The organism is Citrobacter amalonaticus, from assembly GCF_001559075.2.
GTDB classification, from domain to species: domain Bacteria; phylum Pseudomonadota; class Gammaproteobacteria; order Enterobacterales; family Enterobacteriaceae; genus Citrobacter_A; species Citrobacter_A amalonaticus_F.
In genome coordinates this window covers 3,393,579-3,508,921 of the sequence record NZ_CP014015.2, presented here as the reverse complement: position 1 = coordinate 3,508,921, position 115,343 = coordinate 3,393,579, and the positions used below count along the sequence as shown (strand labels likewise).

The window sequence follows — 115,343 nt, the reverse complement described above, 5'->3', positions numbered from 1 at the left end:
GATGGTCAGCCGTACCGCCTGTTAACCCTGCGCAATAGCGCGGGGATGGTGGTCACGCTGATGGACTGGGGTGCTACGTTACTCTCGGCCCGCATTCCTCTTTCCGACGGCGGCGTGCGTGAAGCGCTGCTGGGCTGCGCCAGTCCGGAGCATTATCAGGATCAGTCGGCGTTTCTGGGCGCCTCAATTGGTCGTTACGCCAACCGCATTGCCGACAGCCGCTACACCCTCAACGGGGAAATGGTTACTCTGCAACCGAGCCAGGGCGTCAACCAGTTACACGGCGGGCCGGACGGATTTGATAAACGCCGCTGGCAAATTGTTAACCACAATGAACGTCAGGTTCTGTTTGCCATAAGCTCAGACGATGGCGATCAGGGCTTTCCAGGCAACCTCTGTGCGACGGTGCAGTATCGTCTGACCGATGACAACCGCATCTCGATTACCTATCGCGCGACAGTGGATAAGCCGTGCCCGGTCAATCTGACCAACCACGTCTACTTCAACCTTGATGGCGATCAGACCGACGTGCGTAATCATAAGCTGCAACTTCTGGCGGATGAGTATCTGCCGGTGGATGAAGGCGGGATCCCACGCGACGGCCTGAAACCGGTCGCCGGAACCTCTTTTGATTTCCGCACCGCGAAAGTGATCGCCAGCGAATTTCTTGCCGATGACGACCAGCGCAAAGTGAAGGGTTACGATCACGCTTTCCTGTTGCAGGCAAAAGGCGACAGTAAAAAGCCGGTTGCCCTGCTCGCTTCGCAAGACGGAAAGTTGCAGATGGAGGTCTACACCTCGGCCCCGGCGCTACAGTTTTACTCCGGTAACTTTCTCGGCGGCACCTCTTCACGCGGACCGAACGCCTACGACGATTATCAGGGCCTGGCGCTGGAGAGCGAATTCCTGCCAGATAGCCCGAACCATCCGGAATGGCCGCAACCAGACTGCGTTCTGCGCCCCGGAGAGGAGTACGCCAGCCTGACGGAATATCGCTTTATTGCTTCCTGATGGTGTGACGCAACCCGTGCAAAATGCCCGATAGCGCCTGCGTATCGGGCTTTAGATACCGCATCTTGCTCAAATCCCCACCACTCAAAGACAAAATCGCAACTCAGAGTTCACAAGAACCTTACACTGCTGCACTATTTTCGCTATGGTTATGCGTAAGCATTGCCGCTGCCCCGTCACGGCAATATAATGAGAATTATTATCATTCGATAAAGCTTGAGGAGTGAGAGTATGGCTGTAACTAAGCTGGTTCTGGTACGCCACGGCGAAAGCCAGTGGAACAATGAAAACCGCTTCACCGGTTGGTATGACGTTGACCTGTCCGAGAAAGGCGTGGGCGAAGCGAAAGCAGCAGGCAAACTGCTGAAGGCTGAAGGCTATAGCTTCGATTTTGCTTATACCTCCGTGCTGAAACGTGCCATCCACACGCTGTGGAACGTACTGGATGAACTGGATCAGGCCTGGCTGCCGGTCGAGAAATCCTGGAAACTGAACGAACGTCACTACGGTGCGTTGCAGGGTCTGAACAAAGCAGAAACCGCTGAGAAATACGGTGACGAGCAGGTTAAACAGTGGCGTCGTGGTTTCGCGGTGACCCCGCCGGAGCTGACCAAAGATGACGAACGTTATCCGGGACATGATCCGCGCTATGCCAAGCTGACCGAAAAAGAATTGCCGCTGACCGAGAGCCTGGCGCTGACCATCGATCGCGTGATCCCTTACTGGAACGACACCATTCTGCCACGCATGAAGAGCGGCGAGCGCGTCATCATCGCGGCGCACGGTAACTCCCTGCGCGCGCTGGTGAAATACCTCGACAACCTGAGCGAAGACGAAATCCTCGAACTGAACATCCCGACCGGCGTGCCGCTGGTGTATGAGTTCGACGAAAACTTCAAACCGCTCAAGCGCTACTATCTGGGTAATGCCGACGAGATCGCAGCGAAAGCCGCTGCCGTCGCCAACCAGGGTAAAGCGAAGTAAAAGTGTCGCCGGATAGCGGCTTGCGCCCTGTCCGGCCATTTTCTATACCCTAATCACGCCATCCAGTACCACCTGCGCCCTGCCCTGTGAGCAACACTCTACGCGGGCCCGGACGTTATACACTTGCGCCAGACTTTCTGCTGTGATGACCTTTTCCGGCTCGCCGCTGGCGACCCGCTTTCCGTCTTTAAGCATCAGCACATGTTCACTGTGGCGCAGCGCGATATTGATATCATGCACTACCACCACCGTGACCATATTACGCCGTCGTGTTTCGCGACGAACGACATCCATCACATGAAACTGGTAGTTCAAATCCAACGCACTCAGGGGTTCATCAAGCAACAACAAATCGGGATGACGGATCAGTGATTGCGCCAGTCCCACAAGTTGCCGTTGTCCTCCGGAAAGCTGATCAAGGTAGTGCAATGCCAGAGAGGTAATTCCCAGTTGCTCGAGGATCGCCAGCACCTGTTCATCATCACGTTTACCCAACGCCCGCTGCGCGACATGGATCGACTCCAGAACATGCAAATGCACGCCCTGTGGCAGCGACTGAGGCAAAAACACGACTTTCCCGGCCCGCTCGGCGAGCGACAGCGCCGACAGGTTCTCTCCGTCCAGTAACATTTCGCCGCGAGCTTTACCCAGCCCGGCCAGCGCGCGTAACAAGGTCGATTTCCCACAGCCGTTCGGCCCCAGCAGCGCCGTAATTTTACCGCGCGGCAGTTCATCGACGCTAAGATCGTCAATCACCGGTCGTTCTGGATAGCCCGCAGTGACGCCCCGCAGGATCAAGCCACTCATGACATACTCCCCCGGTGACGCAAAATAATGCTCAGAAAGAACGGGACGCCCACCAGCGAGGTGACAATCCCCACCGGTATGATGATACCGGGAAGGATGTTTTTCGAAGCGACAGAGGCCAGAGAGAGCACCAGTCCGCCTGTCAGAATACTGCCAGGCAGATAGAAACGGTGATCTTCACCAAACAGCAGACGTGATATGTGTGGCGCCACCAGGCCAATAAAGCCAATCGGGCCGACGAAGGCTACTGAGAGTGCGGACAGCAAACTGATGCGCAGCAGCGATGACAGGCGCAAGCGACGCACGTCGATACCAAAGCTCATCGCCCGTTCTTCCCCCAAACGCAGCGCGGTCAGTTGCCAGGCGCTACGCATTGACCACATCCCGACGCAAATAAATGCCAGCGCCAGTACGCCCATTTTTTCCCACGACGCCCGCGCCAGGCTGCCCATTGTCCAGAATACCAGTCCCTGCAACGTATCCTCATCAGCCACGAACTGCATCATCGAGACCAGCGCGTTGAAGGTAAAGACCAGCGCGATACCAAACAGCACCACGCCGGAGGTCGCCACCCGGGTCCAGCGGGTAATGCCGTCGAGCAACAGGGCAGAGAGCAGCGCAAAAATGAACGCATTCGCCGGAATGAACCACGCGGCAGGAATACCGGGAATGCCGATCCCCAGTACAATCGCCAGCGCCGCGCCAAACGCCGCCGCCGAAGAGACGCCCAGCGTGAACGGACTCGCCAGCGGATTATTCAGGATGGTCTGCATTTCAGCCCCCGCCAGCCCCAGCGCCATGCCAACCAACAGTGCCATGAGGGCGTACGGCAGACGAATCTCCCAGACGATAACCCGGGTGCCACCGCTGGCGCTCGTCGGATGAATCAGCGTTTGCCAGAGTTCACCGATCGGCAGTCCAGATGGGCCGAGCGTAAAGTCCAGTAGCAGCGAGCCAACAATTGCCATCACGATCATCAGCACCAGCAGTACGCGCTTGCGGATGACCTTGCGATATTGCGTGTTAATGACATCGTCAATGGCTGTCTGAGGAAGAAGAGACATAGCGGGATAGCAGATGCGTTTGCGAATGAAGGCCGGATTATAGCGCAATTGCCACTCGCTATATAAAAAAATATATTCCGAAACGCGAATACGCTCGGCGAAGAGACAAAAAAGCCGACTCCAGAAGTCGGCTTGTCAGGTTGCAGACGCGTTATCCGCGACGCGCTTTTACCGCATCCGCAAGCTGGCGCAGGATGATGTCGGTATCTTCCCAGTTAATGCAGGCATCGGTAATGCTTTTGCCGTACACCAGCGGCTCACCGCTGTCCGGGTTCTGATTGCCTTCAACCAGATGGCTTTCGATCATCACGCCCATAATCGCAGTCTCACCGTTTGCAATTTGCTGGCATACGTCAGCCCCGACTTCCATCTGCTTTTTAAACTGCTTACAAGAGTTGGCATGGCTGAAATCAATCATGATTTGCGCAGGAAGACCCGCTTTCGCCAGACCTTCTTTCACCGCCGCGACATGTGTAGCGCTGTAGTTCGGCTCTTTGCCGCCGCGCAGAATGATATGGCAATCGCCGTTACCGCTGGTGTTCACAATAGCAGAGTGACCCCATTTGGTGACCGACAGGAAGCAGTGCGGTGCACCGGCGGCGTTGATGGCATCAATCGCCACTTTAATGGTGCCATCGGTACCGTTCTTGAAACCGACCGGACAAGAGAGACCCGACGCCAGCTCACGGTGAACCTGAGATTCGGTGGTACGCGCGCCAATCGCGCCCCAGCTCATCATATCCGCCAGATATTGCGGGGTGATCATATCGAGGAATTCACCTGCCGTCGGCAGGCCGCTGTCGTTAATATCCAGCAGCAGCTTACGCGCAATGCGCAAACCGTCATTGATCTGGAAGCTGTTATCCATGTGCGGATCGTTAATCAGCCCTTTCCAGCCAACGGTCGTACGCGGTTTTTCAAAGTAGACACGCATGACGATTTCCAGCTCGCCTTTCAGCGCTTCGCGCAGCGCCAGCAGACGACCCGCGTACTCTTTCGCCGCCACAGGATCATGAATTGAGCACGGCCCAATCACCACCAGCAGGCGATCGTCATTCCCTTTCAAAATTTTGTGAATGGCTTTACGCGCATGGGCAACCGTGTTGGCGGCATTTTCTGTAGCGGGGAATTTTTCCAGCAGTGCGACAGGGGGTAATAACTCGTTGATCTCTTTAATACGTAAATCGTCGTTCTGATAATTCATGATTATTCCAGCGTTGCCATACTTATCTAAATGAATGCAATCCCTCCAATCTATATCCTCAGCCAAAAAGTGTAAACGGGCTTTTACACTTCGAACGGATTAATCCTGGAATTCAGCTAAAAAACGCCACAAAGTAGCGAAAAATGAGATCTAACCTACAATTTTTAACTGTAACCACTCTGTTTATGAATCTTTTCAAGATTCTCTGCTGAGCCTTTGCGCTCGTTTGAGATCTTTAACCATTGCCTGCCCCTTTGACTGGCACATGCACTGTTGGAAGACGTTCTCCGACAACTCAACCAAAACAGGAGCATCTTATGCGAATGACAAAACTGGCCTCACTTTTCCTGACCGCCACGCTCAGCCTTGCCAGCGGCGCTGCGCTGGCCGCCGAATCCAGCACCCAAAGTAATAATGGCCAGGCGAATGCCGCCGCTGACGCCGGCCAGGTCGCCCCGGATGCAAAAGAAAACGTGGCTCCGAATAATGTTGATAACGACAATATCAATTCAGGCGGCACGATGCTGCATCCAAATGGCTCTTCCATGAATCACGAGGGAATGACCCAGGATGAGGTGCACAAAAACACAATGTGTAAGGACGGCCGCTGCCCGGACATGAACAAAAAAGTGGAAACCGGTGACGGTATGAACAACGGTGTTGATAGCAAAACCGATGGCACCACGCAGTAAAACTGAAAACAAGCTAATAGGAGAGCGCGAGCTCTCCTTTTTATTTTATTCGTCCAGAAACGGTATGATGTCATACAGTTAAGATGAAAATAACTAAGGGATGACATTATGGCGCACTCACACTCTCATTCTGCCCCTCACCTGCCCGAGGATGGCAATGCTCGCCGCCTGCTGCTCGCGTTTTGCATCACGGCGGGCTTTATGTTGCTGGAGGTGGTGGGCGGGATTTTATCCGGTTCACTGGCGCTGCTCGCCGACGCCGGGCATATGCTGACCGATGCCGCCGCACTGTTGTTTGCGCTATTGGCCGTTCAGTTCGCCCGCCGACCGCCGACTATCCGCCACACCTTTGGCTGGCTGAGACTGACGACGCTGGCCGCTTTCGTCAATGCGATTGCGTTGGTCGTGATTACGATTTTAATCGTCTGGGAGGCGATTGAGCGCTTCTACACGCCGCTTCCGGTGGCGGGCGGCATGATGATGGTCATCGCTGTCGCCGGATTGCTGGCGAATATCCTTGCCTTCTGGATCCTGCATCGCGGCAGCGAAGAGAAAAACCTGAACGTACGCGCTGCGGCATTGCATGTGATGGGGGATTTATTAGGTTCGGTCGGGGCCATCATCGCGGCGGTGATTATCATCTGGACCGGCTGGACGCCTGCCGACCCCATTCTGTCGGTACTGGTCTCACTGCTGGTTCTGCGCAGCGCGTGGCGCTTATTGAAAGATAGCGTGAATGAATTGCTGGAAGGCGCCCCGGTTTCGCTGGATATCGCTGCGCTGCAGCGCCACCTCAGCCGGGAGCTCCCTGAAGTGCGAAACGTCCATCACGTACACGTGTGGATGGTGGGTGAGAAACCGGTCATGACCCTGCATGTACAGGTGATCCCGCCGCACGATCATGACGGACTGCTGGAACGCATCCAGCACTTTCTGATTCATCATTACCAGATTGAACACGCCACCATTCAGATGGAATATCAGCCCTGTCACGGGCCGGACTGCGATCTAAATCAGAAAGTGTCCGACCATTCACATCACCACCACTAATGGGACAGCGCGTGTGAGCCTCGTTCGCGCGCGCTGTTAATCCACATCCGGCTACCGTTAAGCGCAATAAAGGTCAGGATCAGGTACTCCAGCGACATCGCATAGACCCCCTGCAGGGCAAAGATCACGACGCTAATCACATTGATCACCACCCAGAGCAGCCAGTTCTCAACGTATTTGCGGGTCATCAGGATCATCGCCACAATCGACAGCACCATCATGCAGGAATCCCAGAACGGGAAGGCATCGGGCTGTAAATCCGGTACGGCAACCTGTAAACCCAGCATCTGCATGATCGTTACTGCGATACGGGTCAGAAAATCAAAGACCGGGTCGATATAGACCGTCATCAGACCGATCGCCGCCACACAAACCGCCAGCCAGCCCAGCGCCTTCGGCAGAGGCAGCCAGCGAATCTTAAGTTCTGCCTCGTTCTGCGTGGTCTGCCGCGACCACGCATACCAGCCGTAAATGTTGGCGGCGAAAAAGAAAAGCTGCAACAGCAGGCTGGCGTAGAGCTGGATCTGGAAAAAGATGATCGCAAACAGCGTGACGTTAATCAGGCCAAAAGCGTAGTTGCTGATCTTCTCCATACTGGCGAGACCAATGCACAACAACCCCGCGATAGTACCTACCGCTTCGATCCACGACAGATCGTAACCCCCAGCACCCATTGGTATATGTACCAGAATGTTCTGCGTGCTAAAAAAGTCCATCTTTTCCCCCGGAGCGTGTGATTATCTACGCACGTAGTGTAGCCGCAAATTCCAGCATACGGTTTAACGGCGCTAATGCGCCTTCTCGCAGCGCTTCGTCAACGTGTATCTCATGTGTCTGCCTACCCTGCTCCAACCCCTCAGCGATTGCTTTGAGGCCGTTCATCGCCATCCACGGACAGTGCGCACAGCTGCGACAGGTAGCGCCTTCTCCGGCAGTGGGCGCTTCCAGCAGCTCTTTACCCGGTACCGCCTGCTGCATTTTGTAGAAAATACCCCGATCGGTAGCGACAATAAGTTGTTGATGTGGCAGCGTTTTGGCTGCATTAATGAGCTGACTGGTGGAACCAACAGCATCGGCCATATCCACTATTGCCTGCGGTGATTCCGGGTGAACCAGGATCGCGGCATCCGGGTACAGACCTTTCATGCGACTCAACGCCTGCGTTTTGAACTCGTCATGGACGATGCACGCCCCTTGCCAGCAGAGGACATCCGCCCCTGTCTGCTTTTGAACATATTTCCCGAGATGACGATCCGGTGCCCAGATGATTTTTTCACCCAAACTATCCAGATGCTCAATCAGTTCAACCGCGATACTGGACGTCACCACCCAGTCGGCGCGAGCCTTAACCGCCGCGGAGGTATTGGCGTAAACCACGACAGTGCGATCCGGATGGGCATCGCAGAACGCGCTGAATGCGTCGATCGGACAGCCAAGATCCAGCGAGCATTCCGCTTCGAGGGTCGGCATTAAAATGGTTTTTTCCGGGCTGAGAATTTTGGCCGTCTCGCCCATAAAGCGTACGCCTGCAACGAGCAGCGTCGAGGCGGGATGATTGGCGCCAAAGCGGGCCATCTCCAGTGAGTCAGAAATGCAGCCGCCGGTCTCTTCGGCCAGTTGCTGGATTTCGGGGTCGGTGTAATAGTGCGCAACCATCACCGCATCACGCTCTTTCAGCAGGCGCTTGATTTTTTCGCGGTAGAACGCTTTTTCATCGGCGCTCAGCGGTACCGGCTTCGGCGGAAACGGATAGATTGCGGCTTCAGGGTCAAACATCACGCTCATCATGCTTTCTCGTTTTACTGGCTTAACGAATTAACCGACTTAAGGCGTGATGCATGCCATGATCGGTCATATTTGTTTTATATGCTAAACAAGATAGCGGATTGAGCGGCAAAAGTCACAACAATTGCGCTTGATAACGCCGGATGGCGACTGACGTCTTATCCGGCCTACAAGGCATAACCATTGACCAGATCAATCATTGACAGGCCTGACAAGCGAAACGCCATCAGACGTTACGCAGGTTCGAGAATCGTTACATTCTGCGCATAGCAAAAAGGCGCCGCCAGCGCCCTCTTTTGCACTGGTGGGTCGTGCAGGATGACTCGCTTCGCTCGCCCTTCGGGCCGTCGCCGCCAGCGGCTCCGTTGTCTCACTGCGTGAGACCCGAACCTGCTACAGGTTCGAATCATTACATTCTGTGCATAGCAAAAAGGCGCCTTTAGGGCGCCTTTTTACACTGGTGGGTCGTGCAGGATTCGAACCTGCGACCAATTGATTAAAAGTCAACTGCTCTACCAACTGAGCTAACGACCCCTTACGGGATTTTCTTACTTAATCATTCAGGATGGTGGGTCGTGCAGGATGACTCGGCTTCGCCTCGCCCTTCGGGCCGTTGCTGTTGCAACGTTATCCTTCACGTTCTCTACCAGTAACCACCTTAATATTGGTGGGTCGTGCAGGATTCGAACCTGCGACCAATTGATTAAAAGTCAACTGCTCTACCAACTGAGCTAACGACCCATTCGGGTGTTGCCTGAAAGATTTGTTTTTTTACTCGGCACCAATTTAATATTCGATGTTAAATTGGTGGGTCGTGCAGGATGACTCGGCTTCGCCTCGCCCTACGGGCCGTTGCTGAAGCAACGTTATCCTCCACGTTTAACATCTGAGTTTGATGTTAAATTGGTGGGTCGTGCAGGATTCGAACCTGCGACCAATTGATTAAAAGTCAACTGCTCTACCAACTGAGCTAACGACCCGAGTGGTGGGTGATGACGGGATCGAACCGCCGACCCCCTCCTTGTAAGGGAGGTGCTCTCCCAGCTGAGCTAATCACCCAATACTACGCTGGATACTACTGACTAACTTTATTAGTGGTGGGTCGTGCAGGATTCGAACCTGCGACCAATTGATTAAAAGTCAACTGCTCTACCAACTGAGCTAACGACCCACTTTTGCGCTGCTTTTGGTTTGTTTGATATCCCTTGGCAACGGCGGCATATATTACTGATTTAAGATTTGAGCGCAACAAAAATTTCGATGTAGATCACTCAACTGCTTAGGAATCGCACGACACGACCAGAAATAATTCGATTTCTGGTCGCATGCTGTGCATTACATCGCGCCAAGACGTTTCTGCGCTTGTTTTGCGCCTTCGGTGCCTGGGTATTTGCTGATAACCTGCTGATATACCGCTTTTGCTTTCGCGGCGTCACCTTTGTCCTGCATGATCACGCCGACTTTATACATCGCGTCAGCAGCCTTAGGTGACTTCGGGTAGTTTTTCACTACCGAAGCAAAATAAAACGCGGCATCATCTTTTTTACCCTTGTTGTAATTCAACTGACCGAGCCAGTAGTTGGCATTCGGCTGATAAGTCGAATCAGGGTACTTTTTGATGAAGTTCTGGAATGCCACAATTGCATCATCCTGACGGGATTTATCCTGCACCAGGGCAATTGCCGCATTGTAATCGGTATTCGCGTCACCGCTTTGTACTGGCGCCCCCGACGTCGCAGCACCTGCGTCAGGCGCAGACGTCGCTGCCCCCGCTGCTGCTCCGCTCTGATCGCCGCTTGCAGGCTGCGCGGAAGCACCACCGCTGCTCAGACTATCCATCTGTAACAGGATCTGCTTCTGACGCTCAACTACCTGATTCAGTTGATACTGACTTTCCTGAATTTGACCACGCAGGGAGTCTATATCGGCCTGATTATCAGAGAGTTGCTGCTGGAGTTGGGTTAAAAGCTGGCTGTGAGCGTTAGAAATACGCTCGAGTTGAGTGACACGGTCTTCGACCGAGCCTGAGCCGACACTACTGATTGGCGCCTGAGCAAAAGCGGCCCAGGGGGCCGCTATGCCAACCAGTAACGACAGACTCAACAGATGATGTCTGAAGTTACTGCTCATGCAATTCTCTTAGTAAACCAGTACGGCACGACGGTTTTTGGAGTAAGCCGCTTCGTCGTGACCCAGTACTGCAGGTTTTTCTTTACCGTAAGAAACGATGGAGATCTGGTCAGCAGAAACGCCTTTACCCTGCAGGTACATCTTAACAGCGTTCGCACGACGTTCACCCAGGGAGATGTTGTACTCAGGAGTACCACGTTCGTCCGCGTGACCTTCTACGGTGACTTTGTAAGACGGGTTGCTACGCAGGAAGTTAGCGTGCGCATCCAGCATTGCAGCGAAGTCAGAACGGATATCGTACTTGTCCAGATCGAAGTAAACGATGTTGTTCTGCTGCAGCTGCTGCATCTGCAGACGAGCCTGCTCTTCGGAGGACATGTTGCCGCTGCCGTTTGCATCCATACCAGTGCCGGCACCCAGCATGCCTTCGCTGCCGTCATTGCTGGCGTTCTTGTTAGAAGAACATGCCGCAATAGCCATAACAGGCAGAGCGATCATCAGCCCTTTCAGCACTTTGTTCAGTTGCATTTCAATGATTCCTTTATTAATCAATTATTTATTATCACAGATACGGCGACCAGGCAGGGAATTTAACCTGTCCATCAGTTGCCGGAAGACGCGCTTTGAAACGCCCATCTGTAGAAACCAAATTCAGCACGGATCCCATCCCCTGAGAAGAGCTGTAGATTACCATAGTGCCGTTAGGTGCCAGACTTGGCGTTTCGTCCAGGAACGTTGACGACAGAACTTGTACGCCACCCGCTACCAGATCTTGTTTGGCAATGTGCTGCTGACCATTGGCCGAACTTACCATTACCATAAATTTGCCGTCGCTGCTGACATCAGCATCCTGGTTTTGTGAACCTTCCCAGGTAATACGCTGCGGAGCACCGCCGTTAACGTTAACTTTATACACTTGCGGACGACCCGCCTGATCCGATGTAAAGGCCAGGTTCTGGCTGTCCGGGAACCAGGTTGGCTCCGTATTGTTGCTGCGACCATCGGTCACCTGACGGATCTGACCAGAGCCGATATCCATCACGTACAGGTTCAGACTCCCGGTTTTTGACAGGGCAAACGCCAGTTTGCTGCCATCCGGAGAGAATGCAGGCGCACCGTTGTGACGCGGGAATGACGCAACCTGACGGACCGCGCCGTTAGACAACGTCTGGATAACCAGCGCAGAACGACCGCTTTCGAAGGTGACATACGCCAGTTTAGAACCGTCCGGAGACCAGGCCGGAGACATCAACGGCTGCGGTGAACGGTGAACCACAAACTGGTTGTAGCCATCGTAGTCAGACACGCGCAGTTCATACGGGAACTGACCGCCGTTGGTCTGAACAACATACGCGATACGGGTACGGAATGCGCCTTTAATCCCGGTCAGCTTCTCAAACACTTCGTCACTGGCAGTATGGCCGGCATAGCGTAGCCACTGCTTGTTTACTTTGTAAGAGTTCTGAGCCAGTACAGTACCCGGCGCGCCGCCGGTGTCAACCAGCTGGTAAGCGACATTGTAAGAACCGTCCGGATTCGGAGTTACCTGACCGACCACGACCGCGTCAATCCCCAGCGCAGACCATGCAGCAGGTTGAACGTCCTGCGCAGTCCCAGGCTGTTGTGGCAAACGAGACCGATCTAACGGATTAAATTTACCGCTGTTGCGCAGGTCCGCGCCAACGATGCCACCGATATCTTCAGGTGCAGCACCCGGCCCTGCCCACTGGAATGGCACAACGCCAATCGGGCGCGCCGAGTCCACCCCTTGGGTTATCTCGATACGTACTTCTGCGTGCAGCACCGCTGCCCACAGCATTAGAAAACCAAATGCTACTCGTAATGCCTGCTTCATCATATCTCCCTTATCCAGGCGATCAGCCCACGATAATTTAGCAGAATGTTAACAAACTCAAATACACAAAACTACCAGAACCCAGCGACTACCGCAGATTGTTTTCCCCGCCATAACGGGGAAAGTTTAGCTTACGGTTTAAAGTCCAGAGGTGCGTTTTTAAACACTTCATATACCGCCTGGCTCGGTGGTTTTGGAATCTTCGCTTGTCGGGCTGCAGCAAGCGCTGCCTGACAAAGCGCGGGATCGCCACCTTCAGACTGGATGTCGAGCAGCATACCGTCTGAAGCCAGTTTTATCCGCAGCGTACAGGTTTTACCTGCATAAGACGATGCGTCGTAGAACTTGCTCTCAATGGCAGATTTAATCTGCCCGGCATAGTTGCTGATATCCGCGCCTGATGCGCCATTATTTTTAGTATTACCACTCCCCGCAGGAGAAGCGTTGTTCCCTTTTGCCCCACCGCCGGTTTTCGGCGCATTCTTACCGGAGCTGAGATCGCCAAGCAGATCGTCAACACCAGATGCCGCGGCTGCTTTTTCAGCAGCGGCCTTTTTGGCCGCAGCGGCTTTATCGGCTGCTGCTTTCTTATCGGCAGCGGCTTTATCGGCTGCAGCTTTTTTATCAGCGGCGGCCTTTTCTGCGGCGGCTTTTTTCTCAGCAGCGGCTTTCTCGGCGGCGGCGGCTTTCGCTGCAGCCGCTTTTTCCGCAGCAGCTTGCTTAGCGGCTTCAGCCTCGGCTTTCTTCTTCGCATCGGCAGCCGCTTTAGCCGCTTCAGCTTCCGCTTTCTTCTTCGCGTCAGCAGCGGCTTTTGCCGCCTCTGCTTCGGCTTTCTTCTGTGCATCCGCCGCGGCTTTCTTCGCGGCTTCTGCGGCTTCTTTCACCTGTGCATCAGCTTTCGCTTTGGCATCCGCTGCCGCTTTCTTCGCCGCTTCTTCAGCCTGTTTCTGCTGTTCCTGCGCTTTCTTCGCGTCGGCTTCAGCCTGCTTCTGCTGTTCCTGAGCCGCTAAACGTTCTTTCTCGATCTGCTTAAGCCGTTCCTGTTCGGCAGCCTGCTTCTCACGAAGCTCTTCCGCCTGCTGCTGCTCCAGTTTTTCACGTTGCTCTTTGGCACGCTGCGCACTTGACTGTTGCTGCTGCTGACGTTCGTACTGCTGAACCACGGCGCCAGGATCAACCATTACGGCATCGATGGAAGAACCGCCGCCGCCGCCGGCTGAAGCCTCAATATGCTCATCGAACGAACTCCAGATCAGGACTGCAAATAGGATGACATGCAGCACCGCTGAAATAATTATCGCCCGTTTGAGCTTGTCGTTTTGTTCGGTTGCCTTTGACACTCTCGGTTCCCAAAAACTGTTCGCCTGTTACACGCTCTCTTTCAAACCAGAGACGCAAATGATCAGATAGGCTGCGTCATTAAGCCAACCGACTTCACACCCGCACTGTGCAACAAGTTCAGCGCTTTAATTATTTCATCGTAAGGCACGTCTTTCGCGCCCCCGATCAAGAAGACCGTTTTCGGATTGGACTCCAGGCGACTTTTCGCCTCGGCGATCACCTGTTCCGGCGGCAGTTGATCCATACGATCTTTCTCAACCACCACGCTGTACTGCCCTACTCCGGAAACCTCAATAATGACCGGCGGATTGTCGTTACTGCTCACGGCCTGCGACTCGGTCGCATCCGGCAGATCGACTTCCACACTCTGCGTAATGATCGGCGCTGTCGCCATAAAGATCAGCAGCAGCACCAACAGAACGTCGAGCAACGGTACGATGTTGATTTCGGACTTCAGGTCGCGACGACCTCGTCCACGCGATCTGGCCATGGCTTACCCCTTGTTGCTTTCGCTAACGGTAAACGCCTGACGGTGCAGAATCGCGGTGAACTCTTCCATAAAGTTGTCGTAATTCAGTTCCAGCTTGTTAACACGCTGATTCAGACGGTTGTAGGCCATGACCGCCGGGATTGCCGCAAACAGACCAATCGCCGTAGCAATCAATGCTTCCGCGATACCCGGCGCAACCATCTGCAACGTCGCCTGTTTTACCGCCCCGAGCGCGATAAATGCATGCATGATCCCCCACACGGTACCGAACAGACCGATATACGGGCTGATGGAACCCACGGTGCCGAGGAACGGAATATGCGTTTCCAGCGTTTCAAGTTCACGGTTCATCGAGATCCGCATCGCACGAGATGCCCCTTCCACCACCGCTTCTGGCGCATGGCTGTTTGCCCGATGCAATCGTGCAAACTCTTTGAACCCGCTATAGAAGATTTGTTCCGAACCCGCCAGATTATCACGGCGGCCCTGGCTCTCCTGATACAGGCGAGACAGCTCAATACCGGACCAGAATTTGTCTTCGAACGCTTCAGCTTCACGCGCGGCGGCGTTAAGAATACGGGTCCGCTGGATAATGATGGCCCAGGATGCGATTGAAAAACCAATCAAAATCAACATGATAAGTTTAACCAGAAGGCTTGCCTTCAGGAACAAATCAAGGATATTCATGTCAGTCACTGCTTAAACTCCGCGACAATAGACTTGGGAAGCGCACGAGGCTTCATTTTGAGTGGATCAACGCAAACAATCAGAACCTCAGCCTCATTGAGCACGGTGTTCTCTGCGTTGACAATGCGTTGCGTGAAAACCAAAGAGGTGCCACGCATTGACGTAATTTCTGTTTGGATTTCGAGCATATCGTCGAGCCGCGCAGGCGCGTAGTATTCCAGCGTCATTTTACGCACCACGAAGGCAACTCGCTCAGCCAGCAGCACCTGCTGACTGAAGTGATGATGACGCAGCATCTCTGTGCGTGCTCTTTCATAAAAAGCGACGTAACTGGCGTGATAAACCACACCACCGGCGTCGGTGTCTTCGTAGTAGACACGTACCGGCCATCGAAATATATACTTATTCATCCTGCTGCCTCTTTGTTGGCTTCGTCCACTCACACCAGTCACTTACTCCTGTAAGCTCCTGGTGATTCGCGCACTTGCCGCCGCGATGCATCAAGAATGCTGTTGTATATAGCGTTGTATTCACTTTACATCCCGGTAATGCAACAAAAGTTAGTGCTTTTAAACGTTGCTACTATACGCGCGCGATTGAGGCTTGGGAATGGGGAGAGGTTAAGGGAGAGTAAAAATTTATGGGCTTATGCAAGCCCATAAATACTTAAGGATGTTTCTTATTCAAAAGAAGAAGAAAATCAGACCGACAATAAGCACGATATCGGCAAGTAGCGGAGAGAAAATCCCCTGCCAGTGCGCGGCGCGAGGACGAAAACCTACGCCATGAATGATGCCCGCACAGACCGCCCACATCAGCAGCAGACCGTGCCAGATTTCCAGCCCGCTGGTTTTAGCTGCGAAGCGGGAGGGATCCCAAAACATACATCCTGCTAACACTAACGCCATCACCAAAGAAAGCGCCCGTAACGGGCGCTTGTCCATCGCGTTATATTGCATCGCGATCAGGGTGGTCATCAGTGTTCTTCTTGACCGTCTTTGCTTGCCTCGACGTGCTCAAGGGCCAGCGCGGTGATGATCCCAAATGCACAGGCAAGAAGCGTTCCCAGAATCCAGGCGAAATACCACATAGTTTGCTCCTTACTTAGTACAGAGAGTGGGTATTGTTTTCAATATGCTCTTTGGTGATGCGACCGAACATTTTCCAGTAACACCAGCTGGTGTAGATGAGAATGATCGGAACAAACACCGCAGCAACCCAGGTCATCAGATTCAGCGTCAGCTGACTGGACGTCGCATCCCACATGGTCAGGCTCGCGTTCATCATGGTGCTTGAAGGCATCACGAACGGGAACATCGCGATACCAGCAGTCAGGATGATGCAGGCCAGCGTCAGAGAGGAGAACAGGAATGCCCATGCCCCTTTCTCCATACGGGAGGTCAGAATCGTCAGCAGCGGCAGCGCCACACCCAGTGCCGGAACCAGCCACAGGATCGGTGCATTGTTGAAGTTGACCATCCAGGCACCCGCTTCACGCGCCACTTCTTTGGTCAGCGGGTTAGACGCCGCATGATGATCAACCGCAGAGGTCACCACGTAGCCATCAATACCGTACATCACCCAGACCCCCGCCAGCGCGAAGCAAACCAGAGTGACCAGCGCCGCAATCTGCGATGTCGCACGGGCACGCAGGTGCAGTTCACCCACGGTACGCATCTGCAGATAGGTCGCGCCCTGAGTAATGATCATCCCTACGCTCACCACGCCCGCCAGCAGGCCAAACGGATTCAGCAACTGGAAGAAATTACCGGTGTAGTACAGACGCAGATACTCGTCGATATGGAACGGTACGCCCTGCAACAGGTTGCCGAATGCCACGCCGATCACCAGCGGCGGCACGAAGCTCCCCACGAAGATGCCCCAGTCCCACATGTTGCGCCAGCGGGTGTCTTCAATCTTGGAGCGGTAATCAAAACCGACCGGACGGAAGAACAAAGACGCCAGCACGAGGATCATCGCCACATAGAAACCGGAGAACGCCGCAGCGTAGACCATCGGCCAGGCCGCAAACAGCGCGCCGCCCGCGGTGATCAGCCACACCTGGTTACCGTCCCAGTGCGGAGCGATGGAGTTAATCATAATTCGACGCTCGGTGTCGTTACGACCGAGGAAACGGGTGAGCATGCCCACCCCCATGTCGAAGCCATCAGTGACCGCAAAACCAATCAGCAGAATGCCAACCAGCAGCCACCAGATAAAACGTAGTACTTCATAATCGATCATTTGACGACTCCTGTCTTAGCGTGCCGGCTGAGTAGTCGCGGTGGACTGCTCAAAGTGATAGCGACCGGTTTTCAGGCTGCTTGGGCCAAGGCGTGCGAACTTGAACATCAGGAACAGTTCAGCCACCAGGAACAGGGTATACAGGCCACAAATCAGGATCATGGAGAACAGCAGGTCGCCGACGGTCAGCGACGAGTTCGCCACCGCGGTTGGCAACACCTCACCGATCGCCCACGGCTGACGGCCATATTCGGCGACAAACCAGCCGGCTTCTACTGCAATCCACGGCAGTGGAATACCGTACAGCGCGGCGCGCAGCAGCCATTTCTTCTCACCGATGCGGTTACGAATCACGCTCCAGAAGGAGAGCGCAATGATCGCCAGCAGCAGGAAGCCACATGCCACCATGATACGGAAGGCGAAATACAGCGGCGCAACGCGTGGGATAGAATCTTTCGTCGCCTGCTGAATCTGCGCTTCAGTCGCATCAGAGACGTTCGGGGTATAGCGTTTCAGCAGCAGACCATAACCGAGGTCTTTTTTCATGCTGTTGAACTGTTCGCGAACAGCCTGGTCGGTCGAACCGGCACGCAGTTGCTCCAGCAGTTCATACGCTTTCATCCCGTTACGGATACGCTCTTCATGCTGCACCATCAGGTCTTTCAGACCAATAACCGGCGTATCGACAGAACGCGTGGCAATGATGCCCAGTGCGTAAGGGATCTGAATCGCCAGTTTGTTTTCCTGCGACTCCTGGTCAGGAATACCGAACAGGGTAAAGGCAGCCGGAGCAGGCTGAGTCTCCCACTCTGCTTCAATGGCCGCGAGTTTGGTTTTCTGCACGTCGCCCATTTCGTAACCGGATTCATCACCCAGAACGATAACAGACAGCACGGCAGCCATGCCAAAGCTCGCAGCAATTGCGAAAGAGCGTTTTGCGAAAGCGACGTCGCGGCCTTTCAGCAGGTAGTAAGCGCTGATACCAAGGATGAACATCGCACCGGTCACGTAGCCAGACGCCACGGTGTGCACAAATTTCACCTGGGCAACCGGGTTAAGGACCAGTTCAGAGAAGCTCACCATCTCCATACGCATGGTTTCGAAGTTGAAATCCGATGCGATAGGGTTCTGCATCCAGCCGTTTGCGACCAGGATCCACAGAGCGGACAGGTTGGAACCTAAAGCGACCAGCCAGGTTACCGCCATGTGCTGAACTTTGCTCAGACGATCCCAGCCGAAGAAGAACAGACCTACAAAGGTGGATTCGAGGAAGAAGGCCATCAGACCTTCGATCGCCAGCGGCGCACCGAAGATATCCCCAACATAGTGGGAATAGTAAGACCAGTTTGTCCCGAACTGGAACTCCATGGTCAACCCGGTTGCCACACCCAGAGCAAAGTTGATACCAAACAACTTGCCCCAGAACTTAGTCATATCTTTATAAATCTGTTTGCCGGAAAGGACGTAGACCGTTTCCATAATGGCCAGCAGGAACGCCATACCAAGCGTCAGTGGCACAAAGAGGAAGTGGTACATCGCGGTCAAGGCAAACTGTAAGCGCGACAGTTCGACTATATCTAACATCATGACTCCTTGCTCATCGCATGAAGACTCCGAGAGTGACCCCGTTAGAAAGGGTCACACGCATGCCCCAATACAAATTTATTTGTGCGCTCTCGCCGTTATCGTTTTCCTGGAGAAGGAAACAGAAAGGGCGAAAGGTTACAAACATGTTAATAAAAAACTCAAATTGATCCCGCAATTATATTACGCCGCAAAATCCTTACAATAAACAGGTTTTTATTGAGGAAGATTTGCATTTTTCGACAGTGATCAATTTATAGCGAATTTATCACCTTTCCACCAATTTGATCGGCGACAATTTAACGTGTTTCGCACCCTTTTTCCAACGTTTAAACATTGATTTAAATCAATAACAGTGCTTTTTGTTAATCGTGTTTAAATTGAGTGATCGTAGTGAAAAACATGTTGCTAACATGTATCTTTGCGGGCGGGAATGGTTACCATGTGAAAATGTATATATAAAAAGACAGTGTTTTAATTAACCCATCACAGGAATTCCTCTTCCCTTTCCCGATTCGTTCAGCGTAGACAATTTATTGTTATTTGCCAGGATATAAATTCCACGCGCCAACTTTCACAATTATTTCACTTTTATAGCGCTATAAATTAACACCGCGCAGTTATTATTCTGTTAATAAAAAAGCCACGCAATGCGTGGCCTGTGCCTGTTTGCTGGCTATTCACACAATCTTGTAGCTGAATGTTCGCGTTTGCCCCGGTAAAACCGGGCCAATGTCGCTGCGCTTTTCATCAACGCTCTGAACCGGCTGCTCATCCAGGCGCGTTTCTGTACACGATTGAACCGCTCTGCCGAAGGCAACCGTTGCGTCGCATGACTCCGAATCTGAAGGATTAAACAGGCGCAGGATCAGTTCCTCTCCCTCTTCCGATTTCTTCAGGGTGCTCAACTGACACCCGACCGGCGGCATAGTGAACAAACTGTAGCGGTCAGGCGTCATGAAACCGGCTTTGTTCAGTTTCATCGCATCCCACGGAATCTTGTTATAACACTGTACCGGGGTAAGCCAGGCCCTGGCCTGCTGAGCAATACCGGCGTTTACTGGCGTACCGGTATAACTGAAAAGGCTCAGCCGACAGTGCAATCGTCCGCGCAGTTGCGCATCCGGCACCGCCATTTTAATGCCTGAAGGACGGCCTGGACGCAAAAGCAAATCCTCTTTCCCGAGGAGTCCAACACCGCGTAGCAGCGTGATGGCGAAAGTTTTTTTCCTGTCACCCAGCACTTCAAATTCACGCAACCCTTCGGTGAAAACCGCCAGACCGTTTCTGCCCTCCTGAAGCGTCGCATAATTAAGCATATTCCAGACGGGAACCGGTGCCTCTTTCCAGCCCTCTTCCCGCCAGTTTGCCAGTGCGGGATCCCGCACGGGGCGGCTCACCGTACCAAACTGCGTATCTGCCAGCACAGTGTCGGTCACAAACGGAGTGGGGATCAGTACCCGCAGGCGATGATCGTCAGCCTGATTATCCAGAAGCACTTCAATATCAATACGCCTGCTGTTGTGGCTCAGGATGACCGTTATTTCAACCTCAACCCTACCGCTACGCTGGCGAGCGCGACGTTCCGTAAGATTGAGCGGCACGGCCATTTGATAACAAATCCGCGCCCGGCTTTGCCATGCTTCATGGGTCACCTCGCACTCTGCTTTTACCGACGCGGAAGTCAGAAGCCACTCTTCTCTGGCGGGCGAGTAATCATACTCATCCCCATCATCAGAGCCCTCTTCCAGCTCCAGGACGCGGTCATAGCAGATGCCGCTATCTTTGTCATACAGACGCAGCGTGCCATCGTCGTTAACGGTAATCTGCCAGAACGCATTTTCCAGCCCCTCCGCCCGGGAGGTTTCTGGCGGATTATTATTTCCCGCCTCGCCTTGCGTCACATACAGCGTGCGATAACCCATCGACGGTACAATCTGATGGATCTGGATATCAAACTCCATAAACGGCTCGTAGTTACCGTAATGCACGATCTGCCTGTCTATCAGTCCAGGATCGATCTCGCGAACCGCGCGCACAAAACAGGGAACGGGATTTCCCCGATCGTCACGCAGGCAAAACTGATGACCTCGCAGGCGGATCGTCGTGTTAATCACCTCTTCACGCGGCCACGGCATCAGGTTAAACAGCACCAGTTTGTCACTGTCGCTCTGCGGCATGTTGTCTGTGATTTTGCGCAGATAAAAACGGATCAGGTTATCTGCCATATCCTCCGCCAGTTCGAAGCGCGCGATGATTTCCCGGTGAACCTTATCGCTACAGCAACATCCAATGCTGTCGTGGGCATGATTTTTTAAAATCTCTTTCCACATTTTTTCCAGCAAACCGTGGTGATACTCAAAGCCAAGCGTCCAGGCCAGCGTCGCCAGGGGTTCAAGGATATTGACGATCTTGTTTTCAATGCGCGCATGAATGAGTTTGATGTCCATCCGCGTCGAGCCAATCGTGCGGTGTACCCGCATATACTTGCCGTCAATAAATTCGCCTTTCAGCGTAGCGAGTTGTTCACGTCGATTCTCGATATGTTCAAACACCGCTTCAAAACGGCTCATCACAAACTTCCGCTGTGGGTAGATCTCGCGCAGTTTGTCCATCACCGTAAAAATGTTCTGTTGCAGCGGCATCTGATCGTGGCCATTAGGCAGCAAAATCTCTTTGGTTACTGACGCTTTTTCCAGCACCTCAAAATAGCTGTCAAGCCGTTTGCGCAGTCCGCTCTCATCCTCTGGTAAGTACTTACCAATTGCGTAACCCAGCGGCAGCACCTGCGCGACAACTTCACTGCCATCGCTGCTTTGCCATAAAAACTCGGTCTTATCGGTACCGTGACGCTCTGAACAACCGCGCCAGAACATCGTGCGGGTGATGCCAAATCCGTTGTAGATATGCGGAAGCTGTCCCGACATGCCAAAGGAATCCGGTAGATAGCCAATTTTCATCGGTTCGCCAAAGGCCTGGCAATCACGCATGCCATACAGCAGATTACGCACAATAGACTCACCGGAGACAATCGTGGTATCCGTCTGGGTATACCACGGGCCAATGATCAGCTTTCCGGCTTGCACCAGACGTTGTACCCGACGGGTATTTTCCGGCTTTATCGCGAAGTAGTCCTCCAGCACCGCCGTCTGTCCATCAAGAACGTAATATTTATAGTCGGTATCCTGCTCCAGTCGGGTGAGGATCTCTTCCATATTATTGACCAGCAAAATGCGCGACGCCTCGGTGGTAAAATACCACTCCCGATCCCAGTGCATATGCGGGGTAATGTGAACGCGAGATACAGCTTTCATCTTCGTTTCCTGTTCTGAATTAAGACGTTACGCCATCCGTCATATATTTGCCCTGCTTCACCGCATAGCGTCGCCAGAGCAGCAAAACCAGTGTTGAGATAGCGGTTCCCACCAGCGCCGCACCGAACCAACCCGCCGCCGCCAGTACGCCGCCGTACCCGGCATCGTGCAGCAAAAAGAGTGAGAAAATACCCGCACCAGGCGTTGAGAGACCGATATTCATCGCCCCAACCATTGCCCCTGTCGCCATTGATCCGAGGACAAAGGAGCCAATCACCCGCACAGGATCTTCAATCGCCATCGGGATTGCCCCTTCGGTAATACCCGCCAGCCCAAGCAGCCAGGTAGATTTACCGGTTTCAATTTCAAACGCTTTAAACAGACGCGGAGAAACTAACGTTGACGCAGTCACCGTAAATGCGGAGACCATTTTGACCGAGGCAAAGATGGCATAAGGACCATAGACGCCGTTCGCCATCGCCCCCAGACAAAAGGCATAGGCGGCCTTATTGACGGGCCCCCCCAAGTCAAATGAACACATAAAGCCGAGAATCGCGCCAAGCAGCAGCGCATTCGCCCCAGATAAACCGTTTAGCCAGACGGTCAGACTGTTGTTAATCCATGCCACAGGTTCACCAACCACAAACAACATCAGACTGCCTGCCCCCAGCGTGCCAACCACCGGATAGAGGTAAAACGACAAAAAACCGTTGAATTTACTGCTCAGCCGCAGGTGGTTTTTCACCCAGCGCATCAGGTATCCGGCGATCAATCCTCCCGCGATTGCGCCAAGAAAACCGGAACCAATCATGTTCGCGGCAAGCCCCGCAGCAAAACCGGGTGCCAGTGCGGGTTTATCCGCCAGTGAATACGCGGTGTATGCCGCCAGTACAGGCACCATCAAAATGCCGAGGATCCCACCGCCAAGTTTGCGATACATCCACAGCCAGGAGTTCTCCTGATCGAACAGCGGTTGCAGACCAAATATCTGCGCCAGCAATACCGCGACAGCAAGTACCGTCCCGCCCGCAACAATCAGCGGCACGGCAAAGGAGATCCCACTCAGTAACGCTTGTTTTAACTCCGTCTTAAACCCTTTAGGCTGATGACTCTCTTCCTGCCGCGCACGCTTTTCATTTTGTGGTTCAAGCGCCAATGCTTGCAGGATCAGTTGTTCAGCATGGCGAATCGGCTCGGCGACGGGTACCGTCAGCGCCGGGATCCCCGCAAACCGTTCGCTCTCTTTGATTGCCACCTCAGCAGCAAAAATACAGGCACTGGCCGTATTCAGTTGATCCGCCGTTAAGCGCCCTTCAATACCGTTAGCGCCCTGCTTTTCAACAAACACATTGACGCCCAGTTTCCGTCCGGCTTTCTCCAGATATTCCGCCGCCATATAGGTATGCGCGATACCCGCCGGACAGGCGGTCACGCACACAATCGTGGGAGCGTTGAATGGGGTTGCTACCGTCGGTTCATGCGTGTTGTCATCCAGCGCCGACAACAGCTCGTCTGCATTCGTTGCCGCCATAACACGGGCTCGCGTCTCATCATCAGCCAGCTTCGTGGTGAGCGCAGTCAGCAATTGCATATGGGTACTGCCCGCCTCTTCCTGCGGAATAGCGAGCAGGAAAATCAGTTCAACCGCTTCCGGACCATCGATCCCTTCCCAGCTCAAGGGCTCGCTGAGCGTCGCCACAGCAAAAGCGGCTTCTTTGACGGCCGACGTTTTCCCGTGCGGTACCGCCAGCCCTTCTCCTAACGCAGTAGGTCCGAGGTTTTCACGTGCAAACACTTCTTCCAGAAAGACATCAGAATCAGCAATTTTGCCCAACGCCGTTAGCCGCTGCGCTAACGTACGAATCGCCTCTTCACGGCTGGTAAACCGGGCGTTCAGGCACAGCGCGTCCCGCTGGGTTAACGTCGTCAGGTTCATCATGATCCTCACAAAATGGTTGTTTTATGTGCGAAGGATTGTGCCAGACAAAATAATACATTTATGTGATCACTTTCACTTAAAGAGTGATATTTGTATTTAATTTGTATTGTTTACACTCAAGATTCATCAGGCATAATGTGAAAAGTCGTCTTAACAACCTGACAGAAAAAACCATGAGCCGAAAACCGCTGTATCGACAGATAGCCGACAGGATCCGTGAACAAATCCAGCGGGGTGAGCTGAAGCCCGGTGATGCTTTGCCGACAGAATCCGCGCTACAGGCGGCATTTGGCGTCAGTCGGGTCACCGTGCGTCAGGCGCTAAGGCAGTTAACCGAGCAGCAGATCATCGAAAGCATTCAGGGCAGCGGCACGTACGTTAAAGAGGAACGGGTTAATTACGACATCTATCAATTAACCAGTTTTGATGAAAAACTGACCGATCGTAGCAGCGATACGCACAGTGACGTGCTGGTTTTCGAAGTGATTCAGGCCGATGAATTTTTGAAAAATCAATTACAACTGGCTGATGATAAACGAGTCTGGCACGTCAAGCGGGTGCGTTACATCAAGCAAAAACCGGTCGCGCTGGAGGAGACATGGATGCCGCTGGCATTGTTCCCTGATTTAACCTGGCAGGTAATGGAAAACTCGAAGTACCACTTCATTGAAGAGGTGAAGAAACAGGTCATCGAGCGCAGTGAGCAAGAGTTGATTCCGCTGATGCCCACCGAAGAGATGAGCCGCCTGCTTGTTATCCCTCTCACAAAGCCAATCCTGGAAAAAGTTTCGCGTGGCTTTTTAAAGGGAGGACAGGTATTCGAATACAGTCGCAATGCGTTTAATACTGACGATTATAAATTTACGTTGATCGCCCACAGGAAACAGCGTTAACAGGAGTGCGCGTTAACACTATTTCGATGAAGTGTTAACTGCTTCACAAATATATATGAAATGTAATACACAGAATTTCCGCTGTCCCACAGCGGGAATAGCAAACAAATCACTATCATATTTATCATTTTATTAACAATAATAAAATGACGTACAGAAACATCATACTTTATTCCGTTACACACCTCACATTTCTTCTTCTGAAATTATTTAAATACCCTTTCCGCGTAAAGACAAATAAACAGGATTCAGATCACAAACATAGAACATCGTTTAATAGACATCTATTTATTAAAATATATACCATCTAAAACAATGCACACAATCAATTGATAATAAACGATTTTTAAATTTTCATTCATAGAACAGTCGTTTTTCGAAAGATATTTTGAAAATAGATCAATTGCATCCATCGCGCCTCCCCACGACACTCCGTCCCTATTAAAACATTTCAAAACATTTTATTTCTTACCCTGAGTCCTGGAGAGGATTACCCATGAAAAAATCAACACTCGTTATTGGCGTCATTGGTGCTGACTGCCATGCCGTAGGCAATAAAGTTCTGGACCGCGTTTTTACTGCCCATGATTTTCGCGTAATCAATCTGGGCGTAATGGTGAGCCAGGATGAATATATTGATGCCGCGATCGAAACCGGCGCCGATGCGATTGTCGTCTCTTCCATTTATGGCCACGGCGACATCGACTGCCTGGGTCTGCGCGAGCGCTGCATCGAACGCGGTATCGGCGATATCCTGCTTTACGTCGGCGGCAACCTGGTGGTCGGAAAGCATGACTTCGCCGACATCGAAGCCAAATTCAAAGAGATGGGCTTCCAGCGCGTCTTCGCCCCAAGCCACGATCTCGAAGACGTGTGTCAGTTGATGGCAGCGGATATCAACAAACGCCACGGCGTTGAACAGCGTTGTCTGGAAGAGGCTATCTGATGCAAACCGTCTCTGTCGATATCGGCTCGACGTGGACCAAAGCTGCCCTCTTCGCAAAGGAGGGGGATGCGTTAACACTGGTTAACCACGTTCTGACTCCGACGACGACCCATCATCTGGCGGACGGTTTTTTCGCCAGCCTGAACCAGGTGCTGAACGTTGCCGATGCGCGCCCACTGCTCAACCGCGGTGAAGTGACCCTGAAATACTCCTCGTCGGCGAAAGGCGGTCTTGCCGTCGCCGCAATGGGGCTGGTGCCGTCGATCACCCTGGAATCGGCAAAAGTCACGGCGCATTCCGCCGGGGCAAAAATCGCCCAGTACTATTCGTACAAACTGAATCGCCATGATATTCAGGCGCTGGAAGCCTCACCGCCGGACATTCTGCTGTTTACCGGCGGCACCGACGGCGGCGAAGAGAGCTACGGTCTGGCCAATGCGCATGCGCTGGCGGCGTCCAGCCTCGACTGCGCCATTATCTACGCCGGAAACCGCGACATTCAGGATGATGTCCAGGCGATTCTGGGACACAAAGATCTGACCACGGTAGACAACATTCTGCCCGACCTCGATCACCCGAATCCCTTCGCCGCCCGCAAGGCGATTTGTGATGTCTTCCTGTCCCGCATCGTGAAAGGCAAGGGCCTGGATGTGATTGTCGGTGAAACCGGCGAAGAACCCATGCCGACGCCCTGGACGGTGTACGAACTGGTCAAAGCCATCAGCGAAGTCGATAGCGCATGGAAAGAGTTCATGCTCATCGACATGGGCGGCGCGACCACCGACGTCTATTCCGCCAGTGCCAATACCCTTTCGCCCGATACCGTGCTGCACGGCGTCCCGGAGCCCTTTGTTAAGCGCACCGTGGAAGGCGATCTCGGCATGCGCGTCTCCGCCGTGGTGGTAGGCGAAAGCACCCAGGAACTGGTGAAGGTGGTATTCGCTCAGCAGCCGGCACGCCAGGAGGCCTTCTATGGCTACCTGCGTCATCTGGTGGCGCATCCCGATTATCTGCCGCAGAGCGAGGAAGAGAAATACTTTGATTCTCTGTTAGCCGGACTGTGCGTCGGCTACGCCGCCGAGCGTCACGCAGGCACCAAAAAGCAGGTCTGTACCTGCGTTGGCAACGTCGATTTACAAATGGGACGCGACCTGACCACCGTGCGCAAAGTGGTCGGTTCGGGCGGCTGGCTCTCCCGCGCCAGTCAGTTTGATATCCATCACTGGCTCAAATATCGCGAACTGGACGACGACGGCAGACGCATTCTTTTACCCACTCAGTTTGAGTACTACCGCGATGCAAAAGGTCTGCTCCCGCTGCTGGCAAACGTTGCCAGACTGGATCCCCAGGCCGCTGCGCGCACCAGCATTCACTGTTTAACCCTATAAAACCTAAGGCAGCGACGAATGGAACTTCGAAATAAAAAATTAACCCATGACGAATTTATGACCGAACGGCATCAGGTGTTGCAGACGTGGCATACCGGCAAAGACGTCGAACATTTTGAAGATGGCGTGAAGTATCAGCAGACCATTCCTGAGAAAAAACGTTTCTCTCACGCCTTGCTGAAGGCGGATCAGGAAGGGAAAACCCTGAGCCAGCCGCGTGCCGGTGTGGCGCTGATGGATGAGCATATCGAACTGCTGAAAACCCTGCAGGTAGAGTGTGACCTGCTGCCCAGCACCATCGATGCCTACACCCGTCTGAATCGTTATGAAGAAGCCGCCATTGGGATCCAGAAATCCATCGAAGCCGGGACCTCAAAACTCAACGGACTGCCGGTGGTTAACCACGGCGTGGCGGCCTGTCGTCGGATGACCGAAGCGCTGGAGAAACCCATTCAGGTCCGTCACGGTACGCCGGATGCACGTCTGCTGGCGGAGATCGCCATGGCCAGCGGCTTCACCAGCTATGAAGGCGGCGGTATCTCCTACAACATTCCTTACGCCAAACGCGTGACGCTGGAAAAATCCATTCGCGACTGGCAGTACTGCGACCGCCTGATGGGGCTGTATGAAGAACACGGCATTCGCATTAACCGCGAACCGTTCGGCCCGTTGACCGGCACGCTGATCCCGCCGTTCATGTCTCACGCAGTGGCAATTATCGAAGGTCTGCTGGCGCTGGAACAGGGCGTGAAATCCATCACCGTCGGCTACGGCCAGGTGGGCAGCCTGACGCAGGACATTGCCGCGATCCAGTCACTGCGCGAACTGTCCCACGAGTATTTCCAGAACTACGGCTTCAATGATTACGAGCTGAGCACGGTCTTCCACCAGTGGATGGGCGGATTCCCGGAAGACGAATCCAAAGCGTTCGCCATTATCTCCTGGGGCGCAGCGGTCGCCGGTATGTCCGGCGCGACCAAAGTGATCACCAAGAGCCCACATGAAGCCTTCGGTATTCCGACGGCGGCGGCAAACGCCCAGGGACTGCGTGCGTCACGTCAGATGCTCAACATGGTCAGTGACCAGAAATTCCCGCCGTGTGCCGCAGTTGAACAGGAAGTGGATCTGATTAAGAGCGAAGTTCGCGCAGTCCTGAAGAAAGTGTTTGAACTGGGCAACGGCGATGTCGCGCGCGGCACCGTGCTGGCCTTCGAAGCAGGCGTACTGGACGTACCTTTCGCCCCGGCCTCCTGTAACGCCGGTAAAATCCTGCCGGTTCGCGATAACGCCGGCGCGATCCGTATTCTGGAAGCCGGTTCAGTGCCGCTGCCGCAAGACATTCTCGCTCTACACCACGATTACGTGGCCGAACGTGCCCATTACGAAGGACGTAAACCCTCATTCCAGATGGTTGTTGATGACATCAACGCTGTATCCCACAGTCAATTAATAGGAAGACCATAATGAAAATTAAACAGGCGCTTTTTACCGCTGGCTACTCCTCATTCTATTTTGATGACCAGCAGGCGATCAAAAATGGCGCAGGTCATGACGGGTTTATTTATACCGGCGATCCGGTTACCCCGGGCTTTACCTCTGTACGCCAGGCTGGCGAGTGCGTTTCCGTACAGCTGATTCTGGAAAACGGCGCCGTCGCGGTGGGTGATTGCGCCGCCGTTCAGTACTCCGGTGCCGGCGGTCGTGATCCGCTGTTCCTGGCTGAACATTTTATTCCGTTCCTCAACGATCACATTAAACCGCTGCTGGAAGGCCGCGACGTGGATGCGTTTCTGCCGAACGCCCGTTTCTTCGACAAACTGCGCATCGACGGTAATTTGCTGCATACCGCCGTTCGTTACGGTCTGTCACAGGCGCTGCTTGACGCTACCGCGCTGGCTTCAGGCCGCCTGAAAACGGAAGTGGTGTGCGACGAATGGCAACTGCCGTGCGTACCGGAAGCCATTCCGTTATTTGGCCAGAGCGGCGACGACCGCTACATCGCCGTCGACAAGATGATCCTCAAAGGCGTTGACGTCCTGCCGCACGCGCTGATCAACAACGTTGAAGAGAAGCTCGGCTTCAAAGGCGAAAAACTGCGTGAGTACGTACGCTGGTTGTCCGACCGTATTCTCAGCCTGCGCACCAGCCCACGCTACCACCCGACGCTGCATATCGACGTGTATGGCACCATCGGTCTGATCTTCGATATGGACCCGGTGCGCTGCGCCGAGTATATCGCCAGCCTCGAAAAAGAAGCGCAGGGTCTGCCGCTGTACATTGAAGGCCCGGTCGATGCAGGCAACAAACCGGATCAGATCCGTATGCTGACCGCCATCACCAAAGAGCTGACCCGTCTGGGTTCCGGCGTGAAAATTGTCGCCGACGAATGGTGTAACACCTATCAGGACATCGTGGACTTCACCGATGCCGGCAGCTGTCACATGGTGCAGATCAAAACCCCGGATCTCGGCGGCATTCACAACATCGTTGACGCGGTGCTGTACTGCAACAAGCACGGGATGGAAGCCTATCAGGGCGGTACCTGCAACGAAACCGAAATCAGCGCCCGCACCTGCGTACATGTGGCTCTCGCCGCCCGTCCAATGCGTATGCTGATCAAGCCGGGTATGGGCTTCGATGAAGGTCTCAATATCGTGTTTAACGAAATGAACCGCACCATCGCGCTGTTGCAGACTAAGGATTAAGAGATGGCACGCACATTTAAGATCTTATCGCCGACGGCTATCCTGGGTTATGGCTTCCCGGAAGAGAGCTTTCGTAAAGCCATGGAAGCGTCACCGGATCTGATCGCGGTTGACGCAGGCTCCTCCGATCCTGGCCCCCACTACCTGGGGGCGGGTAAACCGTTTACCGATCGGGCCGGAGTGAAACGCGATCTGCGCTATATGATCACGGCGGGCGTTAAGAACAACATTCCGGTGGTGATCGGCACCGCCGGGGGATCCGGTGCAGCACCGCACCTTGAGTGGTGTCGGCAGATTATCCTTGAGATCGCACAGGAAGAAAAACTGTCCTTCTCAATGGCGCTGATCCCATCGGATGTGAATAAAGAGGTGGTTCATCAGGCGCTGGATAACGGCAAAATCACCGCGCTGGACTTTGTTCCGGCACTGACCCACGAGGCGATCGAAGAGAGCACCTACATCGTGGCGCAGATGGGGATCGAACCGTTCCAGCGTGCGCTGGAAGCCGGTGCGCAAGTGGTATTGGGCGGACGGGCTTACGATCCAGCCTGCTTCGCGGCGCTGCCGATTATGCAGGGATTTGATGAAGGTCTGGCGCTGCACTGTGGCAAGATCCTGGAATGTGCGGCCATTGCCGCCACCCCAGGTTCCGGCTCTGACTGCGCAATGGGGATTATCGACGACAACGGCTTTACGCTGAAGACGTTCAACCCGAAACGCAAGTTCACCGAAACGTCGGCGGCGGCACACACCCTGTATGAGAAATCCGATCCGTACTTCCTGCCAGGCCCTGGCGGCGTACTGAACCTGAAAGGGTGCAGTTTCAAAGCGGTAAACGATGGCGAAGTGTACGTCAGCGGTTCCCGTCATGAAGAAACGCCGTATGCGCTGAAACTGGAAGGTGCGCGTCAGGTGGGCTTCCGTTGCCTGACCATCGCCGGTACCCGCGATCCGATCATGATTGCCAGCATCGACACCATTCTCGAAGAAGTTCAGGCCAGCGTCGCCCGCAACCTCTCGCTGAATGATGACAGCATCCGCATGACGTTCCACCTGTACGGCAAGAACGGCGTGATGGGTAATCATGAGCCGGTGCAAACCGCCGGGCATGAGCTGGGCATTTTGCTGGATGTGGTCGCGCCAACGCAGGATATCGCCAACAGCGTCTGTTCGCTGGTGCGCTCTACCCTGTTGCACTACGGCTACGAAAACCGGATCGCCACGGCAGGCAACCTCGCCTTCCCGTTCTCGCCATCCGACATTCAAAGCGGGCCGGTGTATGAGTTCTCAATCTATCACCTGATCGAAGCCAGCGACGCCCTGCGTTTTGACTTCCATATCGAACAGGTGACGCCAGAAGGAGTTCAGGCATGAAACACGCTATTTGCACCCTGGCGCAGGTGATTCGTTCTAAAAACGCCGGACCGTATGAACTGGTGTTAGATATTTTATTTAAAACGCGCGAAGACTATCAGCGGGTAAAACGTTCTGAGCAATTAACCCCGCAGTTAATTGCCCGCTTATATAACGTTGAACCTGATTTTATTCATCGCATCGTCTGGTTCGACCCGGCGAATGCCGTAAAAATCGTGATGCCTCGCGATATTATTTCCGGCAACGTTGGTGACAATGATGTTTATGGCGCGCAGCAGCATGCGCCGTTATTAAGTATTGAGTTCGATCTATAGTAAATAAAATACAACAACGTCCATTGGCGTACAGGATTTCGCTGTATCACTGTATTCCAGATAATTCATGCGGTTGGTCACAACCAGCGTGCGCCTGAACTGCTGTCCTGGTTCAGGCGCACGCTACCCTACAACACTTCACAGACCAGCCTTGATCCGATGGAGTAATAATGAAGAAAATAAGTCTAACCAAAATGATCATATTAGGCCTGATACTCGGCATGATTGCCGGGGTGGCTATTAATAATATGGCATCGGCAGATACAGCAAAATCGTACGCGCAGGATATTTCTATTTTTACCACCATCTTTTTACGTATGGTAAAAATGATTATCGCGCCGTTGGTTATTTCAACCCTGGTTGTCGGTATCGCGAAAATGGGCGATGCCAAAACGCTGGGGCGTATATTCTCAAAAACCTTTTTCCTGTTTATCTGCGCCTCACTGCTGTCGATTGCGCTGGGTCTGGTCATCGTCAATCTGTTCCAGCCTGGTGCGGGCATTAACTTCGTCGCCCATGACGCCGGGGCCGTGGCGGCCGTGCAGTCAGAACCGTTCACGCTGAAAGTGTTTATCTCTCACGCCGTACCGACCAGCATTGTGGATGCAATGGCGCGTAACGAAATCCTACAAATCGTGGTGTTCTCGATTTTCCTCGGGTGCAGTCTGGCCGCCATTGGCGAGAAAGCCGAGCCGATCGTGAAGGTGCTCGACTCACTGGTTCACGTCATGCTGAAGCTGACCGGTTACGTCATGCTGTTCGCCCCGTTAACCGTGTTCGCCGCGATCTCCGGGCTTATCGCTGAACGCGGGCTGGGCGTGATGGTGAGCGCCGGGATCTTCATGGGTGAGTTCTACCTGACGCTGGGTATGCTGTGGGCGATCCTGATCGGCCTGTCAACGGTGATTGTCGGTCCATGCATCAGTCGTCTGACAAAAGCGATTCTCGAACCGGCGCTGCTGGCGTTTACCACGTCCAGTTCTGAAGCCGCGTTCCCGGGCACTCTGGATAAGCTGGAGAAATTCGGCGTCTCGTCCAAGATTGCCAGCTTCGTGCTGCCTATCGGTTACTCCTTCAACCTCGTGGGTTCAATGGCCTATTGCTCGTTTGCCACCGTCTTTATCGCGCAGGCGTGCAACATTGAACTGAGCATGGGCGAGCAAATCACCATGCTGCTGATTCTGATGTTGACCTCCAAAGGTATGGCAGGCGTACCGCGTGCCTCGATGGTGGTCATTGCCGCTACCCTCAACCAGTTCAACATTCCGGAAGCCGGTCTGATCCTGCTGATGGGCGTCGATCCGTTCCTCGACATGGGACGTTCCGCAACCAACGTGATGAGTAACGCCATGGGCGCCGCGATTGTCGGTCGCTGGGAAGGTGAACACTTCGGTTCCGGCTGCCGGGGCACTGCGCCGGTCAAAACGCCAGAACAGGAGCGTCCTGCCACTGAGCCGTCAGAAGTGGTGATGTCCTGATGATATAAGGTTGCCGGATGGCGCTATTGCTTATCCGGCCTACACATCGAGTATTAACCTGTAGGCCGGATAAGGGGCTTGCGCCGCCATCCGGCAACATGCCAATCACACCAACAAGGTTGCACCATGAACGTAAAATTCTTCGGCGCGAGCATGTTAACCGCCAGCCTGTTTTTTAGCGCCGCCACGCTGGCGCAAACGGCACCGGACTACGCCGCATTGATCGAACAGGCACACCAGAAATACAAAAGTAACGACGACGGCAAAGTCGCCGACTATATCCCTGCTCTTGCCACCTACAGCCCTAACAACTTCGCCATTACCCTCGCTACCGTTGACGGCAAAATTTACCAGACCGGAGACATCAACAAAGCATTCCCAATGGAATCGCTGAGCAAAGTCTTCACCCTCGCGCTGGCGATGGAACAGCGTGGGCCACAAGAGGTGCTGGATAAACTCGGCGCCAATGCTACCGGCCTGCCCTTTAATTCCGGTCTCGCGGTCGAACTCACCCGAGGCGCACCGGAGAATCCGCTGGTCAATGCTGGCGCCATGAGTACCGTCAGCCTGATTGATGCCAAAGACAAAACCGACCGCTGGAACAAAATCCTCGCCAACCTGAACGCCTGGGCCGACGCCACGCTCACGGTCAATGAACCGGTATTTCGATCGGAAATGGAGACCAACCAGCACAATCAGGCGCTGGCGCAATTAATGGCATCGTACAACAGCTTCTACGGCAACACGCAGGAGGCCGTGGAGATCTACACCCGCCAGTGTTCAGTAGACGTCACCGTTGAGCAACTTGCCAAAATGGGTGCCGTACTGGCCAACAAGGGGAAATCGCCGTTCACCGGCAAACAGTTGCTCAATGAGCGCTATGTTCCGCAGGTACTGGCTGAAATGGCCATCGCCGGTCTCTACGACGGCAGCGGAAAATGGCTGTACACCGTCGGTATTCCGGCGAAAAGTGGCGTCGGCGGGGGAATGGTCGCGGTGGTACCGGGACAATACGCCATCGCCGTTTACTCACCGCCGCTGGACAGCGCCGGGAACAGCGTGCGCGCCCAGCAGACTATTGAATATGTTGCCCATGCAACGCAGGCCAATCTCTTTATGGCGCATTAAGCGGATGCCGGATGGCGCTCATGCGAATCCGGCCTACGAATCAGGCTTTTTTGTAAGTCGGATACGGCACGACGACGCCCTCCGGCGATATCAACCTTAACGTGAGAAGTAACATGTCTAAACCCTTTGTCTGGCAAGAACTCTTTGTACAAAGCAAAGAGAGTACGGAATACGAATTACTGAGCAATCAGCATGTTACGGTGACAGAGTTAGATGGCGAAGAGGTCATCAAAGTGGCGCCGGAAGCATTAACGCTGCTGGCGCAACAGGCATTCTATGAAGCATCGTTCTTCCTGCGCTCCGGACATTTAAAGCAGATTGCCAGCATCCTGCACGATCCGCAGGCCAGCAGTAACGACAAATATGTCGCCCTGCAGCTGTTACGTAATGCGGAAGTGTCGGCGAAAGGCGTGCTGCCGAACTGCCAGGACACAGGTACGGCGACAGTGGTCGCCAGCAAAGGCCAACAGATATGGACCGGCGGCGATGACGCCGAAGCGCTCAGCAAAGGGATTTACACCACCTTTAAGGAAAATAACCTGCGCTACTCGCAAAACGCCGCGCTGGATATGTATACCGAGGTCAATACCGGCACCAACCTGCCGGCGCAGATCGATATCAGCGCCACGCCGGGTAACGAATACCGCTTCCTGTTCGTCAATAAGGGCGGCGGCTCAGCCAACAAAGCGGCGCTGTTCCAGGAGACCAAATCGATCCTGCAACCGGAAAAGCTCACCGCCTTCCTGATCGAGAAGATGAAATCGCTGGGCACCGCAGCCTGCCCGCCGTATCACATCGCTTTTGTCGTCGGTGGTCTCTCCGCAGATCAGGCGCTCAAGGTCGCCAAACTGGCCTCAACCAAGTATTACGACAACCTGCCCACCAGCGGTAACGAACTGGGTCAGGCGTTTCGTGACACCGCGCTGGAATCCGCGCTGCTCAATGCCAGCCGTGAATTTGGCATTGGCGCACAGTTTGGCGGCAAATATTTCGCCCATGATATTCGCGTCATTCGTCTGCCGCGCCACGGCGGCTCCTGCCCGATCGCGATGGCTCTCTCCTGCTCCGCCGATCGCAATATCAAAGCGAAGATCAACAAACACGGGATCTGGCTGGAAAAACTCGAGCATAACCCGGGCAAATTTATCCCTGAATCCAGCCGCATCGAGAACAGCGCGCAGAGCGTAAACCTGGATCTGAACCGTCCGCTGCGCGAGATCCTGCATGATTTATCCGCCCTGCCCGTCGGTACGCGGCTTTCGCTAAACGGCCCGATCGTCGTCGCCCGCGACATCGTGCACGCCAAACTCAAAGAGCGCCTGGACAACGGCGAAGCGATGCCAGCGTACATGAAAGATCACATTGTCTACTACGCAGGCCCGGCCAAAACGCCGGATCAGATGGCCTGTGGCTCGCTCGGGCCAACCACCGGCGGGCGCATGGACGGTTATGTCGATGCCTTCCAGGCCGCTGGCGGTAGCCTGATCATGCTGTCCAAAGGCAACCGCAGTTCGCAGGTCACCGAGGCCTGCCATAAACACGGCGGATTCAACCTCGGCAGCATCGGCGGCGCCGCAGCCTTACTGGCGCAGCAATACGTGAAAAGCCTGCGCTGCCTCGAATACCCCGAACTGGGAATGGAAGCGGTCTGGATGATGGAAGTTGAAAACCTGCCGGCCTTCGTGCTGGTAGACGACAAAGGAAACAACTTCTTCAGCCAGTTTGAACAACAGCATCGTTGTGCATCCTGCCCGGCAGGACATTAAGGAGCGTTTATGCAAGCGCGAGCCAATGGCGACCGTCATCGCCAGCGTCAGCAAAAGCTGAAAGAACAGGTGGATATCCGCGTGGCAGCCGCCACGGAACAAAAAGGGATTTTGATCGTTTTCACCGGTAATGGAAAAGGGAAATCCACGGCCGCCTTTGGCACCGCCACCCGTGCGGTGGGTCATGGTAAAACCGTTGGCGTCGCGCAGTTTATCAAAGGCCAGTGGGATAATGGCGAATACAACACCCTGCATCCGCTGGGGGTTGAGTTTCACATTATGGGGACCGGGTTTACCTGGGAAACGCAAAACCGCGAGTCAGATATCGCCGCGGCGCTCGCCGTCTGGGCAGAGAGCAAGCGCATGCTGGCCGATGCGCATTACGATCTGGTGGTGCTGGACGAACTCACTTACATGCTGGCGTATCACTATCTTGATACCGACGAGGTGATCGCCGCCATTCGGGAGCGTCCGGCGCAGCAGAGTGTGATTGTGACCGGGCGAGGGTGTCACGCGCAGTTACTGGAGCTTGCCGATACGGTGAGCGAACTGCGCCCGATCAAACATGCGTTTGACAGTGGTATTCAGGCTCAGGCAGGAATTGACTGGTAGTCACGTCGTTGCCGGATGGCGCATGCGCTTATCCGGCTTCCCGTTTGCCCGTCATCCGCCATCAGCGTTCCAGGTGAGATACCACCGATTTTTGCAACAGCCAGTCGCGGAAGACCTGTAAATGACGGGATTCCGCTTTTTCTTCCCGCCAGGTCATGATGAAACGATTACCCGTGCGCATGGGCACATCGCAAGGGATCACCATGTCACCGTTGTCCAGATCGTGCTGGATCGCAAAACGCGGGAGCAGCGCAACCCCCAGATTCGATCGCACCGCGGCGATCAGCATCGACAGCAGATCAAAACGCGGGCCTTTGTTGGCCAATGGACTACTGACATCCGACAGGGCGAACCACTCCTGCCAGCCGTTAATTCGCGTACTTTGATGCAGCAATGGAAACTCATTGAGCAACTCTTCGACCGCCAGTTTCTGGTTAGGCTGTGACAGCAGACTGCCGCTGCAAACCGGGAGGATTTCCTCTTCGAACAGATACTCCACTTCTGACCACGGCGAACAGAAGTCCTCACGCATAATGGCCGCATCATATTCACGATTGAGAAAATCGCCCATGTTCGCCAGCGAGTGAATATTAACGATAATATCGGGGTTAAGTTTGTTGAATTCACGCAGATTGGGGATCAGCCAGTGGGTGCTGAACGTCGGATTGACCGCCAGTTCAATGACTTCGACCGTGGGCTGCCAGGTCATAATGGTATTCGTATCACGCTCAAGTTTATTTAGCGTTTCCTTAACAATGCTCAAATAATGCTTCCCGGCCGCGTTTAAAAAAATCCGCTTTTTGGCATGACTAAATAATGCAGTATGCAGAAAATCCTCAAGTGCATTCACCTGGCGAAATACGGCACTTTGCGTTAATGCTAACTCCTCCGCCGCACGCGTATAACTTTCATGACGTGCCACCACTTCAAACGTCACCAGTAATTCAGTCTTTGGTATCTTTCCTCTCATAACGTCTTCCATATGCCGCGTACAAAAATAGTTTAATTTATAAAAAATAAATGCAACCGACTCCCGATTGGCCTGAGAGTTATATTTTATTTCCTACCTGGATGTCATTGATCCACTCCATGGTTTATTCACACAGGAGGCGAACAAATAATAACCAATAATACGCAAGACTGACCATAAACACAATTTAATTAAGGTTATTTTGCGACAAATAGCGCCAATAAGTTCTTAATAATTTTTCAAGATAACTTGTTTATCGGAGAAAAAACTTTGCGGGTTTAATCAATATTATTTACTTATTATTTCAGGAGAATTCAGTTCACTAAACGATAAGCAAACGATGGCGTTTTTTCATCTGCTTTTACTCTTTTTACCGTTTTTCCCGACAATAATTAAGGACGACATATGAAAAATTCCGGAAAAGTCTGGCTGGTTGGCGCAGGCCCGGGTGATATCACCTTACTGACCCTTAAAGCCCTGCAGTGTATTCAACAGGCTGATGTCATCATTTACGATCGGCTGGTCAATCCCAAGATGCTTGAGTGGTGCTCAGCGAGCTGTACCTGCATCAACGTTGGCAAAAGTCCGGGCTATCATTGTGTTCCTCAGGAGGAGATCAATACCCTGCTTATCCAACATGCGCGGACGCAGCGGAACATTGTGCGCCTGAAAGGCGGCGATCCTTACGTGTTTGGCCGCGGTGCTGAAGAGGTGGAATGTCTGGTCGAGGAAGGCATTGCCTTCGAAGTGGTGCCGGGGATCAGTTCAGCCATTGGCGGGCTGGCCTGCGCCGGGATCCCGGTGACCCACCGCGACCTGGCATCGGGTTTTCATGTCGTGACAGGACATACCCGCGAAGGTAATCAGCAGCAGGACTGGCGGCAGCTCGCGAAGCTCAACGGCACGCTGGTGATTGTCATGGGGATCGCTAATCTGCCGTTTATCTGTGAAGAATTGCTGATGGGGGGCAAATCACCGGACACGCCCGCGGCGATTGTGATGTCAGCCACCCGGGACAATCAGCGACGCTTAACCTGTACGCTTGGCACATTACTCACGAAAGCGCAGGAAGCGAATATTGTGCCACCGGCGCTGATTGTGGTTGGCGATGTTGTCCGTCTGAGCGACCGACTCTCATTTATTCCAGAGGTGATGGAACGCACCTACAGCGAAAGCTGCTCATGACGGAATGACTGCGGAGACGTCTGGTGAGCCGCCCGGAACACCCGACAAAAATAGCTGGTCTGCGCATACTGAAGTTTCCGGGCGATGCTGTCGATAGAGTTGGTCGGATCGCACAGCAACTCACTCGCCCGCTGCATTTTTTTCTGGCTCACCCAGGTTTTAAAATTCACTCCCTGCCGTTTCTTAAAGAAACGGCTAAAGTAGTTGGCGCTTAGACAGACATGCGCGGCCACCGACTCCAGCGTCAGTTCCTCATATAAGTGTTCATCAATATAGCGCAGTGCGGCGACCAGTTTCTTTTCGTGGCGAGAAAGTTCCATTGCCGACAAACGCAGGTCGCTCAACTGCACATCGGCGGTGTCCAACGTTTTACTCTGAACCGGATTGAGATTATTAATAATAAAGCTGAGCAGGTTTGCCGCCGCCACCAGGTGATTATTTTCAACAAGCGCGACCTGATTCCAGGCTGATTTGATTTTAGGATCGAAAACCCACTGCCGATCGTCATCAATGACAATAGTTTTATATTCCGGATATTTTGCGCGCACCTGTCCGCAAATAATAAACCCCAGCAGATGCCCTTGACGAATTAACGGCATAGAGAAAAAACTTAACCCCGCATGACAGCAGAGAATTCTGATTTTTTCTTCTTTTAACCCTTCGAAAGCACAATATTTATCACATTTCTGACAACTTTTTTGGTATTGCGGATTAGCGCGCAGTAATGAACAGAACGAATTAAAATTATGACAGGCGGAGATTTCCCGACCATTAATGTCTACCACCACGGCAGCAAGCCCCGTGGCCTTAGAAAACACCTCTGCCAGTGAGTAAAAAGTGTGTAAGACATCGTCCTGATTATGCTGAGGCACGTCACGCTCCGTCAGTGGTCTGGATAACGTCGTTAATATGCAAAATTTGTCCGGCTGAAAGAATGACCCTGACCGCAAAAAATAATCTCATTTATTCAGGTGATTATGATCAAATTGCAAGAGCGGCGTCCCCGTCTCCTCAAAACCGTTCTGCGCCGGTTGTGACAACTTTTCCCAAAGATTAACGAATCTTCACATCGCTCTGTGAGCATCATTTCAATGCAATGAATCAATTTATTCATTGTTTTCAATTGATTATATAAAATCGATTCAATTTTATGATGTGCTTATTTGTGAGAATCATCATGTGAATGTGAAACGCCCTCCTGAATAATAGGCTCAATTACCAGACAATCTGAACGGAGTGGATGTATGCCCGTCACGACAGGTGTTATCGCCGACGACTTTACTGGCGCAACGGATATAGCAAGTTTTATGGCTGAACAAGGCTGGCGGGTCGCGCTGCTGCCCGGGATGCCAGACGCCGCACAGCCGTGGAATGAAGAGGTCGACGCGATTGTCATCTCGCTGAAAAGCCGTTCTCTACCGGCTGACCAGGCCATCGATCAATCATTACGCTGCTGGCAATGGCTGCACAACATGGCAGGCGCGCGGCAGATTTACTTTAAATATTGCTCCACCTTTGATTCCACCCCCGCCGGGAATATCGGTCCGGTCAGCGATGCGCTGATGGAAGCGATGCACGCGCCGTACATTGTTCACTGTCCAGCCCTGCCGCAAAACGGACGTACGGTGATTCACGGTCATCTGTTTGTGCATGGCGTATTGCTGAATGAATCCGGCATGGAGAAACATCCGCTCAACCCGATGACCGATGCGAACCTGATTCGCCTGCTCATGGCGCAAACTACCAGCACGGTCGGGCGTATTGACCTCAGCACGATTCAAAAAGGTGTGGAAGCGGTCACTCACGCGCTGGACCGCTGCCAGTCTGAAGGTGTACATCACGTGATTGTGGATACCTTCAGCGAAGCCGATCTGCAGACCCTCGCTCAGGCCTTACGTCATACACCGCTGCTGGCGGGCGGTTCCGGCCTGGGTGGCGCACTGGCCGCTTGCGCCGCGCCACAGCGTGGACGGGATGCAGTACATCCCTTCCCGCAGCCGGCAAAAACGGTGGTTTTTTCCGGAAGTTGTTCCACCATGAGCAACCGCCAGGTGAATCGCTATAAAGCGCAGGCCGCTTCTCGCCTGCTCGACGTGGCGCGCTGCCTGGCAGACGCAGAGCATTACAGCGATGAGCTGTCGCTGTGGACAATGGCGCATGTCGATGACGCGCTCGCCCCGCTGATTTACGCCACCCAGCCACCGGAAGCACTGAAACGTATTCAACAGGAGTACGGCGAGCAGCGCGCCAGCCGGGCAATTGAGCATACCTTTGCCAGACTGTCGGCCAAACTGCAGGCCGCGGGCGTAAACGGTTTTATCGTCGCGGGTGGCGAAACGTCCGGCACCGTAGTGGAGGCGTTACAGGTGACGCGACTGGCGGTCGGCAAAGCCATCGCGCCCGGCGTGCCGTGGGTGTTTTCCGCCGAGCCGCCGCTGGCGCTGGCGCTGAAATCAGGCAACTTCGGTGACGAAGACTTCTTTTTCACCGCGCAGGAGTATGCATCATGAGTCAGCTTAACGAACAGCAACTGCGCGAACAGCTGGTGCATTACGGTCGCTCCCTGTTTATGCGCGGCTTCAGCAGCGGTGGTTCGGGCAACCTGAGCGTAAGGTTACCGGACGGCGGCTATCTGGTGACGCCGACTAACTCCTGTCTGGGCGAGCTGGACGCCGCCACGCTCAGCAAACTGGATGCCAACGGCGTTCACCTCAGTGGCGATAAACCCTCGAAAGAAGTGCCCATGCATCTGGCCTGGTACCGTCATCGTCCGACCTGCGGCGCGGTAGTCCATTTGCATTCGCCATGGCTGACCGCCCTTTCCTGCCTGCCGTGCAGCACGCCGGAAAACTGTCTGCCGCCGTTAACGCCATACTACGTAATGCGCGTCGGGCAGTTACCGCTTCTGCCTTATTTCAAACCCGGTCATGAAGGTATTGCCAGTGCGCTCAGCGAAATTGCGGCGGACCATATCGCCGCGCTCCTGGCAAATCATGGTCCGGTAGTCAGTGGCCGCTCACTTCGTGAGGCGGTGTTTAATGCCGAAGAGCTGGAAGACAGCGCCCGCATCTGGCTGACCTTGAAACCACTGGGCTACGTGCCGCTAACGGCGGAAGCGGTAGCTGAACTCCAGTCATCCTTGCGAGTGTGAGGTGAAATGATGATCCCCGAACAACGACGTGATTTTATTTACCGCTACGTGCATGAAAAAAACGTCGCCTCGTTTAATGAGCTGGCGGATCTGATGAGCGTGTCGCACATGACCGTGCGCCGCGACATTCAGTTGCTGGAAGAAGAAGGCAAAGTCATCTCGATCAATGGCGGGGTGAAACTCAACAATCTGCTGAAATCGGAGCTGCCGTGGCGGGAAAAAGCCGAGTTGCATCATGACGTGAAGCGGCGGATGGGACAGCTTGCCGCCATGCTGATAGAGCCAGGGCAAACGCTGTATCTCGATGCGGGAACGTCGTTGTTTGAAGTGGCGAAAGCCGTCGCCGCCAGCCATTGTTTTAACCTGACGGTGGTAACCAACGATTTCTCCATCAGCCACTACCTGATGGATATGCCGCATATCACGCTGTATCACACCGGAGGACTGGTGGATCAGCGCAACCGCTCCTGCCTGGGGAAAAGCGCCGCCAGTTTTCTGCGCACGATCAACATCGACGTGGCGTTTCTCAGTTCGTCTTCGTGGGATACCGAACGCGGTATGTCGACCCCCAGCGAAGGCAAAGCCTCGGTGAAAGAGGTGGTACTCACCGTCTCCCGCCGTCGGGTGCTGGTTTGCGACAGCAGTAAATTTGGCAAATACGGAATGTTCCACATCTGCTCACTGAATCAACTGACCGACATTATTTCGGATAACCGGTTGCCCGACGTGGCGCAGGACACCATTGCCAGCCAGGGCGTGAAACTACACCTGGTGGATTGCCGGGAGGGAACGCAGCATGCTGAAGTTAGCGGCTAACCTCGACTGGCTGTTTTGCGAATACCCCATTGCCGGGCGCTTTCAGGCCGCAAAGGCGGCGGGTTTTCACGGCGTTGAAGGGCTGTTTCTCTGGCAGCATCCGCTGGACGTGCTGCTGGCGGCACAACGGGAAACCGGCCTGCCGGTGGCGCTGATGAATGCGCCGGCGGGTAACTGGCAGGCAGGTGAACGCGGACTGGCCTCCCTGCCGGGCCGTGATGAGGAGTTTCATCGCAGTCTGCTGATTGCCCGCGATTACGCCACGGCACTGGGCTGTCGCAAGGTGCACGTCATGGCCGGACTGCGCGTGGCCGGACTTTCCGCCAGCGACCAGCGCGCACGGCTGATAGACCAACTGCGTATCGCCTGTGACGTCATGGTCGAAGCTGGAATCGACGTACTGATTGAACCGTTAAATCCAGACGATATGCCTGGTTATTTCGTTGATAGTTTTCCACTGGCTGAGCGTCTTATTCGCGACGTGGGCAGGAAAAATATCGGCTTACAGTTTGATATTTACCACTGTCAAAAAATGCACGGTAATGTTGCGCATCTTATTGAACATTATTTACCGATCATTAAACATTTTCAAATTGCTTCTGTACCCGGTCGCCATGAACCGGGAACGGGAGAATTAAATGAAGCATGGCTCTTTGAATTTATTAAGCAAACAGGTTATCAGGGCTGGATGGGTTGTGAATATAAACCGTCAACACCAGGGCCCGAATCGTTACGCTGGATGACACCGTACTTATAATTTTAATATCTCTGTACCGGAAAACCGGAGGAACACATGTCGGATACTGTTATTATCTCGCTGGCGCCCGTTGCCGCGGATTGCCCCAGAGTTATACCCGAAGAACTGGCCCAGGAAATACTGGCCAGCGTCGAACATGGTGCGGCCATCGTGCATTTACATGTTCGCGATAAACAAGGTCGCCTGACGCCAGACACCACAGATTTTCAGGCGACAATCGACCACGTCATGCGCCATTCCGACCTGATTATTCAGGCCTCCACCGGTGGCGTCTCCGCCATGTCGATTGCCGAGCGCTGCGCGCCACTGGACTGTCCCGGCGTAGAAATGGCGTCGCTGAACGTCGGCTCCGTTAACCTCGGCGATGCCGTATACTTTAATCCCGGACCGGACGTCGAATATTGTTCGCAACAAATTACCCAACGTTCCATTATTCCCGAATTTGAAGTTTTCGAAATTGGGATGATTAATAACATTCTGGCGCTGGAAGAAAAAATATCGTTCAAGAAACCGATGTTATTCAATATTGTCCTCGGACACCGTGGAAGTTCACCCGCGACGGTTGATGCGTTAATTGCCTTGCGCAGTATGATCCCACGCGACGCCTTATGGGGAATTACCCATTTTGGCCGCAAGAATTTCGATATTATTGCGGCTGCGGTCGGGATGGGTGCCAGCGAAGTGAGAATTGGTTTTGAAGACAGCTATTATTTAAGCGCCGAAGAGAAAGCTCAGCATAATTATCAGCAGGTTGCCAAACTCGCCACGCTTATTCGCAGTATGGATAAAAAGGTCGCCACGCCGGATATTGCGCGGCAAATGTTAGCTATTCCACCACGGCAGTAATAACGAGAGAAAGGACATTTCACCATGACTATCACAACCGTTATTCACAAAACCGGACTGGGCGTCTGCATCGCCGGTGGCGCACTGGCGGCAATTGGCGCGCTGATGCAGTCTCCCGCCCTCTGGCAGCCGGGGCTGGTGATGCTGACGGCTGGCTTCGCGGCAGGCGCGGGCTACTGGACAAATCTTCGCAGCTACCAGTTTACCCTGTGGATCATCGCCGGCTTTGTCGCGGCGATGACCTGGTCAACCGATCTGATCGTCTGGGGCGGATTCAACATCACCCATAAGTGGATCGTTTTTTTAGTGATCCAGGCGACCATGTTCAGTATGGGGACCAAACTCACGATTCAGGACTTCATCGATGTCGCTAAAATGCCATGGGCGGTGTTTATCGGCACCTTCTGTCATTTCGTCATCATGCCTTTGCTCGGCCTGAGCATTACGCTGATCTTCGACTTCCCGCCGGAAGTGGCGGTGGGCATTTTGCTGATTGGCTCCTGTCCCAGCGGGCTCTCCTCCACCGTCATGGTGTATATCGCCAACGCCAACCTGGCGCTGGCGGTCTCTATCGCCGCCGTCTCGACGCTGGCGGCGACGGTCATGACCCCGCTGTGGGTGAATCTGCTGGCGGGCTCGATGATCGACATCCAGCTCACGGCGATGGTGATGGACGTCGTGAAAATCGTATTGATCCCGATTGGCGCAGCGATTTTACACGACTACCTGAAAACCTATGCCGGTGTGCAGGGTCGTCGAACCGTGCAAATTCTGGCCGGGATCAGCGCCATCTGGCTGCTGTATATGATTGCCGGCGGCTGGGACTCGCTGTTTGGCAGCGCCAGCGCCGACGCGCAAATGTACGCGGTGGTGTTGAACTTTGTGGCGGGCGGGATCATCTGGGCGCTGTTCTATAACTGGCTGTATGGACGCGTGGACGGCGTTAAGAAGGTCATGCCGACCATTTCGATGATGGGCATCATTTTCTTCACCACCACGGCGGCAGCGGCCGGACGCGACAACCTGGTTCAGGTCGGCTTTCTGCTCTGCTTCGCCATGCTGATGCACAACCTCGGCGGCTTCCTGATTGGCTATCTGATGAGCCGCTGGGTCTTCCGCATGGATGTTCAGTCCGCCCGGACGGTGGCCTTCGAAGTCGGCCTGCAAAACGGCGGGATGGCATCAGGTCTTGCCGCCGCGATGGGCAAACTGGCCACCGTTGGTCTCGCCTCTGCGGTCATGACACCGCTTGGCAACGTCAGCGGCTCGCTGCTGGCTAACTACTGGCGCAAAAAGGATGCCCGACAGGCGCAGGCCCAGAGCGAGAGTTCGCCTGCTCAGCCGGTATCAGAACCTCTGTCAAAAGGATAACTCACAATGATGACTTTAACCCTGGAACAGGCAAGACGCGCGGTAGACTACGCGCTCGATCTCGCCGACACCCGTTACACGCAACGTCCGCTCAGCGTGGCGGTGTGCGACGCTCACGGCGAGTTACTGAGCTTTGCCCGTATGGATAACGCCAAACTGTTGACCATTGAGCTGACGCAGCGTAAAGCGCGCACCAGCAGCCGTTTAGGCTGCACCACTCAGGCGTTTTTACAACGTCTGCAAAACGAGTCGCTGGATATCAGCTACTTTGCTGACCCACGTTTTACCGCGCTGCCCGGCGGCGTACCGATTCTTCACAACGGTAAATGCCTGGGGGCCGTTGCGGTTGGCGGGCTGTCTGCCCAGGAAGATCACGATGCGGCCATGGCCGTTGCCGAATGTTTGCTCAAGGAGATCGCAGAATGAAAAAGATCGCTATGCTTCACACCAGTTCCGCCACGCTCGCCATGATGCAGCAACTGATCGGCGACATCATGCCAGAAGCGGACGTGATGCACCTGGTCGAAGAGTCGATGATTAAGCAGGTGATGAAGGCCGGTGGCGTGACGCCGAACATTGCGGCACGCATTGCCGACTACGTCCACATTGCCGAAAAAGCCGACTGTGAGATTTTCATCACCGCCTGTTCGTCCATTGGCACGGCGGTTGAACAGTGTCAGTTTATGACGCCGCTGCAGCTTGCGCGTATCGACTGCGCGATGGTGGAAAAAGCCATTAGCCGGGGTGAGAACATTGCCGTGCTGGCCACCGTCGCCACGACCATGAAACCGACGCTGGAGTATGTGCAGCGCAAAGTGCAGGCCAGTGGTAAGCAATGCACCGTGACGCCGATATTGATGGAAGAGGCCTTCCATGCCCTGCTGGCGGGCGATATGGAAACCCACGATCGCATCGTCAGTGAAGGATTGCACAGCGCGTATAAACAGGCTGATGTGGTCATGCTGGCGCAAGCGTCGATGGCTCGCGTTCTGCAGCAGCTTCCGTCTCCGCCCGTCCCGGTGATGACCTCTCCGGAAAGCGGCATTCGCTGGCTGAAAACGCTGGCGGAAAGCGCATAGCCCATCACGTCAACACTCCCCCGTAGGCCGGATAAGCGCCAGCGCCATCCGGCAAACAGACAGGCAAAAAAAAGGCCATCATCAGATGGCCAACCATGTCGAAAATGGACCAGCCCTTTCCCCTGCATCACGGGTAAATGCAGGGGGCGGGCTGTTTTATTGCTTTTACTTAATGACGGCTTTCAGCGCTTCGCCGATATCGGCCAGGCTGCGAACGGTTTTCACTCCAGCGGCTTCCAGAGCTGCGAATTTCTCATCCGCAGTCCCTTTACCACCAGCGATAATGGCTCCTGCGTGACCCATACGTTTGCCTTTCGGCGCGGTCACACCGGCAATGTAGCCAACAACCGGTTTGGTCACGTGATCTTTGATGTAGGCAGCCGCTTCTTCTTCCGCGCTACCGCCGATCTCACCGATCATCACGATCGCTTCGGTCTGCGGATCTTCCTCGAACAGTTTCAGGATATCGATGAAGTTAGAACCCGGGATCGGGTCACCGCCGATGCCCACACAGGTGGACTGGCCGAAACCGTAGTCGGTGGTCTGCTTAACCGCTTCATAGGTCAGCGTACCGGAACGGGAGACGATACCCACTTTACCCGGCTTATGAATGTGACCCGGCATGATACCGATTTTGCATTCACCTGGGGTGATTACGCCCGGGCAGTTCGGGCCGATCATGCGTACGCCCGCTTCATCCAGTTTCACCTTCACGGTCAGCATATCCAGCGTCGGGATACCTTCGGTAATGGTGATGATGAGCTTAATACCTGCGTCGATGGCTTCCAGAATAGAGTCTTTGCAGAACGGTGCCGGAACGTAGATAACCGTTGCGGTCGCGCCGGTTGCTTCAACCGCTTCACGCACGGTGTTGAACACCGGCAGGCCCAGGTGCGTGGTGCCGCCTTTGCCTGGCGTTACGCCGCCAACCATCTGTGTACCGTAAGCTATCGCCTGTTCGGAGTGGAACGTCCCCTGGCTACCGGTAAAGCCCTGACAGATAACCTTGGTGTTTTTATCGATTAAAACAGACATTATTTCCCCTCCACTGCGGCAACAACCTGCTGAGCTGCATCCGTCAGACTTTTCGCTGCAATAATATTCAGGCCGCTGTCAGCCAGTTTCTTCGCGCCGAGTTCGGCGTTGTTGCCTTCCAGACGAACCACTACCGGAACGTTAACACCCACTTCCGCTACCGCGCCGATGATACCGTCAGCGATCAGGTCGCAACGTACAATACCGCCGAAGATGTTAACCAGAACCGCTTTAACGTTGTCGTCAGAGAGGATAATTTTGAACGCTTCGGTTACGCGCTCTTTGGTTGCGCCGCCGCCAACGTCAAGGAAGTTAGCCGGTTCGCCGCCGTGCAGTTTCACGATGTCCATGGTGCCCATCGCCAAACCTGCGCCGTTAACCATGCAGCCGATGTTGCCATCCAGTGCGACGTAGTTCAGTTCCCACTGTGCTGCCTGCGCTTCACGCGGGTCTTCCTGCGATTGATCGCGCATTTCACGCAGATCCGGCTGGCGGAACAGCGCGTTGCCGTCAGCGCCCAGTTTGCCGTCGAGGCAGCTCAGATCGCCCTGCTTAGTGATAACCAGCGGGTTGATTTCGATCAGCGCCAGGTCGCGTTCAAGGAAAATGGTCGCCAGGCCCATGAAGATTTTGGTGAACTGCTGAACCAGTTTGCCTTCCAGACCCAGTTTGAACGCCAGCTCGCGTCCCTGATACGGCATTGGGCCGGTCAGCGGATCAAGCGCAACTTTGTGGATCAGATGCGGGGTTTCTTCCGCCACTTTTTCAATTTCAACGCCGCCTTCGGTGGAGGCCATGAAGACCACGCGACGGGAGCTACGGTCAACCACCGCGCCCAGGTACAGTTCTTTATCAATATCGGTCGCAGCTTCAACCAGAATCTGGTTGACCGGTTGACCGTTGGCGTCTGTTTGATAGGTCACCAGACGTTTGCCCAGCCAGTGTTCAGCAAAAGCGCGGATCTCTTCTTTGCTTTTGACCACTTTCACACCGCCCGCTTTACCGCGGCCACCTGCGTGAACCTGACATTTTACTACCCACGGACCTGCACCGATTTTCGATGCCGCTTCTTCAGCTTCACGCGGAGTAGTACAGGCATAACCCACCGGCGCCGGTAAGCCATAGCGGGCAAAAAGTTGTTTTGCCTGATATTCATGTAAGTTCATGTGTTCTGTCCATCCTTCAGGTAATCGTTATCTTTAAACCCGTAGACCGGCGTGGTGCTTGTGCCGGAGGCGCTACGCTCATCCGGCCTACGAGGCAGGTGATACTCTTGTTTACTACACGTCCAGCAGCAGACGAGTCGGATCTTCCAGCAGTTCTTTGATCGCCACCAGGAAGCCCACGGATTCGCGACCATCGATCAGACGGTGATCGTAGGACAGCGCCAGGTACATCATCGGCAGGATTTCGACCTTGCCATCTACCGCCATCGGACGATCTTTAATCGCGTGCATCCCGAGGATCGCGCTCTGCGGCGGGTTGATGATCGGCGTGGACATCAGGGAACCGAATACGCCACCGTTGGTGATGGTGAAGTTACCGCCCGTCAGATCTTCCACCGTCAGCTTGCCGTCACGACCTTTGATAGCCAGCGTCTTGATGTTTTTCTCGATGTCAGCCATACCCAGCGTATCAACGTCACGCAGTACCGGGGTTACCAGGCCGCGTGGCGTGGACACCGCCATGCTCACGTCGAAGTAGTTGTGATACACCACGTCGTCGCCATCGATAGACGCGTTCACTTCCGGATAACGTTTCAGCGCTTCCACCACCGCCTTCACGTAGAAGGACATGAAGCCCAGACGGATACCGTGGCGTTTTTCAAACGCTTCACCGTACTGCTTACGCAACTCCATGATCGGCTTCATGTTGACTTCGTTGAAGGTCGTCAGCATGGCAGTGGAGTTTTTCGCCTCCAGCAGACGCTCGGCCACGCGTTTGCGCAGACGGGTCATCGGTACACGTTTTTCGCTGCGCGCACCCAGGGCCGGCTGTGCAGCAGGGGCTGCTGCCGGTGCTTTAGCCTCGGCCTTCGCAGGGGCTTTCGCCAGATGCTTATCCACATCTTCACGGGTGATACGACCACCCACACCGGTGCCTTTGATAGCGCTGGCGTCGAGGCTGTGCTCAGCCAACAGGCGACGGATCGCCGGGCTCAGGGCATCGTTATTCTGCTCTTCCAGAGAAGCCTGCTGACGCTGCGCCGGGGTAGACGCTTTTTCTTCAGACTTCGCGCTGGTTTCTTTACCCGCGCTATTGCCTTCACGCAGGCGACCGAGGATCTGGCGCGAGGTCACGGTCGTGCCTTCGTCTTCCAGAACTGCATCCAGAATGCCGTCCGCTGATGCCGGTACTTCCAGTACCACTTTGTCAGTTTCGATTTCTACCAGCACTTCGTCACGAACCACCGCATCACCCGGTTTTTTGTGCCAGGTGGCAACAGTCGCGTCCGCTACGGACTCAGGCAGGTCGGGAACAAGAATATCTACGCTACTCATTATGTATCCTTTAATTAATCGACGTTCAGCGCGTCATTGACCAGATCTTGTTGCTGTTTCTGGTGAACGGACATATACCCTACCGCCGGAGAGGCGGAGGCCGGGCGACCTGCATAACGCAGAGCGGACCCAAATGGAATCACTTCACGGAAATGATGTTGGCTGCAGTACCATGCGCCCTGGTTGAGCGGCTCTTCCTGGCACCAGACAAAATCATGTACGTGAGCGTACTGTTTCAATACTTCCTGCATCGCCTGATGCGGGAAAGGATAAAGCTGTTCGATGCGCACAATGGCGACATCTTTCTGATTGTTCTTGCGACGCTGTTCCAGCAGGTCGTAATAAACCTTACCAGAACACATCACCACACGCTTCACGCCTTTCGGATCGAGGTCATCCACTTCGCCGATGGCAGGCAGGAAGGTGCCGTTAGCCAGTTCGTCCAGGCTGGAAACCGCCAGCGGATGGCGCAACAGCGATTTCGGCGACATGACCACCAGCGGACGACGCATCCCGCGCAGCGCCTGACGACGCAGCATGTGATACACCTGAGCCGGGGTAGACGGTACGCACACCTGCATGTTTTGCTCAGCGCAAAGTTGCAGATAACGTTCCAGACGCGCGGAGGAGTGCTCCGGGCCCTGCCCTTCGTAACCGTGCGGCAGCAGCATCACCAGGCCACACATCCGGCCCCATTTCTGCTCACCGGAGGAGATGAACTGGTCGATCACCACCTGTGCGCCGTTGGCGAAGTCACCGAACTGTGCTTCCCAGATGGTCAACGTGCGCGGTTCCGCCGTGGCATAGCCGTATTCGAATGCCAGTACCGCTTCTTCAGACAGCACGGAGTCCCAGACGCGGAAGGAGCCCTGTCCGTTATGGACATGCTGCAGCGGCGTATAGGTTGAACCATTCGCCTGGTTGTGAATAACCGCGTGACGGTGGAAGAAGGTACCGCGACCTGAGTCTTCACCGGACAGACGAACCGGAATCCCTTCGTCGACCAATGTAGCGTAGGCCAGATTCTCGGCGCCGCCCCAGTCGAACAGTTTCTCACCAGCCGCCATAGCCTGACGATCGCCATAAATCTTCGCGACGCGTGACTGCATCTCAACCGCTTCCGGCACCGTACTGATGCGTTTCGCCAGTTCCTGCAGACGCTTCATCTCAACCTGGTTCGGGTAGTTTTCATCCCATTCGTGGTTGAGGTACGGCGACCAGGTAAAGGAGTGCATGTTCATCGGACGCCACTCTTTCACCACGCATTCGCCCGCGTCCAGCGCGTCACGATACAGGTTGACCATTTCAGTGGCATCTTCCAGCGTCGCAACTTTATCCGCTTCCAGCTTGTCAGCGTAGATTTTACGCGGGGTCGGATGCTTTTTGATTTTCTGATACATCAGCGGCTGAGTTGCACTCGGCTCGTCGGCTTCGTTGTGGCCGTGACGGCGGTAGCACACCAGGTCGATGAAGACATCGCGTTTGAAAGTGTTACGGAAGTCCAGCGCCAGGCGCGTAACGAACGCGACCGCTTCCGGATCGTCCGCATTCACGTGGAAGATCGGCGCCTGAACCATTTTACCGATGTCGGTGCAGTACGGGGTGGAACGCGCATCCAGCGGGTTAGAGGTGGTGAAGCCCACCTGGTTGTTGATCACGATGCGAACGGTACCGCCCACTTCGTAACCCCGCGCTTTCGACATGTTCAGGGTTTCCTGAACCACGCCCTGCCCGGTTACCGCAGCATCGCCGTGGATGGTAATCGGCAGGACTTTGTTGCTGCTTGGTTCGTCCAGCCTGTCCAGACGGGCGCGAACGGAACCAATTACCACCGGGCTGACGATTTCCAGGTGCGACGGGTTAAACGCCAGCGCGAGGTGAACCAGACCGCCTTCGGTTTCGATATCCGATGAGAAGCCCATGTGGTACTTCACGTCGCCGGTGCCGAGATGTTCTTTATGTTTGCCCGCAAATTCGTCGAACAGGTCCTGCGGTTTTTTACCCAGCACGTTGACCAGTACGTTCAGACGACCACGGTGCGCCATACCCAGCACCACTTCACGGGTGCCGCTGTTGCCGGCATGGCGGATCATCTCTTTGAGCATCGGGATTAACGCATCGCCGCCTTCCAGCGAGAAGCGTTTCGCGCCCGGGAATTTCGCGCCCAGATAACGTTCCAGACCTTCTGCTGCGGTCAGTTCGCTCAGGAAGCGTTTTTTCTCTTCACCGCTGAACGCGGCGCGACCGGATTCGATCCGCTGTTGCAGCCAGCGTTTCTCTTCGGTGCTGGTGATGTGCATGTACTCGGCGCCAATCGGGCCGCAGTAAGTTTGTTTGAGCGCGGAAAGCAGCTCGCCCAGCTTCATCGTCTCTTTGCCGCCGGCAAAAGAACCTACGTTAAAGCTTTCCTGGAAATCGGCCTCTGTCAGATCGTGGAAGGAAGGATCCAGATCTGCCACAGTTTCTTGCTGCCACAGTCCCAGCGGATCGAGATTCGCATGCTGGTGACCACGGAAGCGATAAGCGTTGATGAGCTGCAGGACTTTAACCTGCTTCACATTGGTATCAGGGTCGGAAATCGAAGAAGAGTAACGTGAGGCATCCTTCGCCAGACGACGGAAATAATCACGCGTTTTTGAATGGAATTGATCCGGTTTGACTCCGGTGCCAGGTAACTGCTGGAACGTCGAACGCCAGTTAGCGTCTACCGAGTCAGGATCGGTTAAGAAGTCTTCATAGAGCTGTTCTATCCAGCTCTGGTTTGCGCCAGAGAGGTAAGAAGAGTCCAACCAGGCTTTCAAAGCGCTGTTCTGCATCGTGATCCCTTAAGCATTTATATGCTTACTTCGCCGTGGATACTACCACGCATACGTCGTATGCGTGCCGGGGTTCACTTGTTACGGACTGTCGTGTGATCTGCGTCCGCTAAGGAACCTTTAAAAACTGTCAAACATGGGGGCAGTTTTTAGAGGTTTCCTGCACTGATTTGCCTGGTGGCGACCCCGTAGGCCTGATAAGCGAAGCGTCATCAGGCAAAATGTGCCGGATGGCGACGCAAACGTCTTATCCGGCCTACAGGATTGCCACCGCGGGCAATGTCTACTTACGCACTGCGTTGCAACAGCATCGACTTAATGTGGCCGATGGCGCGCGTCGGGTTCAGCCCCTTAGGACATACACTGACGCAGTTCATGATGCTGTGACAGCGGAATACGCTGAATGCATCGCTTATCCCTTCCAGACGGCTGTCGGTCTCGGTATCACGGCTGTCGATCAGGAAGCGATAGGCCGCTAACAGACCCGCCGGACCGATAAACTTATCCGGATTCCACCAGAAGGATGGGCAAGACGTTGAGCAGCAGGCGCACAGAATGCATTCATACAGCCCATCGAGTTTTTCCCGCTGCTCTGGCATCTGTAAATGCTCGCGAGCCGGAGGATTTTGCCCATTATTCAATAAGTAAGGCTTAATCTTCTCATATTGTGCATAGAATTGCCCCATGTCTACTACCAAATCGCGGATCACCGGCAAACCAGGCAGCGGACGGATAACAATTTTCTTACCGGGCTGAACCAGCGCTGACACCGGCGTGATGCAGGCCAGGCCGTTCTTCCCGTTCATGTTCAGACCATCTGAACCACACACGCCTTCACGGCAGGAGCGGCGGAAAGAGAGGCTAGGGTCTTTCTCTTTGAGCTGCATCAACGCATCCAGCAGCATCATGTCACGCCCTTCTTCGCCTTCCAGGGTGTAATCCTGCATGCGCGGAGCGTCATCAACATCCGGGTTATAGCGATAAATTGAAAACTCGAGTTTCATTGTCCTGTCTCCGCATTAGTAAGTACGAATCTTCGGCGGGAATGCCGGGCGCAGTTTCGGTTCCATGTTGACTTCACGTCGGGTCATGGATTCCGTCTCTGGCAGATACAGGGAATGGCACAGCCAGTTTGCATCATCACGCTCCGGGAAGTCGAAGCGGCTATGCGCGCCACGGCTCTCGGTACGGAAGTTGGCGGACACTGCGGTTGCATAGGCAGTTTCCATCAGGTTATCCAGCTCCAGACACTCTACGCGCTGAGTGTTGAATTCGCTGGAGGTGTCGTCCAGACGGGCATTTTTCAAACGCTCGCGGATGGCTTTCAGCTCTTCCAGACCTTTTGCCATCGCATCACCTTCACGGAAGACCGAGAAGTTATGCTGCATACATTCCTGCAGCGCTTTGCGAATCACCACCGGATCTTCACCATCACGGTTGTTGTTCCAGCGGTTCAGACGCGCCAGGGACGCATCGATTTCGTCTTCTGTGGCATCGCGTAGTTCGCCCTGCTCGGCGATAGATTCCTGCAGATGCAGACCGGCCGCACGACCGAACACCACCAGATCCAGCAGCGAGTTACCGCCCAGACGGTTAGCGCCATGTACCGATACGCAGGCGATTTCACCGACCGCAAACAGCCCCGGAATCACCACGTCTTCGCCCTGCTCGTTCACCGTCAGCGCCTGACCGGTCACTTTGGTCGGAATGCCGCCCATCATATAGTGGCAGGTTGGGATAACCGGAATCGGCTCTTTCACCGGGTCAACGTGGGCAAAGGTGCGGGACAGTTCCAGAATACCCGGCAGACGGGATTCGAGAACGTCTTTACCCAGATGGTCGAGTTTCAGTTTGGCATGCGGACCCCATGGACCATCGCAGCCGCGACCTTCACGGATTTCGATCATGATAGAACGCGCCACCACATCACGACCCGCGAGGTCTTTCGCATTCGGCGCATAACGCTCCATGAAGCGCTCGCCGTGTTTGTTCAGCAGGTAACCACCTTCACCGCGGCAGCCTTCTGTCACCAGAACGCCCGCACCGGCAATACCGGTTGGGTGGAACTGCCACATTTCCATATCCTGCACTGGCACACCTGCGCGGATAGCCATGCCCACGCCGTCGCCCGTGTTGATGTGGGCGTTAGTGGTGGACTGATAGATACGGCCTGCGCCGCCAGTGGCCAGCACGGTCGCACGGGCTTTGAAGTAGACCACTTCACCGGTTTCGATGCACAGCGCGGTACAACCCACCACTGCGCCATCGGCGTTTTTCACCAGATCCAGCGCATACCACTCGGAGAAAATCGTGGTGTGGTTTTTCAGGTTCTGTTGATACAGCGTATGCAGCAACGCATGACCCGTACGGTCAGCCGCCGCCGCGGTGCGTGCCGCCTGCTCGCCGCCGAAGTTTTTCGACTGGCCGCCAAACGGACGCTGGTAAATTTTGCCGTCGTCGAGACGGGAGAACGGCAGCCCCATGTGTTCCAGTTCCAGAATCGCTTCCGGACCGGTTTTACACATATATTCGATCGCGTCCTGATCACCGATGTAGTCCGACCCTTTAACGGTGTCGTACATGTGCCATTCCCAGTTATCTTCATGGGTATTACCGAGCGCGACGGTGATGCCACCCTGCGCAGAAACGGTATGGGAACGGGTTGGGAACACTTTGGACAGCAGCGCACAGGTCTGGCCGCTTTGGGAAATTTGCAGTGCTGCACGCATACCTGCGCCGCCTGCACCAATGACTACAGCATCAAATTCTCTGACTGGCAGTTTCATTACACACCCCACACCACAACGAATCCATAAATCACGTAAACCACCAGTGCAACGACGATAGCCAATTGCAGCGGCAAACGAATTGCCAGCGGTTTAACGTAGTCGGTCAACACCTGCCACATGCCGATCCAGGCATGAATCAAGATGGAAAAAAGTGCCAGCAGAGTGAAGACTTTGGTGAAAGCCGATGAGAAGAAACCGGTCCAGACTTCCCAGGTCAGTTCGCCGCTTGTGGCGAAGAAACCCACCATATAGATGATGTATAACGTCAGAACGATAGCGGTAGCACGGACCAGGATGAAGTCATGTACGCCATTGCGTCCTAGTGCGGAGGCGTTGCTTACCATACGAGGACTCCTGCGAGAAGTGAAAGCACGACAGTGATAACAAAAGAGATTTTGGCTGAGCGTTTACCCGCTTCGAATGTTTCTTCCAGATAGCCAAAATCCATCATCATGTGACGAACACCGACCACGACGTGATACGCCAGCGCGGTAAGGATGCCCCACATAATAAATTTAACAAAAAAGCTACCCATGATGGCGGATGCCTGTTGGAATCCTTCAGGGGAAGAGAGGCTGGTGCCCAGTAACCACAACAGGATCCCGACCGCCACAAAGGTGATCACTCCGGAAACGCGATGGAGAATGGACGCTATCGCCGTGATTGGGAACCGGATCGTTTGCAGATCCAGATTGACAGGTCTTTGTTTTTTCACATTTCTTATCATGAATAACGCCCACATGCTGTTCTTATTATTCCCTTTGGACTTCGGGTACAGAGAGTGAATCTCCTGTAGCCTGAAAGACGACGGGATTTCCTTCCTCCGGTCTGCGTGCGGGTCAGACAGCGTCCTTTCTATAACTGCGCGTCATGTAAAACACTGCTTCCAGATGCTAAAACGACACGTTACAACGCTGGGTGGCTCGGGATTGCAGGGGTTTCCGGAGACCTGGCGGCAGTATAGGACGTTCACAAAATCATTACAATTAACCTACATATAGTTTGTCGGGTTTTATCCCGAACAGTGACACAGGTCACGATAACAACATTTATTTAATTTTTAATCATCTGATTTGACAATCATTAAACAAAGTTGTTACAAACAACACCAGAAAAGGCATATAATGCGTAAAAGTTATGGGGTCACTCTTTAACCTGCAAATAAGTTATGTAACAGTAGGAAGATATTGACCGATCCCTTCAGTACAGTTAATAGTGATAGACAGGTTGAATAATTCGGATTGCTAAGTTGTTGATTTGTTGCTAATTCACCATGAGTTAACTGATTTACCTGCAAGCGCCCATTGCTCTGTACCCTGGTTTTCTCCTCTATCCAGAGCGGCGAGCCGAATAACAAACTGGTAACGGTTGATTGATGTATCGATGGCAAATCTCACCTGAGTAGTCTTAAGCAATAAGGCGCTAAGGAGACCGTAAATGGCTGACACAAAAGCAAAAATCACCCTAAATGGTGATACGGCTATTGAGCTGGATGTGCTGAAGGGCACGCTAGGTCAAGATGTTATTGATATTCGTAGCCTGGGTTCAAAGGGGATGTTTACTTTTGACCCTGGTTTCACCTCTACTGCATCCTGCGAATCCAAAATCACATTCATCGACGGCGATGAAGGCATTTTGTTGCATCGCGGCTTTCCGATCGATCAGTTGGCCACCGAGTCTAACTATCTGGAAGTGTGCTATATCCTGCTGAACGGCGAAAAACCGACGCAGGCAGAATACGACGCGTTCAGAACCACCGTGACTCGCCATACGATGATCCATGAGCAAATCACCCGCCTGTTCCACGCTTTCCGTCGCGATTCACACCCGATGGCGGTAATGTGCGGGATCACCGGTGCGCTCGCCGCGTTCTATCACGACTCTCTGGATGTGAACAATCCGCGCCACCGCGAAATCGCGGCATTCCGTCTGCTGTCTAAAATGCCGACGATGGCGGCGATGTGTTACAAATATTCTATCGGCCAGCCGTTTGTTTATCCGCGTAACGACCTCTCCTACGCCGGTAACTTCCTGAATATGATGTTCTCCACACCGTGCGAAACCTATGAAGTGAACCCGGTACTGGAACGCGCGATGGACCGTATCCTGATCCTGCACGCCGACCATGAACAGAACGCATCCACTTCAACCGTACGTACAGCAGGCTCGTCTGGCGCGAACCCGTTTGCCTGTATTGCTGCGGGTATTGCGTCCCTGTGGGGACCGGCGCACGGCGGCGCGAACGAAGCGGCGCTGAAGATGCTGGAAGAAATCAGCTCGGTTAAACACATTCCGGAATTCGTTCGTCGTGCGAAAGACAAGAATGACTCTTTCCGTCTGATGGGCTTCGGTCACCGTGTTTACAAAAACTACGATCCGCGTGCAACCGTGATGCGTGAAACCTGCCACGAAGTGCTGAAAGAGCTGGGTACCAAAGATGACCTGCTGGAAGTGGCGATGGAGCTGGAACACATCGCGCTGAACGACCCGTACTTCATTGAGAAGAAACTCTACCCGAACGTCGACTTCTACTCCGGTATCATCCTGAAAGCGATGGGGATCCCGTCTTCCATGTTCACCGTGATCTTCGCCATGGCGCGTACCGTTGGCTGGATTGCGCACTGGAGCGAAATGCATACCGATGGCATGAAAATCGCGCGTCCACGTCAGCTGTACACCGGCTACGAAAAACGCGATTTTAAATCTGACCTTAAGCATTAATCGTCAGACCGCCGGATGGCGCTAACGCGTATCCGGCTTACGTTAGTGTATCGCGTAGGCCGGATAAAACGTTAACCTTGCCCTCCGGCAAATTCCCTCGTTTTATTGACCCGAGTTATATCCTTCTCGCAACACTTTCTCTATTATTGATTGATAACCCTCTTGATTTTCCTTAGGGAGCACGGAATGCCAGTTCTGCGGTGGGGCCTGCTGTTTTTGCTGTCACTTCTTTTGTCCCTGCTCTTTCTCTGCATTCATCTTCCGGCAGCCTTACTGCTTGGCCCGATGATTACCGGCATTCTGTTCAGCCTTCGCGGTATCTCTCTGCAACTCCCCCGCTGCACGTTCCTCGGTGCTCAGGCCATTCTCGGCTGCATGATCGCGCAAAATCTTTCGGTCTCCTTGTTAACCACCCTGGCGGCAAACTGGGCGGTGGTACTGGCGGTTCTGCTGGTGACGCTGCTCTCCAGTACAGCCGTCGGCTGGCTGCTGGTTCGCTACAGTTCTCTACCGGGCAACACCGGGGCGTGGGGTTCATCGCCCGGCGGCGCGGCGGCAATGGTCGCGATGGCTCAGGATTACGGCGCCGACATCCGCCTGGTCGCCTTTATGCAGTATCTGCGGGTACTGTTTGTCGCTGGCGCGGCGGTGCTGGTGACCCGGTTTATCATGGGTGAGAGCGCGGAAACCGTCAGCCAGCAAATTGAGTGGTTCCCGCCACTGAGCGGCAATTTGTTCACGACGCTGCTGTTAGCGGCGGTTGCCAGCGTTGTTGGACGGGTGCTGCGTATTCCTTCCGGTACGATGCTGGTGCCGATGCTGGTCGGCGCAGTGCTGCATGCGAGCGGCATGATGGTGATTGAACTGCCGGAATGGTTGCTGGCGATCGCCTATATGATTATTGGCTGGCAGATTGGTCTCGGATTCGACAAGCAGGTATTTTTTATGGCGCTGCGACCGTTGCCGCAAATCCTGCTCTCTATCTTCGCCTTACTGACGATTTGTGCAGCGATGGCCTGGGGTCTCGCCCACTATATGCAGATTGATTTTTTAACCGCCTATCTCGCCACCAGCCCTGGCGGGCTGGATACGGTTGCGGTAATTGCCGCCGGCAGTCACGCCGACATGTCGCTGATCATGGCAATGCAAACCCTGCGCCTGTTCAGTATTCTCCTCACAGGCCCCGCCATCGCCCGTTTTATTTCAGCCAAAGCGCCGCGACACGCGCATTAATGCTGGCAATGCGGACACCAATAGAACGGGCGCGAGGAGAGCATGGTTTTTTCGATGATCCCGCCGCAGCGTTCGCAGGGTTCACCGTCGCGGTGAAACACCTTAAAGCGAAACAGCGCGCCATGATGCCGGTTGTCATCCACCTGACCGCGGGTGGTATATGACAGGCGCGGAATATCCAGCAGCGCATGCGCTAACGCCGTCAACTGCGCATCGTTGAGATCGCGGGCTTTATGCTGACCGGTTAACCCCACCTGCCAGAGGATCTCCACGCGCAGATAGTTTCCCAGTCCGGCGAGAAAAGCTTGATCCAGCAACAGACCGGAAAACTGGCGGTTGCGAAAACGCGGCGAGAGTAACCGCGCTTTCACCGCGTCAGGCGTCAGACGCGGGTCCAGCACGTCCGGCCCGACCCGTTGCAGGAAGGGATGGGTAGTGAGCTGTTCCGGCGTCAACATCTCAATGTCAGACGCGCTGTAGAGCAGAATGGTTTTATCCGCGGTTTGCAGTTTAACGCGCAGAATACGGGTGGTTTGCGGCATGTCGCCACTGTCCACCACGCGCCAGACGCCATACAACTGGTTATGGCTGTAGAGCGTCAGACCAGCGGAAAAATGGGTCAGCAACGCTTTGCCGCGCGTCTCCATCGCCGTGACGATCTGCCCCACCAGCGTGGATTGATACGGTTTTAACTGCGCAAAGGCAAACCAGACATCCGTCAGGGGTTTGCCTTTGATCGCCGCCTCCAGGTTATCCGCCGCACGGCGGATCTCCGGGCCTTCAGGCATGGTTCTGTCCTTATCTGAGGATATTAGTGCGTGGCGCCACCTGTCACGGCGATGTCATCGTCGATCTGCAATGCGGTAGCGATCGCCACTTCCAGCGCCAGACGTACCGTTTCCGCCGCCATACTGGGCGCACCCGGATGCGCCGCCGCCTGTTGCGGCAGATAAGGGATATGGATGAATCCCCCCTTCACCTCCGCGATGCCGCTCAGTTTGTGCAGCAATCCGTACATCACATGGTTGCAAACAAACGTCCCCGCCGTCTGTGAGACCGACGCTGGCACACCCGCTTCACGCATCGCCGCCACCATGGCTTTGATGGGCAGCGTGCTAAACCAGGCCGCTGGCCCGCCAGCAACAATCGGCTCATCCACCGGCTGTTGGCCTTTATTATCCGGAATACGGGCGTCGTCGACGTTGATCGCCACGCGCTCAACGGTAATATCGGTCCGTCCGCCCGCCTGTCCGATGGCCAGCACCAGCGACGGAGAGAGCGTATCAATGGCGGAATTCAGCACACTGAGCGACTCGCCAAACACACACGGCAACTGACGCGCCACCACGCGACACCCGGCGATGATAGCATTGTCGAGCTGCGAGACCACTTCCCAGGAAGGGTTAACCTGCTCGCCGCCGAAGGGCTCAAATCCGGTGATTAATACTGTTTTCATCCGTCCTCCTTACAGGAACATCAGGAAATACATCAGGAACACGTTGACTAACAGGAGCAGTATGCCGGTCGGCACCTGCGCTTTAATGACCGCGTTTTTATCTGGCAGTTCCAGCAGCGCCGCGGGCACAATATTGAAGTTTGCCGCCATCGGCGTCATCAGCGTACCGCAATAGCCGGAGAACATCCCAATAGCCGCCATCACCGCCGGGTTTCCACCGTGCTGGAGCACCAGAATCGGAATGCCAATCCCCGCCGTGACAATCGGGAAGGCGGCAAACGCATTACCCATCACCATCGTCAACAGGGCCATCCCAATGGTATACACCGCTACCGCGATAAAGCGGCTGTCGACGGCCAGATACTCTTGCGTAAGATACGAAATGCCACTGCCGACGCCTGCCGCCGTAAACAGCAATCCTAACGTTGCGAGGATCTGCGGTAAAATAAATGCCCAGCCGATGGAATCCAGCAAACGGCGCGCCTCCTGAATCGGCTGATGCACCTTCTCATGGGTCATTTTGACAGCCATGCCGAGACCAATCAGTGAGCCTGCGGTCATTGAGAACAGCGTCACCAGCGTGGCATGATTACCTGGTCCAAACAGGGCGTCCTGCAGTCCTGGAATGTGGTTGAACATCAGTACGCCAATCACGGTGACGACCGGAATGGCCAGTGCCGGGTAAAACAGGCGGTTCCCCAGACGCGTAGCGCTCTCTTCCCGTTGCTCGCGGGTGCGCTGATGATAACTTCCCAGCTTCACACCGCCAAAACCGGCGATCAACGCCATGAGCACCACCGCGACGCCGACGGCAATGTTGACCGTGCGTTTGTCGCCCACCAGTTGATACGTCCAGTCGCCCAGCAGGAACAACAGCCCGTAGACGCCCCAGAATAACCCGGTAGTCAGCCGACGCGGATTCGCTTTATCCTGCCAGGACATAATGGCGACAATCAGCAGAACGATCCCCGCCAGCCAGTAGAGGTAGCTTTGTTGAAAATTCATTGCGCCTCTCCTTTGCGGGTGTCAACAGAACCGGCTTTTGCCATCTCGCGTTGCAGATAGCTGTCCAGCCGCCACAGGCGCGTACCGTGGATCACGAAGGCGCACAGAGCCGTTGGGATCCCCCACAAGGCAATGTGCAGCGGTTCGGTCTGAATGCCACCGGACTCCAGCATAAAGTTGTGCATGAAGATAATCGCGCCGAAGGCGACGAAGATATCCTCACCAAAAAAGAGCCCCACGTTATCCGTCGCTGCCGACATCGCTCGCAGACGGTAGCGCACCGCGCCGGGCAATGCCCCGTACGTTTTCTCCGCCGCCCCTTCCGCCATAGGCGCTAACAACGGACGCACCATTTGCGGATGGCCGCCCAGGCTGGTCAGCCCCAACGCAGCGGTGGCTTCACGAATAAACAGATAGACGATCAACAAGCGACCTGACGTGGCGCTTTTAATCCTGGCAATCCACGCCTGGGCGCGTTCTTTCAGACCGTGACGCTCGAGCAGGCCGATAACCGCCAGCGGGATCAGCAGGATAAACGGTAGGTTGCGGGTGTTGAGAAAACCTTCACCCAGTTTTTCGAGGATCGTGGCGATCGGCATTTGCGCCGCCAGTCCGGTGACGATCCCGGCGACAATGACCACCAGCACCGGGTTAAAACGTAAAAGAAATCCAACCACAATGACGGCGATGCCCATCAGTGGCCAGAGCGTTATTGCATCTCCCATAATCCATTCCTGTATGTTGTGTTTTGTTGTGGTGTTTTTATATGCGCAGCCCCTCAATGGAGGCTGCGTCAGTGTGTTTATGCAACAATGGTGATACCGCGGGCTTCAAACGCCGCGCGTAAACGTCGGGCAAAGGCCAGCGCGTGTTCGCCATCGCCATGAATACAGACCGTTTGCGCCACGACGCTTGCCCACTCGCCGGTGAGACTTTTCACGCGTCCGGTTTCAACCATTCCCAGCGTTTGCGCCAGCGACTGTTCTTCGTCTTCAATCAGCGCGCCCGGTTGGCTACGTGGCACCAGACTGCCGTCCGCCAGATAACCGCGGTCGGCAAACACCTCCTGTCGCGTGACAAGACCGTAACGCTCGCCCGCACGAATCAGCTCGCTTCCCGCCAGGCCGACCAGAACCAGCGCCGGATCGCTGGCGTGTACCGCTTTTGCAATAGCATCCGCCAGTTGCGGATCTTTCGCCGCCTGGTTGTAGAGCATGCCGTGAGGTTTCACATGGCGCATGACGCCGCCTTCCGCCCTGGCCATTGCCGCCAGCGCGCCGATTTGATACAGCGTTTGCGCGTAGACGGTTTCCGCAGGTAGCGTCATCGCTGTGCGACCAAAGTTTTCCCGATCCGGAAAGCTCGGGTGCGCCCCAATGGCTACGCCATTTTTCAGCGCCTCGCGCACGCTGGTCAGCATGGTTTGCGCATCGCCGGCATGAAAGCCGCAGGCAATATTGGCCGATGAGACCAGCGTCAACAGCTCTCCATCGCTGGCGCAGCCTTCGCCGAGATCCGCATTTAAATCAATGTTCATCATTGAGTCGCCATGTGAGTTGTTCCAGATAGCGCTGTTGGTCCTGCCGCGCTTTCAGCGCCTCCTCCAGCGAACACTGAACAAAGTGAATCGGTTGACCGAGCGGGATCTGCGCCAGATGGTACATATCGGCCTCAATAATACAGGCAATGCGCGGATAACCGCCGGTCGTCTGGGCATCGTTCATCAATACAATCGGCTGCCCGTTGTGCGGTACCTGAATCACGCCGGGCAGCAGACCGTGCGACACCAGTTCCCGATCCGTCGTTCGCGTCAGCGGCTGTCCCTGCAAGCGGTAGCCCATCCGGTTACTCTGTGGACTCAGATGCCACGGCGATCGCCAGAACGACTCCTGTGAAACGGCGTCAAATTCGTGGTATTCCGGCCCCGGCAGCGCCCGAATGTGGTTCCCCCATAGCAGCTGCTTTACCCCTCGCGCTTCCTGGAACGGGCGCCGGGGTTTGCCGGTTGCCAGCCGGTCGCCATCTTTCAGCAGACGGCCTTCCAGCCCGCCGATGCCTACTTTGAGATCGGTACTGCATGACCCCATCACTTCCGGCACGTCGATGCCGCCCGCGACGGCAAGATAGCTGCGCATACCGTGCTGCGGACGTTTTAGCGCCAGACGCTGGCCCGCTTTCACCGGCAGACGCCAGCCCGTCCAGACGGGGTGATTATCCAGCCGCGCTTCGCATCCTGCGCCAGTCAGGGCAAACCAACCGTCGGTTTCAAATTCCACAACCAGTTGTCCGAGGGTAATTTCCAGCACCGGGGCACTGGCCTCATTGCCCACCAACAGGTTAGCGATTTGCATCGCCGGTTTATCCAGCGCGCCACAGTGGCTCACGCCTGACTGACGAAAACCATGACGACCGCCATCCTGAACCGAAGTGTACAATCCCGCGCGAATAATATTCAGCATACCCCCTCCTTCTGCGGGATAAAGCGCACGCTATCGCCAGGGCGCAGGAGAACCGGTTCTTCTTTTTTCGGGTCGAACAGGGGCAGCGACGTATGACCAATTAACTGCCAGCCGCCTGGCGTTGGCAGCGGATAAATACCGGTTTGCGGCCCGCCGATACCCACCGATCCTGCCGGAACGATCAGCCGCGGCTCTGCGCGCCTTGGCGTGTGCAGTTGTTCCGGTAAGCTACCGAGATACGGGAATCCCGGCTGAAAACCTAAAAACCAGACCACGTACTCGACCGACGCGTGCAGTTCCACTACCTGCTTTTCGCTCAGGCCGCTGTGGCGGGCAACGTCCGCCAGATCGGGACCACCTGCGCCGCCGTAGGTCACCGGAATTTCGATATAGCGTGAGTCAGGCTCCAGCGCCTCACTCTCCTCCCACCAGCGTTGCAGGCGTTCGATCGCATCCAGCGCCAGCGTTTGCGGGTCGCGCAGGATCACGGTGATATTGTTCATTCCCGGAATCGCCTCGACCACGTTTGGCGTCTCAACCAAACGCTGAGCGAGCCGCCAGATACGTTTCTGGCTCGCCAGCGTCACCGGCGGCTCAAGCTCCAGCACCACCGCCGTTTCACCTAACAGATAACAACGCGCTCGTTGCACTTGTGTTCCTCTTGTTTTTACCACCCGCTTCATCAGGCGTTATTGTCGCTGCCAGTCAGGACTCGGACAGCGCACAAAAACCGGAGCGTACAGGGAGTACGTGAGGATTTTGAGCACTGCCCAGGGCCAGAATGGCAAGTAAAATAGCCCTTATGAGGCGGGTTATGCAGGGTTGGGAATATCAATAAACGTCACATCCAAATCGGTGTTCTCCGTCAACCATTCGCTGAGCGCACGGATCCCGCCGCGTTCGGTGGCGTGATGCCCGGCGGCGTAAAAATGCAGCCCCTGCTCACGGGCAGAGTGGATGGTTTGTTCTGAAACTTCGCCGGTAATAAAGGCGTCAACGCCAGACTGCGCGGCGCTGTCGATGAAGCTTTGCCCGCCGCCGGTGCACCAGGCGACGCGTTTGATGGTATCCGGCCCGGTGTCGCCGCACCATAACGGCCTGCGTCCAAGACGTGCTTCAATCCACGACGCCAGTTCCAGCCCAGGAACCGGCATCGCCAGTTCGCCCCAGGGAACCAGCGGCTCGATTTCACCCATTACGGTGATCCCCAACAGGGCCGCCAACTGTGCGTTGTTACCCAGTTCGGGATGCGCATCCAGCGGGAGATGCCAGCCGTAGAGGTTAATGTCATTCGCCAGCAGTGTTTTCAGGCGATTGCGCTTCATCCCGCGAATCACCGGGGATTCGCCTTTCCAGAAATACCCATGATGAACGATGACGGCATCGGCCTGCAGACGCACCGCTTCATCCAGTAACGCCTGACTGGCGGTCACACCGGTGACGATTTTCTGCACCGTTTCTTTGCCTTCAACCTGCAAACCGTTTGGCGCGTAGTCGCTGATGGCGGCGCTGTTCAGTTTCTCGTTGATCAGTTGTTCCAGTTCGGTGTTTTTCATCATCGATCCCTTGTTTATTTATGCACTCCGTTAAAATAGCGTCCCTGTGGCGGTTCGTCGATAGACAATTATTCGCCATATCAAGAAACCATCGCCGCGCGCTTAGCCATAAAAAAGAGGCGTGTTGACGCCCCCTCTTCCTGAATAGTTATGGCGTCAGATCGCATAGTCACCGTCAGCTTTTTCGTGCGGCCTCATACGCGGCGAGTGTCTCCTGACGCGCCTGTTTGTGATCGACAATAGGCTGCGGATAGTCGAGCGAAATGCCCTCTTTTGTCGCCCATTTCCACGGTTCGTGTACCGCCTTGCCCGGCACATCGCAAAGCTCTGGGATCCACTGACGGATAAACTCACCGTCGCTGTCGAACTTTTCGCCCTGCGTCGTCGGATTAAAAATACGGAAATACGGCGCGGCGTCGGTTCCGGTAGAGGCCGCCCACTGCCAGCCGCCGTTATTTGCGGCCAGATCGCCATCGATCAGCTGTGACATGAAATAGCGCTCGCCTTTACGCCAGTCGATCAGCAGATCTTTCACCAGGAAACTGGCCGTAATCATCCGCAGTCGGTTGTGCATCCAGCCGGTGGCGTTCAGTTGCCGCATCGCCGCATCAACAATCGGATAACCCGTTCTCCCCTCCTGCCAGGCCTGTAAATCATCCGCACGGTCCCGCCAGCGCACGCGATCGGTCCAGAGAATAAAGGGGCGGTGTTTGCACAGACCGGGATGGTACGTCATCAGATGGCGATAAAACTCACGCCAGATAAGTTCGTTCAACCAGACGCTGCCCGCGCCGCCATCCAACGCCTGCGGCTGTTCCGCCAACAGGCGATGCAGACACTGGCGCGGCGATAAGCCGCCGGTAGCAAGACTGGCGGATAAACGACTGGTGCCCTCAATGGCCGGGAAATCGCGACGTTCGTCGTACTCGCCCGCTCCCTGCTGGCAAAACTGGCGTAGCCGGGCAATGGCGGCTTTTTCTTCCACCGGGAAAAGGGTCTGATCAAAATCCTGCTGCGGATAATTAAGGCTGAGTAGAGGTAACGATGACAAAACCTCATTCCTCTCCCGCCGTTCGGGCGCGGGAACGCACTCCGGCATCCCCTCCTTCAGCCGTTTTAACCAGGCATTTTTAAACGGCGTGAAGACTTTATACATCTCATGATTTCCCGTCATCACCGAGCCTGGCGGCAGGATCACGCTGTCATCAAACCCTTCACAGACCACATTGGGCAGCGCGCTTTCCACTGTCGCATCGCGCTCGCGCTCATTCACTTCGTACTGATAGTGGTAGAACAGATGGCTGACGTCATGCTGTTCGCACACCGCTTTCACCGTTTCAATGCTGGCCGCAAAATCATTGACCTCTTCAAACAGTAGCGGAATGCCTTTTTCCGCCAGCGCCTGCTGTAAAGCGTTTAGCTGAGCCTGGATAAAGGCGGCCTGGCGCGGTGACATCTCATGATTCGCCCACTGTTCAGGCGTGGAGATAAACAGCGCCACGACGCGTGTAGCGCGATGGCGGCAGGCGGCGGCAAGGGCAAGATGGTCATGCAGACGGAGATCGCGACGAAACCAGACCAGATGGGTGGACATAACACTCCCGAATGAAAAAAATCAACTCCCGTAGCGCAGCCGCAGGGCTTCCGGCCAGGGATCAAAATAGCGTTGCCCGGAGAGATACGCATCCGGATATTCCGCCATATAGTGTTTGAGCAGCGTCACAGGCGCAAGCAGGGGTTGCGTAGCGCGTCGGTAGCCGTCAATGAGGGATGCCAACTCCTGCCGCTGACGGGCATTGAGTTGTTTGCGAAAATAGCCCTGAACATGCATCAGGACATTGGTATGGTTACGCCGGGTGGCAGGATGGGACATCAGTTTCATCAGGCGCAGACGATATTCAATGAAAAAATCATCAAGGCTTTCCCACTCATAGAGAGCAGCGACAAAGCGCCCCAGCTCGCGATATTCCGGCTGCGAATGGGCCAGCAGCAACAGCTTATAGCGGCTGTGATAGTCAATCAGCGCGCCACGCGTGAGTCCTTGTTGGCGCAGTCCGTTCAATTCATGCAGGGCATAAATCCGCGCGACAAAATTTTCCCGTAATTGTGGGTCGTGCAATCGCCCGTCCTCTTCAACAGGGAGCCACGGGTAAGACGCCATCAGGACTGAGGTAAAGAGACCGCGGCCGGCTTTGCGATTGTTTTTCCCATCGGCGTCATAAACACGAACGCGTTCCATGCCACAACTGGGGGATTTCGCGCAGACAATATAGCCACAAAGGTGCCCGAAACGGCTGACACGTTCTTCACTGAACGCGGTCATCGCCTGAGTTAAATCGCCCTCACGCTGATCGCTGAAACGCAATGCCATTGCCTCTTCCATTTTCACTAAGCGCAATGCAGGACGCGGCACCGGCAGGCCGATCGCCATTTCCGGACAGACGGGTTCAAAGTGCACCCACGGTGAAAGTTCTTCGACTGCAAAGGTCAGGCGTTTATGTCCACCATCAAAGCGAACCGCCTCCCCTAACAAACAGGCGCTAATGCCAACAGGGATTTTCTCGCTCATGATGTCTCCTTTTCCATTTCTGAAATAAGTGTAGACACAGAGGCATAAAAAAACCGCCACATTGCTGTTGGCGGTTTTTCTGAACGCGATGCTCTTAGTAGAAATCGCAGGTGGCTTTTTCAGCCTGATCCATCCACACCGGTTTATCGCTGGTTTTTGACCACACACGGTGTAGATAGCTATAAAAACGGGCGCGGTCTTTCCAGAACAGCATGACCGGTAGTGCCAGCACCCCAGCCACAACGGCGAAAGTACGGCGTAACAATACAACATGTGCTGGATATTCTTTGTACAACTCCATGATTCTCTCCCCTTTATCTGGCCGGTAATCATCACCGGTAAAGTCAAATTGGTTATCTGCTGAAAATAGTACCGCTTTGCGTGTAATTTTACTACTCATCCGACCACTTATTTTTAGCTATTTACGCTTTGTTTATCTTTATCGCGTAATTAAGTTACAAAAAAGTTAAATTAATACTAATCATTAGTTAAATAATGGTTTTTGCCATTTTTATACTTTTTTTACACCCCCGACGTCGATTTTTGCGAAATCTTTGCAGGCAGATATTTACGCTGTGTTTATCACATTTATGCCACGGGAGGTGCACTGTGAGTGCAGGCGTGATAATCGGCATCGTGCTGATTTTCTTATTATTAGGTTACCTGGTATATGCATTAATCAATGCGGAGGCGTTCTGATGGCTGCGCAAGGATTTTTACTCATCGCCAGTTTTCTGCTGATTCTGTTCGTGCTCGCCAGGCCGTTAGGCGCGGGCCTGGCGCGGCTGATCGGCAATAATCCGCTGCCTGGTACCGCGGGCGTTGAACGCCTGATCTGGCGCGGGCTGAGTATTTCGACACATGAGATGAACTGGAAGCAGTACCTGCTGGCGATCCTCGCGTTGAACATGCTGGGGCTGACGCTCCTGTTTCTGCTGTTGGTGGGGCAACACTTTCTGCCGCTGAATCCACAGCAGTTGCCTGGGCTGTCGTGGCAGCTGGCGCTCAACACTGCGGTCAGCTTTGTTGCTAACACCAACTGGCAGTCCTACAGCGGGGAAACCACCTTAAGCTATTTCAGTCAGATGGCCGGGTTGACGGTACAAAACTTTTTATCCGCCGCAACCGGGATCGCCGTGGTGTTTGCTCTGATCCGCGCCTTTACGCGCCAGAGCATGAGCACCCTCGGCAACGCGTGGGTCGATCTGGTGCGCATTACGCTGTGGATCTTATGCCCCATCGCGCTGGTGATAGCCCTGTTCTTTATTCAGCAAGGCAGCCTGCAAAACCTGCTGCCCTATCAACCCTTCACCTCCCTGGAAGGTGTGCAACAACTGCTGCCAATGGGGCCGGTGGCCTCGCAGGAAGCCATCAAGATGTTGGGGACCAACGGCGGCGGCTTCTTTAATGCCAACTCAGCACACCCGTTCGAAAACCCCACCGCGCTGACCAACATGGTGCAGATGCTGGCAATCTTTTTAATTCCAGCCGCGCTCTGTTTCGCGTTTGGCGACGCTGCAGGCGATCGCCGTCAGGGACGGATGTTGCTGTGGGCCATGTCACTCATATTTATCGTCTGCGTCGCCGTGGTGATGTGGGCAGAGGTTCAGGGTAACCCGCATCTGCTGCAGTTTGGTGCTGATTCCAGTCTCAATATGGAAGGCAAAGAGAGCCGCTTTGGCGTGCTGGTGAGCAGTCTTTTTGCGGTGGTGACGACGGCAGCCTCGTGCGGCGCGGTGATCGCCATGCACGACTCGTTTACCGCGCTGGGCGGCATGGTACCGATGTGGCTGATGCAGATTGGCGAAGTGGTGTTCGGCGGCGTTGGTTCGGGCCTTTACGGCATGCTGCTGTTCGTGCTGCTGGCGGTGTTTATCGCCGGACTGATGATTGGCCGCACGCCAGAGTACCTGGGCAAAAAGATCGACGTTCGCGAGATGAAAATGACCGCGCTGGCGATTCTGGTCACCCCTGCGCTGGTCTTACTCGGCACCGCGCTCGCCATGATGACCGAGGCGGGGCGCAGCGCCATGCTCAACCCCGGTCCGCACGGCTTTAGCGAAGTCCTGTACGCCGTCTCTTCCGCCGCCAATAACAACGGCAGCGCCTTTGCCGGTCTGAGCGCCAACACCCCGTTCTGGAACTGTCTGCTGGCGTTCTGCATGTTTGTTGGTCGCTTCGGGGTCATCATTCCGGTGATGGCGATTGCCGGAACGCTAGTGGCGAAAAAGAGCCAACCGGCCAGTCCTGGCACGCTGGCGACCCACGGCGCGCTGTTTATCGGCTTACTGATCGGGACGGTGCTGTTAGTCGGCGCCCTGACCTTTATTCCTGCACTGGCGCTTGGCCCAGTGGCTGAACACCTTTCCTTACGCTGAGCGATGCGGAGCACAATGTTATGAGTCGCAAACAACTGGCGCTGTTCGAACCGTCTCTGGTCGCTCAGGCGCTGATGGACGCAGTGAAAAAATTAAGCCCACATACCCAGTGGCGCAATCCGGTAATGTTCATCGTCTGGATGGGTAGCCTCCTGACCACCGTGATTACCGTCGCGATGGCGACAGGCCAGATGGCGGGCAGCGCGCTGTTTACCGGGGCGATCAGTCTGTGGCTGTGGGTCACCGTACTGTTTGCCAACTTTGCTGAAGCGCTCGCCGAAGGGCGCAGTAAAGCGCAGGCCAACAGCCTTAAAGGGGTGAAAAAGACGGCGTTTGCCCGCAAACTGCGCGAGCCGAAGTACGGTGCGAAGATGGATCACGTCCCGGCCGATGAGTTGCGTAAAGGCGACATCGTGCTGGTGGAAGCCGGCGATATCATTCCCTGTGACGGTGAAGTCATTGAAGGCGGCGCCTCCGTGGATGAAAGCGCCATTACCGGCGAGTCCGCACCGGTGATCCGCGAATCCGGCGGCGATTTCGCCTCGGTGACCGGCGGGACGCGCATTCTCTCCGACTGGCTGGTGATCGAATGCAGCGTGAATCCCGGCGAAACTTTCCTTGACCGGATGATCGCCATGGTCGAGGGCGCCCAGCGCCGTAAAACGCCCAACGAGATCGCCCTGACCATTCTGCTGATAGCCCTGACGATTGTCTTTTTGCTGGCAACCGCAACGCTGTGGCCATTTTCTGCCTGGGGCGGTCACGCGGTCAGCGTCACGGTGCTGGTCGCCCTGTTAGTTTGCCTGATCCCAACGACAATCGGCGGGTTGCTCTCCGCGATTGGCGTCGCCGGGATGAGCCGTATGCTCGGCGCGAACGTCATCGCCACCAGCGGACGCGCAGTGGAAGCCGCAGGCGACGTGGACGTGCTGCTGCTGGACAAAACCGGCACCATTACTCTCGGTAACCGCCAGGCCTCAGACTTCCTGCCTGCGCAGGGTGTCGATGAAAAAACGCTGGCCGACGCCGCTCAGCTCTCGTCGTTAGCCGATGAGACGCCGGAAGGTCGCAGCATCGTGATCCTCGCCAAGCAGCGCTTTAATCTGCGCGAACGCGACGTGCAGTCGCTGCATGCCACCTTCGTCCCCTTTACCGCTCAGAGTCGGATGAGCGGCATTAACATCGACAACCGGATGATTCGTAAAGGTTCCGTCGACGCCATCCGTCGCCACGTTGAGGCCAGCGGCGGCCAGTTCCCGGCGGATGTCGAGCAGAAAGTGGACAGCGTCGCCCGTCTGGGCGCCACGCCGCTCGTGGTGGTGGAAGGTTCGCGAGTGTTAGGCGTGATCGCGCTGAAAGATATTGTCAAAGGCGGGATAAAAGAGCGTTTTTCCCAGTTGCGTAAAATGGGGATTAAAACGGTGATGATCACCGGCGATAACCGCCTGACCGCCGCCGCCATCGCCGCCGAGGCGGGTGTGGATGACTTCCTTGCCGAAGCGACACCGGAAGCCAAGCTGGCGCTGATCCGCCAGTATCAGGCGGAGGGCCGCTTAGTGGCGATGACCGGTGATGGTACCAACGACGCGCCGGCGCTGGCACAGGCTGATGTGGCGGTGGCAATGAACTCCGGTACGCAGGCGGCAAAAGAAGCGGGCAACATGGTCGATCTTGATTCCAACCCGACCAAGCTTATCGAAGTGGTGCACATCGGCAAACAGATGCTGATGACGCGCGGTTCACTGACCACCTTCAGTATCGCCAACGACGTGGCGAAGTATTTTGCCATCATTCCGGCCGCGTTCGCCGCGACCTATCCGCAACTGAATGCGCTAAACATTATGCGTCTGCATTCGCCGGACTCGGCCATTCTGAGTGCGGTGATCTTTAACGCCTTGATTATTGTCTTTCTGATCCCGCTGGCGCTGAAAGGCGTTAGCTACAAACCGCTTTCCGCATCCGCCATGCTGCGCCGTAACCTGTGGATTTACGGTCTGGGGGGGCTGGTAGTGCCGTTTATCGGCATCAAAGTGATCGATTTGCTGCTGACCCTGCTGGGTCTGGTGTGAGGTGTCTGATGAGTGCTTTACGTCCGTTGTTTTCAACAATGATTTTCCTGCTGCTGCTGACGGGCGGCGCGTATCCGCTACTGACCACCGCGCTGGGACAATGGTGGTTCCCGCATCAGGCCAACGGTTCACTGATTCGGGATGAACACGGGGTGCGGGGTTCTGCACTGATCGGGCAGAACTTTACCGCTGAAGGCTATTTCCAGGGACGGCCTTCGGCCACCGCTGAAATGCCCTATAATCCCATGGCATCCGGCGGCAGTAATCTTGCCGCCAGTAACCCGGAACTGGATAAACAACTGCAAAACCGGGTCGCCGCCCTGCGCGCCGCCAACCCGCTGGCCAGTCATAACGTACCGGTGGAACTGGTTACTGCCTCCGCGAGCGGTCTGGACAACAACCTGACGCCCGCTGCGGTGGTGTGGCAAATCCCCCGCGTGGCGCAGGCCCGTCATCTCACCATTGAACAGGTGACGCGACTGGTTGCAGAATACACGCAGAAACCGCTGGTGAGCTTTATCGGTCAACCGGTCGTAAATATTGTCGAACTCAATTTATCGCTGGACAGCATGAATGGCGAATAGTGAACCGGTACGCCCCGACCCCGATCGCCTGCTTGAGCAGGCGGTCGCCCCGCATCGGGGAAAACTAAAAATCTTCTTCGGCGCCTGTGCGGGCGTCGGGAAAACCTGGTCGATGCTGGCTGAAGCCCAGCGCCTGCGCGCACAGGGACTCGACATCCTGATTGGCGTGGTGGAGACCCACGGACGCAAAGAGACCGCCGCCCTGCTGGATGGTCTCAGCATTCTGCCGTTGAAACGCCAGGCGCGCCACGGACGTCATATCAGTGAATTCGATCTCGACGCCGCGCTCGCCCGCCGTCCGGCGCTGATCTTAATGGATGAACTGGCGCACAGTAATGCGCCTGGCTCACGCCATCCCAAGCGCTGGCAGGACATTGAAGAACTGCTCGACGCCGGGATTGATGTCTTTACCACCGTCAACGTGCAGCATCTCGAAAGCCTGAACGATGTGGTCAGCGGCGTGACGGGGATTCAGGTGCGCGAAACCGTACCGGATCCGTTTTTTGACGCTGCCGACGAGGTGGTGCTGGTCGATTTACCGCCTGACGATCTGCGTCAGCGCCTGAAAGAGGGCAAAGTCTATATCGCCGGGCAGGCCGAGCGCGCCATCGAACACTTCTTCCGCAAGGGCAATTTAATTGCGCTACGCGAGCTGGCGTTGCGCCGTACCGCCGACAGGGTGGACGATCAGATGCGCGCATGGCGCGGTCGTCCGGGTGAAGAGAGAGTCTGGCATACCCGCGACGCCATACTGCTCTGCATTGGTCACAACACCGGCAGTGAAAAACTGGTGCGCACCGCCGCACGGTTGGCGTCGCGACTGGGCAGCGTTTGGCACGCCGTCTATGTCGAAACCCCCGCGCTGCATCGTCTGCCGGAAAAGCAGCGGCGCAATATTCTGCACGCCCTGCGACTGGCGCAAGAGCTAGGCGCGGAGACCGCCACACTGTCCGATCCCAGCGAAGATAAAGCGGTGGTCCGCTACGCCCGCGAGCATAATCTGGGAAAAATAGTGCTGGGGCGGACGACAACGCGACGCTGGTGGCATCGCGATTCTTTTGCCGACCGGCTGGCGAAACGTGCGCCGGAACTGGATCTGATGGTCGTCGCCCTGGACGAACCGCCGGCTCGGGCGCTGACATCTATGCCCGACACCCGCACTTTTAAGGACAAATGGCGCGTACAAATTCAGGGCGGCCTGGTCGCCGTCGCGCTCTGCGCCCTCACGACCTTTATTGCCAGCCAGTGGCTGGCTGCCTTTGATGCCGCAAACCTGGTGATGCTCTATCTGCTCGGTGTAGTGGTTATCGCCCTCTTCTATGGTCGCTGGCCGTCGGTGTTTGCCACCTTTATTAGCGTGGTCAGCTTTGATCTGTTCTTCATTGCGCCACGCGGCACGCTTGCCGTCTCGGATGTGCAGTATCTCCTCACCTTCGGCGTCATGCTAACGGTAGGGCTGGTCGTTGGTAACCTGACGGCAGGCGTGCGCTATCAGGCTCGCGTTGCGCGCTACCGGGAACAGCGTACTCGTCATCTTTATGAGATGTCGAAAGCGCTGGCGATGGGACGCCGTGCGCAAGATATCGCCAGTACCAGCGAACAATTTATTGCCTCCACCTTTCATGCCCGCAGCCAGATTTTATTGCCGAATGAAGAGGGCAAACTGGCCGCCCTCACCCACCAGCAGGGAATGACGCCCTGGGATGATGCTATTGCCCGCTGGAGCTTTGATAAAGGGTTACCGGCAGGCGCCGGCACTGATACTCTGCCCGGCGTGCCGTACCAGATCCTGCCGTTACGCAGCGCCGACAAAACCCACGGTCTGGTGGTTGTCGAACCGGGCAATCTGCGTCAGTTAATGATCCCGGAGCAGCAACGACTGTTGGAAACGTTCACTCTGCTGGTGGCGAATGCGCTGGAACGTCTGACCTTAACCGCCAGCGAAGAGCAGGCGCGGCTGGCCAGCGAACGGGAAAGCCTGCGTAACGCCCTGCTCGCGGCACTTTCTCACGACCTGCGCACCCCGCTGACCGTGCTGTTTGGTCAGGCGGAAATCCTCACGCTCGATCTTGCCAGCGAAGGCTCGCCTCATGCCAGACAGGCCAGCGAAATTCGCCAGCATGTACTGAATACCACTCGCCTGGTGAATAACCTGTTGGATATGGCGCGGATTCAGTCCGGTGGTTTCAACCTCAAAAAAGAGTGGCTGACGCTGGAAGAAGTGGTGGGCAGCGCGCTGAAAATGCTGGAGCCAGGCCTGCTTCATCCGGTAAACCTCTCCCTGCCCGCGCCGCTGACCCTCATTCACGTCGATGGCCCGCTGTTCGAACGGGTACTGATTAATCTGCTGGAGAATGCCATCAAATATGCCGGACCGCAGGCGGAGATCGGCATCGACGCGTACGTTGAAGACGAACATCTGCAACTCGACGTCTGGGATAATGGGCCAGGCATTGCGCAAGGACAGGAGCAGCGCGTGTTCGATAAATTCGCCCGGGGGAACAAAGAGTCGGCGGTGCCGGGCGTCGGGTTGGGGCTGGCCATCTGTCGGGCGATAGTGGAAGTGCATGGCGGGTCGATTGCCGTCTATAATCGCCCTCAGGGCGGCGCCTGTTTCCGTGTTACACTCCGACAAGACGCTCCACCAGAACTTGAAGATTTTCATGAGGATATGTGACAAACGTTCTGATTGTTGAAGATGAGCAGGCCATTCGCCGCTTTCTGCGTACCGCGCTGGAAGCCGATGGGCTGCGCGTGTATGACGCCGAGACCCTTCAGCGCGGTTTACTGGAGGCGGCAACGCGCAAGCCCGATCTCATTATTCTCGATCTCGGTCTGCCGGATGGCGACGGCATTGATTTCATTCGCGACCTGCGACAGTGGAGCGCCGTCCCGGTGATCGTGCTCTCTGCGCGCAGCGAGGAGAGCGACAAAATTGCCGCGCTGGATGCGGGGGCCGACGACTATCTGAGCAAACCTTTTGGCATTGGCGAATTACAGGCACGCCTGCGTGTTGCCCTGCGTCGTCATTCCGCCACTCCCTCTCCCGAACCGGTTGTGCGCTTTTCCGATGTGGTGGTGGATCTCGCCGCGCATCTGATTCATCGCGGTGAAACAGAAATCCATTTAACGCCGATTGAGTTTCGCCTGCTGGCCGTGTTGCTCAACAACGCCGGAAAAGTGCTGACTCAGCGCCAGTTGTTGAACCAGGTCTGGGGACCGAACGCCGTCGAGCACAGCCACTATTTGCGTATTTATATGGGTCACTTGCGACAGAAACTGGAGCTCGATCCCGCGCGACCCCGCCACTTTATTACCGAAACCGGCATTGGCTATCGTTTTATGCCGTGAATGGTTATTCATTATTTTTAAATAATTCTTAAATTTATTTTTTATTATTCCCACCTGGCCATAATTATATTATTTTGACCAGGTCAATTCTCACTGAAAATAAAGAACACAGAATTATAACAAATAATAAACAAGGTGATATCTTATCGTCAGTCATGCATAAAAAACGACTAAATATTTTGCGAATGATCGTTTTTTATTGATCTCCTTCACGGATCGGGGCGTTTTCCTGGATAAAATACCTTCACCTTCTACTGATAAAGAAAAGGTAATCAAAATGGAAAACAATAGCCGTACAATGCCCCATATCAGGCGGACAACACATATTATGATGTTTGCCCACCGTAATAGCTTTGACTTTCATTTCTTTAATGCCCGTTAGTCTTTCGACTATGGGCACTCCAGCATACAGGTCTTCCTGACTCGCTGTATCACAGGCTCACGCCTGTATTCCTCAGTGCTCACTCTGCTTAAGCCTTGATTTACCTGTGACCGGACAGGTAAGGTTTTTTGCATCCTAAAAAAAGCAATTTACTGATTTATTTATCAGGGGACAAGCATTGCTTTTATTCCGGAGTTATCAGTTTCTCATTCGAGAAATTGAGGACCTGCTATTATCTGAAAATAAAGAGATGAAAATGTCTGAATTAAAAATTGCCGTGAGTCGTTCTTGCCCTGACTGTTTTTCTACACAACGCACGATTGTGAATGTTGATGAAAGTAATTTTATTGACGTAGCTGCCGTGGTGTTGTCTGTCAATGATATTGAACGTGGGAAACTCGATGAAATTGACGCGACCGGCTACGGTATTCCGGTGTTTATCGCCGCAGAAGAGGAAGAGCGCGTACCGGCAGAACACCTGCCGCGCATTTCTGGCGTATTCGAATGCAATGAAGCCCGTACCGCTTTCTATGGCCGTCAGTTAGAAACCGCTGCAAACCATTACGAAACACAATTACGTCCTCCCTTCTTCCGCGCGCTGGTTGACTACGTTAACCAGGGAAATAGCGCATTTGACTGCCCCGGACATCAGGGCGGCGAGTTTTTCCGTCGTCATCCGGCTGGTAATCAGTTTGTGGAGTATTTTGGCGAAACGCTTTTCCGCTCCGACCTGTGTAATGCCGATGTGGCAATGGGCGATTTGCTGATCCACGAAGGCGCGCCATGCATCGCTCAGCAACACGCGGCGAAAGTGTTTAATGCGGATAAAACTTACTTTGTGCTGAACGGAACATCTTCGTCCAACAAAGTGGTGCTGAACGCGCTGCTGACTCCCGGCGATCTGGTGCTCTTCGACCGTAACAACCATAAGTCAAACCACCACGGCGCGTTATTGCAGGCGGGCGCAACGCCGGTCTATCTGGAAACCGCACGTAACCCGTACGGCTTTATCGGCGGGATCGATGCCCACTGCTTTGAAGAGAACTACCTGCGCGAACTGGTGAGCGAAGTGGCGCCGCAGCGGGCTCGCGACGCACGTCCATTCCGTCTTGCTGTTATCCAGTTGGGCACCTATGACGGCACGATTTATAACGCCCGTCAGGTGGTGGATAAAATTGGTCACCTTTGCGATTACATCCTGTTCGACTCCGCCTGGGTGGGCTATGAGCAGTTTATCCCGATGATGGCGGATTGTTCTCCACTCCTGCTGGAACTGAACGAAAACGATCCGGGCATTCTGGTGACTCAGTCCGTTCACAAACAGCAAGCGGGCTTCTCCCAGACCTCGCAAATTCACAAAAAAGACAGCCATATCAAAGGGCAGTCGCGCTATGTGCCGCATAAACGCATGAATAACGCGTTCATGATGCACGCCTCCACCAGTCCGTTCTATCCGCTGTTTGCCGCGCTGGACATTAACGCCAAAATGCACGAAGGCGTCAGCGGCCGCAACATGTGGATGGATTGCGTCGCTAATGGTATTGACGCCCGTAAGCTGATCCTCGACAACTGCCATCATATCCGTCCCTTTGTTCCGGAACTGGTTGATGGTAAACCGTGGCAATCTTATCCGACTGCGGAAATCGCCAACGATCTGCGCTTCTTCCACTTTGTTCCCGGTGAACACTGGCATGCGTTTGAAGGTTATGCCGAGCATCAATACTTTGTTGACCCCTGCAAACTGCTGCTGACCACCCCGGGTATCAACGCACGCAATGGCGAATACGATACCTTCGGCGTCCCGGCGACTATCCTTGCCAACTTCCTGCGCGAAAATGGCGTGGTCCCGGAAAAATGCGACCTCAACTCGATCCTGTTCCTGCTGACCCCGGCGGAAGACATGGCGAAACTGCAACAGCTCGTCGCCCTGCTGGTACGCTTCGAGCGACTGCTGGAGTCTGACGCGCCGCTGGCGGAAGTCCTGCCGTCTATCTACAAACAGCACGAAGCGCGCTATGCCGGTTACACCCTGCGCCAGTTGTGCCAGGAAATGCACGACCTGTATGCGCGTCACAACGTGAAGCAACTGCAAAAAGAGATGTTCCGCAAGTCGCATTTCCCGCGCGTCAGCATGAATCCGCAGGATGCCAACTACGCCTATCTGCGCGGTGAAGTGGATCTGGTGCCGCTGCCTGAGGCCGAAGGCCGTATTGCCGCTGAAGGCGCGCTCCCTTACCCACCGGGCGTGCTGTGCGTGGTTCCGGGGGAAGTCTGGGGCGGTGCGGTATTGCGTTACTTCAGCGCGCTGGAAGAAGGGATCAACCTGCTGCCCGGTTTCGCGCCGGAACTTCAGGGTGTGTACATCAACGAGTGTGATGGTCGCAAACAGGTGTGGTGCTACGTGATTAAACCGCGTGAAGCACAAAACGGCCTGTTGAAAGGAGAAGCATTATGAGTAAAGCCAAATCCAATAAAATGGGCGTGATGCAGCTCACCATCCTGACCATGGTCAATATGATGGGCTCCGGGATCATCATGCTGCCGACCAAACTGGCTGAAGTCGGCACCATTTCGATTATCTCCTGGCTGGTGACTGCCGTCGGGTCCATGGCGCTGGCCTGGGCGTTCGCCAAGTGCGGAATGTTCAGCCGTAAATCAGGCGGTATGGGCGGCTACGCGGAATATGCGTTTGGTAAATCCGGTAACTTTATGGCGAACTACACCTATGGGGTATCGCTGTTGATTGCCAACGTCGCCATCGCGATCTCCGCCGTGGGTTACGGTACCGAACTTTTCGGCGCCTCCCTCTCCCCGGTGCAAATCGGTCTCGCCACCATTGGCGTACTGTGGATCTGTACGGTCGCCAACTTTGGCGGTGCGCGCATTACCGGGCAGATCAGCAGTATCACTGTCTGGGGGGTGATCATTCCGGTTGTCGGTCTGTGCATCATCGGCTGGTTCTGGTTTAGCCCAACGCTGTATGCCAACTCGTGGAACCCGCATCACGTACCGTTCTTTACCGCCGTCGGTTCGTCTATCGCGATGACGCTGTGGGCGTTCCTTGGTCTGGAATCCGCCTGTGCGAACGCAGAAGTAGTGGAAAACCCCGAAAAGAACGTCCCGATTGCCGTACTGGGCGGAACGCTGGGCGCGGCGGTGATCTACATCGTCTCGACCAACGTGATTGCCGGGATTGTGCCTAACATGGATCTGGCGAACTCCACCGCGCCGTTTGGTCTGGCGTTTGCGCAGATGTTCACACCGGAAGTGGGTAAAGTGATCATGGCGCTGATGATCATGTCCTGCTGCGGTTCGTTGCTGGGCTGGCAGTTCACCATTGCGCAGGTCTTTAAATCCTCTGCCGATGAAGGTTATTTCCCGAAAATCTTTTCTCGCGTGACCAAAGTCGATGCGCCGGTTCAGGGGATGCTCGCGATCGTCATCATCCAGAGCGGCTTATCGCTGATGACCATCAGCCCGTCGCTGAACAGTCAGTTTAACGTGCTGGTCAACCTGGCCGTGGTGACGAACATCATTCCGTATATTCTGTCGATGGCCGCACTGGTGATCATCCAGAGAGTAGCGAATGTACCTGCAGCGAAGGCGAAATCGGCAAACTTCGTGGCCTTCATCGGTGCGATGTATAGCTTCTATGCACTCTACTCGTCAGGTGAAGAAGCGATGCTGTACGGTTCCATCGTGACCTTCCTCGGCTGGACGCTGTACGGTCTGGTTTCACCGCGCTTTGAACTGAAAAATAAGCACGGTTAATACCCCATCCCGGACTGCAGGCAACTGCGGTCCGGTTCCCTCAACTTCCTGTTTAAGACAGCAATCATGAGTAATCCAGAACGTATCGTCAGCGATCCTGATGACATTCTCGCCATTATCAAAAATCACCCGATTTGCCGGATAGCGCTCAACGATGAGACCAGTCCGTATATTGTGCCCGTCAATTTTGGTTATGAGTATCAGGACGGGCGCTGGACTTTCTGGTTCCACGGCGCACGTAACGGGAAAAAGATGCGTCTGTTACGTAGAAATCCGGCAATCAGTATCGAGATTGATGGCGACCACCAGCTGATGGAGGCTGAAGAAGCCTGCGATTATAGCTACGCATATACCAGTATTATTGCCAGCGGAAAGGCATCCATTGCCCTGCCACGACGCGAGATGGAACACGGTCTGAACGTGATAATGCGTCAGGTTGTACCAGAAAAAACGTTCCATTATCGTGAAGAGATGATGAAAGCGGTATGCGTAGTTCGCATTGACTGCCAGACATTAACCTGTCGGCGGCATACCGCAGTAGCCACACCGTTTTCATAAACCTGATAAGCAAAGCGCCTTCAACAATACCAGCCGTACCTCGTCCGGCCCGACGCTAACCTTTTTCACGGTCTGTGACACCCATCATTAAAACGCGGTTTTATTTTTAATGAATGCATGTTCTATTTATTTCCTGAATGTCGTGACAATGTTTTATTAGGTTCAGGGGTCGACTAAGACCGAAAACATCTATCAGGAGATGGACATGAAAAAAGCCTTTTGTATGGCGCTCTTGCTGTTAAGCAGCTCTTGCTTTGCGCAGAGTACAGACGTTAACGCGGTGACAAATGCTGTAGAAAGCATGCGTCAGGCGATGCTGAGCGGTGAAAAATCCAGTCTGGAAAAAGTGGGGTTACCTTCTCTGAGCTATGGTCACTCCAGTGGAAGAATTGAAAATAACGCCGAATTTGTTGACGCTATCGTGACCGGAAAATCACAATTTAAAACTCTGAATCTGAACGACCAGACTGTGCAGATTGATGGCGATGTCGCGATTGTCCGCCATATTCTGGAGGCCAAAACCAACGACAGTGGAAAACCTGGCGAAGTAAAAATCGGCGTGATGCTGGTGATGAAAAAAGACAGCGCCGGAGACTGGAAGTTATTAGCGCGTCAGGCGTATAAGCTCCCCCAGTAACCACGCGGACTTCCGCCAACGTGCGAGCGTAGGCCTGATAAGCGTAGCGCCATCAGGCAATCAAACAGCACCGGCAGCAGCCTACGGGAAAAGTGTTCGGAAATAAAAAAGGAGCCTTACGGCTCCTTTTTTAATGCGGCTTTCCAGCTCAGGCGTTTTTCAACACTTCGCTGACGATTTCGACCGCTTCTTTCTCGATCTGTTTGCGATGTTCTTCGCCGAGGAAGCTCTCGCAATAGATCTTGTACGCATCTTCTGTACCAGACGGGCGCGCCGCGAACCAACCGTTGTCGGTCATGACTTTCAGACCGCCAATCGACGCACCATTACCTGGTGCCGCCGTCAGACGCGCGGTGATCGGGTCACCAGCCAGCGTACTGGCGCTGACCATCTCCGGAGACAGTTTAGACAGCGCCGCTTTTTGTGCCGACGTTGCGCCTGCCTGCAGACGGTTGTAGCTCGGCGCACCAAAACGGGCGGCAAGCTCGTTATAGTGCTCCTGCGGATTCTTCCCGGTGACGGCAGTAATTTCCGCTGCCAGCAGGCACATGATGATCCCATCTTTATCAGTAGACCACGGCGTACCGTCGAAACGCAGGAAGGATGCTCCCGCGCTCTCTTCGCCGCCAAAGCCGAAGCTGCCATCAAACAGACCATCAACGAACCATTTAAAGCCCACCGGAACTTCGACCAGTTTACGACCCAGATCGTTAACCACGCGGTCAATCATTGCCGAAGAGACCAGCGTCTTACCGACAGCCACGTCTTTGCCCCACTGCGGACGATGCTGGAACAGGTAGTTGATAGCCACCGCCAGATAGTGGTTCGGATTCATCAGCCCCGCCGGAGTGACGATACCGTGACGGTCATAATCCGGATCGTTGGCGAACGCCAGGTCGAACTTATCGCGCAGCGCCAGCAAACCGGCCATGGCACATTCAGAGGAACAGTCCATACGGATTGCGCCATCTTTATCGAGATGCATAAAGCGGAAAGTCTGATCAACCTGATCGTTTACGATGGTCAGATTCAGTTTGTAATGCTCTGCGATACGCTTCCAGTATTCAATACCGGAACCGCCCAGCGGATCCACGCCCAGCGTCAGACCGGCTTTCTGGATCGCCGCCATATCGACGATATCCGCCAGCCCCTCAACGAACGGCTGTACCAGGTCCTGCTCTTTGACATGACCGGACGCCAGCGCCGCATCCAGAGAAATACGCTTCACGCCTTTCAGATCGTCAGCCAACAGCGCATTCGCGCGATCTTCCACCACTTTCGTGACGTTGGTATCTGCCGGGCCACCGTTAGGCGGGTTGTATTTAATGCCACCATCTTCCGGCGGGTTGTGGGACGGCGTAATCACAATACCGTCAGCCAGCGGACCGCCTTTTTTGTTGTGGACCAGAATGGCATTCGACACCGCGGGCGTGGGGGTAAAACCGTTGTTCTCCTGAACAATCACGTCGACACCGTTCGCTGCGAGCACTTCCAGCACGGAGATAAACGCCGGTTCAGACAGTGCGTGAGTATCTTTCCCCACGTAGCACGGACCCGTAATGCCATTTTTTGCACGTTCTTCCGCGATAGCCTGCGCAATCGCCAGAATATGGGGCTCGTTGAAGCTATGACGGCCTGCACTGCCACGGTGTCCGGAGGTGCCGAACTTCACCGCGTGTTCCGCATTTCCTTTTGCGGGCTTCAGTACATAGTATTGTGACGTCAGTTGCGCGACGTTAATCAAATCACTCTGTTGCGCAGGTTTGCCTGCGCGGTCGTGGATTGCCATTGCCTGGTCCTTCTCTGCATGGATTAAATTGTTCCGCAAACCTTTTCAATCAATTCCGCCGGGAATTGCATTGACTGCATGATGTGCTCAATCATGCTGCATTTACGGCCGGTGTTGGTGTTGGTGATCACCCAATACGGCGTGCCGGGCACGTGTTTGGGTTTGGTCTGGTTACCGTTTTTCAGTAGCGTCTGTTCATCAGCCGCGAAGTAGACACGCGTACGGCCATGCAACGATTCCGTTGCCTCAGCAAACGCGTGTTGATCCAGTGTATAGAGTGTAGTCAGCACCAGCATAAAGCGGTTAACGGCCTTCTTCTGTTCGGCATATTCATCGGACAGAAGCAGTTCACGCATAGCGCGCACTTTATCTTTGACAAGATTGACGGGTTTCGCCTCGGCAACAACCGGCTGCGCGACGCGAACCTCTTTTGTCACTGGCGTGACGGGCTGTGATGCGGCGGAAAACTTCAACATACGCCGTAAAATCTCGGATGCGCTCTCGCCGATATGCTTCGTGTGGCTGGCAATATAGCTGTAGAGTTCATCATCAACTTCAATCGTTTTCATCTTAATCCAGTGCGGTGTCTTATCTGATCTGAAATACAAATCGTTGGGAGTATAGGGGCAAATCCCAACAGCGAATAGCGTCAAACCCGGCTGAACAAAAAACTCGGAGAAAACCGAAGTGGTTGCAGCCCAGTGGCAGAATGGTCAACATAATACCCTAACCCGACAGAGCGAAAAAAAGAACTTTGCCATGAAATTGAATATCCGAGCGCAATCCGCACAAAACCTGCACAATAATTATCCCATCGTACTGGTTCACGGTTTATTTGGCAGCCTGGACAATCTGGGCGTGCTGGCTCGTGACCTGGTGAACGACCATGACATCATTCAGGTCGATATGCGTAATCACGGCCTTTCTCCGCGCGACCCGGTGATGAACTACCCGGCAATGGCGCAGGATCTGTTAGATACGCTGAATGCGCAACACATCGAAAAAGCCACCTTTATTGGTCATTCGATGGGGGGAAAAGCGGTGATGGCGCTCAGCGCGCTGGCCCCGGAACGCATCGCCCGTTTAGTGGCGATCGATATTGCCCCGGTGGATTACCACGTCCGTCGCCATGACGAAATTTTCACCGCCATCAACGCGGTGACGGCATCGCCGGCAAAGACCCGTCAGCAGGCGGCTGCAATCATGCGCGAACATCTTAATGAAGAAGGTGTGATTCAGTTTTTGCTGAAATCGTTCGTTGACGGCGAATGGCGCTTCAACGTGCCGGTGCTGTGGGAGCAGTATCCGCATATCGTCGGCTGGGAGACAATACCGGCCTGGGATCATCCGGCACTGTTTATTCCCGGCGGCAACTCCCCTTATGTCACCGAAGCATATCGCGCCGATTTACTGGCGCAGTTCCCGCAGGCGCGTGCGCACGTCATTGCCGGAGCCGGTCACTGGGTGCATGCCGAAAAACCGGAGGCGGTGCTGCGCGCCATCCGTCGTTATCTTAATGAAACGGCTAACTGATTAAAAACTCAGCGTCCGTGCGCGATTACGCGTGCGAACGTTGGCGCGCCTCATTCGCTGATGTATGATGGCGCGCTATCCATCCGGGCAGAGGCCTGGCTGATTGTTTCCCCGAAGTCACCAATATCATGGCCAAAGAACAAACGGACCGTACGACACTAGATCTGTTCGCGCACGAGCGTCGCCCGGGACGACCGAAAACCAATCCGCTTTCGCGCGATGAACAGCTGCGCATTAATAAGCGTAATCAACTCAAACGCGACAAAGTTCGCGGTCTTAAGCGTGTCGAACTCAAACTCAACGCGGAAGCGGTTGATGCGTTGAATGAGCTGGCGGAATCCCGAGAGATGAGCCGCAGTGAACTGATCGAAGAGATATTGATGGCCCAACTGGCGGCACTACGCGGCCAGGATCTTGCCTGAAATCATCCCATTTCCCACTTTCATGTAGCATGGAGTGCACTCGTATGCGTTTGCTATTTCCGCATACCTGACTGTTCTGCTATGATTGCCCTTATCTGTGGGCAATTCGCCACCACCATTTCAATAAGTTTCAAGAGGTTACTTTACTCATGGCAATCACTGGCATCTTTTTCGGCAGCGACACCGGGAACACCGAAAATATCGCAAAAATGATTCAAAAACAGCTTGGTAAAGACGTTGCCGATGTGCATGACATTGCAAAAAGCAGCAAAGAAGATCTCGAAGGCTACGACATTCTGCTGCTTGGCATTCCAACCTGGTACTACGGTGAAGCGCAGTGCGACTGGGATGACTTCTTCCCTACCCTCGAAGACATTGATTTTAACGGCAAACTGGTCGCACTGTTCGGCTGCGGCGATCAGGAAGATTATGCAGAATACTTCTGCGACGCGTTAGGCACGATCCGCGATATCATTGAGCCGCGCGGTGCAACTATCGTGGGTCACTGGCCGACCGCAGGCTATCATTTTGAAGCCTCCAAAGGTCTGGCGGATGACGACCATTTTGTCGGTCTGGCGATTGACGAAGACCGTCAGCCGGAACTGACCGCCGAGCGCGTGGAAAAATGGGTGAAGCAGATTTCTGAAGAACTGCACCTCGACGAGATCATCAACGCCTGATGTACGGCGGCGCAGACAATGTTTGCGCCGCATCAATAGACAGAACCAATCAAAATAATTGCTACAAATTTGTAACTTTCTTGCCCATCCCTGTACAATGTGCGGGAGTTTTTAGGTGGCGCTCTCATTTCCAGGCAATACCGACTATTTATTAACATTTGCCAGAGGCTTGCAGTTTTCATTTAGACACGGCAGTCCTATAATGAAACGCATTATCTCGAGTGCAATTTCTGTCACTTCTTGTATGAAGTGAATCGTTTAGCAACAGGACAGATTCCGCATGACTGACAACAATACCGCATTAAAGAAGGCTGGCCTGAAAGTAACGCTTCCTCGTTTAAAGATTCTGGAAGTTCTTCAGGAACCGGAAAACCATCACGTCAGTGCGGAAGATTTATATAAACGACTGATCGACATGGGTGAAGAAATTGGTCTGGCGACCGTGTATCGCGTGCTGAACCAGTTTGATGACGCCGGGATCGTAACCCGCCACAATTTTGAAGGCGGCAAATCCGTTTTTGAGCTGACCCAGCAGCATCATCACGATCACCTTATTTGCCTCGATTGCGGCAAAGTGATCGAATTCAGTGATGATTCTATTGAAGCACGCCAGCGTGAGATCGCAGCAAAACATGGCATTCGTCTGACGAACCATAGCCTTTATCTGTACGGCCACTGCGCTGAAGGCGATTGCCGCGAAGACGAACACGCGCACGACGCGAAATAATTTGCACTATTCTGAAAAGCCAACCTGTCGGTTGGCTTTTTTTATGCGCGCCATTCGCCACTCTGCGCTTTCTTCTGACAGCATGTTGCTTTAATGTAAAATCTCCCCCTGCCTTGTCCGGAGAATCGAAATGGAACTTCGCCAGCTACGTTATTTTGTCCGTATTGTGGAAACCGGCAGTATGGGCAGCGCGGCGCTCGATCTCGACATCGGCGTCTCCGCGCTCAGCCAGCAGATGACGCGGCTGGAAAACGAACTCGCCATTCGTCTGTTGCAGCGAACCTCGCGTGGCGTAACGCCAACCCGCCGGTCTGGCCTTTTACTCGCAGGCACAGCTGGCGTTGCGTCATGCTGATGATGCTATTCTGGCCGCGCGCGATGCGCGTCTGTCCGGACACGTCAGCGTCGGTATGGCCCCCAGCACGGCCTCCGTCCTGGGAATGCCGTTTATTCATGCCATGCGGGAACATTACGCCGACGTTCGCCTGCATGTGGTGGAAAGCCTGTCGGGTAATCTGGAACGGATGATCAACACCCGTCAGATTGATCTGGCCGTTGTTTTTCAGAAAGAGAAGATCCTGCGCTGGAGCGCCAGGCCGGTTCTCGAAGAGCGACTTTTTCTGATTGGCACGCATGACCTGCTGGCGGCGATTCCGGATGACACCATAACCCCTGCTCAACTGGCGAATATTCCCCTGATCATGCCAAGCCTGGGCCACGGACTGCGCGGCCGACTGGAGGCCATTTGTCAGGAACACGGACTGAAGGTGGATATCGCCACGGAAATTGATGGCCTGACGTTACTGATGCGCGCCGTTCGCAGCGGACTTGGCGCCACGTTGCAACCAGGTGCTGCCATTTCGCATCTTGAGAGGGAAGCGCTGAGAGTGATTGGCGTCCATAATCCCATACTCAGCCGCCCTAATTTTCTGGTCAGTCTGTCTGACGATGAACTCACCCCCGCCGGTCTTGCAGCCCGCGTGATACTCACAAAAGTGATGCGTGAACTTGTGGAAACCGGCAGTTGGCCGGGTGCGACCCTTTACGCTCACTAAACAGGTCTTTAGCTTCCCGCCATAGCGCCCATACAACCTGTACGTATACATTTCAATTACAAATTTAACAAATAGTTAAATGGTAATGGAGTAGACGATGGTTGATGTACTGGTGATTGGCGGTGGTAATGCCGCGTTATGTGCCGCCTTAACCGCCCGTGAGGCAGGAGCTTCCGTGTTGCTGTTAGAGGCCGCGCCCCGGGAATGGCGCGGCGGCAACTCCCAACACACGCGCAATTTACGCTGTATGCACGATGCGCCACAGGATGTGCTGGTTGAGAGTTATCCCGAAGAGGAGTTCTGGCAGGATCTCTGGCGTGTCACCGAAGGCAATACCAATGAAGCGTTGGCGCGCCTGGTGATCCGTACCTCTTCACAGTGTCGCGACTGGATGCGCCAGCATGGTGTCAATTTTCAGCCCCCACTCTCTGGTGCGCTGCACGTCGCGCGTACCAATGCCTTTTTCATGGGCGGCGGTAAAGCCCTCGTGAACGCTTATTACCGCAGCGCAGAAAAGCTGGGGGTACAGATTCGCTACAACACGCCGGTGCAGGCGCTTGAATTGCATCATGGCGATTTCGTCGCAGCCCTGGCAGGTCACGAGCGCATTGAGGCAAAAGCCTGCGTACTCGCCGCCGGTGGATTTGAATCCAATCGCGAATGGCTGCGTGACGCCTGGGGAGAGAACGCACGCGGCGAATGGCCAGCCGATAACTTCCTCATTCGCGGCACCCGCTTTAATCAGGGCGTCTTGCTCAAATTTATGATCGACGCCGGGGCTGACATCATCGGCGATCCATCCCAGTCCCACTGTGTGGCGATTGATGCCCGGGCCCCGCTGTATGATGGCGGCATTTGCACGCGCGTGGATTGCGTCTCACTTGGCGTGGTAGTCAACCGGGATGCGGAACGCTTTTACGATGAAGGCGAAGATTTCTGGCCGAAACGTTATGCCATCTGGGGGCGTCTGGTTGCCCACCAGCCAGGGCAGATTGGCTACTCCATCATCGACAGCAAAGCGATCGGCCACTTTATGCCGCCAGTTTTCCCCGGCGCACAGGCCAATACGCTGGATGAACTGGCCCGCCAGCTAGGGCTGGATCCCGAACGCTTTACCCATACCGTGGAGCACTACAACCAGTCCTGTCAGCCGGGTCAGTTTGATCACACGACGCTGGACGACTGCGCAACGCTGGGCCTGACGCCACCGAAAACCCACTGGGCGCGCCCCATTGATACACCTCCCTACTACGGCTATGCCCTGCGACCAGGGATCACCTTTACCTATCTGGGACTGAAAGTGAATGAACATGCTGCGGTCCATTTTGCAGGCGTCCCCAGCCGTAACCTGTTCGTTGCCGGTGAGATGATGGCAGGCAACGTACTGGGCAAGGGCTATACCGCCGGTGTCGGCATGTCCATCGGCACCACGTTTGGTCGCATCGCAGGTAAAGAAGCCGCGCAGGCAGCACGTAAGGAGGCGCATCATGAAGCAGCTTGAAAAACTGATCATCGAAGCCAAAATCCTCACCGAGCCAGAGGCTGAAGTCGAGCGGGTGATGCAGGTGTGTAACGCCTGTCGCTATTGCGAAGGGTTTTGCGCCGTGTTCCCGGCGATGACTCAACGACTGGAATTTGGCAAAGCCGACATTAATTATCTGGCAAACCTGTGCCATAACTGCGGCGCCTGCCTGCACGCCTGCCAGTATGCACCGCCGCATGAGTTTGCGATCAACGTACCGAAAGCGATGGCGGAAGTGCGTCTGGAAACGTATCAACACTACGCACAACCGGCGGCCTTCGGGGCGCTGTATCGCCGGGCTGGCGTCACCGTGACGCTGGCGCTGGTCTTTGGTCTGATCCTCTTTTTACTCCTCGCGATGGGGCTGAAGGGATCGCTGCTCCACCCGCCGTTGGCCGGTGATTTCTACCAAATTTTCCCGCACAACCTGCTGGCATGGATGTTTGGCTCGGTTTTCATGCTGGCGATCGGTTTACTGATGGCAGGGGTGATCCGCTTCTGGCGCGAGATCTCTCCCGTCGGGCCGCGTCCGGCGGAAATAGCCGAAGCCTCACACAATGTGCTGACGCTGAAATACCTCGACGGTGGACATGGCAAAGGCTGCAACGACGCGGACGATGCTTTCACGTTGATGCGTCGTCGTTTCCACCATTTCACCTTCTACGGCTTTATGCTCTGTTTCGCCGCGACCGTGGTGGCGACCGGTTATCACTATTTCGCCGGATGGGAAGCCCCCTACCCGTTCTTCAGCGCGCCGGTCATGCTTGGCACGCTCGGAGGAATCGGTTTAATTGTCGGCCCGACAGGCCTGCTGTGGTTAAACCTTAAGCGCTCGCCACTGCATGGCGACGCGCGACAGAAACCGATGGATCGCGGCTTTATTTTACTGCTGCTCCTGACCAGCCTGACCGGTTTAGGTCTGCTGGCGGGAAGAGACACCTCATGGATGGGGATCCTGCTTGCCCTCCATCTTGGCGTGGTCATGGCACTTTTTTTGACCATCCCATACGGAAAATTTGCCCACGGATTTTACCGCTGCGCGTCTTTACTCAAATGGGCGATTGAGAAGCGACGTGGAAAACAGGCGGGGGTCGCAGGCGACTGACCCGCACACTCTTACCTCTATACATAATTATGATAAGACAGTGGAGCAACCTCAATGACTCAACAACCATCGCGCGCCGGCACGTTCGGCGCAATACTGCGTGTGACCAGCGGTAATTTTCTCGAACAGTTCGATTTTTTTCTGTTTGGTTTTTACGCCACCTATATTGCAAAGACGTTTTTTCCCGCCGAAAGTGAGTTCGCTGGCCTCATGCTGACCTTTGCCGTTTTTGGCTCCGGTTTTTTAATGCGCCCCATTGGGGCAGTTGTACTGGGGGCGTATATTGACCGGATTGGCCGACGGAAGGGGTTGATGGTCACCCTGGCGATTATGGGTTGCGGCACGCTGCTCATCGCCCTCGTTCCGGGTTATCAGACTATCGGCCTGCTGGCTCCCGTGCTGGTCCTGGTGGGACGTCTGCTACAGGGATTTTCTGCCGGCGTCGAACTGGGTGGCGTCTCTGTTTATCTTTCTGAGATCGCCACGCCAGGCAATAAAGGCTTTTACACCAGTTGGCAATCGGCCAGCCAGCAGGTGGCGATCGTGGTCGCCGCGCTGATCGGTTACGGTCTGAATGCCACGCTGGGACACGATGAAATCTCCGAATGGGGTTGGCGAATCCCGTTCTTCATTGGCTGTATGATTATTCCGCTGATTTTTGTTCTTCGACGTTCGCTACAGGAAACGGAAGCCTTTTTACAACGTAAACACCGCCCCGACACCCGGGAAATTTTTACCACCATTGCTAAAAACTGGCGCATTATCACCGCGGGTACCCTGCTGGTGGCGATGACGACCACGACCTTTTATTTTATTACCGTTTATACCCCCACTTACGGGAGAACGGTGTTGAACCTGAGCGCGCGTGACAGCCTGGTAGTCACCATGCTGGTGGGGATTTCTAACTTCATCTGGCTGCCGATTGGCGGCGCCATCTCTGACCGGATCGGGCGTCGTCCGGTGCTGATGGGCATCACCTTGCTCGCCCTCATCACTACCTGGCCGGTCATGAACTGGCTTACCGCTGCACCCGACTTCACCCGCATGACGCTGGTGCTGCTCTGGTTCTCGTTCTTCTTCGGCATGTACAACGGCGCGATGGTAGCCGCACTAACCGAAGTGATGCCGGTGTATGTCCGAACCGTGGGTTTTTCACTGGCCTTTAGTCTCGCCACGGCAATTTTCGGCGGCCTGACGCCAGCCATCTCTACCGCATTGGTCCAGTTGACCGGCGATAAGAGTTCTCCGGGGTGGTGGCTCATGTGCGCTGCGCTGTGCGGGCTCGCCGCGACGGCAATGCTGTTTGTTCGTCTCAGCCGTGGTTATCAGACGGCTGATAATAAGCTCTGAAACGCAAACGGGCGGAGATCTCTCTCCGCCCGCTTTATGTGGTCTCTGACGCTTACTTCGCCGTATTGTTACTGCGAATTTCCTGCCAGATCTTATCGCAATCGGCTTTCACAGCCTGATCGTTACCGGTACGTGTCGCCTGAATACACTGCTGATAATCCAGCACGCGAACACTTTCCTGATTCGCAAACTGTTGATGCTGCTTTTCTTTTTTCAGCACATCCAGCACGCTCTGGCAGGCTTCGATTTTTTCTGGCGATCCCTGTGCCGTGTTGATACAGGCGCTATATGCCTCTTTCAACCGGCTGTCTTCTTTCGGGGCCGTTGACGGTGCGCAGGCCACCAGTCCCGAGGCCATTACGGCGATGAGTATCAGTTTTTTCATAGCAGGGTCCTCAACGATGCGGCAGGCACAAGGCCTGCCGCTGATGGCATTAGAAGATGGTGAACGGTGCAATCACAATGAACTTCACGTCGCGCTCATCCTGGAAGATGTTGCCGTAACCGCCGCCCCAGCTCGGGATGTTGGAGTGGTTGTCATATTCGGTGAAGTGCAGTTTAAACATGGTGCCTTTCGCACGACCGTCCTGCAGGGTGTAGACCGCATCCAGGCTGTATGAAGACTCTTCGATGGTACGGTTTTTGTCGTAGTACGCATCCGGGCTGCTCTGCCAGGTAGACGGTTTCGCGTCCCAGGCATACACATAGGAAGCCCCGACGGCCCAGCCCGGCAGGTTCCAGTTCTTCAGGTCATACATCGCGCCAAAGAAGACCGCTTTTTCGCCGTTGGCGTTGAAGTCTGAACGGTTATCCCACCAGATATCCAGACGACCGTTGGACGACGCATAGGTTGGCGTCATACGTTGCAGGAAGAACCCTTGCTGCCCTTCAGCCTTAACCCAGGTTCCTTCCAGACGCAGGTCAACCACTTCCGCCACTTTGTAGCCGAAGGTCAACGCCTGCAACCAGGCGGTTCCGTCATAGATATCGCTGGCGCTGCGGTCATCGACTTTGTCACGCGCACCGTAGAACTGGTAGCTGGTGGAGAACGGATTGCCACCTAAATCAAACTTGTAGCTGGCTTTGGCGAAGTACTGATCGACATAGCCTTCGGACTGACCAAATGCAGCTTCCAGCACCAGGTCATTTTTGAAATCATATTTTGCGCCGACAGAATGGAGATAATCGACTTTGGTCTTTTTATCGCCCTGGTAGAATTTATCAACCTCAGTGTGCCATGGCGCTTTATATTCGTTGGCCCACATATAGGAGAAGCTCAGTGCGCCCGCATCGCCGTAGTCAAAGTTTGCGCCAGCTTCGGCACCCTGATAGGTACCCGGCATAAAGCTCCAGTGCGGCGCTAACAGCGTCTGACCGGTAGGCTGAATATAACCGGCACGTGCCCAGGCTGGACCGTATTTGAATTTCGCGGCGGCCTTGTACAGACTGATTCCGCTCTTATCGCCGGAGTAGTCTTCATCGTAGCCTTTGTTCTTTTTCGAGAAAGCGATTTCGTTTGGATGGCCGCTGTCGCCGTTTTCTGCCATTTCAATCGCAGTAAACGCCGCCACATCGAGACCGAACATATCTGCTGCATAGCCGGACTGGAAATCCAGGTTGGCGTTCCAGGTCGCGTGAGAAAGGTTGGTTTTGTATTTATCTCCGTCGGTGACATCTTTACGGTCGCGCTCGCGCTGCCAGTAATAAATGCCGCCCGTCAGGGTTGAATCATCAATAAAACCTTCGGCCTGTGCCTGCGGAACAACGACCAGACCCGACAGTGCTGTGATACCGGCGATAGCCAACGCCAGCGCACTACGTTTGCCACTAAACGTACGCATATGTTAATCCTCTTTGACGTATAAATTGCTGTTGCCAAAGGCGAAACAGCGAAAAAATAAAAAAGTAAAAGTAGCATTGAGAAAAACCTCACTGACTACAGTGATAGACTATTTTTCGCGACGCGAATTATCAATACCTTTCTGTAACGAGAATGTAAGAGTATGAGCAACCGCACATATTTCATCGCTTCCTGTTACATTTTATTCATCCATCAACAAATGCCATAAAAGATGTAAATTCTCTTTGTTTTCCAGAAAGATGAACGCGGTTTCATGCCATTATCTGTTTTTTGCGCACGTTATCGATAACAGACGGTTGTTAATGACATTATTTTTTGAATGGGGATTAATTCGCTTCGCAAAGCGAGATATTTCGTTAAACAGAAGATGAAAAAAACGCCGCAGAATGCGGCGTTTGAAGAGGTCGTTGCGGCAGCTTATTCGCCGACTTTCGCCCAGGTGTCACGCAGGCCAACGGTGCGGTTAAACACCAGTTTCTCTGCGCTGGCGTAACGGCTGTCCAGACAGAAGTAACCTTCGCGCTCAAACTGGAACGCTTTCCCTGCTACCGCGGCTTTCAATGATGGCTCTGCAAAGCCCTGTTTGATCACCAGCGATTCCGGGTTCATCACGGACAGGAAATCTTCCGCCGCGCCAGGATTCGGTACGCTGAACAGACGATCGTAGAGGCGAATTTCAACTGGCAGCGCGTGTGCGGCGCTAACCCAGTGGATCACGCCTTTCACTTTGCGGCCATCAGCCGGATCTTTGCTCAGGGTATCCGCATCATAGGTACAGAAGATGGTGGTGATAGTGCCTTCCGCATCTTTTTCCACGCGTTCTGCTTTCACCACGTAGGCGTTACGCAGACGCACTTCTTTACCCATCACCAGACGCTTGTACTGCTTATTGGCTTCTTCGCGGAAGTCAGCGCGGTCGATCCAGATTTCACCGCTGAACGGAACCTCACGCGTGCCCATTTCCGGTTTGTTCGGATGGTTAGGCATGGTGACCATTTCGCTTTCGCCCTGCGGGTAGTTCTCGATAACCAGTTTTACCGGATCGATCACCGCCATCGCACGCGGGGCGTTTTCGTTCAGATCTTCGCGGATACAGGATTCCAGCGACGCCATTTCGATCGTATTGTCCTGCTTGGTCACGCCAATGCGTTTGCAGAATTCACGGATCGCCGCGGCGGTATAGCCGCGACGACGCAGACCGGAGATCGTCGGCATACGCGGATCGTCCCAGCCTTCAACGTGCTTATCAGCCACCAGCAGGTTCAGCTTACGCTTGGACATCACCGTGTATTCCAGATTCAGGCGCGAGAATTCATACTGGCGCGGGTGAACCGGAATGGAAATGTTATCCAGCACCCAGTCGTACAGACGACGGTTGTCCTGGAACTCCAGGGTACACAGAGAGTGCGTAATGCCTTCCAGCGCATCGCTGATGCAGTGGGTGAAGTCGTACATCGGGTAGATGCACCACTTGTTGCCGGTCTGATGGTGCTCGGCAAATTTAATACGGTACAGAACCGGATCGCGCATCACGATAAACGGCGACGCCATGTCAATCTTCGCACGCAGGCAGGCTTTACCTTCTTCAAAACCGCCGGTACGCATTTTTTCGAACAGAGCGAGGTTTTCCTCGATACTGCGATCGCGGAACGGACTGTTTTTGCCAGGCTGAGTCAGCGTGCCACGGTATTCGCGGATCTGCTCCGGCGTCAGCTCATCGACATACGCCAGACCTTTGTTGATCAGTTCAACCGCGTAGGCGTGCAGTTGATCAAAGTAATCTGAGGAGTAGCGGACGTTGCCAGCCCAGTGAAAACCTAACCACTCAACGTCGTTTTTGATCGAATCAACGTACTCGATATCTTCTTTTACCGGGTTGGTGTCATCGAAACGCAGGTTGCACTGGCCCTGGTAGTCTTGCGCGATACCAAAGTTCAGGCAGATGGATTTCGCGTGGCCAATGTGCAGATAGCCATTTGGCTCCGGCGGAAAACGGGTATGGATCGTGGTGTGCTTACCACTGGCCAGATCTTCATCGATGATCTGACGAATAAAGTTACTCGGGCGGGCTTCAGCCTCACTCATCGTGGATTCCTCAAAGCGTAAACAACGTATAACGGCATATGATCTTATAAGCCGGACTGACTGACAACCTTTAGTTACTGAAAAAGTGGCGTTGAAGAAAAATAGGCGGGAATTTGCTGCAAAAAAAAGCGGCGGAGGTTTCCCCCGCCGCTTCATGTTACCGGATGGCGTCTTATGCCTTACCCGGCCTACCCTTTAATTTCATACAGTGGCGTTTGACCGGCAACCACGTGACCGTCGGCTTTAATCACCAGGCCGCTGAAGTCGTCGATGTTGCTGCACACCACCGGACTGATCATCGAGCGCGCGTTCGCGTTCAGGTAATCCAGATCCATTTCCAGAATCGGCTGACCCGCTGTCACTTCCGCGCCCTCTTCTACCAGACGTTTGAAGCCCTGGCCGTTCAGCGCGACGGTATCGATACCCATGTGGACAACGATTTCCGCGCCTTTCTCGGTTTCCAGGCAGAACGCATGATTGGTGTTGAAGATTTTCACGATGGTGCCCGCTGCCGGAGAAACCACGGTTTTATCCGTTGGTTTTACCGCAACGCCATCACCGACCGCTTTGCTGGCGAACGCTTCGTCAGGCACCTGATCCAGCGCAACCACATCACCGGTCACTGGCGATACCAGTTCAGCAATGGTCACCGCATTCGGTACAGCCTGCGGTTTTGCCGTCGTCTGGGCAGCAGGCGCTGCAGAGGCTTCAGCCGCCGCAACCGGACCGGTTGTTTTCATTGCGTTGGCGATTTTCTCAGCCACGAAGCCGACGATAATCTGCACGCTGGTTTTGTTCAGACGAATCACACCAGAAGCCCCCAGGCGTTTCGCCAGGCCTTCATTCACCAGCGACGAGTCTTTTACGCTCAGGCGCAGACGGGTGATGCAGGCGTCAATACCAGTGAGGTTATCAGAACCGCCGATGGCGGCGATGTACTGACGCGCCAGAGCAGAAACGTCCTGCTCTTTATCGCTGCTCACGTTGAGGTCCTGACCATCCGCTTCGCTGCCAGCCACGGCCAGTTCACGACCCGGAGTCATCAGGTTGAACTTGGTGATAACGAAACGGAACACCACGTAGTAGATGGCAAAGAACACCAGACCCTGCGGGATCAGCATCCACCACTGGGTCGCCAGCGGGTTACGGGAAGAAAGCACCATATCCACCAGACCCGCACTGAAGCCGAAGCCGGCAATCCAATGCATGCTCGCCGCGATGAATACGGAGATCCCGGTCAGGACGGCGTGAATCACATACAGAACCGGCGCAACGAACATGAAGGAGAATTCCAGCGGTTCAGTGATACCGGTAAAGAATGCCGCAAACGCACCAGCCATCATGATACCCAGCACTTTGGCCTTGTTCTCAGGACGCGCGCAGTGGTAGATGGCCAGCGCCGCACCCGGCAGACCAAACATCATGATTGGGAAGAAGCCCGCCTGATAACGACCGGTAATCCCGACAACCGCTTTACCCGATTCAATAGACTGGGCGCCGCCGAGGAAGTTAGGAATGTCGTTAATGCCCGCAACGTCGAACCAGAATACGGAGTTCAGCGCGTGATGCAGACCCACCGGAATCAACAGACGGTTAAAGAAGGCGTAGATACCCGCACCGGTTGAGCCCAGTTTTTGAATGTGTTCACCGAAGTTAACCAGACCGTCGAAAATCACCGGCCAGATGTACATCATGATGAACGCCACAATGATCATCACAAAAGAGGTGAGGATCGGCACCAGACGGCGACCGCTGAAGAAGGAGAGCGCTTTCGGCAGTTCGACGCTGCTAAAGCGGTTGTACAGTTCAGCGGAGATAATACCGACAAGGATACCCACGAACTGGTTGCTGATCTTACCGAAAGCGGCAGGAACCTGGTCAGCAGGGATCTTCTGAATCATGGAAACCGCAGCCGGAGAACAGAGCGTGGTCAGCACCAGGAAGCCCACAAAACCGGTCAGCGCCGCAGCACCGTCTTTATCTTTAGACATACCGTAAGCCACACCGATAGCAAACAGTACGGACATGTTATCGATAATGGCGGAACCGGACTTAATGAAGAACGCCGCAAGGGCGTTGTCTCCACCCCAACCTACCGGGTCGATCCAATAGCCGACCCCCATCAATATTGCCGCCGCAGGCAGCGTGGCGACCGGCACCATTAGCGCACGGCCTACCTTTTGCAGATAACCTAGAATACTCACTTTCTTCCCCCTTTGAGACCCCGTTAAGGCTCGCTTTAAGCTGTGTTTTTATTTTGTCACTAACTTATTGAAATTCAGTTGTTGCTTTACTGGCATTGTGAGTGTGTAAAAATTTAATTCGTACCGCAAATTAAAAGCGTGTTTTTTGTGAGTTTAGTCACCAAATATCGTTATATTCACTCCCTTTTACTGGCTATGTGGGAAAACTTATTTTATCATTCAAAAAATCAAGACAGATTGATCCAACTGATGCATGCCAGGTTACGCTTTACCATGCACCTATGCACAATCCGTCAACGGCTTACATTTACTTTCTGAGGTGAAGAATGAGACTGATTCCCCTGACTTCCGCTGAACAGGTCGGCAAATGGGCTGCACGCCATATCGTTAATCGCATTAATGCGTTCAAACCGACAGCCGATCGTCCGTTTGTGCTGGGTCTGCCGACAGGCGGCACGCCGCTGACAGCGTATAAAGCCTTAGTCGAAATGCACAAAGCGGGCCAGGTTAGCTTCAAACACGTCGTGACGTTCAATATGGACGAATATGTCGGCTTGCCAAAAGAGCATCCGGAAAGCTACTACAGCTTTATGCATCGCAATTTCTTTGACCATGTTGATATTCCAGCAGAAAACATCAACCTGCTCAACGGCAACGCGCCGGACATCGACGCCGAATGCCGTCAGTATGAAGAAAAGATCCGTTCCTACGGTAAAATCCACCTGTTCATGGGTGGTGTCGGTAATGATGGTCATATCGCCTTTAATGAACCGGCTTCGTCGCTGGCTTCTCGTACCCGTATCAAAACCCTGACGCATGACACCCGTGTGGCAAACTCCCGTTTCTTTGACGGCGACGTGGATCAGGTACCGAAGTACGCGCTGACCGTTGGCGTGGGTACCCTGCTGGACGCTGAAGAAGTGATGATTCTGGTGCTGGGTTCGCAGAAAGCGCAGGCACTGCAGGCTGCGGTAGAAGGCAATGTGAACCACATGTGGACCATCAGCTGTCTGCAACTGCATCCGAAAGCGGTTGTGGTGTGCGATGAGCCGTCCACAATGGAACTGAAAGTTAAGACACTGAAATATTTCAACGAGTTAGAAGCCGAAAATATCAAAGGTCTGTAATGTAGTCTCCGCCCTGTTTTATGTTCAGGGCGGCATATTTTTTGAAATCGGGGGTCGGAATGTATGCTTTAACCCAGGGCCGGATCTTCACCGGTCACGAAATTCTTGATGACCATGCGATTGTTGTCGCCAATGGCCTGATTGACCGCGTTTGTCCTGTGGCAGAACTGCCGCCAGAGATCGAACAACGTTCAGTGAACGGGGCCATTCTTTCCCCCGGCTTTATCGATGTCCAGCTCAACGGCTGCGGCGGCGTGCAGTTTAACGACACGGCGGAAGCCGTCACCGTTGAAACGCTGGAGATCATGCAGAAGGCCAACGAGAAATCGGGCTGCACCAACTACCTGCCGACGCTGATTACCACCAGTGACGATCTCATGAAGCAAGGCATTCGCGTGATGCGTGAATACCTGGCGAAACATCCGAATCAGGCGCTGGGTCTGCACCTGGAAGGCCCATGGCTGAACCTGGTGAAAAAAGGGACGCACAATCCGAGCTTTGTCCGTCAGCCTGACGCTGCGCTGGTCGATTTCCTGTGCGATAATGCCGACGTAATCACCAAAGTAACGCTGGCGCCGGAAATGGTCCCTACAGAAGTGATCAGCAAGCTGGCGAACGCCGGGATTGTGGTTTCTGCCGGTCACTCAAACGCCACGCTGAAAGAAGCGAAAGCCGGATTCCGCGCAGGTATCACCTTTGCCACACATTTGTTCAACGCGATGCCTTATATCACCGGACGCGAACCGGGCCTGGCAGGTGCGATTCTGGATGAAGCTGATATCTATTGCGGCGTGATTGCCGACGGCCTGCACGTCGATTATGCCAACATCCGCAACGCTAAACGGCTGAAAGGCGACAAACTGTGCCTGGTGACGGATGCGACCGCGCCCGCAGGGGCAAATATTGAACAGTTCATTTTTGCTGGTAAAACAATATACTACCGCAATGGACTTTGTGTAGATGAGAACGGGACGCTGAGCGGTTCATCATTAACCATGATTGAAGGCGTGCGTAACCTGGTTGAACATTGCGGCATTGCACTCGACGAAGTGCTGCGCATGGCGACCCTCTACCCTGCGCGCGCCATTGGTGTTGAGAAACACCTCGGCAGCATCGCGGCGGGTAAAGTGGCGAACCTCACCGCTTTCACACACGACTTTAAAATCATCAAGACCATCGTTAATGGTAACGAGGTCGTTACTGAGTAAGAGAAAGTATGACACCAGGCGGACAAGCTCAAATAGGTAATGTTGATCTCGTAAAACAGCTTAACAGCGCGGCCGTTTACCGCCTGATTGACCAGCATGGGCCAATCTCGCGGATCCAGATTGCCGAGCAAAGCCAGCTTGCCCCCGCCAGCGTAACCAAAATTACGCGTCAACTGATTGAACGCGGACTGATCAAAGAAGTTGATCAGCAGGCCTCCACCGGAGGCCGCCGCGCTATCTCTATCGTCACCGAAACCCGCAGTTTTCACGCCATTGGCGTGCGTCTTGGCCGCCACGACGCAACCATCACCCTGTTTGACCTGAGCAGCAAAGTGCTGGCGGAAGAACACTATCCTCTGCCCGAACGCACGCAGGAAACGCTGGAACACGCGCTGCTCAACGCTATTACCGCTTTTATTGACAGCAATCAGCGCAAAATCCGCGAGCTCATCGCCATTTCCGTGATCCTGCCGGGGCTTGTCGATCCGGAAAGCGGCAAGATCCACTATATGCCGCATATTCAGGTGGAGAACTGGGGACTGGTTGAGGCGCTGGAAAAACGGTTCCTCGTCACCTGTTTTGTTGGCCACGATATCCGCAGTCTGGCGCTGGCAGAGCACTACTTTGGTGCAAGCCAGGATTGCGAAGACTCCATTCTGGTGCGCGTCCACCGCGGAACGGGCGCCGGAATTATCTCTAACGGGCGAATTTTTATTGGTCGTAACGGCAACGTTGGCGAGATTGGCCACATCCAGGTTGAACCACTCGGCGAGCGCTGCCACTGCGGCAACTTTGGCTGTCTGGAAACCATTGCCGCGAACGCGGCGATTGAACATCGCGTCCTCAATCTACTCAAGCAAGGCTACCAGAGCCGCGTTCCGCTGGAAGACTGCACAATCAAAACCATCTGCAAGGCAGCAAATAAGGGCGACAGCCTGGCTTCTGAGGTGATCGAGCATGTCGGGCGTCATCTGGGCAAAACCATTGCGATCGCCATCAACCTGTTTAATCCGCAAAAAGTCGTGATTGCCGGTGAGATCACCGAAGCCGATAAAGTGCTGTTACCCGCCATTGAAAGCTGCATTAATACGCAGGCGCTGAAGGCGTTTCGCACGAATTTACCGGTGGTGCGTTCCACGCTGGATCACCGCTCGGCCATCGGTGCGTTTGCGCTGGTAAAACGCGCTATGCTCAACGGTATTTTGCTCCAGCATTTGCTGGAAAACTGATGCGCTCTTATAGTATCGGATTATTAACACATCTCCTGGGTAGTTCATGACCATTAAGAATGTCATTTGTGATATCGACGGCGTGCTGATGCACGACAACGTCGCCGTACCGGGTGCGGCGGAATTTTTGACTGGCGTAATGGAAAAAGGCCTGCCGCTGGTGCTGTTGACCAATTACCCGTCGCAGACCGGCCAGGATCTGGCGAACCGTTTCGCGACGGCTGGCGTCAATGTGCCGGACAGCGTGTTTTATACCTCGGCAATGGCAACCGCCGATTTCCTGCGTCGTCAGGAAGGGAAAAAGGCATATGTTGTCGGCGAAGGCGCACTGATCCACGAATTGTATAAAGCCGGTTTCACCATTACCGATGTAAACCCGGATTTCGTTATCGTTGGCGAGACCCGTTCCTACAACTGGGACATGATGCACAAAGCGGCTTACTTTGTGGCAAACGGCGCACGCTTTATCGCTACCAACCCGGATACCCACGGCCGCGGGTTTTATCCGGCCTGTGGCGCGCTCTGTGCTGGTATCGAAAAAATCTCTGGTCGTAAACCGTTCTACGTCGGCAAACCGAGTCCGTGGATTATCCGTGCGGCATTAAACAAAATGCAGGCGCACTCGGAAGAGACGGTGATCGTCGGCGATAACCTGCGCACCGATATTCTCGCCGGCTTCCAGGCGGGGCTCGAAACCATTCTGGTACTCTCCGGCGTTTCCACGCTGGATGACATCGACAGTATGCCGTTCCGCCCAAGCTGGATTTATCCCTCCGTCGCCGAAATCGACGTTATTTAACCCAGACCACGTCCCAGGACGTGGTTTTTCATTTTTGCTGCCTGAAAAAATAACACCATTCAACAAAAACGGCAAAAAATTGATAATTCATCAATAAATATGCTCAATGCGTAATCTTTTTTCACTAATCGACAATCAACATTGCGTTTTTTCTTTTTCTGACCGCAAACCCCTTGCGCCTCTTGTTTCTTTGCGGCATTTTCTTTACCAAGCAAACACAAAAAGCATTACGCAACAGGTTAACGGAGAAGGTTATGTGTTCAATTTTCGGCGTATTCGATATTAAGTCAGATGCAGGTGAACTGCGTAAAAAAGCGCTTGAGCTGTCACGCCTGATGCGCCATCGCGGCCCGGACTGGTCCGGTATTTATGCCTGCGATAAGGCTATTCTGGCCCATGAACGTCTGTCGATTGTCGACGTCAACGCCGGTGCGCAGCCGCTGTATAACGAAAAGAAAACCCACGTGCTGGCCGTCAACGGTGAAATCTACAACCACCAGGCGCTGCGTGCAGAATATGGCGATCGCTACGCGTTCCAGACCGGTTCTGACTGCGAAGTGATCCTCGCGCTGTATCAGGAAAAAGGCGTGGAGTTTCTCGACGACCTGCAAGGGATGTTTGCCTTCGCGCTGTATGACAGCGAGCAGGATGCATATTTGATTGGCCGCGACCACATCGGCATTATCCCGCTGTATATGGGCTACGACGAATTCGGCAACCTGTATGTGGCGTCAGAAATGAAAGCGCTGGTGCCAGTTTGCCGCACCATTAAAGAGTTCCCGGCGGGAAGCTATCTGTGGAGCAAAGACGGTGAAATCCGTCAGTACTATCAGCGTGACTGGTTCGATTTTGACGCGGTAAAAGATAACGTTACCGACAAAAACGAACTGCGTCAGGCGCTGGAAGATTCCGTCAAAAGCCACCTGATGTCAGATGTGCCTTACGGCGTACTGCTCTCTGGCGGCCTGGACTCTTCCGTCATCTCGGCGATCACCAAAAAATTCGCCGCCCGTCGTGTCGAAGATGACGAACGTTCTGAAGCCTGGTGGCCGCAACTCCACTCCTTCGCCGTCGGTCTGGAAGGTTCTCCGGATCTGAAAGCCGCGCAGGAAGTGGCGAACCATCTGGGGACTGTACACCATGAAATTCACTTTACCGTACAGGAAGGGCTGGACGCGATCCGCGACGTGATTTATCACATCGAAACCTACGACGTTACCACCATTCGCGCCTCCACGCCGATGTACTTAATGTCGCGTAAGATCAAGGCGATGGGCATCAAAATGGTGCTGTCTGGCGAAGGGTCGGATGAAGTGTTCGGCGGCTACCTCTATTTCCATAAGGCGCCAGACGCCAAAGAACTGCACGAAGAGACCGTTCGCAAGCTACAGGCGCTGCACATGTTTGACTGCGCCCGCGCCAACAAGGCGATGTCGGCCTGGGGTGTGGAAGCACGCGTCCCGTTCCTGGATAAAAAATTCCTCGATGTGGCGATGCGCATCAACCCGGAAGATAAAATGTGCGGCAACGGCAAGATGGAAAAACATATCCTCCGCGAATGTTTCGAATCCTATCTGCCGGCAAGCGTCGCATGGCGTCAGAAAGAGCAGTTCTCCGACGGTGTGGGTTACAGCTGGATCGATACCCTGAAAGAGGTGGCCGCTCAGCAAGTTTCCGATCAGCAACTGGAAACCGCCCGCTTCCGCTTCCCGTACAACACGCCGTCTTCAAAAGAAGCGTATCTGTACCGCGAGATCTTCGAAGAGCTGTTCCCGGTGCCAAGCGCCGCAGAATGTGTGCCGGGTGGCCCGTCCGTCGCCTGCTCTTCTGCTAAGGCGATCGAATGGGACGAAGCGTTCAAAACCATGAACGATCCATCCGGTCGCGCAGTGGGTGTTCACCAGTCCGCTTATCAATAAGCCACACTGATGAAAAAGGGCCTTTCGGGGCCCTTTTTTGATCCGGAAAAACGGTTCAGAAAGCGATTAATAACCAATAATTGCCGAATATTGCGCCACGCTGTTCGCAACCTAACCAAACAGTCACATTCCGGGCGTTTTCGATGAAAAAGGGGTTGACGCTTCAAGGCTCAATACGCATAATGCGCCCCGCAACGCCGATAAGGTAAGCGCGAAAAAAGATGGCTACGTAGCTCAGTTGGTTAGAGCACATCACTCATAATGATGGGGTCACAGGTTCGAATCCCGTCGTAGCCACCATCTTTTTTGCGGGAGTGGCGAAATTGGTAGACGCACCAGATTTAGGTTCTGGCGCCGCAAGGTGTGCGAGTTCAAGTCTCGCCTCCCGCACCATTCCCATAAAAGCGTTGCACGGATGGGGTATCGCCAAGCGGTAAGGCACCGGTTTTTGATACCGGCATTCCCTGGTTCGAATCCAGGTACCCCAGCCATATTTCTTCGAGTTTGCGGATTACCGCGACGGTCATTGGGGTATCGCCAAGCGGTAAGGCACCGGTTTTTGATACCGGCATTCCCTGGTTCGAATCCAGGTACCCCAGCCATCGAAGAAATACCGTATCTGGCTACGTAGCTCAGTTGGTTAGAGCACATCACTCATAATGATGGGGTCACAGGTTCGAATCCCGTCGTAGCCACCATATTCAGAACACGTTAGCTTCTTTAAACGGGTTCAAAACAATTTGTTGGGGTATCGCCAAGCGGTAAGGCACCGGATTCTGATTCCGGCATTCCGAGGTTCGAATCCTCGTACCCCAGCCAAATTTGAAAGACGTTCACGATGTGAATGCACCCTGTTGGGGTATCTCCGGGCTGAGTCCGGCACGAGATAACCGACATACCATTGGGGTATCGCCAAGCGGTAAGGCACCGGATTCTGATTCCGGCATTCCGAGGTTCGAATCCTCGTACCCCAGCCACATTAGAAAAGCTCGCTTCGGCGAGCTTTTTGCTTTCTGTTATTTACCCGACTGGCGAGTAAGCCTGATAAGCATCGCGCCATCAGGCATTCATTAGCACTACAACCCTAATGCGTATTTCAGCGCCTGACGTTTTAACACGCCAGCGCGTTCTGCCGCCATTAGCCCAAGGTTACGAATAATCCTCAGCGGCTGCAGGTCATTACTGAATCCGGCGTAGAACAGATCCATCCCGCTTTGCATGATGAAATTATCCGCCATGCGCCGGGTCTGGTAGCGTTTCAGAACCGGCTGACTCGCCCAGGACTCGCCATAGCTGCGGGCATTCACCAGCACATCGATGAGCGCATCCACATCGCGATAACCCAGGTTTACCCCCTGCCCGGCCAGCGGATGAATGGTGTGCGCCGCATCGCCAACCAGCGCCAGTCCCGGCTGCACATATTGCAGGGCATGGCGGCGCGTCAGCGGAAACGCGCCTGCCGCGACGGGCATCACCTGTCCCAGACGCGCCGGGAAATGCTTCGCGATCTCCGTCTGAAGCTGCGACATACTGAGCCCCTGCAACTGACGGATCCGCGCCGGAGCGTCATACCACACCAGCGATGCCCAGTTATCGAACAGCGGCAGAAACGCGCGCGGGCCATCCGGCGTAAACTGTTGCCAGGTGCTGTCTCCGGGATCATTCTCGCACTGTACGGTAATCAGCATGCAGGATTGCGCATACTGCCAGGCGTGAATGCCAATGCCGGCCATCTGCCGCACCTGCGAATTTGCTCCATCCGCGCCAATCACCAGTTTTGCGGTGATTCGTTCGCCACCGGCCAGCTCCAGCTCATGACGTTCGTTATGGCGATGCAGCGCAATCAGCGAAGCCGGAACCCGCAGCGTCACTTTCGGATGTGCTTCCAGCGCCTGCCAGAGCGCCTGTTGCAGAACGTTGTTTTCAACCATATACCCGAGCAGCGGCAGCTTCAGTTCGCTGGCGTCAAACACCACATGCGCGTTTTCCCACTCCCAGGTTTCCAGTCGACGATAGGGATGACTGCGCATCCCCTGTACGGCATCCCAGACGCCAAGTCCCTTCAGCAGTGAAACCGAGGCGGCGCTGATCGCCGAAATACGCACGTCCGGCTGGCTGTCCGCAACAAACGGCGCAGGCACGGCGTGTTCAATCACCGTTACCGTGAAGCCGTGTTGTGCCAGCCCCAGCGCCAGCGCGCCACCGACCATTCCCCCGCCGACAATGGCAATTTCCGTTGGTTGATTTGTCATGGTCAATCATCCTGTTGCATGAATAAGACAAGTTTACAGGATTTTTTACCCCTTGAGGCTGATAACGGTCATACTGGTCACCAGGGCAGCAAAGCATTACACTATGCGCCCTGCAATTCAGCCACTATTTCGCAAGAGCAAGTCGATGACCAAAAAACTCCATATTAAAACCTGGGGCTGTCAGATGAACGAATACGATTCATCGAAGATGGCCGATCTGCTGGATGCCACTCACGGGTATCAACTGACCGATGTGGCGGAAGAAGCGGATGTGCTGCTGCTGAATACCTGCTCAATCCGCGAGAAGGCTCAGGAAAAAGTCTTCCATCAGTTGGGCCGCTGGAAGCTCTTAAAAGAGAAGAATCCCGATCTGATCATCGGTGTCGGCGGTTGTGTGGCGTCTCAGGAAGGCGATCATATCCGCCAACGCGCGCACTATGTCGACATTATCTTCGGGCCGCAAACGCTGCATCGCCTGCCGGAGATGATTAACTCCGTTCGCGGCAACCGTAGCCCGGTTGTCGACATTAGCTTCCCGGAGATCGAGAAGTTTGACCGCCTGCCTGAACCGCGCGCGGAAGGTCCGACCGCGTTTGTCTCTATTATGGAAGGCTGCAACAAATATTGTACTTACTGCGTGGTGCCTTACACCCGCGGTGAAGAAGTCAGCCGCCCGTCGGATGATATCCTGTTTGAAATCGCCCAGCTTGCCGCTCAGGGCGTACGTGAAGTCAATCTGCTTGGTCAGAACGTCAACGCCTGGCGCGGACAAAACTACGACGGCACCACCGGTTCGTTCGCCGACCTGCTGCGTCTGGTTGCCGCCATTGACGGTATCGACCGCATCCGCTTCACCACCAGCCATCCGATCGAGTTCACCGACGACATTATCGATGTCTATCGCGACACGCCGGAACTGGTGAGCTTCCTGCACCTGCCAGTGCAGAGCGGTTCGGATCGCGTGCTGAATCTGATGGGACGGACCCACACGGCGCTGGAATATAAAGCGATCATTCGCAAGCTGCGTGCGGCACGTCCGGACATTCAGATAAGCTCCGATTTCATCGTCGGCTTCCCGGGTGAAACCACCCAGGACTTCGAGCAGACCATGAAGCTGATTGCTGACGTTAATTTCGATATGAGCTACAGCTTCATCTTCTCTGCACGTCCGGGAACGCCGGCCGCCGATATGGTCGATGACGTGCCGGAAGAAGAGAAGAAACAGCGTCTGTATATTCTGCAGGATCGCATTAACCAGCAGGCGATGGCCTGGAGTCGTCGTATGCTCGGCACCGTTCAGCGCATTCTGGTGGAAGGAACGTCGCGTAAGAGCATCATGGAACTGTCTGGTCGTACCGAAAATAACCGCGTGGTGAACTTCGAAGGCGCGCCGGAGATGATCGGTAAATTTGTCGATGTGGAAATTACCGATGTCTGGACCAACTCACTGCGCGGGAAAGTGGTGCGCACCGAAGACGAAATGGGTCTGCGCATTGCAGAAACCCCGGAATCGGTGATTGCGCGAACCCGTAAAGAGAACGAGATTGGCGTCGGGTTCTGGCAGCCTTAATTCTGCTGAAAACGTCAAAATGCCCGATGGTGCTACGCTTATCGGGCCTACTGGAGCACGACGCTTCATAGGCCCGATAAGGCTCTTGTATTTCCTCTCTACGCCCCCATCTTTATTCCAGTGCTTGCGCCTTTCCCCCGTGGCGTGAATAATTTCCTGACAGGCCGGTGAATGTTCATCTTCCGGCTCCCTATGCATAAGAGGAACAGTTTGAACACAGACACTCGCGAAATTACCCTTGAGCCTGCAGACAACGCCCGCCTGCTGAGCCTTTGCGGCCCGTTTGATGACAACATTAAACAGCTGGAACGCCGTCTCGGCATCGAGATTAACCGCCGTGACAACCATTTTAAACTGACCGGTCGCTCGATTTGCGTCACCGCTGCGGCAGATATCCTGCGCAGCCTGTATGTCGATACTGCGCCGATGCGCGGCCAGACGCAGGATATCGAACCGGAGCAAATCCATCTTGCGATTAAAGAAGCGCGTGTGCTTGAGCAGAGCGCCGAAAGCGTTCCCGAGTACGGCAAAGCGGTCAATATCAAAACCAAGCGTGGCGTGATTAAACCGCGTACGCCTAACCAGGCGCAGTACATCGCCAACATTCTCGACCATGACATCACCTTCGGCGTCGGTCCTGCCGGTACAGGGAAAACCTACCTCGCCGTTGCCGCCGCCGTGGATGCCCTTGAGCGGCAGGAAATCCGCCGTATTCTGCTGACTCGTCCGGCGGTTGAAGCCGGGGAAAAACTGGGCTTCCTGCCAGGCGATTTGAGCCAGAAGGTTGACCCATACCTGCGCCCGCTGTATGACGCCCTGTTCGAAATGCTCGGCTTCGAGAAAGTTGAAAAGCTGATTGAGCGCAACGTGATCGAAGTGGCTCCGCTGGCCTATATGCGCGGACGTACGCTGAACGATGCCTTTATCATTCTTGATGAGAGCCAGAACACCACCATCGAACAGATGAAGATGTTCCTGACCCGCATCGGCTTTAACTCGAAGGCGGTGATTACCGGCGACGTCACACAGATTGACCTGCCGCGCAACATCAAGTCTGGTCTGCGCCATGCCGTTGAGGTGCTGGCAGAGGTCGACGAGATCAGCTTTAACTTCTTCCACAGCGAAGACGTCGTGCGCCACCCGGTGGTTGCCCGTATCGTTAACGCCTATGAAGCATGGGAAGAAGCCGAACAAAAACGTAAAGCCGAGCAGGCTGCCGAGCGCAAGCGTGAAGCTCAGGAACAGGAACAGAAATGAGTCAGGTGATCCTTGATTTGCAACTGGCGTGTGAAAACAACAGCGGTTTGCCAGAAGAGAGCCAGTTTCAGACCTGGTTGAATGCGGTTATCCCGCAATTTCAGGAAGAATCAGAAGTGACGATTCGCGTGGTGGATGAGGCCGAAAGCCACGACCTCAATCTGACCTGGCGCGGGAAAGACAAGCCGACCAATGTGCTCTCCTTCCCGTTTGAAGCCCCACCAGGTATTGAGTTGCCGCTGCTTGGCGACTTGATCATCTGCCGTCAGGTCGTTGAACAGGAAGCGCAGGAGCAAGGTAAGCCGCTGGATGCCCACTGGGCGCACATGGTCGTCCACGGCAGCCTGCATTTGCTGGGCTACGATCATATCGAAGACGACGAGGCAGAAGAGATGGAAGCCCTCGAGACAGAGATTATGCTTGCTCTGGGCTATGAGGATCCGTACATTGCCGAGAAGGAATAAGCGACCGGGCGAATGCCCGGTGGTTTCCGGTGATGCCATGCGCTGAGTTTGCGCGCATTGAGCAAGAGATTAACTAACAAGAGAACCCATACGACGCCATGAGCGACGACAATTCACACAGTAGTGACACGTTAAGCAGCAAGAAGGGATTTTTTTCCCTGTTACTGAGCCAACTTTTCCACGGTGAACCGAAAAACCGTGATGAACTGCTGGCGCTGATCCGTGATTCCGGGCAGAACGAGCTTATCGATGAGGATACGCGCGACATGCTCGAAGGGGTGATGGACATTGCGGACCAGCGCGTTCGCGACATCATGATCCCCCGCTCCCAGATGATTACCCTGAAACGCAACCAGACGCTGGATGAATGCCTCGATGTCATCATCGAGTCCGCCCACTCGCGTTTTCCGGTGATCAGCGAAGACAAAGATCACATTGAAGGGATTCTGATGGCCAAGGATTTGCTGCCGTTTATGCGCAGCGATGCCGAGGCCTTCAGCATGGAGAAAGTGTTACGTCAGGCCGTTGTCGTCCCGGAGAGCAAACGCGTTGACCGTATGCTCAAAGAGTTTCGCTCTCAGCGTTACCATATGGCTATCGTCATCGACGAATTCGGCGGTGTCTCCGGTCTGGTGACCATTGAAGACATCCTTGAGCTGATCGTCGGTGAAATCGAAGATGAATACGACGAAGAAGATGATATCGACTTCCGTCAGCTCAGTCGCCACACCTGGACCATTCGCGCGCTTGCGCCGATCGAAGACTTCAATGACGCCTTCGGCACCAGCTTTAGCGACGAAGAGGTCGATACCATTGGGGGTCTGGTGATGCAGGCGTTTGGTCACCTGCCCGCACGGGGTGAAACCATTGATATCGATGGTTACCAGTTCAAAGTGGCAATGGCCGACAGCCGTCGTATTATTCAGGTTCACGTCAGAATTCCGGATGACTCCCCCCAGCCAAAACTGGACGAATAAAACCGAACGGGAAGAAGAACTCAATGGCTTTTGCCTCATTAATTGAACGCCAGCGCATTCGCCTGCTGCTGGCGTTATTATTCGGTGCCTGCGGTACGCTGGCTTTTTCTCCTTATGACATCTGGCCCGCTGCGATTGTGTCGCTGATGGGTTTGCAGGCATTAACCCTGAATCGTCGCCCGCGTCAGTCAGCCGCTATCGGCTATTTCTGGGGACTGGGACTCTTCGGGACGGGGATCAACTGGGTTTACGTCAGCATTGCGCAGTTTGGCGGGATGCCAGGCCCGATCAACGTCTTCCTTGTCGTGCTGCTCGCGGCATACCTTTCACTGTATACCGGGCTGTTTGCTGGCGTACTTGCGCGTCTGTGGCCGAAAACCAGCTGGTTACGGGTCGCCATTGCTGCGCCGGTGGTCTGGCAGCTAACCGAATTCCTGCGTGGCTGGGTGCTGACAGGATTTCCGTGGCTGCAGTTTGGCTACAGTCAGATCGACGGCCCGCTGAAAGGGCTGGCGCCGGTAATGGGTGTCGACGCCATTAACTTCCTGCTGATGATGGTCAGCGGATTGCTGGTTCTCTCGCTGGTCAGCCGTAACTGGCGTCCGCTGGTGGTCGCTATCGTCCTTTTCGCGCTCCCCTTCCCGCTGCGCTATATCCAGTGGTACACGCTGGAACCGCAAAGAACCACCCGCGTATCGATGGTTCAGGGCGATATCCCGCAGTCGTTGAAATGGGACGAAGGCCAGTTGATGAATACGCTCAAGATCTATCTGGATGCGACGCAGCCCGAAATGGGGAAATCGCAGCTGATCATCTGGCCGGAATCCGCCATTCCGGATCTGGAAATCAACCAACAGCGCTTTCTGAGCATGATGGACGACCTGTTGCGTTCGAAGAACAGCTCGCTGATTACTGGTATTGTCGATGCGCGACTGAACAAGCAGAACCGCTACGACACCTACAACACCATCATCACGCTGGGGAAAGACAATCCTTACCTCTATGACTCCACCAACCGCTACAACAAAAACCATCTGGTGCCGTTTGGTGAGTTTGTGCCGCTGGAATCCATTCTACGCCCCTTAGCGCCGTTCTTTGACCTGCCGATGTCCTCGTTCAGCCGTGGCCCGTATGTTCAGCCGCAGCTGCATGCGCACGGTTTAGCGCTGACCGCCGCGATTTGCTACGAGATCATTCTGGGCGAACAGGTACGCGATAACTTCCGTCCGGATACGGACTATCTGCTGACCATCTCCAACGATGCGTGGTTTGGTAAGTCGATTGGCCCGTGGCAGCATTTCCAGATGGCGCGGATGCGATCGCTTGAGCTGGCGCGGCCGCTGTTGCGCAGTACTAACAACGGTATTACGGCAGTGATTGGCCCGCAGGGCGAGATCCAGGCGATGATCCCGCAATTTACGCGCCAGGTGTTGACCGCCGATGTGACGCCAACAACGGGCTTAACGCCGTACGCCCGCACGGGCAACTGGCCGCTGTGGCTTATTACCGCGCTGTTTGGTTTTGCCGCCGTGTTAATGAGTTTGCGTCAACGTCGCAGATAACACAGTGCACCATCAAATCCAGGCCGGATAAGGCGGTACGCCGCCATCCGGCGGTTGTGCCACATCGTGCCTGATGGCGCTACGCTTATCAGGCCTACAAACCTTCCCCCCGAAAACCATTCTGGCACGCCTATTGCTTTGTTAAAAAAGGCAAACCTGTTTTTAGCGTTTAGCGCAACTTAGTCGCACTAAAGTAGTTCACCGGTAGCACCGAAACGGTGCAATGAGAGATTTTTGCCTCTAAACGGTGCGGCGCACTTCGCAAAAATAAACAATAACGCAGCAAAATCTTTACATTAAGCCAGACTAAATGTTAACAAACAGGTAAAACACTGCACGCTTAAGTTGCAGGTGATAACAACACAGACACTCACAATAGGTATCACTGCGTCGACGGCGCAGACGATAAGGAGTTGGATATGCAATTACGTAAGCTAGCCACAGCAATGCTGGTGATGGGACTGTCAGCCGGTCTGGTACACGCGGAAGACGCGGCGCCCGCCGCAGGCAGCACGCTCGACAAGATCGCCAAGAACGGCGTTATCGTCGTCGGTCACCGTGAATCCTCCGTGCCGTTCTCTTATTACGACAATCAGCAGAAAGTGGTGGGTTATTCTCAGGATTACTCCAACGCCATCGTTGAAGCCGTGAAGAAGAAACTGAACAAGCCCGATCTGCAGGTTAAGCTGATCCCGATTACCTCTCAGAACCGTATCCCGCTGCTGCAAAACGGCACTTTCGACTTTGAGTGCGGTTCCACCACCAACAACCTTGAGCGCCAGAAACAGGCCGCTTTCTCTGACACCATCTTTGTCGTCGGCACACGTCTGCTGGCGAAGAAAGGCGGCGACATTAAAGACTTCGGCGATCTGAAAGGCAAAGCGGTTGTTGTAACCTCAGGCACCACCTCTGAAATTCTGCTGCACAAGCTGAACGACGAGCAAAAAATGGATATGCGTATCATCAGCGCTAAAGACCACGGTGACTCTTTCCGTACCCTGGAAAGCGGTCGCGCCGTTGCCTTTATGATGGATGATGCCCTGCTGGCCGGTGAGCGCGCGAAGGCGAAGAAACCGGATAACTGGGAAATCGTCGGCAAACCACAGTCTCAGGAAGCTTACGGCTGCATGCTGCGTAAGAACGATCCTGAGTTCAAAAAGCTGATGGATGACACCATCGCCCAGGCGCAGACCTCAGGCGAAGCCGCGAAATGGTTTGATAAGTGGTTCAAAAATCCGATCCCACCGAAAAACCTGAACATGAACTTCGAACTGTCGAACGAAATGCAGGCCCTGTTCAAAGAACCGAATGATAAAGCACTTAACTAACTAGAACGAAATGGGGCGGGAACTCCTTGCCCTCTCGATTGCTATACAGCACGGACAGACTATATGCCTGATGGTCGTTCCCCATCAGGCCTGAAAACCGAAGTACGCTGGATAACAATCTTCGAGGGTAGCGCTGCTACCCTTATTTTTTCGGAGTAGATGTATGTCAATAGACTGGAACTGGGGCATTTTTTTACAACAAGCCCCATTCGGCAACACCACCTATCTCGGCTGGCTCTGGAGCGGTTTCCAGGTCACCGTCGCACTATCCATCACCGCCTGGATCATTGCCTTCCTGGTCGGTTCTTTGTTTGGCATTTTACGTACTGTCCCGAATCGCTTCCTTTCCGGGATCGGCACCCTGTATGTAGAACTGTTCCGTAACGTACCGTTGATCGTCCAGTTCTTCACCTGGTATCTGGTGGTGCCTGAACTGCTGCCAGAAGATCTTGGCATGTGGTTTAAGGCGGAACTGGATCCCAATATTC

Annotated in this window: 102 protein-coding genes, 12 tRNA genes, 1 other RNA gene and 1 pseudogene (2 of these 116 cut by a window edge); 64 read left to right on the top strand and 52 right to left on the bottom strand. The window is 54.5% G+C overall.

What is annotated here, in order from left to right; translation table 11 throughout:
* On the top strand, positions 1 to 1,011 hold the 3' portion of the coding sequence (galM, locus tag AL479_RS16940) for a galactose-1-epimerase (RefSeq protein ID WP_061076898.1). The gene continues 30 nt to the left of window position 1, outside the view; the window shows 1,011 of its 1,041 coding nt (coding positions 31-1,041); the start codon falls outside the window, past its left edge; it ends in the stop codon at positions 1,009 to 1,011.
* 231 nt (positions 1,012 to 1,242) lie between these two features.
* Positions 1,243 to 1,995 carry a 2,3-diphosphoglycerate-dependent phosphoglycerate mutase gene (gene gpmA, locus AL479_RS16930; protein ID WP_061076897.1) on the top strand — a complete coding sequence of 251 codons (753 nt, stop codon included), beginning with the start codon at positions 1,243 to 1,245 and terminating at the stop codon, positions 1,993 to 1,995.
* Between the two features lie 42 nt (positions 1,996 to 2,037).
* Here the strand turns inward: gpmA and AL479_RS16925 are convergent, their stop codons facing one another.
* From AL479_RS16925 to aroG, 3 genes are all read right to left on the bottom strand, one after another.
* Positions 2,038 to 2,802, bottom strand: coding sequence for an ABC transporter ATP-binding protein (locus tag AL479_RS16925; protein ID WP_105291772.1), 765 nt, complete (start codon positions 2,800 to 2,802; stop codon positions 2,038 to 2,040).
* On the bottom strand, positions 2,799 to 3,866 hold the full coding sequence (locus AL479_RS16920; RefSeq protein ID WP_102602235.1) for a FecCD family ABC transporter permease: 1,068 nt from the start codon (positions 3,864 to 3,866) through the stop codon (positions 2,799 to 2,801). Before AL479_RS16920 ends, AL479_RS16925 begins: the two co-directional genes overlap by 4 nt.
* A 151-nt stretch (positions 3,867 to 4,017) precedes the next feature.
* A complete protein-coding gene (gene aroG, locus AL479_RS16915; RefSeq protein ID WP_061076896.1) occupies positions 4,018 to 5,070 on the bottom strand; it encodes a 3-deoxy-7-phosphoheptulonate synthase AroG in 1,053 nt (350 codons plus the stop codon).
* A 317-nt stretch (positions 5,071 to 5,387) separates the two neighbouring features.
* Between aroG and AL479_RS16905 the strand changes: the two genes are divergently transcribed.
* Together AL479_RS16905 and zitB are read left to right on the top strand one after the other, a co-directional pair.
* Positions 5,388 to 5,762 (top strand): YbgS-like family protein, encoded by a 375-nt coding sequence (locus tag AL479_RS16905; protein ID WP_061076895.1) that lies wholly within the window; start codon positions 5,388 to 5,390, stop codon positions 5,760 to 5,762.
* A 108-nt stretch (positions 5,763 to 5,870) separates the two neighbouring features.
* Entirely contained in the window at positions 5,871 to 6,812 is a 942-nt protein-coding gene (zitB, locus tag AL479_RS16900) for a CDF family zinc transporter ZitB (protein ID WP_061076894.1), read from the top strand.
* On the opposite strand, the gene pnuC is transcribed toward zitB, so the two are convergent.
* The 21 genes from pnuC to mngA all read right to left on the bottom strand — a co-directional run bounded on the left by pnuC (position 6,809) and on the right by mngA (position 24,178).
* Positions 6,809 to 7,528, bottom strand: a complete 720-nt coding sequence (pnuC, locus tag AL479_RS16895) for a nicotinamide riboside transporter PnuC (RefSeq protein ID WP_102602238.1) — start codon at positions 7,526 to 7,528, stop codon at positions 6,809 to 6,811. The genes zitB and pnuC overlap by 4 nt on opposite strands.
* Positions 7,529 to 7,553: 25 nt before the next feature.
* Positions 7,554 to 8,597: a quinolinate synthase NadA gene (nadA, locus tag AL479_RS16890; RefSeq protein ID WP_061076893.1), complete on the bottom strand. Its 1,044-nt coding sequence runs from the start codon at positions 8,595 to 8,597 to the stop codon at positions 7,554 to 7,556.
* Positions 8,598 to 8,899: 302 nt separating this feature from the next.
* A non-coding RNA gene (locus AL479_RS16885) (RtT sRNA) lies at positions 8,900 to 9,026 on the bottom strand.
* Positions 9,027 to 9,055: 29 nt separating this feature from the next.
* Positions 9,056 to 9,131, bottom strand: a tRNA-Lys gene (locus AL479_RS16880).
* A 131-nt stretch (positions 9,132 to 9,262) separates the two neighbouring features.
* Positions 9,263 to 9,338: transfer RNA gene (locus AL479_RS16875), tRNA-Lys, on the bottom strand.
* Between the two features lie 163 nt (positions 9,339 to 9,501).
* Positions 9,502 to 9,577 (bottom strand) — tRNA-Lys (locus AL479_RS16870).
* A gap of 3 nt (positions 9,578 to 9,580) precedes the next feature.
* Positions 9,581 to 9,656, bottom strand: a tRNA-Val gene (locus AL479_RS16865).
* 36 nt (positions 9,657 to 9,692) lie between these two features.
* Positions 9,693 to 9,768: transfer RNA gene (locus AL479_RS16860), tRNA-Lys, on the bottom strand.
* A gap of 164 nt (positions 9,769 to 9,932) precedes the next feature.
* The gene (gene cpoB, locus AL479_RS16855; RefSeq protein WP_061076892.1) at positions 9,933 to 10,727 is read right to left on the bottom strand and encodes a cell division protein CpoB; all 795 of its coding nucleotides are present in this window, start codon (positions 10,725 to 10,727) and stop codon (positions 9,933 to 9,935) included.
* Between the two features lie 9 nt (positions 10,728 to 10,736).
* Positions 10,737 to 11,255 carry a peptidoglycan-associated lipoprotein Pal gene (pal, locus tag AL479_RS16850; protein ID WP_006685431.1) on the bottom strand — a complete coding sequence of 173 codons (519 nt, stop codon included), beginning with the start codon at positions 11,253 to 11,255 and terminating at the stop codon, positions 10,737 to 10,739.
* Positions 11,256 to 11,289: 34 nt separating this feature from the next.
* Positions 11,290 to 12,582 carry a Tol-Pal system beta propeller repeat protein TolB gene (gene tolB / locus AL479_RS16845; RefSeq protein WP_043001339.1) on the bottom strand — a complete coding sequence of 431 codons (1,293 nt, stop codon included), beginning with the start codon at positions 12,580 to 12,582 and terminating at the stop codon, positions 11,290 to 11,292.
* Positions 12,583 to 12,713: 131 nt separating this feature from the next.
* Positions 12,714 to 13,922: a cell envelope integrity protein TolA gene (gene tolA / locus AL479_RS16840; protein ID WP_061076891.1), complete on the bottom strand. Its 1,209-nt coding sequence runs from the start codon at positions 13,920 to 13,922 to the stop codon at positions 12,714 to 12,716.
* Positions 13,923 to 13,984: 62 nt separating this feature from the next.
* Positions 13,985 to 14,413, bottom strand: a complete 429-nt coding sequence (gene tolR, locus AL479_RS16835; protein ID WP_042320591.1) for a colicin uptake protein TolR — start codon at positions 14,411 to 14,413, stop codon at positions 13,985 to 13,987.
* Positions 14,414 to 14,416: 3 nt separating this feature from the next.
* On the bottom strand, positions 14,417 to 15,109 hold the full coding sequence (gene tolQ, locus AL479_RS16830) for a Tol-Pal system protein TolQ (protein WP_080343208.1): 693 nt from the start codon (positions 15,107 to 15,109) through the stop codon (positions 14,417 to 14,419).
* Entirely contained in the window at positions 15,106 to 15,510 is a 405-nt protein-coding gene (ybgC, locus tag AL479_RS16825) for a tol-pal system-associated acyl-CoA thioesterase (RefSeq protein ID WP_043001341.1), read from the bottom strand. The genes tolQ and ybgC overlap by 4 nt, the downstream gene beginning before the upstream one ends.
* Positions 15,511 to 15,783: 273 nt before the next feature.
* Positions 15,784 to 16,077 carry a cyd operon protein YbgE gene (gene ybgE, locus AL479_RS16820; protein WP_042320596.1) on the bottom strand — a complete coding sequence of 98 codons (294 nt, stop codon included), beginning with the start codon at positions 16,075 to 16,077 and terminating at the stop codon, positions 15,784 to 15,786.
* A complete protein-coding gene (gene cydX, locus AL479_RS16815; protein ID WP_042320599.1) occupies positions 16,077 to 16,190 on the bottom strand; it encodes a cytochrome bd-I oxidase subunit CydX in 114 nt (37 codons plus the stop codon). Before cydX ends, ybgE begins: the two co-directional genes overlap by 1 nt.
* 14 nt (positions 16,191 to 16,204) lie before the next feature.
* Positions 16,205 to 17,344, bottom strand: a complete 1,140-nt coding sequence (gene cydB / locus AL479_RS16810; protein WP_061076890.1) for a cytochrome d ubiquinol oxidase subunit II — start codon at positions 17,342 to 17,344, stop codon at positions 16,205 to 16,207.
* Between the two features lie 15 nt (positions 17,345 to 17,359).
* Positions 17,360 to 18,928, bottom strand: coding sequence for a cytochrome ubiquinol oxidase subunit I (cydA, locus tag AL479_RS16805; protein ID WP_061076889.1), 1,569 nt, complete (start codon positions 18,926 to 18,928; stop codon positions 17,360 to 17,362).
* Between the two features lie 680 nt (positions 18,929 to 19,608).
* Positions 19,609 to 22,242: a mannosylglycerate hydrolase gene (gene mngB / locus AL479_RS16800; protein WP_061076888.1), complete on the bottom strand. Its 2,634-nt coding sequence runs from the start codon at positions 22,240 to 22,242 to the stop codon at positions 19,609 to 19,611.
* Positions 22,243 to 22,261: 19 nt separating this feature from the next.
* On the bottom strand, positions 22,262 to 24,178 hold the full coding sequence (mngA, locus tag AL479_RS16795) for a PTS 2-O-a-mannosyl-D-glycerate transporter subunit IIABC (protein WP_061076887.1): 1,917 nt from the start codon (positions 24,176 to 24,178) through the stop codon (positions 22,262 to 22,264).
* A gap of 176 nt (positions 24,179 to 24,354) precedes the next feature.
* Here mngA and AL479_RS16790 point away from each other — a divergent pair, with 176 nt between their 5' ends.
* From AL479_RS16790 to cobO, 11 genes are all read left to right on the top strand, one after another.
* Complete coding sequence (locus AL479_RS16790; RefSeq protein ID WP_061077999.1) at positions 24,355 to 25,074, top strand: GntR family transcriptional regulator; 720 nt, start codon at positions 24,355 to 24,357, stop codon at positions 25,072 to 25,074.
* A 496-nt stretch (positions 25,075 to 25,570) separates the two neighbouring features.
* Positions 25,571 to 26,020, top strand: a complete 450-nt coding sequence (gene glmS / locus AL479_RS16785) for a methylaspartate mutase subunit S (RefSeq protein WP_061076886.1) — start codon at positions 25,571 to 25,573, stop codon at positions 26,018 to 26,020.
* Positions 26,020 to 27,408: a methylaspartate mutase accessory protein GlmL gene (gene glmL / locus AL479_RS16780; protein WP_061076885.1), complete on the top strand. Its 1,389-nt coding sequence runs from the start codon at positions 26,020 to 26,022 to the stop codon at positions 27,406 to 27,408. Before glmS ends, glmL begins: the two co-directional genes overlap by 1 nt.
* Before the next feature lie 18 nt (positions 27,409 to 27,426).
* On the top strand, positions 27,427 to 28,872 hold the full coding sequence (locus AL479_RS16775; protein ID WP_061076884.1) for a methylaspartate mutase subunit E: 1,446 nt from the start codon (positions 27,427 to 27,429) through the stop codon (positions 28,870 to 28,872).
* Entirely contained in the window at positions 28,872 to 30,113 is a 1,242-nt protein-coding gene (locus AL479_RS16770) for a methylaspartate ammonia-lyase (protein ID WP_061076883.1), read from the top strand. The genes AL479_RS16775 and AL479_RS16770 overlap by 1 nt, the downstream gene beginning before the upstream one ends.
* 3 nt (positions 30,114 to 30,116) lie before the next feature.
* Positions 30,117 to 31,487 carry an acyclic terpene utilization AtuA family protein gene (locus tag AL479_RS16765; protein WP_061076882.1) on the top strand — a complete coding sequence of 457 codons (1,371 nt, stop codon included), beginning with the start codon at positions 30,117 to 30,119 and terminating at the stop codon, positions 31,485 to 31,487.
* Entirely contained in the window at positions 31,484 to 31,801 is a 318-nt protein-coding gene (locus AL479_RS16760) for a DUF4387 domain-containing protein (protein ID WP_042320615.1), read from the top strand. Before AL479_RS16765 ends, AL479_RS16760 begins: the two co-directional genes overlap by 4 nt.
* 170 nt (positions 31,802 to 31,971) lie before the next feature.
* Positions 31,972 to 33,279, top strand: a complete 1,308-nt coding sequence (locus AL479_RS16755; RefSeq protein WP_042320616.1) for a dicarboxylate/amino acid:cation symporter — start codon at positions 31,972 to 31,974, stop codon at positions 33,277 to 33,279.
* A gap of 126 nt (positions 33,280 to 33,405) precedes the next feature.
* Positions 33,406 to 34,407 (top strand): glutaminase A, encoded by a 1,002-nt coding sequence (gene glsA / locus AL479_RS16750; RefSeq protein WP_061076881.1) that lies wholly within the window; start codon positions 33,406 to 33,408, stop codon positions 34,405 to 34,407.
* Positions 34,408 to 34,520: 113 nt separating this feature from the next.
* A complete protein-coding gene (locus tag AL479_RS16745; protein WP_061076880.1) occupies positions 34,521 to 36,173 on the top strand; it encodes a class I fumarate hydratase in 1,653 nt (550 codons plus the stop codon).
* A 9-nt stretch (positions 36,174 to 36,182) separates the two neighbouring features.
* The gene (gene cobO, locus AL479_RS16740; protein WP_061076879.1) at positions 36,183 to 36,785 is read left to right on the top strand and encodes a cob(I)yrinic acid a,c-diamide adenosyltransferase; all 603 of its coding nucleotides are present in this window, start codon (positions 36,183 to 36,185) and stop codon (positions 36,783 to 36,785) included.
* Positions 36,786 to 36,846: 61 nt separating this feature from the next.
* Here the strand turns inward: cobO and AL479_RS16735 are convergent, their stop codons facing one another.
* Positions 36,847 to 37,755, bottom strand: coding sequence for a LysR family transcriptional regulator (locus AL479_RS16735; RefSeq protein WP_061076878.1), 909 nt, complete (start codon positions 37,753 to 37,755; stop codon positions 36,847 to 36,849).
* 405 nt (positions 37,756 to 38,160) lie between these two features.
* Here AL479_RS16735 and cobA point away from each other — a divergent pair, with 405 nt between their 5' ends.
* Positions 38,161 to 38,940, top strand: a complete 780-nt coding sequence (cobA, locus tag AL479_RS16730; RefSeq protein ID WP_061076877.1) for a uroporphyrinogen-III C-methyltransferase — start codon at positions 38,161 to 38,163, stop codon at positions 38,938 to 38,940.
* On the opposite strand, the gene AL479_RS16725 is transcribed toward cobA, so the two are convergent.
* Positions 38,919 to 39,812, bottom strand: a complete 894-nt coding sequence (locus AL479_RS16725) for a PocR ligand-binding domain-containing protein (RefSeq protein WP_061076876.1) — start codon at positions 39,810 to 39,812, stop codon at positions 38,919 to 38,921. The two genes, cobA and AL479_RS16725, sit on opposite strands and share 22 nt — an antisense overlap.
* A 372-nt stretch (positions 39,813 to 40,184) precedes the next feature.
* Here AL479_RS16725 and otnK point away from each other — a divergent pair, with 372 nt between their 5' ends.
* The 8 genes from otnK to AL479_RS16685 are packed head-to-tail and all read left to right on the top strand — an operon-like array spanning position 40,185 to position 46,960.
* The gene (gene otnK / locus AL479_RS16720; protein WP_061076875.1) at positions 40,185 to 41,450 is read left to right on the top strand and encodes a 3-oxo-tetronate kinase; all 1,266 of its coding nucleotides are present in this window, start codon (positions 40,185 to 40,187) and stop codon (positions 41,448 to 41,450) included.
* Positions 41,447 to 42,091: an aldolase gene (locus AL479_RS16715; RefSeq protein ID WP_061076874.1), complete on the top strand. Its 645-nt coding sequence runs from the start codon at positions 41,447 to 41,449 to the stop codon at positions 42,089 to 42,091. The genes otnK and AL479_RS16715 overlap by 4 nt, the downstream gene beginning before the upstream one ends.
* A gap of 6 nt (positions 42,092 to 42,097) precedes the next feature.
* Complete coding sequence (locus AL479_RS16710; protein WP_192575235.1) at positions 42,098 to 42,907, top strand: DeoR/GlpR family DNA-binding transcription regulator; 810 nt, start codon at positions 42,098 to 42,100, stop codon at positions 42,905 to 42,907.
* Entirely contained in the window at positions 42,888 to 43,664 is a 777-nt protein-coding gene (locus tag AL479_RS16705; protein WP_061076872.1) for a hydroxypyruvate isomerase family protein, read from the top strand. The genes AL479_RS16710 and AL479_RS16705 overlap by 20 nt, the downstream gene beginning before the upstream one ends.
* Before the next feature lie 36 nt (positions 43,665 to 43,700).
* Complete coding sequence (locus tag AL479_RS16700) at positions 43,701 to 44,510, top strand: 3-keto-5-aminohexanoate cleavage protein (protein WP_061076871.1); 810 nt, start codon at positions 43,701 to 43,703, stop codon at positions 44,508 to 44,510.
* A gap of 24 nt (positions 44,511 to 44,534) precedes the next feature.
* Positions 44,535 to 45,881 (top strand): bile acid:sodium symporter family protein, encoded by a 1,347-nt coding sequence (locus AL479_RS16695; RefSeq protein WP_061076870.1) that lies wholly within the window; start codon positions 44,535 to 44,537, stop codon positions 45,879 to 45,881.
* A 6-nt stretch (positions 45,882 to 45,887) separates the two neighbouring features.
* Positions 45,888 to 46,307, top strand: coding sequence for a GlcG/HbpS family heme-binding protein (locus tag AL479_RS16690; protein ID WP_061076869.1), 420 nt, complete (start codon positions 45,888 to 45,890; stop codon positions 46,305 to 46,307).
* Positions 46,304 to 46,960, top strand: a complete 657-nt coding sequence (locus AL479_RS16685) for an aspartate/glutamate racemase family protein (RefSeq protein ID WP_061076868.1) — start codon at positions 46,304 to 46,306, stop codon at positions 46,958 to 46,960. The genes AL479_RS16690 and AL479_RS16685 overlap by 4 nt, the downstream gene beginning before the upstream one ends.
* 165 nt (positions 46,961 to 47,125) lie before the next feature.
* Here the strand turns inward: AL479_RS16685 and sucD are convergent, their stop codons facing one another.
* From sucD to sdhC, 8 genes are all read right to left on the bottom strand, one after another.
* On the bottom strand, positions 47,126 to 47,995 hold the full coding sequence (gene sucD, locus AL479_RS16680) for a succinate--CoA ligase subunit alpha (protein WP_061076867.1): 870 nt from the start codon (positions 47,993 to 47,995) through the stop codon (positions 47,126 to 47,128).
* A complete protein-coding gene (sucC, locus tag AL479_RS16675; protein WP_061076866.1) occupies positions 47,995 to 49,161 on the bottom strand; it encodes an ADP-forming succinate--CoA ligase subunit beta in 1,167 nt (388 codons plus the stop codon). The genes sucD and sucC overlap by 1 nt, the downstream gene beginning before the upstream one ends.
* 114 nt (positions 49,162 to 49,275) lie before the next feature.
* A complete protein-coding gene (gene odhB / locus AL479_RS16665; protein WP_061076865.1) occupies positions 49,276 to 50,496 on the bottom strand; it encodes a 2-oxoglutarate dehydrogenase complex dihydrolipoyllysine-residue succinyltransferase in 1,221 nt (406 codons plus the stop codon).
* 14 nt (positions 50,497 to 50,510) lie between these two features.
* Positions 50,511 to 53,312, bottom strand: a complete 2,802-nt coding sequence (gene sucA / locus AL479_RS16660) for a 2-oxoglutarate dehydrogenase E1 component (protein ID WP_061076864.1) — start codon at positions 53,310 to 53,312, stop codon at positions 50,511 to 50,513.
* 287 nt (positions 53,313 to 53,599) lie between these two features.
* Positions 53,600 to 54,316, bottom strand: a complete 717-nt coding sequence (gene sdhB / locus AL479_RS16655) for a succinate dehydrogenase iron-sulfur subunit SdhB (RefSeq protein WP_043001368.1) — start codon at positions 54,314 to 54,316, stop codon at positions 53,600 to 53,602.
* Between the two features lie 15 nt (positions 54,317 to 54,331).
* Complete coding sequence (gene sdhA / locus AL479_RS16650; RefSeq protein WP_061076863.1) at positions 54,332 to 56,098, bottom strand: succinate dehydrogenase flavoprotein subunit; 1,767 nt, start codon at positions 56,096 to 56,098, stop codon at positions 54,332 to 54,334.
* On the bottom strand, positions 56,098 to 56,445 hold the full coding sequence (gene sdhD / locus AL479_RS16645; protein WP_042320644.1) for a succinate dehydrogenase membrane anchor subunit: 348 nt from the start codon (positions 56,443 to 56,445) through the stop codon (positions 56,098 to 56,100). Before sdhD ends, sdhA begins: the two co-directional genes overlap by 1 nt.
* Positions 56,439 to 56,843, bottom strand: coding sequence for a succinate dehydrogenase cytochrome b556 subunit (gene sdhC, locus AL479_RS16640; protein ID WP_043001371.1), 405 nt, complete (start codon positions 56,841 to 56,843; stop codon positions 56,439 to 56,441). Before sdhC ends, sdhD begins: the two co-directional genes overlap by 7 nt.
* Positions 56,844 to 57,538: 695 nt before the next feature.
* Here sdhC and AL479_RS16625 point away from each other — a divergent pair.
* Complete coding sequence (locus tag AL479_RS16625; RefSeq protein WP_043001372.1) at positions 57,539 to 58,822, top strand: citrate synthase; 1,284 nt, start codon at positions 57,539 to 57,541, stop codon at positions 58,820 to 58,822.
* Between the two features lie 186 nt (positions 58,823 to 59,008).
* Positions 59,009 to 60,055 (top strand): AbrB family transcriptional regulator, encoded by a 1,047-nt coding sequence (locus AL479_RS16620; RefSeq protein ID WP_061076862.1) that lies wholly within the window; start codon positions 59,009 to 59,011, stop codon positions 60,053 to 60,055.
* On the opposite strand, the gene nei is transcribed toward AL479_RS16620, so the two are convergent.
* The 11 genes from nei to AL479_RS16560 form a co-directional block, all read right to left on the bottom strand.
* Positions 60,052 to 60,843, bottom strand: coding sequence for an endonuclease VIII (gene nei / locus AL479_RS16615; protein WP_061076861.1), 792 nt, complete (start codon positions 60,841 to 60,843; stop codon positions 60,052 to 60,054). The genes AL479_RS16620 and nei overlap by 4 nt on opposite strands.
* Before the next feature lie 23 nt (positions 60,844 to 60,866).
* Positions 60,867 to 61,511 carry a pyroglutamyl-peptidase I gene (gene pcp, locus AL479_RS16610; RefSeq protein ID WP_061076860.1) on the bottom strand — a complete coding sequence of 215 codons (645 nt, stop codon included), beginning with the start codon at positions 61,509 to 61,511 and terminating at the stop codon, positions 60,867 to 60,869.
* 9 nt (positions 61,512 to 61,520) lie between these two features.
* Positions 61,521 to 62,516 carry a DUF979 domain-containing protein gene (locus AL479_RS16605; RefSeq protein WP_061076859.1) on the bottom strand — a complete coding sequence of 332 codons (996 nt, stop codon included), beginning with the start codon at positions 62,514 to 62,516 and terminating at the stop codon, positions 61,521 to 61,523.
* Positions 62,513 to 63,241, bottom strand: coding sequence for a DUF969 domain-containing protein (locus AL479_RS16600; protein ID WP_061076858.1), 729 nt, complete (start codon positions 63,239 to 63,241; stop codon positions 62,513 to 62,515). The genes AL479_RS16605 and AL479_RS16600 overlap by 4 nt, the downstream gene beginning before the upstream one ends.
* 77 nt (positions 63,242 to 63,318) lie before the next feature.
* A complete protein-coding gene (pxpA, locus tag AL479_RS16595; RefSeq protein ID WP_061077998.1) occupies positions 63,319 to 64,053 on the bottom strand; it encodes a 5-oxoprolinase subunit PxpA in 735 nt (244 codons plus the stop codon).
* Positions 64,043 to 64,975: a 5-oxoprolinase subunit PxpC gene (gene pxpC, locus AL479_RS16590; protein WP_061076857.1), complete on the bottom strand. Its 933-nt coding sequence runs from the start codon at positions 64,973 to 64,975 to the stop codon at positions 64,043 to 64,045. The genes pxpA and pxpC overlap by 11 nt, the downstream gene beginning before the upstream one ends.
* On the bottom strand, positions 64,969 to 65,625 hold the full coding sequence (gene pxpB / locus AL479_RS16585; RefSeq protein WP_061076856.1) for a 5-oxoprolinase subunit PxpB: 657 nt from the start codon (positions 65,623 to 65,625) through the stop codon (positions 64,969 to 64,971). Before pxpB ends, pxpC begins: the two co-directional genes overlap by 7 nt.
* A gap of 162 nt (positions 65,626 to 65,787) precedes the next feature.
* A complete protein-coding gene (gene ybgI, locus AL479_RS16575; protein WP_061076855.1) occupies positions 65,788 to 66,531 on the bottom strand; it encodes a radiation resistance protein YbgI in 744 nt (247 codons plus the stop codon).
* 175 nt (positions 66,532 to 66,706) lie between these two features.
* Positions 66,707 to 68,125 carry a deoxyribodipyrimidine photo-lyase gene (gene phrB / locus AL479_RS16570; protein ID WP_061076854.1) on the bottom strand — a complete coding sequence of 473 codons (1,419 nt, stop codon included), beginning with the start codon at positions 68,123 to 68,125 and terminating at the stop codon, positions 66,707 to 66,709.
* Positions 68,126 to 68,146: 21 nt separating this feature from the next.
* A complete protein-coding gene (locus tag AL479_RS16565) occupies positions 68,147 to 69,100 on the bottom strand; it encodes a YbgA family protein (RefSeq protein WP_061076853.1) in 954 nt (317 codons plus the stop codon).
* Positions 69,101 to 69,194: 94 nt separating this feature from the next.
* Complete coding sequence (locus tag AL479_RS16560) at positions 69,195 to 69,401, bottom strand: YbfA family protein (RefSeq protein ID WP_043001383.1); 207 nt, start codon at positions 69,399 to 69,401, stop codon at positions 69,195 to 69,197.
* Between the two features lie 308 nt (positions 69,402 to 69,709).
* On the opposite strand from AL479_RS16560, the gene kdpF reads away from it, so the two are divergent.
* From kdpF to AL479_RS16505, 11 genes are all read left to right on the top strand, one after another.
* Positions 69,710 to 69,799 (top strand): K(+)-transporting ATPase subunit F, encoded by a 90-nt coding sequence (gene kdpF / locus AL479_RS16555; RefSeq protein WP_042285393.1) that lies wholly within the window; start codon positions 69,710 to 69,712, stop codon positions 69,797 to 69,799.
* Entirely contained in the window at positions 69,799 to 71,478 is a 1,680-nt protein-coding gene (kdpA, locus tag AL479_RS16550) for a potassium-transporting ATPase subunit KdpA (protein ID WP_061076852.1), read from the top strand. The genes kdpF and kdpA overlap by 1 nt, the downstream gene beginning before the upstream one ends.
* 20 nt (positions 71,479 to 71,498) lie before the next feature.
* Entirely contained in the window at positions 71,499 to 73,547 is a 2,049-nt protein-coding gene (kdpB, locus tag AL479_RS16545; protein WP_061076851.1) for a potassium-transporting ATPase subunit KdpB, read from the top strand.
* 8 nt (positions 73,548 to 73,555) lie between these two features.
* Complete coding sequence (gene kdpC / locus AL479_RS16540) at positions 73,556 to 74,131, top strand: potassium-transporting ATPase subunit KdpC (RefSeq protein WP_061076850.1); 576 nt, start codon at positions 73,556 to 73,558, stop codon at positions 74,129 to 74,131.
* Complete coding sequence (gene kdpD, locus AL479_RS16535) at positions 74,121 to 76,808, top strand: two-component system sensor histidine kinase KdpD (RefSeq protein WP_061076849.1); 2,688 nt, start codon at positions 74,121 to 74,123, stop codon at positions 76,806 to 76,808. The genes kdpC and kdpD overlap by 11 nt, the downstream gene beginning before the upstream one ends.
* A complete protein-coding gene (kdpE, locus tag AL479_RS16530; protein WP_061076848.1) occupies positions 76,805 to 77,482 on the top strand; it encodes a two-component system response regulator KdpE in 678 nt (225 codons plus the stop codon). Before kdpD ends, kdpE begins: the two co-directional genes overlap by 4 nt.
* Before the next feature lie 277 nt (positions 77,483 to 77,759).
* A complete protein-coding gene (speFL, locus tag AL479_RS23865; protein ID WP_114149115.1) occupies positions 77,760 to 77,864 on the top strand; it encodes a leader peptide SpeFL in 105 nt (34 codons plus the stop codon).
* 256 nt (positions 77,865 to 78,120) lie between these two features.
* The gene (gene speF / locus AL479_RS16520) at positions 78,121 to 80,319 is read left to right on the top strand and encodes an ornithine decarboxylase SpeF (RefSeq protein ID WP_061077996.1); all 2,199 of its coding nucleotides are present in this window, start codon (positions 78,121 to 78,123) and stop codon (positions 80,317 to 80,319) included.
* Entirely contained in the window at positions 80,316 to 81,635 is a 1,320-nt protein-coding gene (gene potE / locus AL479_RS16515) for a putrescine-ornithine antiporter (RefSeq protein WP_061076847.1), read from the top strand. Before speF ends, potE begins: the two co-directional genes overlap by 4 nt.
* Positions 81,636 to 81,701: 66 nt before the next feature.
* A complete protein-coding gene (locus tag AL479_RS16510; protein ID WP_061076846.1) occupies positions 81,702 to 82,193 on the top strand; it encodes a pyridoxamine 5'-phosphate oxidase family protein in 492 nt (163 codons plus the stop codon).
* A 205-nt stretch (positions 82,194 to 82,398) separates the two neighbouring features.
* A complete protein-coding gene (locus tag AL479_RS16505; protein WP_061076845.1) occupies positions 82,399 to 82,830 on the top strand; it encodes a nuclear transport factor 2 family protein in 432 nt (143 codons plus the stop codon).
* A 148-nt stretch (positions 82,831 to 82,978) separates the two neighbouring features.
* On the opposite strand, the gene pgm is transcribed toward AL479_RS16505, so the two are convergent.
* Together pgm and seqA are read right to left on the bottom strand one after the other, a co-directional pair.
* On the bottom strand, positions 82,979 to 84,619 hold the full coding sequence (gene pgm, locus AL479_RS16500; protein ID WP_044266360.1) for a phosphoglucomutase (alpha-D-glucose-1,6-bisphosphate-dependent): 1,641 nt from the start codon (positions 84,617 to 84,619) through the stop codon (positions 82,979 to 82,981).
* 23 nt (positions 84,620 to 84,642) lie between these two features.
* Entirely contained in the window at positions 84,643 to 85,188 is a 546-nt protein-coding gene (seqA, locus tag AL479_RS16495) for a replication initiation negative regulator SeqA (RefSeq protein ID WP_061076844.1), read from the bottom strand.
* A 190-nt stretch (positions 85,189 to 85,378) separates the two neighbouring features.
* Between seqA and ybfF the strand changes: the two genes are divergently transcribed.
* From ybfF to tcuC, 8 genes and pseudogenes are all read left to right on the top strand, one after another.
* The gene (gene ybfF / locus AL479_RS16490) at positions 85,379 to 86,152 is read left to right on the top strand and encodes an esterase (protein ID WP_061077995.1); all 774 of its coding nucleotides are present in this window, start codon (positions 85,379 to 85,381) and stop codon (positions 86,150 to 86,152) included.
* A gap of 128 nt (positions 86,153 to 86,280) precedes the next feature.
* Complete coding sequence (gene ybfE / locus AL479_RS16485) at positions 86,281 to 86,574, top strand: LexA regulated protein (RefSeq protein ID WP_044326665.1); 294 nt, start codon at positions 86,281 to 86,283, stop codon at positions 86,572 to 86,574.
* Between the two features lie 149 nt (positions 86,575 to 86,723).
* On the top strand, positions 86,724 to 87,254 hold the full coding sequence (fldA, locus tag AL479_RS16480; protein WP_003022839.1) for a flavodoxin FldA: 531 nt from the start codon (positions 86,724 to 86,726) through the stop codon (positions 87,252 to 87,254).
* Between the two features lie 280 nt (positions 87,255 to 87,534).
* Positions 87,535 to 87,981: a ferric iron uptake transcriptional regulator gene (gene fur / locus AL479_RS16475; protein ID WP_046477500.1), complete on the top strand. Its 447-nt coding sequence runs from the start codon at positions 87,535 to 87,537 to the stop codon at positions 87,979 to 87,981.
* Positions 87,982 to 88,111: 130 nt separating this feature from the next.
* Positions 88,112 to 89,036: pseudogene (gene tcuR, locus AL479_RS16470) on the top strand (tricarballylate utilization LysR family transcriptional regulator TcuR).
* A 97-nt stretch (positions 89,037 to 89,133) separates the two neighbouring features.
* Positions 89,134 to 90,537: an FAD-dependent tricarballylate dehydrogenase TcuA gene (gene tcuA / locus AL479_RS16465; RefSeq protein ID WP_061076843.1), complete on the top strand. Its 1,404-nt coding sequence runs from the start codon at positions 89,134 to 89,136 to the stop codon at positions 90,535 to 90,537.
* Complete coding sequence (gene tcuB, locus AL479_RS16460) at positions 90,524 to 91,663, top strand: tricarballylate utilization 4Fe-4S protein TcuB (RefSeq protein WP_061076842.1); 1,140 nt, start codon at positions 90,524 to 90,526, stop codon at positions 91,661 to 91,663. Before tcuA ends, tcuB begins: the two co-directional genes overlap by 14 nt.
* Positions 91,664 to 91,717: 54 nt before the next feature.
* Positions 91,718 to 93,013, top strand: coding sequence for a tricarballylate/proton symporter TcuC (tcuC, locus tag AL479_RS16455; protein ID WP_061076841.1), 1,296 nt, complete (start codon positions 91,718 to 91,720; stop codon positions 93,011 to 93,013).
* Positions 93,014 to 93,065: 52 nt separating this feature from the next.
* On the opposite strand, the gene chiQ is transcribed toward tcuC, so the two are convergent.
* The 4 genes from chiQ to nagE all read right to left on the bottom strand — a co-directional run bounded on the left by chiQ (position 93,066) and on the right by nagE (position 99,163).
* A complete protein-coding gene (chiQ, locus tag AL479_RS16450; protein WP_044256579.1) occupies positions 93,066 to 93,398 on the bottom strand; it encodes a ChiQ/YbfN family lipoprotein in 333 nt (110 codons plus the stop codon).
* 49 nt (positions 93,399 to 93,447) lie between these two features.
* A complete protein-coding gene (gene chiP / locus AL479_RS16445) occupies positions 93,448 to 94,854 on the bottom strand; it encodes a chitoporin ChiP (RefSeq protein WP_061076840.1) in 1,407 nt (468 codons plus the stop codon).
* A 437-nt stretch (positions 94,855 to 95,291) separates the two neighbouring features.
* The gene (gene glnS / locus AL479_RS16440; protein WP_061076839.1) at positions 95,292 to 96,959 is read right to left on the bottom strand and encodes a glutamine--tRNA ligase; all 1,668 of its coding nucleotides are present in this window, start codon (positions 96,957 to 96,959) and stop codon (positions 95,292 to 95,294) included.
* A 188-nt stretch (positions 96,960 to 97,147) separates the two neighbouring features.
* A complete protein-coding gene (nagE, locus tag AL479_RS16435) occupies positions 97,148 to 99,163 on the bottom strand; it encodes an N-acetylglucosamine-specific PTS transporter subunit IIBC (RefSeq protein ID WP_061076838.1) in 2,016 nt (671 codons plus the stop codon).
* Positions 99,164 to 99,489: 326 nt separating this feature from the next.
* On the opposite strand from nagE, the gene nagB reads away from it, so the two are divergent.
* The 12 genes from nagB to AL479_RS16360 all read left to right on the top strand — a co-directional run bounded on the left by nagB (position 99,490) and on the right by AL479_RS16360 (position 106,422).
* Positions 99,490 to 100,290, top strand: coding sequence for a glucosamine-6-phosphate deaminase (nagB, locus tag AL479_RS16425; protein ID WP_043001402.1), 801 nt, complete (start codon positions 99,490 to 99,492; stop codon positions 100,288 to 100,290).
* 59 nt (positions 100,291 to 100,349) lie between these two features.
* Complete coding sequence (nagA, locus tag AL479_RS16420; protein WP_061076837.1) at positions 100,350 to 101,498, top strand: N-acetylglucosamine-6-phosphate deacetylase; 1,149 nt, start codon at positions 100,350 to 100,352, stop codon at positions 101,496 to 101,498.
* Between the two features lie 8 nt (positions 101,499 to 101,506).
* Positions 101,507 to 102,727, top strand: coding sequence for a DNA-binding transcriptional regulator NagC (nagC, locus tag AL479_RS16415; RefSeq protein ID WP_043001404.1), 1,221 nt, complete (start codon positions 101,507 to 101,509; stop codon positions 102,725 to 102,727).
* Between the two features lie 46 nt (positions 102,728 to 102,773).
* On the top strand, positions 102,774 to 103,526 hold the full coding sequence (gene nagD, locus AL479_RS16410; protein ID WP_042320681.1) for a ribonucleotide monophosphatase NagD: 753 nt from the start codon (positions 102,774 to 102,776) through the stop codon (positions 103,524 to 103,526).
* 254 nt (positions 103,527 to 103,780) lie between these two features.
* Positions 103,781 to 105,445 carry an asparagine synthase B gene (gene asnB / locus AL479_RS16400; RefSeq protein WP_061076836.1) on the top strand — a complete coding sequence of 555 codons (1,665 nt, stop codon included), beginning with the start codon at positions 103,781 to 103,783 and terminating at the stop codon, positions 105,443 to 105,445.
* A 223-nt stretch (positions 105,446 to 105,668) separates the two neighbouring features.
* Positions 105,669 to 105,745, top strand: a tRNA-Met gene (locus AL479_RS16390).
* A gap of 8 nt (positions 105,746 to 105,753) precedes the next feature.
* Positions 105,754 to 105,838 (top strand) — tRNA-Leu (locus AL479_RS16385).
* A gap of 23 nt (positions 105,839 to 105,861) precedes the next feature.
* A tRNA-Gln gene (locus tag AL479_RS16380) sits at positions 105,862 to 105,936 on the top strand.
* A gap of 36 nt (positions 105,937 to 105,972) precedes the next feature.
* A tRNA-Gln gene (locus AL479_RS16375) sits at positions 105,973 to 106,047 on the top strand.
* A 19-nt stretch (positions 106,048 to 106,066) separates the two neighbouring features.
* Positions 106,067 to 106,143 (top strand) — tRNA-Met (locus tag AL479_RS16370).
* Positions 106,144 to 106,189: 46 nt separating this feature from the next.
* Positions 106,190 to 106,264, top strand: a tRNA-Gln gene (locus tag AL479_RS16365).
* Positions 106,265 to 106,347: 83 nt separating this feature from the next.
* Positions 106,348 to 106,422 (top strand) — tRNA-Gln (locus tag AL479_RS16360).
* A gap of 99 nt (positions 106,423 to 106,521) precedes the next feature.
* Here AL479_RS16360 and ubiF read toward each other — a convergent pair.
* Positions 106,522 to 107,697: a 3-demethoxyubiquinol 3-hydroxylase gene (ubiF, locus tag AL479_RS16355; RefSeq protein WP_061076835.1), complete on the bottom strand. Its 1,176-nt coding sequence runs from the start codon at positions 107,695 to 107,697 to the stop codon at positions 106,522 to 106,524.
* Positions 107,698 to 107,842: 145 nt separating this feature from the next.
* On the opposite strand from ubiF, the gene miaB reads away from it, so the two are divergent.
* From miaB to gltJ, 7 genes are all read left to right on the top strand, one after another.
* Positions 107,843 to 109,267: a tRNA (N6-isopentenyl adenosine(37)-C2)-methylthiotransferase MiaB gene (gene miaB / locus AL479_RS16350; protein WP_061076834.1), complete on the top strand. Its 1,425-nt coding sequence runs from the start codon at positions 107,843 to 107,845 to the stop codon at positions 109,265 to 109,267.
* A 210-nt stretch (positions 109,268 to 109,477) separates the two neighbouring features.
* Positions 109,478 to 110,524, top strand: coding sequence for a PhoH family protein (locus AL479_RS16345; RefSeq protein ID WP_061076833.1), 1,047 nt, complete (start codon positions 109,478 to 109,480; stop codon positions 110,522 to 110,524).
* Positions 110,521 to 110,988 (top strand): rRNA maturation RNase YbeY, encoded by a 468-nt coding sequence (gene ybeY, locus AL479_RS16340; protein ID WP_061076832.1) that lies wholly within the window; start codon positions 110,521 to 110,523, stop codon positions 110,986 to 110,988. The genes AL479_RS16345 and ybeY overlap by 4 nt, the downstream gene beginning before the upstream one ends.
* Before the next feature lie 98 nt (positions 110,989 to 111,086).
* Positions 111,087 to 111,965, top strand: a complete 879-nt coding sequence (gene corC, locus AL479_RS16335; protein WP_061076831.1) for a CNNM family magnesium/cobalt transport protein CorC — start codon at positions 111,087 to 111,089, stop codon at positions 111,963 to 111,965.
* A 23-nt stretch (positions 111,966 to 111,988) separates the two neighbouring features.
* Positions 111,989 to 113,527: an apolipoprotein N-acyltransferase gene (lnt, locus tag AL479_RS16330; RefSeq protein ID WP_061076830.1), complete on the top strand. Its 1,539-nt coding sequence runs from the start codon at positions 111,989 to 111,991 to the stop codon at positions 113,525 to 113,527.
* A 419-nt stretch (positions 113,528 to 113,946) separates the two neighbouring features.
* Positions 113,947 to 114,855: an amino acid ABC transporter substrate-binding protein gene (locus tag AL479_RS16325; protein WP_061076829.1), complete on the top strand. Its 909-nt coding sequence runs from the start codon at positions 113,947 to 113,949 to the stop codon at positions 114,853 to 114,855.
* 163 nt (positions 114,856 to 115,018) lie between these two features.
* Positions 115,019 to 115,343, top strand: the 5' end (the start) of a protein-coding gene (gene gltJ, locus AL479_RS16320; protein WP_061076828.1) for a glutamate/aspartate ABC transporter permease GltJ. It continues 416 nt past the right edge of the window; 325 of the gene's 741 nt are visible here — the first part of the coding sequence; it begins with the start codon at positions 115,019 to 115,021; its stop codon lies off the right edge, out of view.

Bases quoted from the DNA above. Each gene is read 5' to 3' on its own strand.
- AL479_RS16605 (WP_061076859.1), bottom strand. From the start codon at position 62,516: ATGAATTTTCAACAAAGCTACCTCTACTGGCTGGCGGGGATCGTTCTG.
- AL479_RS16710 (WP_192575235.1), top strand. From the start codon at position 42,098: ATGATGATCCCCGAACAACGACGTGATTTTATTTACCGCTACGTGCAT.
- kdpC (WP_061076850.1), top strand. From the start codon at position 73,556: ATGAGTGCTTTACGTCCGTTGTTTTCAACAATGATTTTCCTGCTGCTG.
- AL479_RS16790 (WP_061077999.1), top strand. From the start codon at position 24,355: ATGAGCCGAAAACCGCTGTATCGACAGATAGCCGACAGGATCCGTGAA.
- glsA (WP_061076881.1), top strand. From the start codon at position 33,406: ATGAACGTAAAATTCTTCGGCGCGAGCATGTTAACCGCCAGCCTGTTT.
- AL479_RS16765 (WP_061076882.1), top strand. From the start codon at position 30,117: ATGGCACGCACATTTAAGATCTTATCGCCGACGGCTATCCTGGGTTAT.
- pxpC (WP_061076857.1), bottom strand. From the start codon at position 64,975: ATGCTGAATATTATTCGCGCGGGATTGTACACTTCGGTTCAGGATGGC.
- sucA (WP_061076864.1), bottom strand. From the start codon at position 53,312: ATGCAGAACAGCGCTTTGAAAGCCTGGTTGGACTCTTCTTACCTCTCT.
- AL479_RS16600 (WP_061076858.1), bottom strand. From the start codon at position 63,241: ATGGGAGATGCAATAACGCTCTGGCCACTGATGGGCATCGCCGTCATT.
- aroG (WP_061076896.1), bottom strand. From the start codon at position 5,070: ATGAATTATCAGAACGACGATTTACGTATTAAAGAGATCAACGAGTTA.
- ybfF (WP_061077995.1), top strand. From the start codon at position 85,379: ATGAAATTGAATATCCGAGCGCAATCCGCACAAAACCTGCACAATAAT.
- AL479_RS16625 (WP_043001372.1), top strand. From the start codon at position 57,539: ATGGCTGACACAAAAGCAAAAATCACCCTAAATGGTGATACGGCTATT.
- ybeY (WP_061076832.1), top strand. From the start codon at position 110,521: ATGAGTCAGGTGATCCTTGATTTGCAACTGGCGTGTGAAAACAACAGC.
- fldA (WP_003022839.1), top strand. From the start codon at position 86,724: ATGGCAATCACTGGCATCTTTTTCGGCAGCGACACCGGGAACACCGAA.
- AL479_RS16510 (WP_061076846.1), top strand. From the start codon at position 81,702: ATGAGTAATCCAGAACGTATCGTCAGCGATCCTGATGACATTCTCGCC.
- fur (WP_046477500.1), top strand. From the start codon at position 87,535: ATGACTGACAACAATACCGCATTAAAGAAGGCTGGCCTGAAAGTAACG.
- AL479_RS16925 (WP_105291772.1), bottom strand. From the start codon at position 2,802: ATGAGTGGCTTGATCCTGCGGGGCGTCACTGCGGGCTATCCAGAACGA.
- glnS (WP_061076839.1), bottom strand. From the start codon at position 96,959: ATGAGTGAGGCTGAAGCCCGCCCGAGTAACTTTATTCGTCAGATCATC.
- nagC (WP_043001404.1), top strand. From the start codon at position 101,507: ATGACACCAGGCGGACAAGCTCAAATAGGTAATGTTGATCTCGTAAAA.
- pxpA (WP_061077998.1), bottom strand. From the start codon at position 64,053: ATGAACATTGATTTAAATGCGGATCTCGGCGAAGGCTGCGCCAGCGAT.
- nagB (WP_043001402.1), top strand. From the start codon at position 99,490: ATGAGACTGATTCCCCTGACTTCCGCTGAACAGGTCGGCAAATGGGCT.
- speFL (WP_114149115.1), top strand. From the start codon at position 77,760: ATGGAAAACAATAGCCGTACAATGCCCCATATCAGGCGGACAACACAT.
- AL479_RS16700 (WP_061076871.1), top strand. From the start codon at position 43,701: ATGTCGGATACTGTTATTATCTCGCTGGCGCCCGTTGCCGCGGATTGC.
- AL479_RS16620 (WP_061076862.1), top strand. From the start codon at position 59,009: ATGCCAGTTCTGCGGTGGGGCCTGCTGTTTTTGCTGTCACTTCTTTTG.
- sucC (WP_061076866.1), bottom strand. From the start codon at position 49,161: ATGAACTTACATGAATATCAGGCAAAACAACTTTTTGCCCGCTATGGC.
- tcuA (WP_061076843.1), top strand. From the start codon at position 89,134: ATGGTTGATGTACTGGTGATTGGCGGTGGTAATGCCGCGTTATGTGCC.
- kdpD (WP_061076849.1), top strand. From the start codon at position 74,121: ATGGCGAATAGTGAACCGGTACGCCCCGACCCCGATCGCCTGCTTGAG.
- AL479_RS16920 (WP_102602235.1), bottom strand. From the start codon at position 3,866: ATGTCTCTTCTTCCTCAGACAGCCATTGACGATGTCATTAACACGCAA.
- AL479_RS16685 (WP_061076868.1), top strand. From the start codon at position 46,304: ATGAAAAAGATCGCTATGCTTCACACCAGTTCCGCCACGCTCGCCATG.
- corC (WP_061076831.1), top strand. From the start codon at position 111,087: ATGAGCGACGACAATTCACACAGTAGTGACACGTTAAGCAGCAAGAAG.
- AL479_RS16565 (WP_061076853.1), bottom strand. From the start codon at position 69,100: ATGAGCGAGAAAATCCCTGTTGGCATTAGCGCCTGTTTGTTAGGGGAG.
- cydX (WP_042320599.1), bottom strand. From the start codon at position 16,190: ATGTGGTATTTCGCCTGGATTCTGGGAACGCTTCTTGCCTGTGCATTT.
- sdhC (WP_043001371.1), bottom strand. From the start codon at position 56,843: ATGTGGGCGTTATTCATGATAAGAAATGTGAAAAAACAAAGACCTGTC.
- mngB (WP_061076888.1), bottom strand. From the start codon at position 22,242: ATGAAAGCTGTATCTCGCGTTCACATTACCCCGCATATGCACTGGGAT.
- sdhB (WP_043001368.1), bottom strand. From the start codon at position 54,316: ATGAAACTCGAGTTTTCAATTTATCGCTATAACCCGGATGTTGATGAC.
- AL479_RS16775 (WP_061076884.1), top strand. From the start codon at position 27,427: ATGGAACTTCGAAATAAAAAATTAACCCATGACGAATTTATGACCGAA.
- sucD (WP_061076867.1), bottom strand. From the start codon at position 47,995: ATGTCTGTTTTAATCGATAAAAACACCAAGGTTATCTGTCAGGGCTTT.
- zitB (WP_061076894.1), top strand. From the start codon at position 5,871: ATGGCGCACTCACACTCTCATTCTGCCCCTCACCTGCCCGAGGATGGC.
- tcuC (WP_061076841.1), top strand. From the start codon at position 91,718: ATGACTCAACAACCATCGCGCGCCGGCACGTTCGGCGCAATACTGCGT.
- nagA (WP_061076837.1), top strand. From the start codon at position 100,350: ATGTATGCTTTAACCCAGGGCCGGATCTTCACCGGTCACGAAATTCTT.
- AL479_RS16705 (WP_061076872.1), top strand. From the start codon at position 42,888: ATGCTGAAGTTAGCGGCTAACCTCGACTGGCTGTTTTGCGAATACCCC.
- tcuB (WP_061076842.1), top strand. From the start codon at position 90,524: ATGAAGCAGCTTGAAAAACTGATCATCGAAGCCAAAATCCTCACCGAG.
- sdhD (WP_042320644.1), bottom strand. From the start codon at position 56,445: ATGGTAAGCAACGCCTCCGCACTAGGACGCAATGGCGTACATGACTTC.
- AL479_RS16325 (WP_061076829.1), top strand. From the start codon at position 113,947: ATGCAATTACGTAAGCTAGCCACAGCAATGCTGGTGATGGGACTGTCA.
- AL479_RS16735 (WP_061076878.1), bottom strand. From the start codon at position 37,755: ATGAGAGGAAAGATACCAAAGACTGAATTACTGGTGACGTTTGAAGTG.
- pal (WP_006685431.1), bottom strand. From the start codon at position 11,255: ATGCAACTGAACAAAGTGCTGAAAGGGCTGATGATCGCTCTGCCTGTT.
- AL479_RS16505 (WP_061076845.1), top strand. From the start codon at position 82,399: ATGAAAAAAGCCTTTTGTATGGCGCTCTTGCTGTTAAGCAGCTCTTGC.
- potE (WP_061076847.1), top strand. From the start codon at position 80,316: ATGAGTAAAGCCAAATCCAATAAAATGGGCGTGATGCAGCTCACCATC.
- AL479_RS16560 (WP_043001383.1), bottom strand. From the start codon at position 69,401: ATGGAGTTGTACAAAGAATATCCAGCACATGTTGTATTGTTACGCCGT.
- otnK (WP_061076875.1), top strand. From the start codon at position 40,185: ATGCCCGTCACGACAGGTGTTATCGCCGACGACTTTACTGGCGCAACG.
- chiQ (WP_044256579.1), bottom strand. From the start codon at position 93,398: ATGAAAAAACTGATACTCATCGCCGTAATGGCCTCGGGACTGGTGGCC.
- asnB (WP_061076836.1), top strand. From the start codon at position 103,781: ATGTGTTCAATTTTCGGCGTATTCGATATTAAGTCAGATGCAGGTGAA.
- sdhA (WP_061076863.1), bottom strand. From the start codon at position 56,098: ATGAAACTGCCAGTCAGAGAATTTGATGCTGTAGTCATTGGTGCAGGC.
- nadA (WP_061076893.1), bottom strand. From the start codon at position 8,597: ATGAGCGTGATGTTTGACCCTGAAGCCGCAATCTATCCGTTTCCGCCG.
- ybfE (WP_044326665.1), top strand. From the start codon at position 86,281: ATGGCCAAAGAACAAACGGACCGTACGACACTAGATCTGTTCGCGCAC.
- AL479_RS16715 (WP_061076874.1), top strand. From the start codon at position 41,447: ATGAGTCAGCTTAACGAACAGCAACTGCGCGAACAGCTGGTGCATTAC.
- ybgI (WP_061076855.1), bottom strand. From the start codon at position 66,531: ATGAAAAACACCGAACTGGAACAACTGATCAACGAGAAACTGAACAGC.
- kdpB (WP_061076851.1), top strand. From the start codon at position 71,499: ATGAGTCGCAAACAACTGGCGCTGTTCGAACCGTCTCTGGTCGCTCAG.
- AL479_RS16770 (WP_061076883.1), top strand. From the start codon at position 28,872: ATGAAAATTAAACAGGCGCTTTTTACCGCTGGCTACTCCTCATTCTAT.
- cydB (WP_061076890.1), bottom strand. From the start codon at position 17,344: ATGATCGATTATGAAGTACTACGTTTTATCTGGTGGCTGCTGGTTGGC.
- AL479_RS16695 (WP_061076870.1), top strand. From the start codon at position 44,535: ATGACTATCACAACCGTTATTCACAAAACCGGACTGGGCGTCTGCATC.
- chiP (WP_061076840.1), bottom strand. From the start codon at position 94,854: ATGCGTACGTTTAGTGGCAAACGTAGTGCGCTGGCGTTGGCTATCGCC.
- ybgE (WP_042320596.1), bottom strand. From the start codon at position 16,077: ATGACCACCCTGATCGCGATGCAATATAACGCGATGGACAAGCGCCCG.
- AL479_RS16755 (WP_042320616.1), top strand. From the start codon at position 31,972: ATGAAGAAAATAAGTCTAACCAAAATGATCATATTAGGCCTGATACTC.
- AL479_RS16760 (WP_042320615.1), top strand. From the start codon at position 31,484: ATGAAACACGCTATTTGCACCCTGGCGCAGGTGATTCGTTCTAAAAAC.
- kdpA (WP_061076852.1), top strand. From the start codon at position 69,799: ATGGCTGCGCAAGGATTTTTACTCATCGCCAGTTTTCTGCTGATTCTG.
- AL479_RS16745 (WP_061076880.1), top strand. From the start codon at position 34,521: ATGTCTAAACCCTTTGTCTGGCAAGAACTCTTTGTACAAAGCAAAGAG.
- nagD (WP_042320681.1), top strand. From the start codon at position 102,774: ATGACCATTAAGAATGTCATTTGTGATATCGACGGCGTGCTGATGCAC.
- AL479_RS16905 (WP_061076895.1), top strand. From the start codon at position 5,388: ATGCGAATGACAAAACTGGCCTCACTTTTCCTGACCGCCACGCTCAGC.
- miaB (WP_061076834.1), top strand. From the start codon at position 107,843: ATGACCAAAAAACTCCATATTAAAACCTGGGGCTGTCAGATGAACGAA.
- seqA (WP_061076844.1), bottom strand. From the start codon at position 85,188: ATGAAAACGATTGAAGTTGATGATGAACTCTACAGCTATATTGCCAGC.
- mngA (WP_061076887.1), bottom strand. From the start codon at position 24,178: ATGAACCTGACGACGTTAACCCAGCGGGACGCGCTGTGCCTGAACGCC.
- cpoB (WP_061076892.1), bottom strand. From the start codon at position 10,727: ATGAGCAGTAACTTCAGACATCATCTGTTGAGTCTGTCGTTACTGGTT.
- speF (WP_061077996.1), top strand. From the start codon at position 78,121: ATGTCTGAATTAAAAATTGCCGTGAGTCGTTCTTGCCCTGACTGTTTT.
- pcp (WP_061076860.1), bottom strand. From the start codon at position 61,511: ATGAAAACAGTATTAATCACCGGATTTGAGCCCTTCGGCGGCGAGCAG.
- pnuC (WP_102602238.1), bottom strand. From the start codon at position 7,528: ATGGACTTTTTTAGCACGCAGAACATTCTGGTACATATACCAATGGGT.
- glmL (WP_061076885.1), top strand. From the start codon at position 26,020: ATGCAAACCGTCTCTGTCGATATCGGCTCGACGTGGACCAAAGCTGCC.
- lnt (WP_061076830.1), top strand. From the start codon at position 111,989: ATGGCTTTTGCCTCATTAATTGAACGCCAGCGCATTCGCCTGCTGCTG.
- AL479_RS16690 (WP_061076869.1), top strand. From the start codon at position 45,888: ATGATGACTTTAACCCTGGAACAGGCAAGACGCGCGGTAGACTACGCG.
- tolR (WP_042320591.1), bottom strand. From the start codon at position 14,413: ATGGCCAGATCGCGTGGACGAGGTCGTCGCGACCTGAAGTCCGAAATC.
- cobO (WP_061076879.1), top strand. From the start codon at position 36,183: ATGCAAGCGCGAGCCAATGGCGACCGTCATCGCCAGCGTCAGCAAAAG.
- ubiF (WP_061076835.1), bottom strand. From the start codon at position 107,697: ATGACAAATCAACCAACGGAAATTGCCATTGTCGGCGGGGGAATGGTC.
- phrB (WP_061076854.1), bottom strand. From the start codon at position 68,125: ATGTCCACCCATCTGGTCTGGTTTCGTCGCGATCTCCGTCTGCATGAC.
- cobA (WP_061076877.1), top strand. From the start codon at position 38,161: ATGAAAAATTCCGGAAAAGTCTGGCTGGTTGGCGCAGGCCCGGGTGAT.
- ybgC (WP_043001341.1), bottom strand. From the start codon at position 15,510: ATGAATAAGTATATATTTCGATGGCCGGTACGTGTCTACTACGAAGAC.
- tolB (WP_043001339.1), bottom strand. From the start codon at position 12,582: ATGAAGCAGGCATTACGAGTAGCATTTGGTTTTCTAATGCTGTGGGCA.
- gpmA (WP_061076897.1), top strand. From the start codon at position 1,243: ATGGCTGTAACTAAGCTGGTTCTGGTACGCCACGGCGAAAGCCAGTGG.
- cydA (WP_061076889.1), bottom strand. From the start codon at position 18,928: ATGTTAGATATAGTCGAACTGTCGCGCTTACAGTTTGCCTTGACCGCG.
- pgm (WP_044266360.1), bottom strand. From the start codon at position 84,619: ATGGCAATCCACGACCGCGCAGGCAAACCTGCGCAACAGAGTGATTTG.
- glmS (WP_061076886.1), top strand. From the start codon at position 25,571: ATGAAAAAATCAACACTCGTTATTGGCGTCATTGGTGCTGACTGCCAT.
- odhB (WP_061076865.1), bottom strand. From the start codon at position 50,496: ATGAGTAGCGTAGATATTCTTGTTCCCGACCTGCCTGAGTCCGTAGCG.
- nei (WP_061076861.1), bottom strand. From the start codon at position 60,843: ATGCCTGAAGGCCCGGAGATCCGCCGTGCGGCGGATAACCTGGAGGCG.